Annotated in this window: 64 protein-coding genes and 1 pseudogene; 51 read left to right on the forward strand and 14 right to left on the reverse strand. The window is 71.4% G+C overall.

Annotated features, from left to right (window positions below; genetic code table 11):
- Nucleotides 1–133: 133 nt before the first annotated feature.
- Nucleotides 134–1,171: an AfsR/SARP family transcriptional regulator gene (locus AB0I68_RS28555; RefSeq protein ID WP_363180231.1), complete on the reverse strand. Its 1,038-nt coding sequence runs from the start codon at nucleotides 1,169–1,171 to the stop codon at nucleotides 134–136.
- A 247-nt stretch (nucleotides 1,172–1,418) separates the two neighbouring features.
- Here AB0I68_RS28555 and AB0I68_RS28560 point away from each other — a divergent pair, with 247 nt between their 5' ends.
- From AB0I68_RS28560 to AB0I68_RS28585, 6 genes are all read left to right on the forward strand, one after another.
- Nucleotides 1,419–2,240, forward strand: coding sequence for an AfsR/SARP family transcriptional regulator (locus AB0I68_RS28560; protein WP_363180232.1), 822 nt, complete (start codon nucleotides 1,419–1,421; stop codon nucleotides 2,238–2,240).
- A gap of 174 nt (nucleotides 2,241–2,414) precedes the next feature.
- Nucleotides 2,415–3,185 carry an alpha/beta fold hydrolase gene (locus AB0I68_RS28565; protein ID WP_363180233.1) on the forward strand — a complete coding sequence of 257 codons (771 nt, stop codon included), beginning with the start codon at nucleotides 2,415–2,417 and terminating at the stop codon, nucleotides 3,183–3,185.
- Entirely contained in the window at nucleotides 3,182–4,447 is a 1,266-nt protein-coding gene (locus AB0I68_RS28570; protein ID WP_363180234.1) for a beta-ketoacyl-[acyl-carrier-protein] synthase family protein, read from the forward strand. The genes AB0I68_RS28565 and AB0I68_RS28570 overlap by 4 nt, the downstream gene beginning before the upstream one ends.
- Nucleotides 4,444–5,715: a ketosynthase chain-length factor gene (locus tag AB0I68_RS28575; RefSeq protein WP_363180235.1), complete on the forward strand. Its 1,272-nt coding sequence runs from the start codon at nucleotides 4,444–4,446 to the stop codon at nucleotides 5,713–5,715. The genes AB0I68_RS28570 and AB0I68_RS28575 overlap by 4 nt, the downstream gene beginning before the upstream one ends.
- Before the next feature lie 68 nt (nucleotides 5,716–5,783).
- Complete coding sequence (locus AB0I68_RS28580) at nucleotides 5,784–6,047, forward strand: acyl carrier protein (protein ID WP_363180236.1); 264 nt, start codon at nucleotides 5,784–5,786, stop codon at nucleotides 6,045–6,047.
- Nucleotides 6,048–6,051: 4 nt separating this feature from the next.
- On the forward strand, nucleotides 6,052–7,206 hold the full coding sequence (locus tag AB0I68_RS28585) for an FAD-dependent monooxygenase (RefSeq protein WP_363180237.1): 1,155 nt from the start codon (nucleotides 6,052–6,054) through the stop codon (nucleotides 7,204–7,206).
- Nucleotides 7,207–7,269: 63 nt separating this feature from the next.
- On the opposite strand, the gene AB0I68_RS28590 is transcribed toward AB0I68_RS28585, so the two are convergent.
- Entirely contained in the window at nucleotides 7,270–7,734 is a 465-nt protein-coding gene (locus AB0I68_RS28590) for a nuclear transport factor 2 family protein (protein WP_363180238.1), read from the reverse strand.
- A gap of 142 nt (nucleotides 7,735–7,876) precedes the next feature.
- Between AB0I68_RS28590 and AB0I68_RS28595 the strand changes: the two genes are divergently transcribed.
- From AB0I68_RS28595 to AB0I68_RS28650, 12 genes are all read left to right on the forward strand, one after another.
- On the forward strand, nucleotides 7,877–9,472 hold the full coding sequence (locus AB0I68_RS28595; RefSeq protein ID WP_363180239.1) for a class I adenylate-forming enzyme family protein: 1,596 nt from the start codon (nucleotides 7,877–7,879) through the stop codon (nucleotides 9,470–9,472).
- Nucleotides 9,473–9,544: 72 nt separating this feature from the next.
- Entirely contained in the window at nucleotides 9,545–11,362 is a 1,818-nt protein-coding gene (locus AB0I68_RS28600; protein ID WP_363180240.1) for an FAD-dependent oxidoreductase, read from the forward strand.
- A complete protein-coding gene (fabG, locus tag AB0I68_RS28605; RefSeq protein WP_363180241.1) occupies nucleotides 11,359–12,177 on the forward strand; it encodes a 3-oxoacyl-ACP reductase FabG in 819 nt (272 codons plus the stop codon). The genes AB0I68_RS28600 and fabG overlap by 4 nt, the downstream gene beginning before the upstream one ends.
- The gene (locus tag AB0I68_RS28610) at nucleotides 12,177–13,136 is read left to right on the forward strand and encodes an aromatase/cyclase (protein ID WP_363180242.1); all 960 of its coding nucleotides are present in this window, start codon (nucleotides 12,177–12,179) and stop codon (nucleotides 13,134–13,136) included. Before fabG ends, AB0I68_RS28610 begins: the two co-directional genes overlap by 1 nt.
- A 76-nt stretch (nucleotides 13,137–13,212) precedes the next feature.
- A complete protein-coding gene (locus AB0I68_RS28615) occupies nucleotides 13,213–14,169 on the forward strand; it encodes an aromatase/cyclase (RefSeq protein ID WP_363180243.1) in 957 nt (318 codons plus the stop codon).
- 152 nt (nucleotides 14,170–14,321) lie between these two features.
- Nucleotides 14,322–16,463, forward strand: coding sequence for a condensation domain-containing protein (locus AB0I68_RS28620; protein WP_363180244.1), 2,142 nt, complete (start codon nucleotides 14,322–14,324; stop codon nucleotides 16,461–16,463).
- Between the two features lie 396 nt (nucleotides 16,464–16,859).
- Nucleotides 16,860–17,729, forward strand: a complete 870-nt coding sequence (locus tag AB0I68_RS28625; protein WP_363180245.1) for an acyltransferase domain-containing protein — start codon at nucleotides 16,860–16,862, stop codon at nucleotides 17,727–17,729.
- 79 nt (nucleotides 17,730–17,808) lie between these two features.
- Nucleotides 17,809–19,569 (forward strand): acyl-CoA dehydrogenase, encoded by a 1,761-nt coding sequence (locus AB0I68_RS28630; RefSeq protein WP_363180246.1) that lies wholly within the window; start codon nucleotides 17,809–17,811, stop codon nucleotides 19,567–19,569.
- 62 nt (nucleotides 19,570–19,631) lie between these two features.
- Nucleotides 19,632–20,465 carry a 4'-phosphopantetheinyl transferase superfamily protein gene (locus AB0I68_RS28635; protein ID WP_363180247.1) on the forward strand — a complete coding sequence of 278 codons (834 nt, stop codon included), beginning with the start codon at nucleotides 19,632–19,634 and terminating at the stop codon, nucleotides 20,463–20,465.
- A gap of 336 nt (nucleotides 20,466–20,801) precedes the next feature.
- Nucleotides 20,802–22,451 carry an acyl-CoA carboxylase subunit beta gene (locus AB0I68_RS28640; protein ID WP_363180248.1) on the forward strand — a complete coding sequence of 550 codons (1,650 nt, stop codon included), beginning with the start codon at nucleotides 20,802–20,804 and terminating at the stop codon, nucleotides 22,449–22,451.
- On the forward strand, nucleotides 22,448–22,663 hold the full coding sequence (locus AB0I68_RS28645) for an acyl-CoA carboxylase epsilon subunit (RefSeq protein ID WP_363180249.1): 216 nt from the start codon (nucleotides 22,448–22,450) through the stop codon (nucleotides 22,661–22,663). The genes AB0I68_RS28640 and AB0I68_RS28645 overlap by 4 nt, the downstream gene beginning before the upstream one ends.
- A 60-nt stretch (nucleotides 22,664–22,723) precedes the next feature.
- Complete coding sequence (locus AB0I68_RS28650) at nucleotides 22,724–22,873, forward strand: hypothetical protein (RefSeq protein WP_363180250.1); 150 nt, start codon at nucleotides 22,724–22,726, stop codon at nucleotides 22,871–22,873.
- An 83-nt stretch (nucleotides 22,874–22,956) separates the two neighbouring features.
- On the opposite strand, the gene AB0I68_RS28655 is transcribed toward AB0I68_RS28650, so the two are convergent.
- A complete protein-coding gene (locus tag AB0I68_RS28655) occupies nucleotides 22,957–23,187 on the reverse strand; it encodes a helix-turn-helix transcriptional regulator (RefSeq protein WP_363180251.1) in 231 nt (76 codons plus the stop codon).
- A gap of 475 nt (nucleotides 23,188–23,662) precedes the next feature.
- Here AB0I68_RS28655 and AB0I68_RS28660 point away from each other — a divergent pair, with 475 nt between their 5' ends.
- Nucleotides 23,663–24,124: a nuclear transport factor 2 family protein gene (locus AB0I68_RS28660; protein WP_363180252.1), complete on the forward strand. Its 462-nt coding sequence runs from the start codon at nucleotides 23,663–23,665 to the stop codon at nucleotides 24,122–24,124.
- Between the two features lie 37 nt (nucleotides 24,125–24,161).
- Here the strand turns inward: AB0I68_RS28660 and AB0I68_RS28665 are convergent, their stop codons facing one another.
- The 3 genes from AB0I68_RS28665 to argB form a co-directional block, all read right to left on the reverse strand.
- Nucleotides 24,162–25,454: an MFS transporter gene (locus AB0I68_RS28665; protein ID WP_363180253.1), complete on the reverse strand. Its 1,293-nt coding sequence runs from the start codon at nucleotides 25,452–25,454 to the stop codon at nucleotides 24,162–24,164.
- A gap of 73 nt (nucleotides 25,455–25,527) precedes the next feature.
- Nucleotides 25,528–26,214 (reverse strand): hypothetical protein, encoded by a 687-nt coding sequence (locus AB0I68_RS28670; RefSeq protein ID WP_363180254.1) that lies wholly within the window; start codon nucleotides 26,212–26,214, stop codon nucleotides 25,528–25,530.
- Between the two features lie 268 nt (nucleotides 26,215–26,482).
- Nucleotides 26,483–27,391, reverse strand: coding sequence for an acetylglutamate kinase (gene argB / locus AB0I68_RS28675; RefSeq protein WP_363180255.1), 909 nt, complete (start codon nucleotides 27,389–27,391; stop codon nucleotides 26,483–26,485).
- 486 nt (nucleotides 27,392–27,877) lie between these two features.
- Here argB and AB0I68_RS28680 point away from each other — a divergent pair, with 486 nt between their 5' ends.
- Nucleotides 27,878–28,099 (forward strand): MbtH family protein, encoded by a 222-nt coding sequence (locus AB0I68_RS28680; RefSeq protein WP_363180256.1) that lies wholly within the window; start codon nucleotides 27,878–27,880, stop codon nucleotides 28,097–28,099.
- 86 nt (nucleotides 28,100–28,185) lie between these two features.
- Here the strand turns inward: AB0I68_RS28680 and AB0I68_RS28685 are convergent, their stop codons facing one another.
- On the reverse strand, nucleotides 28,186–29,538 hold the full coding sequence (locus AB0I68_RS28685; protein ID WP_363180257.1) for a lysine N(6)-hydroxylase/L-ornithine N(5)-oxygenase family protein: 1,353 nt from the start codon (nucleotides 29,536–29,538) through the stop codon (nucleotides 28,186–28,188).
- A 300-nt stretch (nucleotides 29,539–29,838) separates the two neighbouring features.
- Here AB0I68_RS28685 and AB0I68_RS28690 point away from each other — a divergent pair, with 300 nt between their 5' ends.
- A complete protein-coding gene (locus tag AB0I68_RS28690) occupies nucleotides 29,839–30,483 on the forward strand; it encodes an FMN-binding negative transcriptional regulator (protein WP_363180258.1) in 645 nt (214 codons plus the stop codon).
- A gap of 27 nt (nucleotides 30,484–30,510) precedes the next feature.
- Here AB0I68_RS28690 and AB0I68_RS28695 read toward each other — a convergent pair whose 3' ends face one another.
- Nucleotides 30,511–31,146, reverse strand: coding sequence for an LmbU family transcriptional regulator (locus AB0I68_RS28695; RefSeq protein WP_363180259.1), 636 nt, complete (start codon nucleotides 31,144–31,146; stop codon nucleotides 30,511–30,513).
- Between the two features lie 710 nt (nucleotides 31,147–31,856).
- Between AB0I68_RS28695 and AB0I68_RS28700 the strand changes: the two genes are divergently transcribed.
- From AB0I68_RS28700 to AB0I68_RS28725, 6 genes are all read left to right on the forward strand, one after another.
- Complete coding sequence (locus AB0I68_RS28700) at nucleotides 31,857–32,462, forward strand: ParB/RepB/Spo0J family partition protein (RefSeq protein WP_363180260.1); 606 nt, start codon at nucleotides 31,857–31,859, stop codon at nucleotides 32,460–32,462.
- Nucleotides 32,434–32,589 (forward strand): hypothetical protein, encoded by a 156-nt coding sequence (locus tag AB0I68_RS28705; RefSeq protein ID WP_363180261.1) that lies wholly within the window; start codon nucleotides 32,434–32,436, stop codon nucleotides 32,587–32,589. Before AB0I68_RS28700 ends, AB0I68_RS28705 begins: the two co-directional genes overlap by 29 nt.
- Before the next feature lie 134 nt (nucleotides 32,590–32,723).
- The gene (locus tag AB0I68_RS28710; protein ID WP_363180262.1) at nucleotides 32,724–33,890 is read left to right on the forward strand and encodes a serine hydrolase domain-containing protein; all 1,167 of its coding nucleotides are present in this window, start codon (nucleotides 32,724–32,726) and stop codon (nucleotides 33,888–33,890) included.
- A 281-nt stretch (nucleotides 33,891–34,171) separates the two neighbouring features.
- The gene (gene argC / locus AB0I68_RS28715; RefSeq protein ID WP_363180263.1) at nucleotides 34,172–35,200 is read left to right on the forward strand and encodes an N-acetyl-gamma-glutamyl-phosphate reductase; all 1,029 of its coding nucleotides are present in this window, start codon (nucleotides 34,172–34,174) and stop codon (nucleotides 35,198–35,200) included.
- On the forward strand, nucleotides 35,197–36,348 hold the full coding sequence (gene argJ / locus AB0I68_RS28720; protein WP_363180264.1) for a bifunctional glutamate N-acetyltransferase/amino-acid acetyltransferase ArgJ: 1,152 nt from the start codon (nucleotides 35,197–35,199) through the stop codon (nucleotides 36,346–36,348). Before argC ends, argJ begins: the two co-directional genes overlap by 4 nt.
- Nucleotides 36,349–36,418: 70 nt before the next feature.
- Nucleotides 36,419–37,639, forward strand: a complete 1,221-nt coding sequence (locus AB0I68_RS28725; protein WP_363180265.1) for an acetylornithine transaminase — start codon at nucleotides 36,419–36,421, stop codon at nucleotides 37,637–37,639.
- A 29-nt stretch (nucleotides 37,640–37,668) separates the two neighbouring features.
- On the opposite strand, the gene AB0I68_RS28730 is transcribed toward AB0I68_RS28725, so the two are convergent.
- Both AB0I68_RS28730 and AB0I68_RS28735 read right to left on the reverse strand, forming a co-directional pair.
- Complete coding sequence (locus AB0I68_RS28730; protein WP_363180266.1) at nucleotides 37,669–38,688, reverse strand: AfsR/SARP family transcriptional regulator; 1,020 nt, start codon at nucleotides 38,686–38,688, stop codon at nucleotides 37,669–37,671.
- Nucleotides 38,689–38,765: 77 nt separating this feature from the next.
- The gene (locus AB0I68_RS28735; RefSeq protein ID WP_363180267.1) at nucleotides 38,766–39,509 is read right to left on the reverse strand and encodes an alpha/beta fold hydrolase; all 744 of its coding nucleotides are present in this window, start codon (nucleotides 39,507–39,509) and stop codon (nucleotides 38,766–38,768) included.
- A 663-nt stretch (nucleotides 39,510–40,172) separates the two neighbouring features.
- Between AB0I68_RS28735 and AB0I68_RS28740 the strand changes: the two genes are divergently transcribed.
- From AB0I68_RS28740 to AB0I68_RS28790, 11 genes are all read left to right on the forward strand, one after another.
- Nucleotides 40,173–40,388, forward strand: a complete 216-nt coding sequence (locus AB0I68_RS28740; RefSeq protein WP_363180268.1) for an MbtH family protein — start codon at nucleotides 40,173–40,175, stop codon at nucleotides 40,386–40,388.
- Nucleotides 40,389–40,604: 216 nt separating this feature from the next.
- Nucleotides 40,605–41,261, forward strand: a complete 657-nt coding sequence (locus tag AB0I68_RS28745) for an LmbU family transcriptional regulator (protein WP_363180269.1) — start codon at nucleotides 40,605–40,607, stop codon at nucleotides 41,259–41,261.
- Between the two features lie 95 nt (nucleotides 41,262–41,356).
- Nucleotides 41,357–42,940 (forward strand): amino acid adenylation domain-containing protein, encoded by a 1,584-nt coding sequence (locus AB0I68_RS28750; RefSeq protein ID WP_363180270.1) that lies wholly within the window; start codon nucleotides 41,357–41,359, stop codon nucleotides 42,938–42,940.
- A 34-nt stretch (nucleotides 42,941–42,974) separates the two neighbouring features.
- The gene (locus tag AB0I68_RS28755; RefSeq protein WP_363180294.1) at nucleotides 42,975–43,205 is read left to right on the forward strand and encodes a phosphopantetheine-binding protein; all 231 of its coding nucleotides are present in this window, start codon (nucleotides 42,975–42,977) and stop codon (nucleotides 43,203–43,205) included.
- 234 nt (nucleotides 43,206–43,439) lie between these two features.
- Complete coding sequence (locus AB0I68_RS28760; protein WP_363180271.1) at nucleotides 43,440–44,627, forward strand: NAD(P)/FAD-dependent oxidoreductase; 1,188 nt, start codon at nucleotides 43,440–43,442, stop codon at nucleotides 44,625–44,627.
- Nucleotides 44,628–44,668: 41 nt separating this feature from the next.
- Nucleotides 44,669–52,441, forward strand: coding sequence for an amino acid adenylation domain-containing protein (locus tag AB0I68_RS28765; protein ID WP_363180272.1), 7,773 nt, complete (start codon nucleotides 44,669–44,671; stop codon nucleotides 52,439–52,441).
- A 10-nt stretch (nucleotides 52,442–52,451) separates the two neighbouring features.
- On the forward strand, nucleotides 52,452–60,212 hold the full coding sequence (locus AB0I68_RS28770; protein WP_363180273.1) for an amino acid adenylation domain-containing protein: 7,761 nt from the start codon (nucleotides 52,452–52,454) through the stop codon (nucleotides 60,210–60,212).
- A gap of 4 nt (nucleotides 60,213–60,216) precedes the next feature.
- A complete protein-coding gene (locus AB0I68_RS28775; RefSeq protein ID WP_363180274.1) occupies nucleotides 60,217–64,113 on the forward strand; it encodes an amino acid adenylation domain-containing protein in 3,897 nt (1,298 codons plus the stop codon).
- Nucleotides 64,114–64,194: 81 nt separating this feature from the next.
- Nucleotides 64,195–64,911, forward strand: a complete 717-nt coding sequence (locus tag AB0I68_RS28780) for an alpha/beta fold hydrolase (protein ID WP_363180275.1) — start codon at nucleotides 64,195–64,197, stop codon at nucleotides 64,909–64,911.
- 67 nt (nucleotides 64,912–64,978) lie between these two features.
- Nucleotides 64,979–65,932 carry an ATP-binding cassette domain-containing protein gene (locus tag AB0I68_RS28785; protein WP_363180276.1) on the forward strand — a complete coding sequence of 318 codons (954 nt, stop codon included), beginning with the start codon at nucleotides 64,979–64,981 and terminating at the stop codon, nucleotides 65,930–65,932.
- On the forward strand, nucleotides 65,929–66,690 hold the full coding sequence (locus AB0I68_RS28790; RefSeq protein ID WP_363180277.1) for an ABC transporter permease: 762 nt from the start codon (nucleotides 65,929–65,931) through the stop codon (nucleotides 66,688–66,690). The genes AB0I68_RS28785 and AB0I68_RS28790 overlap by 4 nt, the downstream gene beginning before the upstream one ends.
- 246 nt (nucleotides 66,691–66,936) lie before the next feature.
- Here the strand turns inward: AB0I68_RS28790 and AB0I68_RS28795 are convergent, their stop codons facing one another.
- Nucleotides 66,937–68,454: an FAD-dependent monooxygenase gene (locus tag AB0I68_RS28795; protein ID WP_363180278.1), complete on the reverse strand. Its 1,518-nt coding sequence runs from the start codon at nucleotides 68,452–68,454 to the stop codon at nucleotides 66,937–66,939.
- Nucleotides 68,455–68,864: 410 nt separating this feature from the next.
- Between AB0I68_RS28795 and AB0I68_RS28800 the strand changes: the two genes are divergently transcribed.
- The 11 genes from AB0I68_RS28800 to AB0I68_RS28850 all read left to right on the forward strand — a co-directional run bounded on the left by AB0I68_RS28800 (nucleotide 68,865) and on the right by AB0I68_RS28850 (nucleotide 96,484).
- A complete protein-coding gene (locus AB0I68_RS28800) occupies nucleotides 68,865–69,179 on the forward strand; it encodes a phosphopantetheine-binding protein (protein WP_363180279.1) in 315 nt (104 codons plus the stop codon).
- Nucleotides 69,176–70,426, forward strand: coding sequence for a cytochrome P450 (locus AB0I68_RS28805; RefSeq protein WP_363180280.1), 1,251 nt, complete (start codon nucleotides 69,176–69,178; stop codon nucleotides 70,424–70,426). The genes AB0I68_RS28800 and AB0I68_RS28805 overlap by 4 nt, the downstream gene beginning before the upstream one ends.
- Nucleotides 70,423–71,160: an alpha/beta fold hydrolase gene (locus AB0I68_RS28810; protein ID WP_363180281.1), complete on the forward strand. Its 738-nt coding sequence runs from the start codon at nucleotides 70,423–70,425 to the stop codon at nucleotides 71,158–71,160. Before AB0I68_RS28805 ends, AB0I68_RS28810 begins: the two co-directional genes overlap by 4 nt.
- Nucleotides 71,161–71,212: 52 nt before the next feature.
- Nucleotides 71,213–74,317, forward strand: a complete 3,105-nt coding sequence (locus tag AB0I68_RS28815; protein WP_363180282.1) for a type I polyketide synthase — start codon at nucleotides 71,213–71,215, stop codon at nucleotides 74,315–74,317.
- A gap of 47 nt (nucleotides 74,318–74,364) precedes the next feature.
- Complete coding sequence (locus AB0I68_RS28820; RefSeq protein ID WP_363180283.1) at nucleotides 74,365–79,992, forward strand: SDR family NAD(P)-dependent oxidoreductase; 5,628 nt, start codon at nucleotides 74,365–74,367, stop codon at nucleotides 79,990–79,992.
- Between the two features lie 9 nt (nucleotides 79,993–80,001).
- On the forward strand, nucleotides 80,002–86,577 hold the full coding sequence (locus AB0I68_RS28825) for a type I polyketide synthase (protein ID WP_363180284.1): 6,576 nt from the start codon (nucleotides 80,002–80,004) through the stop codon (nucleotides 86,575–86,577).
- A gap of 5 nt (nucleotides 86,578–86,582) precedes the next feature.
- A complete protein-coding gene (locus AB0I68_RS28830) occupies nucleotides 86,583–89,702 on the forward strand; it encodes a type I polyketide synthase (protein WP_363180285.1) in 3,120 nt (1,039 codons plus the stop codon).
- Nucleotides 89,703–89,889: 187 nt separating this feature from the next.
- Nucleotides 89,890–93,114, forward strand: a complete 3,225-nt coding sequence (locus AB0I68_RS28835) for an amino acid adenylation domain-containing protein (RefSeq protein WP_363180286.1) — start codon at nucleotides 89,890–89,892, stop codon at nucleotides 93,112–93,114.
- Nucleotides 93,115–93,253: 139 nt separating this feature from the next.
- A complete protein-coding gene (gene ccrA / locus AB0I68_RS28840) occupies nucleotides 93,254–94,612 on the forward strand; it encodes a crotonyl-CoA carboxylase/reductase (protein WP_363180287.1) in 1,359 nt (452 codons plus the stop codon).
- A gap of 1 nt (nucleotide 94,613) precedes the next feature.
- Nucleotides 94,614–95,603, forward strand: a complete 990-nt coding sequence (locus tag AB0I68_RS28845) for a ketoacyl-ACP synthase III (protein ID WP_363180288.1) — start codon at nucleotides 94,614–94,616, stop codon at nucleotides 95,601–95,603.
- Complete coding sequence (locus tag AB0I68_RS28850; RefSeq protein ID WP_363180289.1) at nucleotides 95,600–96,484, forward strand: 3-hydroxybutyryl-CoA dehydrogenase; 885 nt, start codon at nucleotides 95,600–95,602, stop codon at nucleotides 96,482–96,484. Before AB0I68_RS28845 ends, AB0I68_RS28850 begins: the two co-directional genes overlap by 4 nt.
- A gap of 92 nt (nucleotides 96,485–96,576) precedes the next feature.
- Here AB0I68_RS28850 and AB0I68_RS28855 read toward each other — a convergent pair whose 3' ends face one another.
- The 3 genes from AB0I68_RS28855 to AB0I68_RS28865 form a co-directional block, all read right to left on the reverse strand.
- Complete coding sequence (locus AB0I68_RS28855) at nucleotides 96,577–97,353, reverse strand: MerR family transcriptional regulator (RefSeq protein WP_363180290.1); 777 nt, start codon at nucleotides 97,351–97,353, stop codon at nucleotides 96,577–96,579.
- Nucleotides 97,354–97,357: 4 nt separating this feature from the next.
- Nucleotides 97,358–98,158, reverse strand: a complete 801-nt coding sequence (locus AB0I68_RS28860; protein WP_363180291.1) for an alpha/beta hydrolase — start codon at nucleotides 98,156–98,158, stop codon at nucleotides 97,358–97,360.
- Between the two features lie 307 nt (nucleotides 98,159–98,465).
- Complete coding sequence (locus AB0I68_RS28865) at nucleotides 98,466–99,227, reverse strand: alpha/beta fold hydrolase (protein ID WP_363180292.1); 762 nt, start codon at nucleotides 99,225–99,227, stop codon at nucleotides 98,466–98,468.
- 431 nt (nucleotides 99,228–99,658) lie between these two features.
- Here AB0I68_RS28865 and AB0I68_RS28870 point away from each other — a divergent pair, with 431 nt between their 5' ends.
- The gene (locus tag AB0I68_RS28870; RefSeq protein ID WP_363180293.1) at nucleotides 99,659–101,560 is read left to right on the forward strand and encodes a 2-oxoacid:acceptor oxidoreductase subunit alpha; all 1,902 of its coding nucleotides are present in this window, start codon (nucleotides 99,659–99,661) and stop codon (nucleotides 101,558–101,560) included.
- Nucleotides 101,550–101,700 (forward strand): annotated as a pseudogene (locus AB0I68_RS28875) (2-oxoacid:ferredoxin oxidoreductase subunit beta); the annotation flags it as partial. The gene AB0I68_RS28870 and the pseudogene AB0I68_RS28875, both read left to right, overlap by 11 nt.

Consider the following 101,700-nt stretch of genomic DNA (forward strand, 5'->3'; position numbering starts at 1 on the left):
ACGCTCGACTGGAGAACCCCAGCCGAGCGCCTGCGTGATCTACTGACAGCCGCGTAAGCCATCAGGTGTTGCGAGGACCCCAAGAATCCGCCAGACAGCCGGCAGGGGGTCTTCTCGTACGGGCTCGCGGGGGTCAGACGAGTTGTCCGCCCGACACCGCAGCGGTGGCCGGGGCCAGCAGGTTGAAACGCCGGATCAGCTCTTCCTGCTCCCGGGTGAGCGACTCGATCCGGTCGCCGAGACGGGCGATCTCACGGCCGAGTTCGAGCAGGGCCGCATCCGGCGAGGCATCCGGCGAGGCGGCCGGGACACCCGGGACGGACGGCGCGGGCCAGGGGAGGGCGAGGGACGGGGCGTGGTGCAGGATCGCCTCCATCCGCTTGCGCAGGGCCGGGCCGGGCTCGACGCCGAGCTCGTCCACCAGCCGCCGGCGGGCCCGCTCGTACACGCCCAGCGCCTCCGTCTGCCGCCCGCATCGGTACAGGGCCAGCATCTGGAGGTCGTAGAGCCGCTCGCGCATGGGGTGGCTGGCCGTCAGCCGCTCCAGCTCCCGGGTGACCTCGGCGTGTCGCCCGCTGCGCAGGTTCGCGTCGTACAGCGTCTCCAGCGTGGTCAGCCGCAGCTCCTCCAGCCGGTCCGCCTCCACCGTGCAAATGGGCCCCTGAGTGCTGCCCTCGAGCGCCGGGCCGCGCCACAGCGCGAGGGCCCCGCGCAGCAGTTCGGCCGCGTGCACGGGGTCGGAGCCGAGCGCCGACCGGCCCTCGGCGGACAGCCGGTGGAAGCGCTGGGCGTCGGTGGTGGCCCGGCCCGGCCGCAGCAGGTAGCCCATCGAGCGGGTGGCGATCCACTCGTGGCCGCCCGCGTCCTGGGCTCCGCCCTGCAGCAGCCGGCGCAGCCGGGCCACATGGGCCTGCAGCGCGTTGGCCGCGCTCACGGGCGGCCGGTCGCCCCACAGCTCGTGGATGAGCCGCTCCGCGGACAGCACGAGGCCCGCCCGGACCACCAGGGCGCCGAGCAGCGCCCGCTGCTTGGCGCCGGAGGGCACGATGTGCGCCCCCGTACGCCGGTCGAACACCTCCACCGGGCCCAGGATGCGGAAGTCCACCCCGGTGTCGCCGTCCGTGCTTCGGGCGCGGTGCGCGCCGTGTGCGTCGTGCGCGCCGAAATCCATGGTGTCTCCTCCCGGCGATCCGGCGGGACCTGGGGAAAGGCACGAAAGACCGGCGGGCGAAAGAATAACGTGCCGGTTTTAATCCCCTGAGCGGAATCTACCATCTTGCTTTCAACCTGCAACCATGTGGGATGGAGGGCTGCTCGACCCCTGCTCAAGAATTCGGGGACACCGCACTGGACCCCGCTACCGTGCCGGAGTCGAAGGCTGAAAATCGATGGGAACTCGACGAAATGCGGAGGACGCCGTGAAGATTCAGGTTCTGGGTCCGTTGAGTGCCGAGGTCAACGGGGGCTCGATTGTTCCGACGGCCGGCAAGCCGCGCCAGATCCTGGCGCTGCTCGCGCTCTATCCGGGGTGGGTGATGCCCGTACAGACCCTCATGGAGGAGATCTGGGGCACCGAGCTCCCGCAGAGCGCGCTCACGACGCTGCAGACGTACATTCTGCAGCTGCGCAGGCGACTGGGGACTGCCATGGGCCCGGGGGTCCCGGGCAGCGCCAAGGACGTGCTCGCGACCCGGCACGGCGGCTACCTGCTGCAGATTCCGCCGGAGGCGGTCGACGTCCACGAGTACGAGACGCTCGTGGCGGGCGGACAGACTGCATATGAAGAGGGGGACGACGAGCGTGCGGCCGACCTGCTGCGCAAGGCGCTCGGCCTGTGGAACGGCCCGGCGCTGGTCGACGTACGGGTGGGACCGATCCTCGAGATCGAGGTCATGCGCCTCGAGGAGAGCCGGCTCGTGACCGTCGAGCGGCGCATAGACGCGGACCTGCGCCTGAGCCGCCACGTCGAGGTCATCCCCGAACTGACCGAACTGATCGCCCGGCACCCGCAGCACGAGAGCCTGCACTCGCAGGCCATGGTCGCGCTGTACCGCTCCGGCCGCCAGGCCACGGCCCTGGACGTCTACCGCAGGCTGCGCAACCGCCTGATAGACGAACTGGGCGTGGAGCCGTCTCCGCAGTTGCAGCGCCTGCACCAGGCGATGCTGACGGTGGATCCGGCGCTGGACGTGGTGGCGGGCCCGCGCCGCGGATCGACGTTCGACCTGTACGCGGCCTAGCCTGCTCGCCTGCCGGCGGAGCCGACGCGGGCGGCCGCCGCCGCCGGCTCCCCGCCCGGCCGCCGCCACACCGCGCCGCATCGCGTCCTGGACCCGTACACACCGATTCGAGTCGCTCTCGAGCGGGGTCGGTGAGGGTCGAGGTCTATGCGGTGTGGTTCCCGGGAGGTGGCAATGGGCGACAGACAGGCCGTGCGGCTGCACTGCTTCGCACACGCGGGGGCCGGAGTGTCCTCGTTCTACCGGTGGGACAAGGTCGCCGGGAGCGCGGTCAAGACCACGTCCTGGCTGCTGCCCGGACGTGACGAGCGGCGCCGTGAGATCCGGCTGACCGGCCGCGACGAGCTCCTGGCCGACCTCAAGCCCCTCTTCGAGCAGATTGCCGACGAGCCCGGCACCCCCTACATCCTCTACGGGCACAGCCTCGGCGCGACGGTCGCCCTCACGGTCACCCACGCCGCGCAGGAGTACGGGCTGCCGATGCCCGCACTGCTGGCCGTCGGGGCCAGCCCGCCGCCGGACGCCCCGGCCGTCTTCGCCGACTCCGCCGAGCTGCCGGAAGCCGAACTGCTGCGCGTGCTGGACCGGTTCGACGCGCTGCCGCCCGGCGTGCAGCCCGGAGACGTGTGGTTCCGGTCGGTCTTTCCCGTGCTCCGCGCCGACCTCCGGCTCGCCCGCAATCTGCGGGACGCCGCCGCCGCGCCCACCGCCCCCGGACCCGTGCCGGTACCGCTGCTCGCGGTCACCGGCCGCGAGGACCCCCTCGTCGGCGCCGAGGCCGGCGCAGGCTGGCACCGCTGGACCACCGGAGCGTTCGTCCGGCGGACCGTGTCCGGCGACCACTTCTTCGTCCGGGGCGGCGAACTGCCCCGGATGCTCGGCCGGGCCGCCCGCATCGTGCAGCGCGGCCACCGCGACCAGACAGAACAGGGGGAAGGGCGATGAGACGAGTCGTCATCACGGGCATCGGGGTCGTGGCCCCGGGCCGCCCGGGCACCAAGGAATTCTGGTCGCTGCTGACCGACGGCCGTACGGCCACCCGCGCCATCACGCTCTTCGACGCCTCCGGCTTCCGCTCCCGGATCGCCGCCGAGGCGGACTTCGACCCGCAGGAGTGCGGGCTCACCGCCGAGCAGTCCGGGCGGCTGGACCGCGCCGCCCAGTTCGCCGTCGTCAGCGCCCGCGAGGCCCTCGCGGACAGCGGCCTGGCCGGCTCGTACGACGCCGCGCGCACCGGGGTCACCCTCGGCAGCGCACTGGGCTGCACCACCGCCCTCGACGCCGAGTACGGGGTCGTCAGCGAGCAGGGCACCCGTACGCTCGTCGACCACACCAAGGCCGTGCCCCACCTGTACGACTACTTCGTCCCCAGCTCGATGGCGGCCGAGGTGGCCCGGACCGTCGGCGCCCAGGGGCCCGTGGCGCTCGTGTCCACCGGCTGCACCTCCGGTCTCGACGCCATCGGGCACGCCGTCGACCTGGTCCGCGAGGGCAGCGCCGACGTGATGGTCACCGGCGCGGCCGAGGCGCCCATCACGCCGATCACCGCCGCCTGCTTCGACGCCATCCGCGCCACCTCCACCCGCAACGACGAGCCGGAGACCGCCTCCCGGCCCTTCGACCGCACCCGCAACGGGTTCGTCCTGGGGGAGGGCTCGGCCGTCCTCGTCATCGAGGAGTACGAGCACGCCCGCAGCCGCGGCGCGCACGTCTACGCCGAGATCTCCGGCTTCGCCTCGCGCAGCAACGCATACCACATGACCGGACTGCGGCCCGACGGAGTCGAGATGGCCGCCGCCATCACGGCCGCGCTCGACGAGGCGCAGCTGCTGCCCGAGCACATCGACTACATCAACGCGCACGGCTCCGGCACGAAGCAGAACGACAAGCACGAGACCGAGGCGTTCAAGCGCAGTCTGGGACAGCGGGCGTACGAGGTCCCCGTCAGCTCCATCAAGTCGATGATCGGGCACTCGCTCGGCGCGATCGGGGCCCTCGAAGTGGCCGCCTGCGCCCTCGCCATCGAGCACGACACCGTCCCGCCGACGGCGAACCTGCACGAGCCCGACCCGGCCTGCGACCTCGACTACACCCCGCTGACCGCCCGTCGGCAGCGCACCGATGCGGTCCTGACCGTCGGCAGCGGCTTCGGCGGGTTCCAGAGCGCGATGATCCTGACCAGCCCGAACCTGAAGGCGGACCGATGAACACCGCTGTCGCCGCCCCTGCGCCCGCCCCGACCGCCCCCGCCGCCTCGCGCACCGCGGCCCCCGTCGTCACCGGCATCGGTGTCGCCGCCCCCAACGGGCTGGGCACCGAGGCCTGGTGGTCCGCCGTCCTGCGCGGCGAATCGGGCATCCGGCCGGTCAGCCGCTTCGACGCGAGCGGCTACCCGGCGAAACTGGCCGGGGAGGTGCCCGGATTCGTCGACGCCGACCACGTCTCCAGCCGGCTGCTGCCGCAGACCGACCGCGTCACCCGGCTCTCGCTCGCCGCGGCGAAGGAGGCGCTCGACGACGCCGGGGCCGATCCCGCGCAGCTGCCCGACCACGCCGCGGGCGTGGTCACCGCCAACTCCTTCGGCGGCTTCGACTTCGGCCAGCAGGAGCTCCAGGCGCTGTGGAGCAAGGGCGGCCAGTACGTCTCCGCGTACCAGTCCTTCGCCTGGTTCTACGCCGTCAACAGCGGCCAGATCTCCATCCGGCACGGCCTGCGCGGAGCCTCCGGAGTGATCGTCTCCGAGCAGGCCGGCGGCCTCGACGCGATGGCCCATGCCCGCCGCCAGATCCGCAAGGGCGCCCAGCTCGTCGTCACCGGCGGCATCGACTCCGCGCTGTGCTCCTGGGGCTGGGCCGCGTACATGGCCGGCGGGGGGCTCACCGACCGGGAGGACCCGGCCCGCGCCTATCTGCCGTTCGCCGAGGACGCCTGCGGCCACGTCGCGGGCGAGGGCGGCGCGCTCCTCGTCCTGGAAGGCGCCGAGGAGGCGCGCCGGCGCGGCGCCCGCGTCTACGGCAGCATCGCCGGGCACGCCGCGACCTTCGACGCCGACGGGACCTCCCGGCTCGGCGCGGCCGCGGAGCTCGCGCTCGCCGACGCGGGCGTGCACCCCGACGAGGTCGACGTCGTCTTCGCCGACGCGGCGGGCGAGCGTACGGCCGACCGCGCCGAAGCGGAGGCGATCACCGCACTGTTCGGCCCGCGCGGGGTGCCCGTCACCGCGCCCAAGTCGATGACCGGGCGGCTCGCCGCCGGAGGCGCGGCCCTCGACGTCGCCGCCGCCCTGCTCGCCCTGCGCGACCAGCTGATCCCGCCGACCACCGGGACCGAGCTCCCGGCCGACGACTGCCCGCTGGACCTGGTCACCGGGGCCGCCAGCCCCGCGCTGGGGCTGCCGCTGCGGACCGCGCTCGTGCTGGCCCGCGGCCACGGCGGCTTCAACTCCGCCGTCGTCGTCCGCGCCCCCGGCGCCTGACCCGCCCGGTGCCCACCGGCACTTCCACTTCACCCACCCCACCAACCGAAGCAGAACAGAGGGAGACCATGGACCGGCTGGAACTCGAGGACCTGAAGCGCATCCTGCGCGAGTGCGCGGGAGAGGACGAAGGAGTCGACCTCGACGGCGACGTCATGGACCTGAACTGGTTCGAGCTGGGCTACGACTCGCTCGCCGTCCTGCAGACCACCGGGTACATCGAGCGTGAGTACGACGTCCTCCTCGACGAGGAGGCCATCGACGACGCCGACACCCCCCGCCGCTACCTCGCCATGGTCAACGACGTGCTGGCAGCCCGGGCCGCGGTCTGATCCGGTGGGCCAGGAGCTCGACACCGACGTCTGCGTCATCGGCGCCGGCCCCGCCGGGCTCGCGCTGACGCTCATGCTGCTGCGTTCCGGCATCCGCGTGGCACTCGTCGAGCGTTCCACCGGATTCCGCCGTGACTTCCACGGCGAGCTCCTGCAGCCCGCAGGCCAGCGCATCCTGGACGAGCTCGGCGTCCTCGCCGGAGCCGCGGCGCGCGGGGCCGCGAGCCTGAGCGGCTTCCAGGTCCTGGAGGGCGAGCAGGTGCTGCTCGACATCGACTACGGGAGCCTGCCCGCCCCGTACGACCACCTCCTCGCGCTCCCGCAGCCGCACGTGCTGCGGGAACTCCTGGCCGCCTGCCGGAGGCTGCCCGGCTTCACCCTTCTCGAAGGGCACCGGATCGCCGCGCTCCTGGAGGAGCGTCCCGGCGGCCCCTGCGAGGGAGCAGTGGTGCACGGCCCCGACCGGGCGCCGGTCACCGTGCGGGCAGCGGTGGTCGTCGGGGCCGACGGCCGGTTCTCCAGGACCCGCGCTCTCGCGGGCATCGACGTGGGGCGCTGCACGTCCATCGCCCACGACGTGGTGGGGTTCTCGCTGCGCGCACCACGCTGCCGGGCCACCGGGCAGGTACGGGTGCACCGCGGGCCGGGCAGTGCCGTGCTGGTCCACGACGCCCACCCCGACCGGTTCAGGGTGGTCTGGGCCCTGCCGCCGGGCAGGGCCCGCGCCGCGGGGCGCGAGATCGTGGACTTCCGGCGGGAACTGGCCGGGATCCTGCCGCAGTTCGCCGATCTGCTGCACGCCCAGCTCACCTCCATGGCCGACCTGACCGTGCTCGACGTGTCCGCCTCGCACGCCCGGGAGTGGGTACGCGACGGACTCGTGCTCCTCGGCGACAGCGCGCACACGCACGGGCCGATCGGCGCCCAGGGCATCGACCTGGTCTTGCAGGACGCCGTCGCGCTGCACCCCGTACTCGTCGCCGCGCTGCACGCGGGGGAGCCCACCGCCCGGCGGCTCGCGGCCTATCAGGAGCGGCGGGCCCCGGCGGCGTCGGTGTTGCACCGGACGCAGGTGGTGCGGACCCGGGCGATGTTCGGACTCCGCACGGATCTGTCCACCGTCCTGCCCGCCCACCGGGGATTGCCGGACAGCCCTTAGGCCGTCTGGGTTTCCACCCCGACGCGAGCGGCCGTCGAGCGGGGCTGTGGCCCGGCCGGCCCGTCAGCCGAGGTCGTCGCGCGTCACCAGGCGGTGGGCGACCTGCCAGCCGCCGGACGAGTGGACCAGTACGTCCTCCATCACGCACACCCGGTGCACCTTCGACTCGCCACCGCGCGCGGTCAGGTACACCAGGGCGTAGCTGCGGGTGTGCAGCGAACCGTCCGGCTGCGGCTGCACGTCGAGCATGCCGAGCCAGTGCCGCAGCTGCTCACCGCCGGTGGCCTGCAGTTCCGCGTTGCGCCGGACGTTCGAGGCGAGCGCCGCGCGGCCGACCACCGGCGCCGGCAGCGTCGGCACGTCGAACACGGCGTCCTCGGTGAACGTCCGTGCCCACGGCTCGGCCTCGAAGGAGTCGAAGAGCTGCATCTGGCGGGAGTAGAACTGCTGGACCTCCGCGTACAGCAGGCCGGACTCCCGCCCCTGGAGCGGGCGGGGGGACGCCTCGGTGGCGATCGTCGCGGTCATCGCGGGACTCCGTTCCTTCGGTTCCCCACAGCATCTGTGGCGCAGATCGAGCGCTCTTCGAAGACTCCTCAAGCGGCGCTGTCCAGGCTGGGGGTTCCGCCGCAGCCGCGGCCGCCCCTTCGGGAGCCAGGAGGACAGCACCATGCCGAGATTCGTGTACCCGGAACTCCCGTTGGACGGCCTGCTGCGCCGGGCGGCGGTCCGCGACCCCGCGGGCCGGGCGATCCGGACCGCGACCAGGACCGGCATGGCGACCACGGTGACGTTCGCGGAACTGGACAGCCAGGCCGACCGCTTCGCCTCCTACCTGGAGCACACGTGCGGCCGTCGCGGCGCGCGGATCGGCGTCGCCAACGTTCTCGACCCCGTTTTCGCCGCCGCCTACTACGGGACCGTGCGCAGCGGGAACACGGTCGTGCTGGTCAACCCGCTGATCAAGGAGACGGGCCTGGTCCACGTCCTTCGGACGGCCGCCGTGGAAGTGGCGTTCGTACCGGCCGCCACGGCGGAGCTGCTCGTCAAACTGGGCGACCGGCTGCCGGACCTGCGGAGCGTCGTCGTGACGGACGCGCCCGACGGGGTCGTCCCCGGCGACGCCCTGCCGCTGGCCGCGGCCCTGGATTCGGCACCGGAGCGGACCGACCTGCCCGGGGCCGTCGACCTCGACGGCGACGCGTGCATCCAGTTCACCACCGGCACCACGGGCCTCCCCAAGGGCGTCCGGCTCACCCACCGCAACCTGGTGGCGAACGCCGCCCAGACCGCCGCCGCGCACGACCTCGGCAGCGACTCGGTCACCCTCAACCACCTGCCGCTCTACCACGTCATGCACCTCAATTCGGGGGTGTACGCGGGTGCCTGCCAGGTGCTGTGCACCGACCCCGACCCGGTCGCCTCCCTCGCCGTCGCGGCGCAGGCGCAGGCCACCCACTACTACGGGCTCCCCGCCCGCCTGCACCTGCTGGCCCGGGACGAGCGGCTCACCGACGACTTCCCGGCAGGGCGCCGCCTCACCGCCGTGCTCTCCGGAGGCACCGCCCTGTCCCCGACCGCCGCCCGGACCCTGAGCGCGCGCCTGGGCGTGCCCGTCATCCAGGGCTACGGGCTGGCCGAACTCTCCCCGCTCTCCCACTGCCAGGACCCGCACCACCCCAAGAGCGGCTCCGTGGGCCCCGCGGTACCGGGCACCGAATGCCGCATCGTCCGCATCGGCACGCGCACACCGCTCGACGTCTACGCGACCGGCGAGGTCCAGGTCCGCGGGCCGCAGGTGATGGCCGGCTACCTCGACGACAGCTCGCCCTCTCCCCTCGACGAGGACGGCTGGTTCTCCACCGGAGACGTCGGCTACCGCAACGAGGACGGCGAACTGTTCCTGGTGGACCGCCTCGGCGACGTCTTCAAGTACGACAACGAACTCGTCTCGCCCAGCGCCGTCGAACGGGTCGTCGGAGCCGACCCGCACGTCGCCGAGTGCATCGTGGCGGGCTGGCCCGACCCGGTGCACGGCGAGGTCGTGTGGACGGGCATCGTGCTGCGCGACCCGACCGCTCCCGGCCTCCTCGACGTCATCGACTCCGTCGTGGAGCGTGCCAACGGGAGCCTGAACTGGTTCGAGCAGATCCGCCGCGTCGAGGTGATCGACGCCGTGCCGCGCAACCACGTCGGCAAGCCCGAGCGGCGCACGCTGCGCCACAGCCTGCGCAGCCGGGCCGAGGCGGAGGCGGCGGCGGTGTGACCCCGCCCGGCCCGCCCGCCCGGCCCGCACGGCCCGCGCACTTCATCCCGTACGACCAGAGGAGCGACCACTGTGGCGACCAATGCCGGCACATCCCCCATGGCCGGGTCCCCCCGGGTACTCGTGGTGGGGGCGGGCCCCGTGGGCCTGACCGCCGCCCATGAACTGGCCCGCCGGGGACTGCGCGTGCGCGTCGTCGACGGCGCCCCCGGCCCGGCCCCCACCAGCCGCGCGGTGGCCGTCCACCCGCGCACGCTGGAGACCTTCGACCAGATGGGGGTCGTGGACGGGGTGCTCGCCCGGGGCCGCAAGAACAGGGCCTTCACGATGTTCGCGCGCGGCCGCCGTCTGGTCCGGCTCGAGGCGGACTACCGCTCGATGCCCACCCGGTTCCCGTACACCGTCATCATCGGGCAGACCGAGACGGAGGAAGTGCTCCGCGAGGCCGTGGCCCGGCTCGGCGTCACCATCGAATGGGGCGTGCGGCTGACCTCCCTCGAGCAGGACCGGCACACCGTACGCGCCCGCCTCGAGCACGCCGACGGCTCCACGGAGGAGTACGAGGTGCCCTGGCTGGTCGGCTGCGACGGCGGCCACAGCACGGTGCGCAAGGAGCTCGGGCTCCCGCTGCTCGGCGAGTCCAGCGAGACCTGGGCCCTCGCCGACGCGGCCGTGTCCACCGATCTGCCGCCCGACACCATCTACTGGGCCCACACCGGAAGCCAGGCCATGATGATGGTCCCGTACCAGCGCGACGGGTACTGGCGGCTGCTCGACACCGCCCCCGCGGGCCGGCCGGAGACCCCGCGCGAGGCCGCGGACCGCTTCTCGCAGAAGCTCAGCGCCGGGCTCGGGCGCCCGGTGCACGTCGGCGAACCCGACTGGACCTCCGTCTTCACCTTCCAGCAGCGCATGGTGCCGCGCATGCACGACGGCCGCTGCTTCGTGGCGGGCGACGCCGCCCATGTGCACAGCCCCGCCTCCGGACAGGGCATGAACACCGGCATCCAGGAGGCCTACAACCTCGCCTGGAAGCTCGCCATGGCCGCCCTGAGGCAGGCGGGCCCGGAACTGCTCGCCACGTACGGGCAGGAGCGCGTCCCGGTCGGCAGGAAACTGCTGGGCTCGACCCGCAAGGCCACCTTCCTGGTCCAGTTCAAGAACGCCCTGGCCGGCGTGGGGCTGCCCGTCGCCTTCACCTTCGTACGCACCATCGGGCCGCTGCGCCGGGCCATCCAGCGCAAGGTGCTCGGCGGCATGTCCGGGCTGCTGCTGTCGTACCCCGAGAGCCCGCTGACCACGGCCGACCCGGCGATGGCGGTGCCTGCGGGCTCGCGCGCCGCCGCCGCGGCCGGCCGGCACCCGGACGACCCCGGCTCCGAGGCGCTGCGCGGCGAACTGCGCGACACCCGCTGGTCCCTGGTGTGGGCGGTGGAGGCGGGGCCCGGCGAGGCGGGACGGGTCGCGGCGGCCGCCGCGGCCGTGCACGGCACGTGGCTGTCGGTACGGACTGCGGGCGACGGCCTCGGTGGCGGGCCCGGGCCGCTGGCCGACCCCAACGGGCTGCTGCGGCGCTCGCTGGGTCTCGGGCCCGGCGGCTGGGTGCTGATCCGGCCCGACGGCTACATCGCCGCGGGCGGCCCGGAACTGACCCGGCGCGGGCTCGCGCGGGCCCTGGCACCGCTGGGCGCGGCCGCCGCGCTGCCCGACGTGATCCGGGACGCGGTCCGCGCATCCCGGGTGTCCTCGCCGCCGGTGCCGGCCGGGGCCGCGGCCGCATCCTGCGGAACCCCCGCCTTCGTACCGGTTCTCGACCCTGCTTCCACCGCGTCTCCAGAGCTCCGCGACACGGTCGAGACCTCACCACGGGTTCTGGAGGGGACACGATGACCACACCGTCAACACCGTCAGCGCAGCCGTCGACGGCGCCGGAGAAGCCGGTCGCCCTCGTCACCGGCGGCACCAGCGGCATCGGCCTGGCGGTCGTACGGGATCTGGCCCGGCGCGGGCACCGGGTGTTCCTGTGCGCGCGGACGCCGGAAACCGTCGAGCAGACCGTCGAGGAGCTGCGCGCCGAGGGCCTGGAGGTCGCGGGCATCGCCGCCGACGTCCGCTCCCGCGAAGCGGTCGCGGAGCTGGTGGCCGCCGCCGTCGCCGAGTTCGGCCCGATCTCCGTCCTGGTCAACAACGCCGGCCGCAGCGGCGGCGGTCCGACCGCCGACATCAGCGACGAGCTCTGGTACGACGTCATCGACACCAACCTGAACAGCGTCTTCCTGCTGACCCGGGAGGTGCTGGGGCACGGCGGCCTGGCCGGGGCCTCCTACGGCCGGATCATCAACATCGCCTCCACGGCGGGCAAGCAGGGCGTCCTGCTGGGCGCCCCGTACTCGGCGTCCAAGCACGCCGTCGTCGGCTTCACCAAGGCCCTCGGCAAGGAGCTGGCCCCGGCCGGGATCACGGTCAACGCGGTGTGCCCGGGCTACGTGGAGACGCCGATGGCGCAGCGCGTGCGGGCCGGCTACGCGGCGGCCTGGGACACCACCACGCAGGACGTGCAGGAGCAGTTCGAGGCGAAGATCCCACTGGGGCGCTACGCGACGCCGGAGGAGGTGGCGGCCATGGTCGGTTACCTCACCACGGACCTCGCCGCGTCCGTGACCGCCCAGGCGCTGAACGTCTGCGGCGGACTGGGCAACTTCTGATGGCGGCCGAGCGGGTGCACCGCACGGTGCACGAGACCGAGGTGGCCGCCCCCGCGGGCGTGGTCTACGGACTGATCGCGGACGCCGTGCAGTGGCCGCTGTACTTCCCGCCCAACGTGCACGTGGAGCGCCTGGCGTTCGACGGCGTCCAGGAGCGGCTGCGGATGTGGGCGACGGCGAACGGCCAGGTCAAGTCCTGGACCTCGCGCCGGGTGCTCGACGCGTCCGCGCGGCGCATCGAGTTCCGGCAGGAGATCCCCGCGGCCCCGCTGTCGGCGATGGCCGGCACCTGGATCGTCGAGCCGCTGGGCGCCGAACGCTCCCGGCTGACGCTGCTGCACGACTTCTCGGTCGAGGGCGACCGGGCCGAGGACGTCGAGTGGGTCGAGCGCGCCACCGACACCAACAGCCGTGCGGAGCTGGCGAACCTGGCCCGGCTCGGCGAGCGCTGGGGCAAGCTCGACGAACTCGTGATGTCCTTCGAGGACACCGTCCGCGTGGACGCCCCGCCGGAGCTGGTCTACGCGTTCCTGGAGCGGGCCGATCAGTGGCCGGAGCTGCTGCCGCACGTCTCGAGGCTGGAGCTCACCGAGACCGAGGAGCTGCCCGGCGTCCAGGTCATGGCCATGGACACGCTCACCGCCGACGGGTCCGAGCACACCACCGAGTCGGTGCGGGTGTGCTTCCCGGCGGCCGGCCGCATCGTCTACAAGCAGACCCGCACCCCGGCGCTGATGTCCGCCCACACCGGCGTGTGGACGGTCACCGGCGGCGCGTACGGCTCGACGGTCACCTCGCAGCACAGCGTCGTGCTCCGCGAGGAGGCGGTCACCCGGGTCCTGGGTCCCTCCGCCGAACTCGCCGAGGCCCGCAGGTACGTCCGTGAAGCGCTGGGCCGCAACAGCACCGCGACCATGACGTACGCCAAGCAGCACGCGGAATCGGCGCTCGCGCGCTGAGACTCCAGACCGTCTCGAGCAGGACTCGGGTGGTTGCGGACAGACTCTGGACCAAGTGTGAGGGAGGGGTGTGGCGATGTCTGTCCAGCAAGTGCACCGGACGTCCTATGCCGTGGATGTGAACGCGCCCGCAGGCGTGGTCTACGGTCTGATCGCGGACACGACCCAGTGGCCGCTCTTCATCCCGCCGAGCGTCCACGTCGAGCGGCTCGACTTCGACGGCTCCCAGGACCGGTTCCACATGTGGGTCACCGCGAACGGAAGCGTCAAGTCCTGGCTGTCGCGCCGCACCCTGGACGCGCCCCGGCTGCGGATCGACTTCCGCCAGGAGGTCCCCGCCGCCCCCGTCGTCGCGATGGGCGGCAGCTGGATCGTGGAGCCGCGGGGCGCCGACCGCTCACGGCTGACCCTGCTCCACGACTTCGCGGTCGCCGCCGACCGGCCCGCGGACGTCGACTGGATCAAGGAGGCCACCGACACCAACAGCCGCGCCGAGCTGGCGCAGCTGAAGGAGGCCGCGGAGCACTGGACCCGGCTCGACGGCCTGCTGCTGTCCTTCGAGGACTCCGTCCGCATCGACGGACCGGCCGACCTGGTCTACCAGTTCCTCTACGGGGTCGCCGACTGGCCGGAGCGGGTCCCCCACGTCCGCCGCGTCGCCGTCACCGAGGACGAGCCCGGCGTCCAGCTGCTGAGCATGGACACCGTGACCTCCGACGGAGCGGTGCACACCACGGAATCCGTGCGGGTGTGCTTCCCGCACGCGGGCCGCATCGTCTACAAGCAGACCGCGACCCCGGCCCTGATGAGCGCACACACCGGCGAGTGGTCGCTCATCCCCGACGAAACCGGGGTCACCGCCGTCTCCCAGCACAACGTGCTGCTGCGGGAGGAGGCCATCGAGCAGGTCCTGGGCCCCGGCGCCGACCTCGTCCGGGCCAGGGCGTACGTACGCGAGGCGCTCGGCCGCAACAGCACCGCCACCCTCAACCTGGCCAAGCGGTACGCGGAGACCGCCATCCGCACCCTGTAGCCGCGGGGCCCCTCCACGGCCTGCGGCGGGCGCTCCGGCGGGACTCCGGCGGTTTGTCAGCGGCGCGTCAGCGAAACGTGGGCGGCCCGCGCATACTCGACCCCTTTGAAGTGTGACGCCGCCCGGTGTGACGCCGAGACGAGGGGGAGCCGATGAGCGCAGCCATGACCGTGGTCATCGCGCCCGGCTCCGCCCCGGCGCTGGACCTGCGCGGTCCCCTTGACCAGGACGCCCTCGCGGCGGCCCTCGCCGCGCTGCCCTCGGGCACACCCGTCCTGCGCCGCCACACGGCGACGCACCACACCCTGCACCTGCCCCGGCAGCACTCCCCGGCCGGCACGGTGGCGGATCTGCTGACCACCCCCGGAGCCCGGCCGCGACAGACACCCGCGCAGGCACAGGCGTTGCGGACCGCGTGGGAGAGCGCAGCCGCGGAGGAAGCCGACGGGCAGGACGTACCCGGCCCCCTCGCCAGCCCGGCCGGGTCTCCCGCGGCCGGACTCCCCGCGAGTGCGCGCCAGCGCGACGTGCTCCTCGACGTCCTGACCGGCAGGCCCGGCGCCGGCCTGCACGTCGAGCAGCTGCACTGGCGCTGGTACGGGCCGCTGGACACCTCCCGGTTCCACGCCGCCTGGCAGGCCGTCTTCGCGCAGGAGCCCGTGCTGCGGGCCGCGTTCACCGACCACACCCGGACGGACGGCTCCGGCAGCGCCCCACGGGTCGTCGTGCACCAGCAGGCCTCACCGCAGCTCGTCCGGCACCACCACGGATCCGCCGACTGGCACTCCCTGCTGGTGAGCGAGCGGCTGCGCGCCTTCGACCTGCACCGGCCCGGGCTGCTGCGCATCGCGCTCCTGGACGAACAGGCCAGGCCCGCCGCATCGACCCGCATCGCCCTGACCTACCACCACGCCATGCTCGACGGCTGGAGCGTGCGCCTGCTGCTGCGCGCCTTCTACCGCGCCTACCTGGCCGAGGGGCGGACGATCGGCGGCGAGCGCCGCCCCGATCTGCGCGACCATCTGCGCTGGCTGGCCGGCCAGGACCTCAACCCGCCCCGCGCGTTCTGGTCCGTCGCCGCGCCGCCGGCCGGCTCCCGCACCCTGCCCGGCCCGGCCGCGGCCGGGCTGCCCGCCGACGACAGGGCCCGCTGGGGCCACGGGCTCGCGCGCCAGCGGCTGACCCCGCACGAGGCCGCCCGGCTGCGTGACTGGGCCGCCGGGCTCGGAGCCACCGAGAGCACGGCGCTGCACGCGGCCTGGGCGCTGCTGCTGTACCGGGCCGGCGGTTCGGGCCCGGCGCCCGCGCCCGTCGCATTCGGCATGGCCGTCTCCGGCCGCGGCATCGCCCTGGAGGGCGCCGCCGGCATCCCGGCCCCCCTGCGCAACGCGCTGCCCGTGCACGTCGAGGTGGACCCCGGGGCCCCGGTGGAACGCCTGCTGGCCGAGCTGCGCGACCAGGCCCTGGGCGCGGCCGCGTACGAATGGGTCTCGGCGAGCCAGGTCCACCAGTGGAGCGGGCGGACCGTCCCCGGCGACCTCACGGACTCGCTCATCGCCTTCGAGGCGCCGCAGGGCCCGCCGCCCGACCCGGACGGCCGGGACCCGCTGTGGAGCGAACTCGACGCCGAGGGCGTCCGGGTGGACCTCCCGCAGGCCGTGGGCCTGCACACGCCGCAGCCCATCGCCATCAGCGCGTACCACGACGCCGACGGCGCCCTGCTGCTGACGGCCGTCAACGACCGGACCCGGATCGCGGACCCCGAAGCGGCCGAGACGCTCGCCCGGACCGCGGGGCTGCTGCGCGAGTTCCCCGTGCTCGTCGATGGCTCGACCAGCGTCGGGCAGGTCCTGCAGACCCTGGCCGGCCTGCCGGTGCCCGGGCCGGTGGCGCCCGCCCCGGTCCCGCCCGGCGGCGGTCTGCGCACGCTGCGCGCGGCCGCGCGGCCCGACGCCGGCACGATCCTGCTCGTACCGCCGCCGGCCGCACCCGACGCCTGCTACGACGCCCTCGTACAGGCCTATCCGGGCCCGGAGGCGCTCACCACGGTCACCGCCCCGGCCGATACGGCGGCCTGCCTGGCCGCGGTACGCCCTGCGCTCGCGACCGGCGAACCGCTGCTCCTCGGCTGCTTCTCCGGAGGCGGGAGTGTCGCGTACGAGGTGGCGCAGCGCATCGCCGCCCACGGCTGGCTGGCGCCGCTCGTGGCCATCGCGGGCACGGCGGACGGGAGTTCCGCCTCGGCGCGCGACCTCGCGCGCACCCTGGCGGCCGCGGCGGGGCAGCCCGGCTGATCGCGAGGGCATCGACACCGTCGGGGGGCGGTGTCGGTGCCCTCGCATGAAGCGGGCCCCCGGCGGTCGCGGCAGGCCGCGACGGTCGCCGCAGCGGCGTCGGCGGCGCACGGACACGGCGCCGTGCCGTGCCGCGCCGTCCCGACCGTGTCGCAGCGGCCGTCCGTGTGGCGCGAGCGCCATGAGCGGACCACTGCCGGGGCCGTCGAGAGGCCGTTGAGCGGCCTTCCAGGAACATTCGAGCACCGCAGTAGAGCGTGTGTATCGCCACAACCGTTCCCCCGAAGCCCTGAGCGGCGGGCCCCGACCCGAGGAGGCCGACCATGGTGACCTTCGTCCACGAACCGATCGGCAACGGCAACGGCGTCGTCGAGGAGCCCGTGAAAGCGGCCCCCCGTGCCTGATGAAGCAGCCGCCCTCCTCGCCCGTTCCCACCTGCTCCGGCCTGCTTTCGCGCCACCGGTGACCGTGCTGTTCACCGGTGACGCCGGCCTGCGTCAGGGGCTCGGCCGCGAGCTCTACTGCACCTTCCCCGTCTTCCGCGCCGCGTACGACGCCGTACGCAGCGCGCTGGATCCCTGGCTGTGGCTTCCCCTGGCCGCGGTGGTGTTCGCACCCGAAGGCGGGGCCGACGCGGGTCTGATCCGGCGGTCCGAATTCGGGCATCCGGCCCTTTTCGCCTTTCATGTGGCCGTTTTCAGGCTCTGGCAGGACTGGGGGCTGCACGCCGGAGCCGTGGCCGGTCACGGCCCCGGCGTACTCGCCGCCGCCCATGTGGCCGGTGTCCTGACCCTGCCGGACGCGGCGCGGCTCGTGGCGGCACGCGGTCGGCTCTTCCCGTTGCGGCCTGCCGCGGGTGCGAAGGACCGGGCCGCCGCGCTGGCTGCCGAGACCGGGTTCCTGCAGGCGGTCCGCGACACCGTCACCGCACCGGCGACCGTCCCCCTCGTGTGCGCGGCGACCGGCCGGCATGCCGGACCCGGACCCGGCGAGTGGCCGCTGTCCCGGGAGCACCTGCTCCAGGCCCGCCACGTCCACCAGGCCGTCCGGCCCGCGGACGCGGTACGGACCGTCGACGCGGCCGGGTTCCCCCGCTCCCTGCTGTGCGGCCCCGACCCCGAGGACACCGGTCCCGGCTGCGAGATCCGCGCCGTGCTCACCGCCCTCAGCCGTATCCCCGTGCTCGATCCCGACGTCGAAGGAGCGACCGATGACCCAGACTCCACCACGTCTCGACCGGGTGTCGAGCGATCGTCACGAGGCTGAATACCCGCGCACCAAGACGGACCGGCCCGCGGCCCCTGCACCAGGCCGAGCGTCCCGTGAGGAAGGAGGTGTCTCCACCATGGCCACCACCGAGCTCCGTTCGGACCGGGCCACTGCCGGCCGCGCCGCCGAGGAAACCGATGCCCTGCGCAGGGCAGCCCGTCTCGAAGCAGTCCTCGGCGACCCCTACGACCCGGCCAACCCGCATGGGCTGAAGGAGCTGTTCGCCGCCGACAGCCGCCGCGAACCCCTCGCCGCGACCGAGCAGCTGCTCGTCGATTCCGGGCTCGCAGCCGAATTCGTGCCCGCCGAGTACGGCGGCCGGTTCACCCGAGCCGACCTCCTGGCCAAGGTGCTGCGACCCGTCTTCCGACGCGATGTCGCCCTCGGCTTCGGCTTCGGCATCACCTCGCTGTTCGCCGCCTCGGCCGTGTGGGCCGCCGGCACCCCGGCGCAGCGCAGGTCCACCGCGGACCTGATGCTCGGCGGCGGCCGCGCCTCGATCGTCCACCACGAGGTGGCACACGCGAACGCGATCCTGCGCGACGAGTTCACCGCCCGGCCCGGCCCGGGGGGCGGCTTCGCCCTCAGCGGCCGCAAGGACGTCATCATCAACGCCGCCCGCTCCCAGGCGTACGTCGTCTACGCGCGCACCGACTCGGCGCGCTCCCCCTACAGCCACTCCGTGCTGCTCGTGGACCCGGCGGAACTCACCGACGGCGTCACCCACCTGCCCCGGGTGCCGACGAACGGCATGCGCGGCGGCCTGTTCTCCGGACTCGAGTTCACCGATTGCGCCATCCCCGGCGATGCGCTGGTCGGCCGCCCCGGCGAAGGCGTCGCCCTCGCCCTGCGGACGTTCCAGGTCAACCGCTGCCTCATCGCCTCGACGGCCGTCTCCGCCGTCGACACGGTCCTGCACTCGGCCGTTCGGGTCGCCACCGCCGACCGGAGCCGCCCCATGGCCCGCCGCTGGCACAAGCCGCTCGCCGGTGTCTTCGCGGACCTGCTCGCCTGCGACGCCATGGCCACCGTCTCGCTGCGCGCCCTGAGCCTGCTGCCCGACCGCACCCATGTGCTGGCCGCCGCCGTCAAGTACATGGTCCCCGACCTGCTCCGGGAGAACCTCGAGGAGCTCGCCACCATCCTCGGCTCCCGCAGCTACCAGTACGAGGCCCCCGAATACGGCGCCCTCGACAAGCTCGTCCGCGACCTGCCGGTCGCCGGCCTCGGGCATGCGGGCACCGCCGCCTGCCAGGCCGTGATCGTCCCTCAGCTGCGCACCCTCGCCGAACGCGCGTGGTTCCGCGAGGAGGAGCCCCCACCCGAGCTGTTCCGTACCGGGGCGGCCCTGCCCGCCCTCGACTACCGGCTGCTCGGCATCGCCGACGGCGGCGACTTCCTCGCGGCGTCGCTCGTCGAATCCGCGGCGCGGCTGGCCGCGGTCCGCGGAGTCGGAGGCCAGCTGGCGGCACTCGCCGACCTCGCCGAGGCCTTCGTCACCGAACTGCGCGCCCTGCGCGAACGCTGCCGGGCCATCCCGGCGTTCGGCAGTGCCGCCTCCCTGTCCGACCCCGCCCTGTGCGTGCTCAGCGACCGCTACGCCCTGATCCTCGCGGCCGCCGCGGTCCTCGGCACCTGGGAGGGCCAGGACGGCGGGGATCCCTTCCTCGCCGCTCCCGCCTGGGCCGTGCTCGCCCTCTCCCGGATCGGCGGCCGGCTCGGCGTCCCCGTCCCCGACCTGCCCAACGGCTGCCTCGAGCAGGTGCTCGAAGAGGTGGTGCGCCGCTACCGCACGAGCCGCAGCTTCGACCTCGACGCGACGGAACTCGCGCAGTGACCCGGCCGCCCCGCACCGCAACGGCAGCAGCGGAACACAGACAGCAAGGGAAGGACAGCCCGATGACGGACGTCGCGCAGCGCATCACCACGCCGGTCCACGTCACCGGGCCGGACGGTCCCTGGGAGGACGTACGGCAGGGCATGGCCCTGCGCGGCAACGCTTCGGTCTTCACGACCTGGGGCGAATGGCTCACGGCGGCACTCGCCGAACCCGCACTGCGCCCGCTGCTCGGCCGGGACTGGCTGCGTTACCGGCAGACCGCCAACCCGACGATCCGCTACCGCTTCGTCGCCTCCCGGCTGGCCGTCAAGTACACGGCGGCGGCCGCCCTCGGCATCGCCCCCGCCGACCTCGACCTCGCGTACAAGATCGGCGGCCGACCGTACCTGCGCGGTTTCGACCAGATCGACGTCAGCCTGACCCACACGGACGACCTGATCGCCGTCGGCATCAGCCGCAACGGCAGGATCGGCATCGACACCGAACCCGCGGACCGCAAGCTCTCCTTCCACCTGCTCCAGGACCAGATGTGCACGGTGGCGGAGAAGGCGGAGCTCGCAGCGCTGCCCGAGGCGGAGCAGCCTGCCGCGATGCTGCGGCTGTGGACTTTGAAGGAGGCCTACACCAAGGCGCTCGGCCAGGGACTGCGGCTGGCGTTCGACGAGTTCGGCTTCGCCACCGGCCGTGCGGGTGCCGCTGGCCTGCTCACTCCCGACGGCACCCCGGCGGCCCACGGGGAATGGGCCTTCGGCACCTACCCGGTACTGGGCCGCTATCTTCTCAGCGTCGCCTGCCACGACGCCGGACTCGACACGTCACGGGACACCGCCGTCGCCACCATGCTCGACGAAGGCTTCCTGGCGATGGTCTCGGACCTGCTCGACCCCGTCTGATGCGGGCCCCGCACGACGAGGTGCGGTAGCGGCGCACGGCCCGTACCTCCGTCGCTTCGCCGACGCTCCAGGCGGTTCCAAGTACGTGCGGGCAGACTCGGTGTCGCGGCCGGCCACTGGTATCCCCCGCTGGGAGCAAGCCGCTTCCCTCGCCCCGCCGCCCGACGTCCACCGTCGGGCCGCGGGGTGCAGGCGTGTTCGGGTGCGGCCGACGCGCGACGGCGCGAGCGGCTCCGTACGCATCTCCGTGCCGGATCGAGCCAGGCTGTAGCGCGTCGGCCAATACTGGACGACGCGACACCGGCCGGACCCGGTGCCTGTGTCGAAAGGGCGCGTATGAGCATCGTCGAGGAAATACCACTGGAGAGCGGGCACGCACCGGAAGCCGGGCTCGCTCCTGCGCCTTCAGTCCGTCACGCCAACGAGGTTCGCTTCGCATCCCTGCGCGAGCGCACCGCCGAACTCGGCGCAGTCCGGGCGCTGGCCGAGGCCGGCCCCGGTGAACGCGCCACCGCAGCCCAGCACGCCAAGGGCAAGCTGACCGCCCGCGAGCGCATCGAGCTCCTGTTCGACGAAGGCGTGTTCAACGAAGTCGAGCAGCTCCGCCGGCACCGCGCCACCGGCTTCGGCCTGGAGGACAGGAAGCCGCACACGGACGGCGTCGTCACGGGCTGGGGCAAGGTCCACGGCCGCACCGTCTTCGCGTACGCCCACGATTTCCGCATCTTCGGCGGCGCGCTGGGCGAGGCCCACGCCGAGAAGATCCACAAGCTGATGGACCTGGCCGAGGCGGCCGGGGCCCCCATCGTGGGCCTGTGCGACGGCGCCGGCGCCCGCATCCAGGAAGGCGTCACCGCGCTCGCCGGCTACGGCGGCATCTTCCAGCGCAACGTCCGCAACTCCGGGGTCATCCCGCAGATCTCGGTCATCCTCGGTCCCTGCGCAGGCGGCGCCGCGTACTCGCCCGCCCTCACGGACTTCGTCTTCATGGTCCGCGGCACCTCGCAGATGTTCATCACCGGCCCCGACGTCGTCCAGGCCGTCACCGGTGAGGCCGTCACGATGGAGCACCTCGGCGGCGCCGACAGCCATGCCGGGGCCTCGGGCGTGGCCGCGTTCGCGTACGACGACGAGCAGAGCTGCCTCGAGGACGTACGCCACCTGCTGTCCCTGCTCCCCTCCAACAACCGCGAACTCGCCCCCGCCGGCGACCTCGACGACCCGGCGGACCGCCGCTGCGAGAGCCTGCTCGATCTGGTCCCGGCCAAGCCCACCCAGGGCTACGACATCCGCGACGTCATCGAGGAGATCGCCGACCACGGGGACTACTTCGAGGTCCATGCCCAGTGGGCCCGGAACGTCGTCTGCGCCCTGACTCGCCTCGGCGGCCACGTCGTCGGCATCGTCGCCAACCAGCCGGCCCACCTCGCGGGCGTCCTCGACATCCGGGCGTCCGAGAAGGCGGCCCGCTTCGTCCAGTTCTGCGACTCGTTCAGCATTCCGCTGGTCACCCTGATCGACGTACCCGGCTTCCTGCCCGGCGTCGACCAGGAGCACAGCGGCATCATCCGGCACGGCGCGAAGCTCCTGTACGCGTACTGCAACGCCACCGTGCCGCGCATCAGCCTCGTCCTGCGCAAGGCCTACGGAGGTGCCTACATCGTCATGGACTCCCGCTCCATCGGCGCGGACGTGGCCCTGGCCTGGCCTTCGAACGAGATCGCCGTCATGGGCGCGGAGGCCGCGGCCAACGTCATCTTCCGCCGCGAGATCAACGCCTCCGACGACCCCGAGGCCACCCGCGCGCAGAAGATCAAGGAGTACCAGACCGAGCTGATGCACCCGTACTACGCGGCCGAACGCGGCCTCGTCGACGACGTCATCGACCCGGCAGAGACCCGCACGCGCCTCATCCGCACCCTCGACATGCTGCGCACCAAGCACACGCAGCTGCCGAGCCGCAAGCACGGGAACGGGCCGCTGTGACCGCCGACGACCGGACCGCCCTGGCACTGGCGGCGATCCGCATCACCAGGGGCAACCCGTCCGCCGAGGAGGTCGCGGCCCTGGCCTTCCTGCTCACGACCCGGAGCCGGCTGCTCCACGAGGCGCGGGACGCGCAGGGCGAGGCCCCGGTGCACAAGCTGCCCCCGCGCCGCCGCCCGTCCTTCATCGCACCGGGAGCCTGGGCCTCGTAGTCCACCGCCCCGTGCTGCACTCCGTACGCCGCCCGCAGCAGCGGGAGGAACGCCTGCGCGGTGCGCCAGGACCGCCCGGAGCTGCTGCGCGCACCGGCCCGCGAGGTCGCGCAGGCCCTCCCGCGAGCCGAGGACCAGACGCTGCCGGGCCGGGCGCACGAGGTCGCCGCCGAAGCCCTGGCACCGGTGCTCGCCGCTTTCTTCGCGTAGCCGACCGGCTTCGCGCGGTCACCGACCCCGTTGGACGGAGATCCTCGCCCGGGGCGCCCTCACCATGGCGGAACCGGGTGTCTTCACAGTCCGAGGGAGATGGCCAGGCGGGTCAGTTCCGCCGTGCTGTTGATGCCCAGCTTGGCGCGGATGCGGCGGAGGTAGGCGTCGACGGTGTGCTTGGAGAGTCCCATGTGGCGGGCCGTCTGCAGGTAGGTGCGTCCTGCGGCGATGTGTCCCAGTGCCTCCTGCTCACGCGGGGCCAGGGTGAGTGCGGGGGTTTCGGCGTGCGGGGTGGTGAGGGTGAGGCTCATGGGATTTCCTCCGCCGGATCGGCTCGGTCATCACTGCTCACGCCCTCGGAAGCAGGGGACATATAGCGAAATGTCCCGTTTGTTCTGTTTAAAATCGTGCTCGCGCAAGTTCATGACGGTGTCCGCCGACTGTCACAGGCGTGTGACAGGGCCCGTCCGCACCGCGGGGCCCTGTCTGCGGCGAAGCCCGGACGGCGGCGCGCCCGGCCTGGCCGCCGGGGCGGATGTGGCCGTGGAGCCCCCCGGGGAAGGGGGAGGGGGCTCCTATTGCGTCATTTGTTCGATTCTCTGGCCGGCCGTCCACCGGGCCCCGTGGCATCCACCGGCGGCGGGAGCGCTTGAGGAGTATTTGAAGGATGTTCGATCCGAGCCTCAAAGACTGTCCATACCGAGTTGGGATTCCTTGGAGTGACCCGGGATCCCCTCGGCGTCCCCCACCACCCCAAGGACACGGACGGAAGCGGAGGCTGAGATCATGACCGTCGAGCTGGTGGGCACCGCCGAACGCACGCTCCAGAGCCAGAAGTTCGCCACCCTGTACGCAGAGGTCCAGCAGTTCTACGCGCACCAGATGCAGATCCTGGACGCGCACGACACCGAGCGCTGGGCGGGCACCTTCACCGAGGACGCCGTTTTCGAACTGCCTTTCCTGCCCGAGCCGGTGCGTGCCCGCGCCGGGCTCGCCGGCTACGTGCGCGCCGGCGCGGCACGGCAGCGGCGGGCCGGCAGCCGCCTCAACCACTGGGTCGGCATGCTCGACGTGCAGCCCCAGGAGGACGGGTCGCTGCACACCCGCTGCTCGGCCCTCGTCCACGTCACGCCGAGCGGAGGCAGTGCCAAGGTCCTGTACGTGTGCGTCATGGAGGACGTCCTGGTCCGCACCCGCGGCAAGTGGCGCACCGCGCACCGCCGGGTGACCCGCGACGACCTGGCCTGAGCGACCGTGCGTACCGGAGGGACGGTGGTGGCACGGCCTACCGGTCGGCGTCGAGCAGCGGGGCTTCGCCGGACCGGCCCTGTGCAGCGCAGGCCGTGTCCCGGCTCGTGAGACGGGTCCGCTCCGCCCACGCGGCCACCAGCGGGCCTGCCGCCCCCAGAGCCGCGAAGAACGCGCCGAGCAGCAGCCAGCCCGCGTGTCCGAGTCCGAGGACCGCTGCTGTGAGGACCACCGGGGCCAAGGCCTGTCCGGCGTCGAAGCCGATGCCGAAGAGGCCCTGGTACTGCCCTTGGGCGTGATCGGGGGCGAGACCGAAGCCAAGCGCGAAGCCGGCCGAGGACTCCCATACCTCCCCGAGACTGTGCACGCAGACGGCGAGGACGGCGAGCCCTGGCGCGATCCAGGCCGGAACGTCCGCGGTCAGGGCCATCAAGGGGCAACTGACCAAGAAGAACAGCCCGGCGAGGCGGAACGCCCGGCCGCCCTGGCGCGGTGTTTCCACCCGGGAGCCGATTCTGCTTTGGAACAGCACGCATACCCCGCTGTTGACCGCGTAGACCGCCGCCACGGTCCAGCGGGGCGCGTCGGTGTGAGCGGACAGCCAGATCGGCAGCAGCAGGGAGACGGTCTGGTATTGCAGGCCCATGGCGCCGTAGAGCGCGACGAAGGACACGAACGGCCGGTCGGCCAGGACGGCCCAGCCGTGGTGCTCCCGGGGCCGGGGCAGGGGCTGGTAGTTCGGGACGCCGATCAGGGCGATCAGGCCGGCGCAGGCGAAGCTGGCGGCGTTGGCGAGGATGAGCACGGTGTAGGCCGGGCGGGTGTTGACCGAGACGGCGAAGGCGGCGCCGAGGGTGCCCAGGACTACGCCGAGGTTGACGAACGTGCGGAGTTTCGCCCTGAAGGCGGCCGGGCGTTCGCCGCCGGCGCGGGCGATGAGCGCACCGCCTGCGGCGCCGCCCGCCGTGGCTGCCAGCCGGTCCAGGGTGGCGATGAGCGTGAACGTGGCCCAGCTGTGGATGAAGACGAAGGCGGCCATCGTCGCGGCTTGCATCGCGAGGGACGTCAGACAGACCGTGCGCGGCCCGTACCGGTCGGCCAGATTCCCTGCCGGTATCCCGGCCAGCAGCCCGGTCAGCCCGGCGATCGTGAGGCCGACACCGACCTGTGCGGCGGGCAGGTGCACGACCAGTGTGAAGTAGAGCGCCGCAGCGGCGTTGAACAGCCCGTTGCCCACCCGGCTGACGAAGCTCGAGATGATGAGAGCGCGCTGCGGACCGTCCGGCGCTGACAAGCCGGATATCCGCTGCTTGGGGCCCTTCCCGATCATGCGGAGCAGGCTAGCAGGGCCCCTTCCAGGACCCTCCGAGTGATGCGCGGCCGGCGATGGCCCCCCGCGGAGCTCAGGGCGGGCTGGTGAACGCGGCGAAGACGTCGTCGAGTTCGCGCGTGTGCACGGTGAGCGACTCGGAGGTGATCGCTGCCGCGTCGAGGACCGCGAGCACGGCCCGCAGGGTCTCGATGCCGGCGTCGCCGGGGATCTGGAGGGTGAGCGTCGCGGGGTCGCTCCACGCATCGCCGAGGCCCGGGTCCGATCCGGCGCCGAAGGCGGCGTCGGCACGTTCGAGCGCGATCGCATCGGCGAACCGCAGGCGGATGAGACCGTCGGGCGGATCGTTCCGGGGCGCCGGCCAGTACTCGGGATCGCCGGACTCGGGATCACCGGACTCGGGATCACCGGACTCGGGATCGCCGGCCGGGCGGCCCGGCCCGGGCTCCTGGTACGTCGCCAGGATGCCCAGGCCGGAGGGAGACGGGACCAGCGTGAGCTCGGGCACGCCGCTGGACGCGCTGGAGGGCAGCTCACTGCCGCTCCCGTACGCGAAGGCGTGGCCGGACCTGTGCACGGCGGGGCGGTCGTTCTCGTGCAACGCGTCGGCTTCGGCCAGGGCGCTCAGCAGGACGAGCCGGGCCTCGGGCGAGAGGGAGACGGCGAGACGGCGTGCGAGTGCGCGGGCCTCGTCCCCGTCCGTTTCGGCTGCGACGGCCAGCTCGTGGCCGAGGGCCGCCAGCTGCGGCGTGAGATCCACCGCGTGCATCAGGCGGCCGGAGTCCGGCGGTTGCCCGATGAAGCCGGCCGATCCTCGGGCATGCCGACCCGCCGCACCGGATGACGGGATGGCGTAGACGCGGCCACGGGCCGAGGGAGGAGCCCAAGGTGTGCGTGTCACGGGCACTGCCCTCGCCTTCGCTCGAGTGTCGTCGTTCGGGTGCCGGTGAGCCGGGACCGGCCGCTGCGGGGCCGTGCCGAGCCCGAGCCGATGGCTCGCCGTTGCCGCCGCTGTTGCAGCTGCTCGCTCACCGCAGGATCTCCGCCTCGTCCGGGTCCGGCACGATCACCGTGCCGACCCCGTCGTCGGTGAACATCTCGAGGAGGACCGAGTGCGGGATCCGTCCGTCGATCACCCGGGCCGCGCCGACGCCGTTGCGCACGGCGTGCAGGCAGCCGGTCATCTTGGGCACCATGCCGTCGCTCAGCTCCGGCAGTAGCTTCTCCAGCTCGCCGGCCGTGAGCCGCTGGATGACCTCGTCACTGTGCGGCCAGCCCGCGTACAGACCCGCGACGTCCGTCAGCATGACGAGCGCCTCGGCGCGCAGCGCGGTCGCGAGCGCTGCCGCCGCGGTGTCGGCGTTGACGTTGTAGACCAGGCCGTCCTCGGCACTGCGGGCGAGCGGCGAGACCACCGGGATCCGGCCGTCCGCCAGCAGGCTGTCCAGGGCGCCGGTGTCCACGCGGGTGATGTCGCCGACCCTGCCGACGTCCACCGGCTCCCCGTCGATCCACGGCACGTGCCGCACTGCGGTGAGGGTGTCCGCGTCCTCGCCGGTCATACCGACGGCGAGAGGGCCGAAGCGGTTGATCAGCCCGACCAGCTCGCGCTGCACCTGGCCGGCGAGGACCATCCGTACCACGTCCATCGCGGCCGGCGAGGTGACTCGGAGCCCGGCTTTGAACTCGCGCTCCAGGCCGCGCCGCGCGAGCTCGGCATCGATCTGGGGGCCTCCTCCGTGCACCACCACGGGCCGCAGCCCGGCGTAGCGCAGGAAGACGATGTCGCGGGCGAAGGCCGCCGTGAGGTCCTCGTTGACCATGGCGTGTCCGCCCAGCTTGATGACGACCGTCCGGCCCTGGTGGCGGGCCAGCCACGGAAGGGCGTCGCCGATGGACTGGGCCTTGGTCATGGCCGGTTGCGTGCTGACGGTCATGAGAACCTCGCACGCCAGGGGACGAGGCCGCCGACCGGGCGATTGGCGCTCATAGGCATGACTCCTTCTGTGGAGGACCCCGGCCGCGGGCCGGGCCCGATGACCGGTGGACATGCGCTTGAGAACGGCACGGAAACACTTGGCTGTGCTGCGGGCTTTTGGGAAGGTGAATACCTTTCGGCCCGAGCTGTGCTTGTGCCGCAATCATCGCGCGGGGACGCGGGTCAACGGAACTCGATTCCCGTCGACTCACTTGAAATGGCGAATGATTCTGCTACATGAGTGTGTCCCGCCGTCGGGACACGTCCTGTCAACAGGACAGTGGGTGACGGATATCAAGGGTAATGGGTCCCGCAGGACTCCACGGGGTTCCCGAAAGGTGCCATGATCGGGCTTGGCGGTCTCGCCAACTCCATCCCACCGATGGATGATGATTCATTTTCTGCTCGAAAGTGAATCGTGGACGGCTTGAATTGGAGTGGATTGATGAGCAGCAACCCGTTCGACGACGTCAACGGCCGGTTCTACGTTCTGGTGAACGACGAGCAGCAGCACTCGCTGTGGCCTTCGTTCACCGAGGTTCCCGCCGGCTGGCGCATCGTGTTCGGCGAGGAGAGCCGCGACAACTGCCTCACGTACGTGGAGGACAAGTGGACCGACCTGCGGCCGCAGAGCCTGCGGGACGCGATGGTCGCCGACGCTGCGTGAGGTGACCGGGGCCCACCCCGGAACCGCCGTGGGGTGGGCCCCGGTGCTGCAGCCACAGCACCGGGCCCACCCCACGGTGTGCCGCCTCAGGCGGCCGAGGACGCTTCCGCCACGGGGCTGGTGAGGTCCAGCTCCCGCTCGGTCCGCCGCAGCACGATCGAATCGGCGATCTCGCCGCTGCGTACCGCGATGTTCGACAGCAGGGACGACGACATGCCATGGCTGTGCTCGGTGCCGCCCTGGAGATAGACGCCGCAGGTCAGTCCCGATGCGGTAACGAGGCGGTAGTCGCGTTCCACCCGGTGTCTGCCCGCCGCGTCGCGCTGGAAGTGCTGGTCGAAGTCGCCGAGCAGGCGGGCCGGGTCCAGGCCGTCGTAACCGGTGGCGAACACCAGTGCGTCGACAGCCAGTTCCTCCGTCCGGTCGTCGAGCAGCGAGTGCAGGACCACCCGCGCGCCGCTCCCGACGCGTTCGACCTCGGCGACCCGGGTGAGGTTGCGGAAGTGCAGCCGCTGGCTGCCGCGCACCTGCTCTTCGTACGAACGCTGGTACAGCGCCCGGATGACGTCGGCGTCGACCACCGAGTAGTTGGTGTTGCGGTGATAGCGCCAGAAGGCGTCCCGTGCCCGCTCGGTGCCGAAGTAGTACTCGTCCACCGCGTCGGGGTCGAACACCTGGTTGGCGAAGGGGGTGTCGTCGGCGACGGAGTAGCCGTAGGACGGGATGACCGCAGAAACCTGGGCGTGCGGCAGCGAGTCGTAGAGGAACCGGGTGATCTCGGCCGCGCTCTGGCCGGCGCCGACCACCGCCACGCTCTTGAGGCCGGCCGGGTCCTGAGTGTTGAACTTGCCCAGGAACTCCGAGCTGTGCCAGACGCGCTCGTCGGACGTCACGCCCTCCGGCAGGCGCGGCACGAGGCCCGTCGAGATGGTCACGTTGCGTGCGGTGACCACGCTGGTGGTGCCGTCGCTGCTGCGTACCTCGATCTCAAGGAGGTTGGGCGTCCGTGACCCGGCCTCGGTAACGGGCCGGATCGAGGTGACCTCGGCGCCGTAGGTGACCTGGTCGCGGAGGCCGGCGGCCGCCCACTCCAGGTACTGGTGGAATTCGTGCCGGGTCGGGAAGAAGTCCTGGTTGTTCACGAACTGCACCAGCCGGTTCGAGGCGTGCAGATACGAGATGAAGCTGAACCGGGACATCGGATTCCTGAAGGTCGCCAGATCCTTGAGGAATGAAATCTGCATGGTCGTCGACGGCAGCAGCATGTTCCGGTGCCAGCCGAACGAGGGCTGTCGCTCGAAGAAATGGGACTTGACCGGATGCTGCGGAGCGCTCGCCCCGTGCTCCGCCAAGGCGATCGCGAGCGACATGTTGGACGGGCCGAACCCGATACCGACCACGTCGTAGATCTCTTGGTTGCGCCTGCCAGTTATGCCCATAGAAAATTTCTCCCGCTTGCGTCTGGAAAACTCGGCCGGTGGCCCGAGAGACCGTTATGTAGTGTTGCTCCGGAGGGTGTCTCAAGGCAACCTGTAGACGGCGCGAAGGCCGTTTGAGGGCTTCTCGCGGTGCTCGATATTCGAAAGCGTTGTCCTGTCGACGGGACGGCGGTATGGTCGGCGCGGATTTTCAAAATCTCCGCGCGGCGCGGCCGATGGCGTCTGTGCCCGGAGTAATGCACAGCCATGCCCTGAGCCAGAGCCATGCCCTGAGCCAATTACCCGAAATGGTGAATCCGAATGTTCGTGCCCAGCTTTTACCGCGAACCGGACAGTTCGTGGATGGTGGACCTGATCCGTGGCAATCCATTGGCGCTTGCGGTGGCCAATGGCAGTCCCGAGGACGGTCCGTTCGCCACGCATCTGCCGGTCATCTTCGACCCCGAGACGTCCGGCGACTGGTCCGGCGAGCTGCCGGGGGTCACGCTGCTCGGACACATGAACCGGGCGAATCCGCACTGGGCGGCGCTGGAGACGGGCAGCGTCCTGCTGCTGACGTTCACCGGCCCGCATTCCTATGTGTCGCCCACGGTGTACGAGAAGACCCCGGCCGCCCCGACCTGGAACTTCACCTCGGTGCACGTCCGGGGCGTGGTGGAGAAGATCGACTCGATGGAGGAGACGCTGGGCGTGGTGCAGTCCACCGTGCGCGCCTTCGAAGGGGCGTTCGGCAACGGCTGGGACATGACCGAGTCGCTCGACTACTTCCGCAAGATCGCGCCCGGCGTGGGGGCCTTCCGGTTCACGGTGACCGGGGCCGAGGGCATGTTCAAGCTCAGCCAGGAGCAGCCGGGCGAGGTGCGCGACCGGGTGCAGGAGTCGTTCGGGCAGAGCGCGTGCACGTACAAGCGCGAGACCGCCGGGCTGATGAGCCGGCTGCCGTGACGTGCCGGAGGCCTCGGCGCGGGGGACTCAGGCGCTGATGGCCACCGGCCGGGTCCGCTCGGCGAGGCCCTTGATGCCCTTGAGCTCTGAGATCTCCTTGCGCTCCTCCAGCTTGCCGAGGTCCTCCAGAGCGCTCGCGGCCGCGCTGTCCAGCGTGGTCATCACCCACTGCTCGAAGTCGATGCCCAGCTGCTCCGCGGCCTTGTGCCACCACTGAACACGGTTGCCGGGGACTTCCAGGCGGCGGATCGGCTCGGTGGGGGTGCGTGGCTGCTGCTCGATCTGGCGCGCGGCGCGGATGGCGCCGCGCAGCTGCTTGGTGGTCCACTGCCGCTGCTCGGCGCGGTCGAGCCAGAGGTCCTGTTCCTCGACCGGCATGGAGGCCAGCTCGGCGTGGTGCTGGAAGCTGAGGGCGGGCCGGCGCCGAGTGAGGGCGAAGCGTCGTGAGACCCACGCGTAGTTGCGCAGGGTCTGGTACGAGAGGCCGGCGGCCTGTATCCCGCGCTGGTACCGGTCGGTGTAGTGGTCCTTGCCGTGTACGAGCCAGTCGCCCAGCCACCAGGAGGACGAGTCGAGGACGTCGGCGAGCTGGCGCCCGGCTCGCTCCCACTCGTCGTAGGCCATCGCGGCCGGCATCTGCAGGCCCACCTTGGTCGTCAGCACCTGGCCCCGGCGCGGGGCGGCCCCCGCGGCGCGCGGCTGCCGTGGCGGGGGCTGCGGGAGAACGGTTGCCGGGCCGCCACGCGACCCCGCGGATTGACCGGCCTGACGCGCCATCATGCCTCCATGAAAAGGGTGTACATAACCGGCGAGAAGTCTCACGGGGTAGGCTGGAGCGGCGCCGGGGCGGCGCTCGAACCACCGCACGGCTAACGTCTTTTGTGGCATGGCGCCGATCGTCCGGTGGCATCATCGGTGAGCGCCCGGCGGCCGGGTACGTGATGATTCAGCCGACCGCCCGGGGGAGTTGTCCCGTCGACGGGACGAGACACGACCGCCACGGCCGGCCGCCGTGCGTTGAGCGCCCTTTTCCTTCACTGCCTCCTGGCCGGAGTGAATGTTCAATACCGGCCGGAATCCATTTCTGTGGAACGGCTCCATTTCAGGAGCCGTCGGCCTGGCATTCTCGTGAGGGTATCGTCAACTTGGGTCTGCGAATGCGGGCCATTACTGGACTTGCTTGTGCGCGTAAATCGGCCGCCTGAACGTCGAAAAAGAACCAGCAGACAGGTATTTTCATGCCTTGGTTCGATACGGCCATAGAGGGGGGAGCCGTACGTGTACGGGCACGTCATGATCATCTTTGCAGACATGCGCGGCCGTGGACCGGCGGCCGGCCGGGCCGGTGCGACAGCGCGGAAGAAGGTCCTCTGATGGGTCTTCGACTGGTCACGGCTGACGGCACCCCGGCTCCGGTCGACGTGGTCGCCGCGGGGGAACCGGCCGGAAGACGGCGGGCCACGGTGCCCGTGGACTCGCTGCTGGACTCCGACTCGCCGAGGATCGACGGTGAGGACGGCGCGCGCATCCAGATGCTCGCCCGCCTCGAGTCGCCGCTGCCGCCGATCCTGGTGCACCGCGAGACGATGCGGGTCATCGACGGGATGCACCGGCTCAGGGCGGTGCGGCTGCGCGGCGACGACACCATCGACGTGGAGTTCTTCGAAGGCGGGGAAGTGGAGGCCTTCACCCTCGCGGTGTGGCTCAACATCACCCACGGGCTGCCGCTGTCGAAGGCCGACCGGACGGCCGCGGCGAAGCGGATCCTGCGGGCCCGCCCGTACTGGTCGGACCGGCGGATCGCCGCCAACGCCGGGCTCGCGGCCGGCACCGTCGCTTCCATCCGGCGTCGTTCGACCGGTCAGAATGAACAGTTGAACGCGCGCGTGGGCCGGGACGGCCGGGTCCGGCCGCTGCTGGCGACCGAAGGCCGGCCGGATGCTGCTGCAGATGCTGAGCTTCCACTCGATCGGCGATGAGGCGAAGTGGCTCAGGCTCGCGCGGAGCGTGCCCGGACACCGCGCGGAAACTCTCGCTCAGGCCGCGCGCCGCTGCGCCGACCACTGGCTGCGCTTCGCCGACGAACTCGAGACCCGCCGGATGTGACCCCCCGCGGTTCAGTTGAACGAGCTACCCGCACCCAGCACGGGTGACTTACTCTGCCGCCGACGGACCGCACAAGTACGGCATCAGCCATATTCATACGACCTTCAGGACGGGGAACGACGATGACGATACGGATGAGACCAAGGGCCGGCGTGGTCGGTCTGGCGGCAGTCGCGCTCATGGCCACCGCCTTCACGAGTCCCGCCCAGGCGTCGCAGGGCACGGCTCCCGAGGCGGCCGACCACCAGGCGACGCAGCGCGCGATCGACGCGGCCATCGCGGCCGGCATCCCCGGCATCACCGTCGAGGCGCGCGACGCCAACGGGGTGTGGAAGTCGGCATCGGGCGTGGGCAACCGGCAGACGGGTGCGCCGCGCGGCAAGAACGACCGGTTCCGCGTCGGGCACCTCACAGCCACGTTCGTGGCGACGGTCCTCCTCCAGATGGAGGCGGAGCACAAGCTCAGTCTCGACGACACCGTGGAGAGCCATCTGCCGGGCCTGGTGACGGGCAACGGCAACGACGGCCGCACGATCACCGTACGACAGCTGCTCAACCACACCAGCGGCCTGTCCGACTACTTCGCCGACACCGACTACGTCACGACGTACGTCCTGGGCGACGGCTACCTCCAGCACCGGTACGACGTCATGCCGCACAACAAGCGCGTGGAGGTGGCCCTCGCCCACCCGCCGATGTTCCAGCCCGGTGCCCGGCACGGGTTCTCCAACACCAACGACCTCCTGGCCGCGATGGTCATCGAGAAGGTCGGCGGCAAGCGGTACGAGGACGAGGTGCGCAGGCGCATCATCGAGCCCCTGGGTCTCACGGCGACGTCCACCCCCGGCAACAGCACCAACCTGCCCCAGCCGAGCGGCCGTGGCTACTCCAAGCTCTTCTTCCAGACGCAGCCGGACCGGATCGACGACGTCACCGAGGTGAACGGGTCGCAGGGCTGGGGCAACCTCGACGTCATCTCCAGCGCCGCCGATCTGAACCGGTTCTACGGGGCCCTGCTGCGCGGGAGGCTGATGCCCCCGAAGCAGCTGGAGGAGATGAAGACGACCGTCGTCAACCCCGACTTCCCGATCTCGTCCTACGGACTCGGCCTCGAACGGCTGACGCTGGGCTGCGGCACCACCATCTGGTACCGCGACGGAGGCACGGTGGGGTGGCTCTCCCTGGTCAGCCTCACGGACGACGGCCGCCACCAGCTCACGTTCAACTACAACAGCGACTGGCGAGCGGACGACATCCTCTCCATCCTGAGCGCCGAGTACTGCCGGACGCCTGCCGGCTGACGCCGGGGCAGGTCACGAGAACGCACCCTCCCCGACCGCGACACCCGGCGATACCAGGACGCCGGCCCGCACCCCCGCCGGACATGCCGAGGCCCACTGCGGCGGGTTGCCCGATCAGACCCGGGGCGGCAGCGAGCCGTTGGCGTGGTGCGGGCACGGCACCTGTGAGCTGTGACTTCGAGCCGCAGTCATTTTTGAGGTGGTCGTATGTACGGCGAATGCGACGGGCCACAGGGCCCGGATCGCGTGAGAAGGATATGTGTGTCACACCGGGAGGGTTCATGACAGTGCGAGCAGCCGTGGCGGGAGCGAGTGGATATGCGGGGGGCGAGCTCCTACGCCTGCTCCTGGCCCACCCTGAAGTGGAGATCGGTGCCCTGACCGGGCACTCCAGCGCGGGACAGCGTCTGGGCACGCTGCAGCCGCACCTGACTCCGCTGGCCGAGCGGGAGGTACAGCCCACCACCGCCGACGTCCTCAAAGGGCACGACGTCGTCTTCCTCGCCCTGCCGCACGGCCAGTCCGCCGCCGTCGCCGAGCAGTTGGGCGACGAAACGCTCGTCGTCGACTGCGGCGCGGACTTCCGCCTCGCGGACGCGACCGACTGGGAGACGTTCTACGGTACGCCGCACGCGGGCACCTGGCCCTACGGCCTGCCCGAACTGCCCGGCGCCCGCGCCGCGCTGGCGGGCACCAGGCGCATCGCGGTGCCGGGCTGCTACCCGACCGCAGTCCTGCTGGCCCTCTTCCCCGCGTACGCGGCGGGACTGGCCGAACCCGAGGCGGTGGTCGTCGCGGCGTCCGGCACGTCCGGCGCCGGCAAGGCGCCCAAGGCGAACCTGCTCGGCAGCGAGGTCATGGGCTCCATGCGGCCGTACGGCGTGGGCGGCGGCCACCGGCACACGCCCGAGATGATGCAGTACCTCAGCGCCGCGGCGGGTCGCCGGGTCGCCGTCTCCTTCACCCCGACCCTGGCCCCCATGCCGCGCGGCATCCTCGCCACCTGCTCCGCCGCGGCGCGCCCCGGGGTCGGCGCGGACGACGTACGGGCCGCGTACGAGAAGGCGCTGGCCGACGAGCCGTTCGTACGGCTGCTGCCCGAGGGACAGTGGCCCAGCACCGCGGCCGTGTACGGATCGAACGCCGCGCAGATCCAGGTGGCCCTCGACCCGGCGGTGGGCCGGATCATCGCGATCAGCGCCATCGACAACCTCACCAAGGGCACCGCGGGCGGGGCCGTCCAGAGCATGAACGCCGCCTTCGGCCTCCCCGAGGGACTGGGGCTTTCCACGATCGGAGTCGCACCGTGAGCGTCACCGCAGCACGAGGCTTCACGGCGGCGGGCATCGCCGCAGGAATCAAGCAGAACGGCAACCGGGACCTGGCTCTCGTCGTCAACAACGGGCCGCGCTCCGCGGCGGCGGGCGTCTTCACCTCCAACCGCGTGCAGGCCGCCCCCGTCCAGTGGTCCCGGCAGGTACTCGCGGACGGTGAGATCCGCGCGGTCGTGCTGAACTCCGGTGGCGCCAACGCCTGCACCGGGCCGCAGGGCTTCCAGGACACGTACGCCACCGCCGCCAAGGCGGCCGAGCGGCTCGGCCTGAGCCCGGCGGACGTGGCGGTCTGTTCCACCGGGCTCATCGGCGTGCCGCTGCCCATGGACCGGATCCTGGCCGGTGTCGAGAGCGCCGTCACCCAGCTGTCCGAGTCCGGCGGCGAGGACGCGGCAGTCGCCGTCATGACCACCGACACGGTGCACAAGACGGCCGCCGTCCACCGGGGCGAGTGGACCGTCGGCGGCATGGCCAAGGGCGCCGGGATGCTCGCCCCCGGGCTCGCCACCATGCTCGTCGTGCTCACCACGGACGCCGCCCTGGACAGCGCGGTCCTGGACCGGGCGCTGAGGGACGCCACCCGTTCCACCTTCGACCGGGTCGACTCCGACGGCTGCATGTCCACCAACGACACCGTGCTGCTGCTCTCCTCCGGGGCTTCCCGCGTCATTCCGGAATACGCCGAGTTCGCCGAGGCCGTCCACGCGGTCTGCGCCGACCTGGCCCGGCAGCTCATCGGGGACGCCGAGGGCGCCAGCAAGGAGATCCGCATCGAGGTCGTGGGCGCCGCGAGCGAGGACGACGCCGTCGAGGTGGGCCGCTCCGTCGCCCGCAACAACCTCCTCAAGTGCGCCATCCACGGCGAGGACCCCAACTGGGGCCGCGTCCTGTCCGCCATCGGCACCACCTGCGCCGTCTTCGATCCCGACCAGCTCAACGTCGCCATCAACGGCGTGTGGGTCTGCAAGAACGGATCGGTGGGCGAGGACCGCGCGCTGGTGGACATGACCGGCCGCGAAGTCGGGATCACCGTGGACCTGGCCGCGGGCGCGGACTCCGCCGTCATCTGGGCCAACGACCTCACCGCCGAGTACGTCCACGAGAACAGCGAGTACGCCTCATGAGCGCTTCTCCGTCTCGGGAGGGCTGCTCGTACACAGTGAACAACGACGTGAGCTTCGAGGGAGCGACGGCATGAGCAACGGCGCGGACATCACCGGGGCGGGCAACGCGGCGCTGACCCGCCGCTGGCAGGGCGTCATGATGGACAACTTCGGCACCCCCGTGCTGCCTCTGGTCCGAGGCCAGGGCGCCCGGGTCTGGGACGCGGAGGGCAACGAGTACCTCGACTTCGTCGGCGGCATCGCGGTCAACTCGCTCGGCCACGCGCATCCCGCGGTCGTACGGGCCGTCTCCGAGCAGGTCGCCTCACTCGGACACGTCTCGAACCTGTACATGGCCGAACCGACCGTGCGCCTCGCCGAGCGCCTGCTGCAGCTCGCCGGGCGCCAAGGCCGGGTCTACTTCTCCAACTCCGGCGCCGAGGCCAACGAGGCGGCCTTCAAGATCGGCAGGCTCACCGGCCGCACGCACATGGTGTCGGCCACCGGCGGCTTCCACGGCCGCACCATGGGGGCCCTGGCCCTCACCGGCCAGCCCGCCAAGCAACGCCCCTTCCATCCGCTGCCGGGCGACGTCAGCCACGTGCCGTACGGGGACGTGGAGGCCTTGCGCACCGCCGTCACCCAGGACACCGCGCTGCTGATGCTGGAGCCCCTGCAGGGGGAGAACGGCGTGGTCGTGCCTCCGCCCGGCTACCTGCGGGCCGCCCGCGAGATCACCGCGGCGACCGGCACCCTCCTCGTCCTGGACGAGATCCAGACCGGCATCGGGCGCACGGGCCGCTGGTTCGCGGCCCAGGCCGAAGGCGTCGAGGCGGACGTCGTCACCCTCGCCAAGGGCCTGGGCGGCGGACTGCCCATCGGCGCGACGCTCGCCTTCGGCGCGGCCGCGGAGCTGCTCACGCCCGGCGCGCACGGCTCCACGTTCAGCGGGAACCCCGTGGTGTGCGCGGGCGCCCTCGCCGTATTGGACACCATCGAGCGGACGGGCCTCCTCGACCACGTGACCTGGACGGGGGAACGGCTGCGGCGCGGCCTGGAGACCCTGGGCCACCCGCTGGTGCGCGAGGTCCGCGGCGCCGGCCTGCTGTTGGGCGTCGCGCTCAACGGAAAGCTCGCGGCGCAGGTGCAGCAGGCGGCCCAGGACAAGGGTCTCCTCGTGAACGCGGTGATGCCGGACGTCATCCGGCTCGCCCCGCCGCTGATCGTGTCGGACCTTGAGGTGGACATGTTTCTCGACTGCTTCCGGGCGGCCCTGTCCGAGGCCTTCGGTGAGGTGCTGACGGCGGCCTGACCCCGCCGCGGGTCCCCGGCGGACAGCCGCTAGGCGAGCCCCGCGCCGGCGGTCACCCGCTGCGCGGTGCTCGCCTTCAGTTCGTTGAAGCGGCACAACAGCTGGTTCTGCTCCTGTTGCAGTCGCTCGATGCGGCGGTGCAGGCGGGCGATCTCCTCGCAGAGGGGGAGCACCGCGTCGTCGGCCATCGCGTACGCCTCAGCGGGCGCCGCCTCGGCCCGAGACGGGTCGGCCGGGCGGGGGCCCGCCCCCGTGGCGAGGGTCGGGTCGTGGTGGAGGATCGCCTCCATCAGGCCGCGCAGAGCGGGGCCCGGCTCGACACCGAGTTCGTGCACCATGCGGTTGCGCGCCCGTGTGTACACGCCGAGCGCCTCCGCCTGCCGGCCGCAGCGGTAGAAGGCGACCATCAGCAGGTCGTAGAACCTCTCCCGCATGGGGTGGTCGGTGGTGAGCTCCACCAGCTCGCCGGTGATCTCGCCGTGGCGCCCGGTGCGCAGGTACGCGTCGTACATCATCTCCAGAGCGGTCAGGCGGTGCTCCTCGAGCTGGGCCGCCTTGCCCGCGCAGATGTCGCCGAGCACGCTGCCCTCCAGAGCCGGGCCGCGCCACAACGACAGCGCGCGGCGCAGCAGCTCAGCGGCCTGCCCCGGGTCGTTGGGCAGGATCCGCCGGGCCTTGTCGGTCAGGTCCTGGAAGTGCGCGGCGTCCGTTTCGACGGGAGCGAGCTGCAGGGTGTAGCCGCGCGAGGTGGTCACGATCCACGGGTGCTGTGCGTGCTGTGCCTGCTGTGCCTGCTGTTCGGCGTTGTGGCTCTCCAGGCCGGACAGCAGCCGGCGCAGCCGGGCCACATGGAGCTGCAGTGCGTTGGCCGCGTTGGCGGGCGGGTGTTCACCCCACAGCTCGTCGATGAGCCGCTGCACGGAGACGTTGTGCCCGGCCTTCACCACAAGTGCCCCCAGCAGTGCACGCTGCTTGGCACCGGTGGGAAGGATCCGCAGACCGGTGTGTTCGTCCTGGACTTCCACGAGACCGAGAATGCGGAACTGCATCTCTTCCCCTCACACAGGCTGGCATCTCAATCAGTTGCAGGCGTAGGGCGGCCACGCTTCGGCGGTTCACCAAGGGTTCAGGAGGAGTGCGTCGCGCCCGCCGCGGCGAGCGCCGTGGTCGCGTCCCGTTCGATCTGCCGCAGCAGCGGCCCGGGGTCGTCCTGGAAGTAGAAGTGATCGCCGTCGAAGACCCGCAGGCCCAGAAAGTGCTCGGTGTGCTCTTCCCAACCGGTCATCCGCAGCGGTGAAGCGGAGTGGTCCTCGCCGCCCGCGTAGGCGGACAGCGCCACGGGCAGGGGACCGGTGTCGCGAGCGGGGTGCCAGTTCTCCACCAGGCGCAGGTCGGCCCGGATGATCGGTTCGAACAGTTCCCACAGGTCGGGGTCGTCGAAGACCCCGTCGGGCGTGCCCCCGAGCAGCCTCAGACGATTGCGCAGCTCGGCGTCGGGCAGCTCGTGGTACCGCACCCTCGGCCCGGCCAGCTGCGGGGCGGATCGTGCGGAGACACCGACCCACACCGGCAGCGGCAAGCCCCGGTCGACGACCCGCCGGGTGATCTCGTACGCCAGGAGGGCGCCCATGCTGTGCCCGAAAAGGGCGTACGGACTCGTCAGCTCGGGCTCAATGCTGCGCAGCAGGAAGTCGGCGAGGCGGCCGGCGTCCGTGATCTGCGGCTCGTCGAGGAGGAGGCCGTGGCCCGGGGCGTCGAGCAGCCGCACGTCCCACGTGTCCGGCAGAGCGGCCGGCCAGTGGCGGTACAGCAGGTGTGAGCCCCCCGCGTGGTGCAGGACGAACAGGCGCATGGCAGGTGTGCTGTCCATTTCTCTCCCTCGGATCGGGGCCGCGCATCTTCGGACCATAGAGCGGTGTTCGGCCGACAGGGCTCCGGCACCAGAGGGGCTCTGCCGCCGCTGTGGCAGCTCTTGAGCGATCCTCAGGAGGCGTGGCGCGGACAGGGGCGGCAGACATCGCGAGGAGAGCGGCGCACGTCGGGGATGTGCCCTGAAATCCCGTGCGGGACTGTGGTGAGGCCGGTGCGGCTCTCGAGCGGTTCGCCACCGCAGGCGGCGAAGCCCGGCGTCCCGCACCCGGAGGCCGGGCAGCTGCTCGACGCGTTCCGGCTGAACGCCGAGTCCGTGCCCGCCGGCGTCCGACTCCCGACCGCCGCCGGCCTCCTCGAGCAGAACGCGACCGTGTCTCAAAAGGGCCGCGCATACAGTGTCCCAGGAACCCAGTGGGGTACCGAGGAACCCGGTGGGGGTGCAGGTCCGGGGGGACAACCGGGAGGCAGGCGAGCCTGCCGCCCTTGTAGCGTCGACGGCCGAGTCCTCACGGTGACGTGGCAACGCCTGGGTCGCTGGCGAGGCCGGGTGTCCTGTCGACCGGACAACGCCGACCGGCGAACCCGAGCGCGGCGCTGTCTCGCACCCGGCCTGGCGAATTCCTATCCCGAGTCACCCCATGACAGTTAAGGACGGTGCCAGTTGAGCACGAACCCCTTCGACGACCAGGACGGCCGCTTCTACGTTGTGGTCAACGACGAGGACCACCACTCCCTGTGGCCGGTGTTCGCCGAGGTGCCCGCAGGCTGGCGGGTGGTCTTCGGTGAGGCGGCCAGGGCCGAGTGCCTGGAGTACGTCGAGCAGAACTGGACCGACCTGCGCCCCAAGAGCCTGCGAGAGGCCATGGCGGCGTCCTGAACGCCGCCCGGATGCTCCCCGGGTTGATGCGGCGGGAACCCGTCGGCACTGCTCGTGGCCGGCGATGTCGACGCGGAAGAGCCGTACGGCACGGACCTGCGGTCATCCCGGATGAGCAGGCCGGCCGAAGTGGAACGACAGTGACCGCCGTCCGGGTGCTCGGTCGAGTGACCGGTTTGCGCCCAGGCAAACACTCTGAGTGGGGAGATGAAGGTTGTGAGCGGCGCTGATGTGGTCCTGTCCTTCGTGGGGTCACAAGCCAAGGTGCAGAAGTCGGGGATGGTCTTCCCGCAGAACCTGCCGGAGCGGTCCTGGGAGCGGATCGGGACCGACCTGCGCGAGCTCGTGAACTCCTCGGCGTGGTGGCTCGCCGACTGGCTGCTCTTCGGGGAGGCCACCTACGGGTGGCGGCGGTACAAGGAGGCGATCGAGCGCACGGGGCTCGACTACCAGACCTTGCGCAACTACGCGTGGGTGGCCCGGCGGTTCGAGCTCCACCGCAGGCGGGACAGCCTCAGCTTCGCCCACCACGCAGAGGTGGCCCGCTTGGCGCCGCCGGAGCAGGACTACTGGCTGCGCAAAGCCGAACAGCAGAAGTGGTCGCGCAACGAACTCCGCAGGTCGGTTCGCGCCAGCCTGGCCGTGCAGAGCGACACGGCCGAGGCGCCGGGCAGCGGCGACGAGAAGCAAGAGGTACCGCGGCTGGCCGAGTCGGCGGCCGCAGAAAAGCGCCAGCAGAAGGTCACCAAGCTCACCATAGAGCTGTCCGCCGGCCAACTGGAGTACTTCTCGAAAGCGGCTGCCGCGCACGGCCTGCCCGTCGACAAGTGGGTGACCCAGGTGCTCGAAACCGCCGATCGAAGGACCGCCTAGAGGCGCATCGCCCGAACGCGCCGGCCAACTCCCTTTCTTCCCGTGTTGCGCCGGCGGCTCGTCCGACCGGACACCTCTCACATCGGAGTCAGTTGATGATCCTTCAGGGAAAGCGGGTTGCCCTGCCCCCGGCGCCCGTCGTCCACAAGCAGTTCGAGGCGCACGTGGCAGCCACTCCCGACGCCGTTGCCGTCTTCTGGGCCGGCCGCCAGGTGACGTACGCAGAGCTGGACGTGAAGGCGAACCGGTTCGCGCACTTCCTCGCCGCGCGCGGACACGGCCGCGGTGCGAAGGTCGGCGTCTGTCTCGACTACTCGATCGACATGATCGTTGCCATCCTCGGCACCCTGAAGGCGGGCGCGGCCTACGTACCGTTCGACCCGGCCTACCCGGCGGCGCGACTCCAGCTGCTGCTGGGCCAGGTGCCCGACCTCGCCCTGATCGCGGCCTCCCCGGCAACGGCCGCAATGGTCGAGTCGGCGGACGCCGAGCTCATCGACCTCGAGCAGCTGTCCGATGACCTGGCAGGTCTCCCGGCGACGGCTCCCGACGTCACCGTCACCGGCGACGACGTGTGCTACGCGGTCTTCACGTCCGGGTCGACCGGTACGCCGAAGCTGACCGCGGTGCGGCACGAGGGCTGGTTCAACCTGATGAACTGGCTGAAGCTCGAGTACGGCCTGCACAGCGGTTCGAACCACCTGGTCGTCAGCGCGTTCGGGTTCGACCTCTCCCAGCGCAGCCTGATGACACCGCTGTTCTGCGGCGCCACCCAGAACCTGATGGCGAGCCGGAACTTCGACGCCATGATGGCCTACCGCATGCTGAGCGAGCGCGACGTCCGCGTGGTGCACTGCGCCTCCAGCACGCTGTACCTGCTCGTGGACTGGGAGACCGCACGCGGCGGTGACGCCCTCACCCGGCTCGACTACGTGCTCTTCGGCGGAGAGGCGCTCAAGGCCGAGCGGCTCACGGACTGGGCGCGGCGCGAGGGCAACACCTGCACCCTCCTGCACCAGTACGGCGTCGCCGAGTGCACGGACGTCGCGACGTCCTACGACCTCGCCGCGTACCGGCCCGGCGAGCAGGCCATCCCGCCGGTCGGCAGGCCGGCCTACAACACCGACATCCACCTCCTCGACGAGGACCTGCGCGGTGTCGCGGCCGGGGAGCAGGGCGAGATCTGCATCTCCGGGGCCAGCGTCGGCGCGGGCTACCTCAACAACGGCCCCGAGAACGCGAAGTTCACGACGATCGAGGTCGACGGAGAGCCGCGCCGGGTGTACCGCACGGGCGACCGCGGCTACGTGACCGAGGCCGGCGAACTCATCGTCCTCGGCCGGATCGACGCGCAGGTGAAGGTGCGGGGGATGCGCATCGACCCCACCGACATCGAGCGCGCGCTCGCCAGGCTGGCCGGGGTACGGGAGGCCGCCGTGGCGATCACGTACACCGACTCCGGCGAGGCCGAGCTGATCGCGTTCATCGTCCCGGCGGGAGACGACCTCGCCGAGGACGATCTGCGCACCCGCCTCATGGAGACGCTGCCGCGGAACATGGTTCCGGCCAGGTTCATGAATATCCCGCGTATTCCGCTGAGCCCCCACGGGAAAGTGGACCGCGCGGCACTGGTCGATGCATGCCGGAACCAGTACGCCAATAGCGGCACGGCGGCATAGTCGACGGGCCTTGATGACAAACGAGAGGACTGTGATGATTGTCGATAGCGTGCGCGCCATTTGGTGCCGGGAACTCCAGTGTGATGACATATCGGTCGATGACGATTTCTTCGCCCTGGGCGGCCAGTCGTTGATTATGGTCAGGATTCAGGGTGCCTTTCTCGAGGAGCTGGGCGTCGAGGTCCCGATGGACCAGATGTTCCTCAACTCGACGGTGGCGTCGATCTCTGCGTACATCGAATCCCTGAGTGCGGTGGCCCCGTAGCGTCAGGCGCGGTTGATGCCCTGTCGTGTCTCGCCGGCGAGACACGACACGGCATCGGCGTGCATTTCTCCTGCTGGCTCTATTTATTCCGCCAGTTCGGATCGGTTAGCATCACATTCATGCTCCGCAGCGGTTGTTCGTCCGCTGCGTCGATAGCGCGCTCAATCACAATGGCTTTTCCGGTTGCGGCTGTGTTGGGTCAAAAAACTACCTGGTAAGAGAGGCGGACGCGCCATGTACGACGTGATTGTCATCGGTGCCCGTTGTGCGGGTTCGCCGACGGCCATGCTATTCGCGCAGCAGGGTTATCGAGTGCTGCTCCTGGAGAAAGCGCGATTCCCGCAGGACACGCTGTCCTCGCACTACATCCACATGCAGGGCGTGGCGCTGCTCAACCGGTGGGGACTGCTGGACAAGCTCCGCGACGCGGGCTGCCAGCCGATCACCCGCCAGAGCTACGAGGGGCCCGGTGTCCGCATCGACGGCTTCTCCCTGCCGATCGACGGCCTGCAGACCACGTACGCGCCGCGGCGGTTCGTGCTCGACCCGATCCTCGCGGACGGCGCCGTGGCGGCCGGCGTGGAGTTCCGGGAGGGCTGCGCGGTCAACGATCTCGTGTTCGAGGGCGACCGGGTCGTCGGCGTGCGGTACACCACGCCCGGCGGCGCCGAGGCGACGGACCGGGCGCGCCTGGTCGTCGGCGCGGACGGCATGCGATCGATGGTGGCCCGCAAGGTCGGCGCGGAGAACGTCATCGAGCACCCGCGGATGACCTGCACCTACTACAGCTACTGGGCCGGGGTCCCCTCGCACTTCGAGCTGTACGAGCGGCCGGGGCGCTGGATCGGCGTCCTGCCCACCAACAACGACCTCACGCTGCTCATGGCCTATTTCCCGCAGGCGGACTTCGGCGAGGTCCGCAAGGCGGTGGAACCCGCCTACCTCGATGCCTTCCGCACGACGGCGCCCGAGCTGTGGGAGCGGATGCAGTCGGGCGAGCGCGTGGAGCAGCTGTACGGGACGGGCCACCAGGACAACTACTTCCGCAAGGCTTATGGGCCCGGGTGGGCGCTGGTCGGTGACGCGGTGAACCACAAGGACTCCATCACCGCCCGCGGCATCACCGAGGCCTTCGTCCAGGCCCAGAACCTCACCGATTACATCGGTGACGGCCTGCACGACGACGACAGGCTCAAGTTGGCGCTGAGGCGCTACGAGAACGAACTGAGCAACGAAGCGCTCAACCACTACCAGGGTGCGCTCAACGTGGCCGAGCTCAAGCCCGAGGGCCGGGTCGACATGCTGCAGAAGCTGGTCGGACACCAGGAGCACATCGACCGGTACTTCTCGACGCTGTCGGGTGCCTGCTCCATCGACGACTTCTACAACGACGAACTTCTGACCTTGCTCGACCAGAGCTGAGTGACGACTCCGCTCACTGGTTCCGCCGATTTGGAGACACAATGATCCCGTTGTCGTTCGCGCAGCGCCGCCTGTGGTTTGTGGACCGGTTCGAGGGCTCTTCGCCGACCTACAACGGCGCATTCGCCCTGCGGCTGACCGGTGAGCTGAACGTGGGTGCGCTGGAGTCGGCGCTCCACGACGTCATCGACAGGCACGAGGTCCTCCGCACGGTGATCGTGGAGGACAACGACGGCATCCCGCACCAGGAGGTGCTGCCGTCCGGCCAGGACAAGTTCGACCTGCCGGTCGTCGACGTCACGCAGGACGAGCGGGCGGCGACGATCGACGACGTCGCCACCCAGACCTTCGACCTGGCCGTCGACGTGCCGATCCGCGCCACGCTGGTGCGGACCGGCGCGCAGGACCACACCCTGGTCCTCGTGGTGCACCACATCGCCCTGGACGGGGAATCCCTCGGGCCGCTGCTCCGCGATCTCACCACGGCGTACTCGGCCCGCAAGGAGGGCACGCCCCCGGTGTGGGAGCCGCTCCCGGTGCAGTACGCGGACTACACGCTGTGGCAGCAGGACGTGCTCGGTGACGAGTCCGACCCGGAGAGCCTTGCAGCCAGGCAACTGGAGTACTGGCGCGAGGCCCTGGCCGACATGGCGCAGCCGCTGGCCCTGCCGACGGACCGCCCGCGCCCGAAGAAGACGAGCTCCGACGGCGATCTGGTCCAGTTCCCGATCGAGCCCGAGCTGCTCGCTGCCGTGGAGAAGCTGGCCACGGAGCAGGACATCACCGTCTCCATGGTCATGCATTCGGCGCTGGCGGTGCTCCTGCACCACCTCGGGTGCGGCGACGACGTGCCCATCGGCGCGCCGATCGCCGGCCGCACCGACGAGGAGCTGCGGGACCTCGTCGGCTTCTTCGTCAACACCTGGGTGCTGCGCGTCGACCTGTCCGGGAACCCGACCTTCCTCGAGCTGCTCGAGCGGGTGCGGGACCGGGCGCTGGCCGCGTACGACAACCAGGACATGCCGTTCGAGCGGCTCGTGGAGCTGCTCAACCCGGACCGGTCCACCGCCTACCACCCGTTCTTCCAGGTGATGCTCGCCTGGCAGGAGCCGCTGGGGCACCTGGAGTTCGCCGGCCTCGAAGTCGAGTCCGAGACGCTCGAGACCGGAACGGCCAAGTTCGACCTGTTCTTCAACATGATCCCGAACGCCTCGGGCGGGGCGGGCGTCCGTCTGGAGTACGCCACCGACCTGTTCGACAAGGGCACGGCCGAGGGCCTCGCGAGCCGGTTCGTGCGCGTGCTGAGCCGGCTCGTGGCCGACTCGTCGCGCAGCGTCGGCGGCATCGACGTGCTCGACGCGGCCGAGCGGGACCTGCTGCTCACCCGGTTCAACGACACCGCCACCGCCGCGGCGGGGTCCGAGCTGACGGTCCCGGAGCTGTTCGAAGCCCAGGTGGCCAGGACGCCGGACGCCCCGGCGATCGAGTGCGACGGCCGGACGCTGACCTACCGGGAGCTCGACGACCGGGCCAACGGCGTCGCGGGGGAGCTGGTCCGGCGCGGTGCCGGGCCGGAGGACCTGGTGGTGCTGGCGCTGCCGCGCACCGAGGACCTGGTGGTCGGCCTGCTCGGCATCCTCAAGTCCGGTGCCGGGTACCTGCCGATGGACCCGCAGTACCTCGCCGGCCGGGCGGAGACCGTGCTGGCCGAGGCACGCCCGCGTTTCGCGGTCACCGACACCGCGACGGCGCAGGAGCTGCCGCAGAACGACATGTCGAGCATCAACCTCGACCACTGCGCCGAGTGGGACGCGCCCGCGGGGGCGCTGGACAACGCCGGCCGCATCTCGCCGCTGGGCCCGGACAACCTGGCGTACGTGATGTACACGTCCGGCTCCACGGGCAAGCCGAAGGGCGCGGCGATCACCCACCGCAACGTCGTCAACGGCGTGCAGGAACTGGTGCGCGTCCTCGACGCGCCGCCCGGCTGGAAGATGCTGGCCGGCACCTCGGTGAACTTCGACGTCTCGGTCTTCGAGCTGCTGACCACCCTGTCCACCGGCGGCACGGCCGAGGTGGTGCCGAACGCGCTGGCGCTCGGCGAGCGGGACGGCTGGGACGGCCACGTGATCAGCGCGGTCCCCTCGGTGATCGGCGAACTGGTGGGTCACCTGGAGAAGGCGACCGACGTGCGCACGGTCGTGTTCGCGGGCGACGTGCTCCCGGCCCGGCTGGTGCGCCAGGTCCGCGAGGCCCTGCCCGACGTACAGATCGTGAACTCCTACGGGCAGAGCGAGAGCTTCTACGCCACCACGTTCTCCCTCGCGGCGTCCGAGGAGTGGGCGGAGAGCGACGTCGCGCCCATCGGCACCCCGCTGGGCAACATGCGCGCCTACGTGCTGGGCCCGGGGCTCGCCCCGGTGCCGCAGGGCGTGATCGGTGAGCTGTACGTGGTCGGCACCTGCCTCGGCCGCGGCTACCACGGCCGCCCGGGCCTGACCGCCGAGCGCTACGTGGCGAACCCGTTCGGCACCGCCGGCGAGCGCATGTACCGTACGGGCGACCTCGCCCGCTGGAACGCGCAGGGCCGGCTGGAGTGCGTCGGCCGCGGCGACGGCCAGGTGAAGGTGCGCGGCTTCCGCATCGAGACGGCCGAGGTCGAAGCGGCGCTCACCGCGCACCCCGGCATCAGCGAGGCCGTGGTGATCAGCCGCGAGGTGCCCCAGGGCGGCAAGCGGCTCGTCGCCTACGTGGTGCACACCGGCGAGGGCGCGGTCGGTGACGACGGCGCCGGCGGTATCGGCGACGTGGACGTGCAGTCCGGCGCTTCGGCCGCCGAGCTGCGCAAGTTCGTCGCGGCCCGGCTGCCCGACTACATGGTCCCGTCGGCCTTCGTGGCCGTCGGCCGGCTGCCGCTCGGACCGACCGGCAAGCTGGACCGCTCGGCGCTGCCCGAGCCGGAGTTCCTGGGCGAGGCCTACCGTGAGCCGCGCACCGAGGCCGAGAAGATCATCACCGCGGCGTACGCGGACGTGCTCGGCGTGGACCGCGTCGGCATCGACGACGACTTCTTCGCCGTGGGCGGCGACAGCCTGCGCTCGATCCAGGTCGTGGCGCGGACCCGGACCCGGGGCCTGAACCTCACCACGCGGGAGATCTTCGAGTGCCGCACGGCGGCCCGGCTGGCCGAGGTGGCCGCCGACCGCCGGGACGAGGTGCCCGCGCTCGTGGAGCTGGAGGGCGGCGGCGTCGGCCCGATGGCGCTGCAGCCGGTGGCGCAGCACGTGTTCGAGCACGGCGGTGGGATGAATCGTTTCGCCATGTCGATGGTGCTGGAGCTGCCCGCGGGCATCGACGAGACCGGACTGGCCGCGACCCTCGACGCGGTCATCGACCGGCACGACCTCCTGCGCGCACAGCTGGTGCGCGGCGGCGAAACCTCCCTCGTCGTGCGTCCGCAGGGCGCCGTACGGGCGGCGGACCTGATCCACCGCGTCTCCTGCGACGGCCGCTGGGACGAGCCGTCCACGCTGGAGGCGGCGAAGGCGGAGCTGGAAGCCTCGGCCGGCCGCCTCGACCCGGAGGCCGGGACCGTCGCGGACTTCGTGTGGTTCGCCGCGGACTCGGGCGGCGGCCGGCTGCTCGTGGTCCTGCACCACCTGGTCGTGGACGGCGTCTCCTGGCGCATCCTGATGTCGGACTTCGCCGAGGCGTGGCAGCAGGTCCGGGACGGCCGGACGCCCGAGCTGCCCGAGGTCGGCACGTCGGCCCGCCGCTGGGCGGCGGCGCTGGAGTCCGAGGCCTTCTCCCCGGAGCGGGAAGACGAGCTGGACTACTGGCGCGACGTCCTCGAATCGCCCAACCTCCCGCTGGGCGAGCGGGCGTTCAACCCGGCCCTGGACGTGATGTCCACCCTCGACACCGTGCGCGTGCAGCTGCCCGCCGCGGTCACCGAGGCCGTGCTGACCAAGCTTCCCGCCGCGTTCAAGGGCACCGGCACCGACGTCCTGCTCGCCGCGCTCGCCCTTGCGGTGAACCGCTGGCGCGGTGACGACCGCTCGACCCTGGTCCGGCTCGAGGGACACGGCCGCGAGGAGGACGCCGTCCCCGGCGCCGACCTCTCCCGGACCGTCGGATGGTTCACCAGCATGTACCCGGCCCGGGTCGACGTGCAGGGCGTGGACCTCGCCGACGTGCTCGCCGGCGGCCCCGCGGCCGCGAAGGCCGTCAAGCTGGTCAAGGAGCAGCTGCGCGGGGTCCCGGACAAGGGCCTCGGGTACGGCCTCCTGCGCTGGCTGAACCCGGAGACCGCACCGCAGCTCGAGGAGTACGCGGCGCCGCAGATCGGCTTCAACTACCTCGGCCGGATCTCCGCCGCCGACGTGCCCGAGCACCTGCGCGCCGAGGGATGGGTGCCCGCGGACTGGTCCTCCGAGCTGATCCCGATGCCCGACCCGGACCTGCCCGCGCTGTCCGCGCTGGAGGTCAACTCGGTCGTCACGGACACCGCCGACGGCACCCGGCTGCAGGCCGTGTTCATGTTCCCCACCGGGGTGCTGTCCCGCGAGCGGACCGCCGAACTGGCCGAGCTGTGGGTCGAGGTGCTGCACGGCATGGCCGCGCACGCCGCACGCCCGGAGATCGGCGGGCTCACGCCTTCGGACGCCCCGCTGGTCACGGTGCGGCAGGACGAGATCGACGACTGGGAGGAGCGCTACGGCCGCCTGGTCCAGGTGTGGCCGCAGGCCCCGGGACAGTCCGGTATCCAGTTCCAGGCCGCGCTCGCCGACGGCACCTTCGACGTCTACCACATGCAGTTCCTGCTGCACCTGACCGGGCACGTGGACCCGGAGCGCATGCGGGCCGCCGGGCAGGCGCTCCTGGAGCGGTACCCGAACCTGCGCTCGGCGTTCGTCGCCGGCGCCGACGGCGACCCGGTCCAGATCGTGGCGGAGAACGTCGCGATCCCCTGGAAGCACACCGACCTGACCGGTCTCGGCGAGGCCGAGCAGGACGCCGCCGTCGACAAGGCCCTCGCCGCCGACCGCGCCGACCAGCTCGACCCGACCCGGCCGCCGCTGTTCCGCCTGGCCCTGCTCACCTGCGGGCCGCAGAAGGCGAAGCTCATCATCACGGCGCACCACACCCTGTTCGACGGCTGGTCGTCGCCGCTCGTGATCAAGGACCTGATCCGGCTGTACGCCGGGACCGAGGAGCTCGCTCCGGTCCGCAGCTACGGCGACTACCTGGGCTGGCTGTCCAAGCAGGACCGGGACGCGTCGGCCGCGCGGTGGAAGGAAGAGCTCGACGGTTTCGACCAGCCGACCCTCCTGGCCGCGGACCTCCCCGAGAAGGGGGAGGCCTCCCGCCTCGGGCGCGTCGAGGTTCCGCTGTCCATCGACACGGGACGTGAACTCGCCCGGCGCGCCGCGGAACTCGGCGTCACGCTCAACACGCTCCTCCAGGGCGCGTGGGCGGTCCTGCTCTCGAAGCTGACCGGACAGCGGGACGTGGTGTTCGGCGCCGCCGTCAACGGCCGTCCGGCCGACCTGGTCGGTTCGGACGAGATGGTCGGCCTGTTCATCAACACCCTGCCGACCCGGGTGCGGACCGCACCGGACCAGAGCGTGGGCGAGGTCATCACCGACCTCCAGGACCGGCAGATCTCCCTGCTCGACCACCACTACTACGGCCTGGCCGACATCCAGCGCGGCGTCGGACTGCCCTCCCTCTTCGACACGATCGTCGTGTTCGAGAACTACCCGATCGACCGCGAGGGCATGGTCGAGGCCAACGACTCGGCGGGCGTCACGATCGACGCCATCCGCCCGTTCGCGGGCTCGCACTACCCGCTCACCCTCAACTCGTCCGACCCGTACCTGCGGCTCTCCCTCGACTACCAGACCAACCTCTACGACCACGACGCGGCCGAAGAGATCGCCGCCCGGCTCGTCCGGGTGCTGGAACAGGTGCTCGAGGACCCGAAGACGCCCGTCGGCGCCCTGGAAGTGCTGTCGGAGCAGGAGCGGGACTGGCTGGTCAGGGGAATCAATGACACGGCGCATCCCGTGGCGGCGGACACTCTGCCGGGCGCGTTCGAGGCTCAGGTGGAGCGCACCCCTGACGGTGTGGCGCTGATCGGCGACCAGGAGACCCTCACCTACGCCGAGTTCAACCGGCGCGCGAACCGGCTGGCCCACTGGCTGGTCGAGCAGGGCGCCGGCCCCGAGCGGATGATCGCCGTGAAGATCCCCCGCTCCGTGGACCTGATGGTGGCGATCTACGCGGTGGTGAAGGCCGGCGCGGCCTACGTGCCGATCGACACCGAGCTGCCCGAGGACCGGGTGCGGCTCGTGCTGGACGGCGCGAACCCGCTGCTGGTGCTCGACGCGGACCTGCCGGACGTCTGCGGCTACCCGGAGACGAACCCGGAGCGCGCCCTGTCCCCGGACCACGCCGCGTACGTCATCTTCACCTCCGGCTCCACCGGCCGTCCCAAGGGCGTGCAGGTGGCACACCGGGCGATCCTGAACCGCCTGAAGTGGGGCCTGTCGCACTTCGACGTCGGCGTCGAGGACCGCGTGCTGCTCAGCACCACGGCGAGCTTCGACGTGTCGGTGCCGGAGATCTTCGCGCCGCTCCAGGCCGGTGCCGCGGTCGTCATCGCCCGTCCCGACGGGCGCCGCGACCCGGCCTACCTCGCCGACCTGATCCAGCGGGAGCGGGTCACCGGAGCGGACTTCGTGCCCTCCCTGCTGGAGGCGTTCGTCAACGAGCCCCTGGCCAAGGAGTGCACCAGCCTGCGCTGGATCGAGGTCGCCGGTGAGGCGTTCCCGCCCGCGCTGGCCAACAAGGTCGCCGACCTCCTGCCGGACCTCGGCGTGCACAACCTCTACGGGCCCACCGAGGCCGCCGTCGAGGTCACGGCGTACCAGCACGTGCCGGGCGCGGACCGGGTGCCGATCGGCGCACCGGTGTGGAACACCCAGGTGTACGTACTGGACGAGGCGCTGCGCCCGGTCGCACCCGGAGTCTGCGGCGAGCTGTACCTGGCCGGTACCGGGCTCGCCCGGGGCTACCTGGGACAGACGGGGCTGACCTCGAACCGGTTCGTCGCCTGCCCCTTCGGTGAGCCGGGAACCCGGATGTACCGCACCGGCGATGTCGTGCGGTGGAACCAGGACGGCCAGGTCGAATACATCGGGCGGTCCGACTTCCAGGTCAAGGTCCGAGGGTTCCGCATCGAGCTGGGCGAGATCGAGCAGGCGCTGACCGCGCACCCGGACGTCGACAGCGCGGTGGTCGTGGTGCGGGAGGACCGCGCCGACGACCAGCGGCTGGTGGCGTACGTGGTGCCGGCCAACGGCAAGACGGCGGCGGCCGGGCTGGATCTCACGGCACTGACGGACCAGGTCCGGGAGCACCTGCCGGAGTACATGGTCCCCTCGGCGATCGTGCCGCTCGCCCAGTTCCCCACGACACCGAGCGGGAAGCTCGACCGCAAGGCGCTCCCCGCACCGGACTACACCGAAGCCGCGGCCGGACGGGCACCGCGCAACCACCACGAGGAAGTCCTCTGCCGGCTGTTCGCCGAGCTGCTCGGGCTGGAGGAGGTCGGCATCGACGCCGACTTCTTCGACCACGGTGGGCATTCGCTGCTGGCCACCCGGTTGGTCGGCCGCATCCGCAACGAGCTCAAAGTCGACGTGAAGGTCACCAACGTGTTCCGCAGTCCGACCGTCGCCCAGCTGGCGGCTCGGATCGAGAAGCTGGCCACGTCGAACCGCCCCCAGCTGCGCCCGATGAGCGTGTAGGAGTAACTCGATGATCCCGTTGTCCTTCGCTCAGCGTCGGCTGTGGTTCCTCCACCGGTTGGAAGGCCCGTCCGCGACCTACAACATCCCGTTCGTGCTGCGCCTGGAAGGGCCGCTGGACACGGCGGCCCTGGCCGCGGCGGTGACGGACGTCGTCACCCGGCACGAGAGCCTGCGCACCCTGGTCGTCGAGAACGCGGACGGCACGCCGGAGCAGCAGGTCCTTCCCCCGGAGGAGGCGGCCGTCCACTTCCGGGTGGCCGACGTTGCCGCGGACGCGGTGGACGCCGCCGTGCACGACGCCGCGTGCCAGGGCTTCGACCTGGACACGGAACTCCCTCTGCGGACCACCGTTCTGCGCGTCTCCCCGCAGGAGCACGTGCTGGTGTTCGTGTTCCACCACATCGCCGCGGACGGGGCCTCGATGGCGCCGTTCATGCGGGATCTGCTGTCGGCGTACTCGGCTCGCCACCAGGGCAGTGCGCCGCAGTGGACTCCGCTCGGGGTGCAGTACAAGGACTACACGCTGTGGCAGCGCGAGGTGCTGGGCGACGAAGAGGATCCGGAGAGCGTCGCCGCGGCGCAGCTGGACTACTGGCGCAAGGAACTGGCCGAGGTGCCGCAGCCGGTCCAGTTGCCGCTGGACCGGCCGCGGCCGACGGCGGCCGGCCACCACGGCGGCCATGTCGACTTCGAGCTGGACGCGGAACTGCTCGCCGGGGTCGGGAAGCTGGCCGCGGAGCGCGGTGCCACGGCGCCGATGGTCGCCCAGGCCGTGCTCGCGGTTCTCCTGCACCACCTCGGCGCCGGCAACGACCTGACGATCGGCAGCCCGATCGAGGGGCGCGCCGACGAGCAGCTCGACGATCTGATCGGGTTCTTCGCCAACACCTGGGTGCTGCGCGTCGACCTGTCGAAGAACCCCTCGTTCGGCGATCTGCTCGAGCAGGTGCGGGACCGGGCCCTTGCCGCGTACGACAACCAGGACGTTCCGTTCGAGCGCCTGGTGGAGTTGCTGAGCCCGGACCGGACCACCGCGTACCAGCCGCTGTTCCAGGTGATGCTGGCCTGGCAGTTCGAGTGGGGACAGATCGAGATACCGGGCCTGCGGGTCACCCCCGTCCCGGCGGGCACCGGTACCGCGAAGTTCGACCTGTTCTTCAACATCGTCCCGGCCCCGTCCGGCGGTGCGTACGGGCGGCTGGAGTACGCGACGGAACTGTTCGACCACTCCACGGCCGAGAGCCTCGTCGACCGCTACCTGTGCGTGCTGCGCCAGGTGGTCGCCGATTCCGGGACGCGGCTCGGCGGGGTGGACGTGCTCACCGGTGCCGAACGGGACTGGCTGACGAAGCTGAACGAGACGACGGTACCGGTGCGGGCATCGACGGTACCGGAGCTGGTCGCCGCTCAGGCGGCGCAGACACCGGACGCGAGCGCGGTGGTGTCCGGACGGACGGAGCTGTCGTACCGGGAACTGGACGCCCGCGCCAACCGGCTGGCTGCGGTACTGCGCGACCACGGAGTCGGGCCGGACGTCCTGGTCGCCGTGGCACTGCCGCGATCCGCGGACCTGGTGGTCGCGCTGCTGGCCGTGCTCAAGGCCGGCGGCGCCTACCTGCCGATCGACCCCAACTACCCGGCCGCACGGGTCGACCTCCTGCTCGACACGGCCGGCCCGGCACTGGCACTGACCTGTCGTGAAACGGCGGCGACGGTGGCCAACTGCCAGTCGCCGGTGCTTCACCTCGACGACCTGAGCCTCGACGGCCCCGCCGTCGAAGCCCCGGATGTCCGTATCGGGCCGGACAATCTGGCCTATGTGATGTTCACTTCGGGGTCGACCGGGACTCCCAAGGGTGTCGCCGTCACCCATGCCTGCGTGGTCAACGGTGTGCGGGACCTGCGCCGGACCGTGCACGTCGAGGCGGGGTCCCGGATGCTCGCCGCGACCTCGGTGAACTTCGATGTCTCCGTGTTCGAGATATTCACCGCGCTGACCAGCGGAGCGAGCGTCGAAATCGTCCGTGACGTACTCGAACTCGCCGAACGCGGCAGTTGGTCGGGTGCCACCGTCAGTGCCGTGCCCGCCGTGTTCTCCGCGCTGCTCGACCAGATCGGCACCGAAGCCCCGGGCAGCCTCGAGCTCGACGTGGAAACCGTCGTCTTCGCCGGTGAGGCGCTCTCGGCCGACCTGGTCCGCAAGGTTCACCACGCCTTGCCCGGTGTCCGTGTCGTCAACGCCTACGGACAGACCGAAAGCTTCTACGCCGCCACGTTCACCGTCCCGCAGCAGTCGGCCGAAACCGGCGCGGTACCGGTCGGAGCGCCACTGGCCAACATGCACGCCCACATTCTGGGTCCCGAGCTCACTCCGGTCCCGCCGGGTGTGATCGGCGAACTGTACGTCGGCGGCCTGCTCGCCCGCGGCTACTACCGCAGCGGCGGAGCCACCGCGGAGCGGTTCGTCGCCTGCCCCTTCGGTCCCGCCGGCGCGCGCATGTACCGCACCGGTGACCTGGCCCAGTGGGACGAGAACGGACAGCTGAAGTACGCGGGGCGAGCCGACACCCAGGTCAAGGTGAACGGCATCCGTGTCGAGCCGACCGAGATCGAGACGGCCCTCGTCCAGCATCCCGCGATCGGCCAGGCCGTGGTCACGGTGTGCGAGGACCACGCCGGCAAGACCCGGCTCGTCGGCTATGTGGCGCCGGTGGGCACCGGAGACGGTGACGCCGGGCTGGACGCCGGCGTCTCGGTGGCGGATCTGCGGCGGTTCGTGGCCAAGCGGCTGCCGGACTACATGGTGCCCTCCCTGCTCGTGGTGCTGGACCGGCTGCCGCTGACCGCGAACGGAAAGGTGGACCGGGCCGCGCTGCCCGAGCCGGAATTCCCCAGTACCGCCTACCGGGCGCCGCGCAGCGAGGCGGAGCGCGTCCTGGCCGAGGTGTACGCGGACGTGCTCGACGCCCAGCAGGTGGGCATCGACGACGACTTCTTCACCAGCGGCGGGGACAGCATTCGTTCGATCCAGGTCGTCGCGCGGGCCAAGGCGCGCGGCGTGGTGGTCAGCACGCGCGAGATCTTCGAGAACCGTACGGTCGCTCGGCTCGCGGAACTGGTCGAAGGCCGGGAGGAAGAGGAGCGCGTCAGCCTGGCCGAGCTGCCGGGCGGCGGCGTGGGCTGGGCTCCGCTGCCTCCGACGGCGGCGCACGTCCTCGCCCTGGGCGGTGGCATCGGCCGGTTCTGCATGTCCGCGCTGCTGACCCTGCCCGAGGACATCGACCGCGCGGGGCTGCTCGCGACGCTGCAGGCCGTGCTGGACCGGCACGACGTGCTGCGCTCCCGGCTCGACCGGGCGAAGCCGGGCCTGTGCATGGAGCCGGTCGGCAGTGTGGACGCCGGCGCTCTCGTACGGGAAATCCCCTACGGCGACGCCGATGTGAAGGCCGAGCTGGATGCGGCCGCGGACCGGCTGGACCCGGACGCGGGCGTCATGGCGCAGTTCGTGTGGTTCACCTCCGACACGGAAGCGGACCGGCTGCTCATCGTCCTGAACCACCTCGTCGTCGACGGGGTGTCGTGGCGGATCCTGGTGCCGGACCTGGTGTCCGCCTGGCAGCAGGTCCGCGACGGCCACACCTCGGCACAGACCGGGGTGGGTACCTCGCTGCGCCGGTGGACGCACGCCCTGGCGGACGAGGCGGCCACCCCGGAGCGGGTGGCGGAACTGCCCGTGTGGCAGGAGATCCTGCGCGAGGAAGAGCCCGTGCTGGGAGCACGGGAGCTGGACCCCGCACGGGATGTCACGGCCACCGTGGACACGGTGCGCATCCAGGTGCCGACCGACGTCACGGGAACCCTGCTGAACACGGTGCCCACGGTGTTCCGCGGCGGTGTCGACGACGGACTGCTCGCCGGGCTGGCGCTGGCGCTGGCGCGCTGGCGCCAGACGCGCGGCGAGTCCGGGGCCTCGACGCTCGTGCGGCTGGAAGGGCACGGCCGGGAAGAGCACCTGGTGCCCGGCGCGGACCTGTCGGGCACGATCGGGTGGTTCACCGCGATGTTCCCGGTCAGGCTGGACCTGACGGGCATCGACGTGGCGGACGCGTTCGCCGGCGGTCCGGCCGCCGGGCGGGCGGTCAAGGCCGTCAAGGAGCAGCTGCGGGCGGTGCCGGACAACGGCATGGGCTACGGCCTGCTGCGCCACCTCAACACGGAGACCGCCGCCGAGCTCGCCGGACAGCGGGAACCGCGGATCGGGTTCAACTACCTGGGCCGGTCCTCCAGTGCGGACATCCCCGAGGAACTGCGCGGCCTGGGCTGGACGCCGGACACCACGCACCGGGACCTGATCGCCGCGCCCGACGCGGACATGCCGGTGCTGTCGGCGCTGGAGATCAACGCCGTGGCCACCAACACCCTCGGCGGTGACGAGCTGACCGCCTACTTCGGCTTCCCGACCGGTGTGCTCTCCCGCGACGAGGTGACCGAGCTGGCCGGGCTGTGGGTCGAGGCGCTGACGGCCCTGGCCCGGCACGCCACGACACCCGACGCCGGCGGGCTCACCCCGAGCGACGCGCCGCTGGTCAAGGTCGGCCAGAGCGAGATCGACACCTGGGAGTCCCGGTTCGGCAAGCTGGCCAAGGTGTGGCCGACGACGCCCGTGCAGTCCGGGATGCTGTTCCACACGCTGCTGGCCGACTCCTCCTTCGACGCCTACCACATGCAGCTGGTGTTCCACCTGTCCGGCACGGTCGACCCGCAGCGGATGCAGCGGGCCGCGGAGGCTTTGCTGAGGCGTCACCCCAGCCTCCGCGCGGCGTTCGTCGACCGGGCGGACGGCGACGTCGTGCAGGTGATCCCGGAGACGGTGACCCTGCCCTGGCAGTACCTCGACCTGACCGCGGCCGGAGTGGACGAGCGGACCGAGACGTTCGAGCAGTTCCTCGCCCAGGACCGGGCCGCCCACTTCGACGTGGACAGCCCGCCGCTGATCCGGCTGGCCCTCGCCGTCCTCGAGCCCGGCCGCGCCGAACTCGTGATGACCGCCCACCACGTGCTGATCGACGGCTGGTCCATGCCCTTGCTGATGCGGGACCTGCTCCTGCTCTACGCGTCCCGCGGCGACCCGGCCGCTCTGCCCGGGACCCGCGACTTCGGCGAGTTCCTGTCCTGGCGTGCCCGGCAGGACGAGGCGGAGTCCGCACGGGTGTGGGCGGCCGAACTCGACGGGGTAGAGGAGGCGACCCTGCTCGCTCCCGGCTCCGAGGACGCGGGCGCGGAGGGCGTCGACCAGGTCGAGATCACGCTCCCGCTCGACGAGGCGCGCGCACTCACCCGGCGTGCCTCCGAGTGGGGCGTCACCATCAACACCCTGGTCCAGGGCGCCTGGGCGCTGCTGCTCGGCCAGCTCACCGGCCGCCAGGACGTGCTGTTCGGCGCCACCGTCTCCGGGCGTCCGCCCGAGGTGACGGACGTCGACTCGATGGTCGGGATGTTCATCAACACCCTTCCCGTACGTGTCGAGTACGCGCCCGGCGACACCCTCGCCGAGGTCCTGACCCGGCTCCAGAGCCGGCAGGCCGGTCTTCTGGATCACCACTACTACGGGCTCTCGGAGATCCAGCAGTCCGTCGGCCTGCCGTCCCTCTTCGACACGCTGGTCGTCTTCGAGTCGTACCCGGTCGACCGGGAGGGCCTCAGCGCCGCCACCGACGCCGCGGACGGGATCGCCTTCACCGGCCTGCGCGCGTCCACGGCCACCAACTATCCGCTGACCCTGATGGCGGCGGTCGACCCGCACCTCCAGCTCATCCTCCAGTACGCGCAGGGTGTCTTCGACCGGGACACGGTGGAGGTGTTCGCGGCCCGCCTCGTGCGCGTCCTGCGGCAGCTGGCCCTCACCCCCGAGGTGAAGGCCGCGGACATCGACATCCTGGATCCGGCCGAACGCGACCGGCTGCTCGGCGAGTTCAACGACACGGCCGTCCCGACTCCGGACGTCACGATCAACGGGCTCGTCGAGGCGCAGGCGGCGCGGACCCCGGACGAGGTCGCCGTGGTCGCCGAGGGCGCGTCGCTCACGTACCGCGAGGTGAACGCCCGGGCCGACCGCCTGGCGCGCGAACTGGCCGGACGCGGGGTGGGCCCGGAGTCGGTGGTCGCGGTTTCACTGCCGCGGTCGGCGGACCTGGTGGTCGCACTGCTCGCGGTCCTGAAGGCGGGCGGCGCGTATCTGCCGGTCGACCCCAAGTACCCCAGCCATCGTCTTGCGGCCATCCTCGAGGAGGCGCGCCCGCGCCTCGTCCTGACGGACTCCGCGACCGTCGAGGTGCTGCCGGCGCACGACGCCCCGGACGTCTTCCTCGACGAGCTCGACCTGTCCGGAGACGGCACTTCCCTCGAACTGCCGCTCCACGCGGACCAGTTGGCCTACGTGATGTACACCTCCGGCTCCACGGGCAAGCCCAAGGGCGTCGCCATCACCCACGCAAACGTGGTCAACGGCGTGCTGCGGCTCGCCTCCCGCGTGGGCATGGAACAGGGCAAGCGGCTCCTTGCGGGCACGTCGGTCAACTTCGACGTCTCGGCGTTCGAGATCTTCACGACACTCGCCTGCGGCGGCATCGTCGAAGTGGTCCGGGACGTCCTGGTCCTGGGCGAGCGGCAGAGCTGGAGCGGCAGCGTCATCTCCACCGTGCCGTCCGCCTTCGCCGAACTCGTCGACGAGATCTCCGGCCGCACCAGCGTGGAAACGGTCGTCTTCGCCGGCGAGGCCCTGCCCTCGTCGCTCGTCGAGAAGACGCGGAACGCCTTCCCGGGCGTACGGATCGTCAACGCCTACGGGCAGAGCGAGTCGTTCTACGCCACCACCTTCACCGTCTCCGGCGACACGCAGGACTGGGCGGGCAGCGCGCCCGTCGGCACCCCGCTCGGCAACATGCGGGCCTACGTCCTGGGCCCCGGCCTCGCGCCGGTGCCGCCGGGCGCGGTCGGCGAGCTGTACGTCGGCGGGAACGTGGGCCGCGGTTACCACGGCCGCGCCGAACTGACCGCCGAGCGCTTCGTCGCCGACCCGTTCGGCCCGACCGGCTCGCGCATGTACCGCACCGGCGACCTGGCCCGCTGGAACGACAACGGCCGACTGGAATACGTGGGCCGCGGAGACGCGCAGGTCAAGGTACGCGGCTTCCGCGTCGAGCCCGGCGAGGTCGAGGCCGCGCTCACCGCGCACCCCGGGGTCGCGCAGGCCGCCGTCATCGCCCGCGACGGGCGCGGCAGCAGCACGGGCAAGCAGCTGGTCGCGTATGTCGTGCCCGCCGTCACCCGTGACGACATGACGACCAAGGAGCTGCACGGCTTCGTCTCGCAGCGGCTGCCGGACTTCATGGTGCCGTCCGCCTTCGTCTTCCTCGACCGGCTGCCGCTCACCCCGAACGGCAAGCTGGACCGGGCCGTGCTGCCCGAGCCGGAGTACACCGGCGCCGCCTACCGGGCGCCCCGCACCACCCGCGAGGAGACCCTGGCCAAGCTGTTCGCCGAGGTGCTCGGCGTGGACCGGGTCGGCATCGACGACGGCTTCTTCGAGCTCGGCGGGCACTCCCTGCTCGCCACCCGGCTGATCAGCCGCGCCCGTGCCGAGATGGGGATAGAGATACCCATCCGCAAGATCTTCGACCTGCCGACGGTGGCCGCGCTCGCCGCGTGGTCGGAGGAATCGGCTGCTCCCCGTCGCCCCAGCCTGCGCCAGATGTTCGTTAAGGAGTGAACCAATGATTCCGCTGTCATTCGCACAACGCCGTATGTGGCTTCTGCACCAACTGGAGGGCGGGGCGGCGACCTACAACATATCGGCGGCCTTCCGGCTGACCGGAGCCCTGGACCAGGCCGCCCTGGTCGCGGCGATCGGCGACGTGGCCGAACGGCACGAGATCCTGCGCACCACGTACGCGACGGACAGCGAGGGTGAGCCCTACTCGCGGATCCTGCCGGTGGCCGAGGCGTCGCCGCAGGTGCAGGTGGTCGAGGTGGCGCCCGAGGACGTGGCCGGCGCGATCGGCGAGGCCGTCGCGCACGGGTTCGACCTGGAAGGCGAACTCCCCCTGCGGGCACACCTGCTGCGCTGCTCCCCCGAGGAGCACGTGCTGGTCATGGTCGTCCACCACATCGCCTCGGACGGCAGCTCGAGCGCGCCGATGATGCGGGACCTGATCGCCGCCTACGCCGCCCGGCAGAACGGCCGGGCGCCGCAGTGGGAGCCGCTGCCCGTGCAGTACAACCAGTACGCGCAGTGGCAGCGCGAGGTGCTCGGCGACGTGGCCGACCCGGAAAGCCTCGCCGCGCAGCAGGTCGAGTACTGGCGCAAGGAGCTCGACGGGGTCCCGCAGCCGCTGAGCCTGCCGACGGACCGCCCGCGGCCCGCGGAAGCGAATTCGCACGGCGAGACGATCGGCCTCTGCGCGGACCCGGAGGTGGCGGCCGGGCTGCAGAAGCTGGCCGACGAGCGCGGGGCGTCCATGTCGATGGTCCTGCAGGCCGCGCTTGCGGTGCTGCTGCGCAAGCTCGGCGGCGGGGACGACCTGACGATCGGCTCTCCGATCGCGGGGCGGACCGACGAAGCGCTGGCCGATCTGATCGGGTTCTTCGTCAACACCCAGGTGCTGCGCGCGGACCTCTCCGGCAACCCGACGTTCACCGAGCTGCTCGCGCAGGTGCGGGACAAGGCGCTGACGGCCTACGAGTACCAGGACGTGCCGTTCGACCTGCTGGTCGAGGCCATCAACCCCGAGCGCTCCGCGTCCTACCAGCCGCTGTTCCAGGTCATGTTCGCCTGGCAGAGCTACCAGAAGCCGGACCTCGGCATCCCCGGGCTCGACGTCAAGTTCGAGCAGGCCATCCCGTCGACCGCCATGGTCGACCTGTTCTTCAGCCTGACCGTGGACGAGTCGGGCGCGCTGCAGGGCGACCTCCAGTACGCGACCCAGCTGTTCGACCGCGACTCGGCCGAGGTGATCGCCGGCCGGCTCGTCCGGGTGCTGGAGCAGCTGGCCGCCGATCCGACGATGCGCGTCGGGGACGTCGACGTGCTCGGTGCGGCGGAGCGGGAGCGCCTGCTGACCGAGGTGAACGACGCCGGCGGCGAGATCCCCGACGCCACCCTCGTCGAGCTGTTCGAGCGCCAGGCGGCGCAGCACGCGGACGCCGTCGCGGTGACCTACGAGGACACCGCGCTCACGTACGGAGAGGTCAACGCCCGCGCCAACCGGCTCGCGCGGCACCTCGTCGCCCAGGGAGTGGGCCCCGAGTCCCTCGTCGGAGTCTGCCTGGAGCGCTCGGCCGAGCTGGTCGTCGCGCTGCTGGCGGTGCTCAAGGCGGGCGGCGCCTATCTGCCGATCGACCCCGACTCCCCGGCCGACCGCATCGCCTACATCGTCCAGGACGCCCAGCCGGTCCTGCTGGTCACCGCCAGCGACAACGCCGCCGCACAGGAACTGGCCCAGGACCTCCCCCTCGTGCACCTCGACCTCGTCGGGGACCTCGCCGGGGAGAGCGCCGCCGACCTCACCGACGCCGAGCGCCGCACGGCCCTGAGCTCCGCGCACCCGGCGTACGTGATCTACACCTCCGGGTCGACCGGCCGCCCCAAGGGCGTGCTGATCCCGCACAGCAACGTGGTCGGGCTCTTCGCCGCCACCGAGGACTTCGCCTTCGGCGCGGACGACGTGTGGACCCTCTTCCACTCCTACGCCTTCGACTTCTCGGTGTGGGAGCTGTGGGGCCCGCTGCTCCACGGCGGCCGCCTGGTCGTGGTCCCCTACGACGTCTCCCGCTCCCCGGCCGAGTTCCTCCAGCTCCTCGCCCGCGAGCAGGTCACCGTCCTCAACCAGACGCCGTCGGCCTTCTACCAGCTCGTCCAGGCCGACGCCGAGGCTCCCGGCCAGGACCTGGCGCTGCGGTACGTGGTGTTCGGCGGCGAGGCCCTCGACCTCAACCGCCTCGCGGACTGGTACGCGCGCCACGCCTCCGACGCGCCGGTGCTGGTGAACATGTACGGCATCACCGAGACCACCGTCCACGTCACCCGCATCGACCTGGACGAGCACTCCGCCGCCCGCTTCCGGGCCAGCGTGATCGGCCCGGCCGTCCCGGGCCTGCGCGCCTACGTCCTGGACGCCAACCTCATGCCGGCGCCCACCGGCGTGACCGGTGAGCTGTACGTGGCGGGCTACGGCCTGGCCCGCGGCTACCACGGCCGGCCGGAGCTGACCGCGGGACGCTTCGTCGCCTGCCCCTTCGGCGAGCCGGGCGAGCGGATGTACCGCAGTGGCGACCTGGTCCGCTGGTCCAAGAACGGTCAGCTGGAGTACATGGGCCGCGCCGACTCCCAGGTGAAGATCCGCGGCTTCCGCATCGAGCTGGGCGAGATCGAGCAGTCGCTCGCCGGGCACCCGGACGTGGCGCAGGCCGTGGTCCTGGTGCGCGAGAACCAGGCGGACGACAAGCGCATCGTGGCCTACGTGGTGCCCGGGCCGGACGCCGCGGCCGGCGCCGGGTTCGCCGAGCAGCTGTCCGAGTACCTGCGCGGGCGCCTCCCGGACTACATGGTGCCCTCCGCGGTGATCCCGCTGTCGGACATTCCGCTGACCTCGAACGGCAAGCTCGACAAGCGGGCCCTGCCCTCGGAGGACACGAACACCGTGGTCAGCCGGGAGCCGCGCAACGCCTACGAGCGGAAGCTGTGCGCCCTGTACGGCGAGCTGCTCGGCCGGGAGAAGGTCGGCATCGACGACGGCTTCTTCGCGCTCGGCGGGCACTCGCTCCTGGCCACCCGGCTCAGCGTCCGCATCCGCAACGAGTTCGACATCGACATTCCGATCAGGACGATCATCAAGTACCCCACGGTGGCCGAGCTGGCCGCGCTGATGCTCGCCGGCGGTGTTCCCGACGACGACGCCGACACGTTCGCGGTCGTGCTGCCGCTGAACAGCGACCCGGGTACGGGCAAGCCGCCGGTGTGGTTCTTCCACGGAGGCGGCGGGCTGGGCTGGGCGTACTACAGCTTCGTGCTGCACCTTCAGGACCGGCCGGCCTACGCCCTGCAGTCCCGCGGCTCCGACGGCGTGGACACGCTGGCGGGCTCCGTGCAGGAGATGATCGACGACTACGTCACCCAGATGCTGGAGATCCAGCCGGAGGGGCCCTTCTACCTGATCGGCTGGTCCTACGGCGGCACCATCGTGCACGCCGTCGCGGATGCGCTCGACCGCCTCGGGCACGAGGTCTCCCTCGTGGCCATCCTGGACGGCCAGCCCGGCGGGCACGGGTTCACCGAGGTGCACGCCGGCAAGGAGTCGTCGGACTACCGGGCGGAGCTCGAGGACGACTTCAGCCAGTACATCCGCATGGGCAACCGGCAGGGCTTCCTGGACACCATGGCGAAGGTCATGGCGAACAACACGGCCCGCATGATGGATTACGAATCCCCGGCCTACCGCGGCGACGTGCTGTATTTCAACGCGACGCTCGAGGACAAATCGTACGCGCACCTGTGGCGCCCGTACGTCCTCGGTTCCCTCGAGGTGCACGACATGCACGCCACGCACCACGAAATGCACATGCCGGCACCGGTGGCCCAATTCTTCGAGGTCGTCAACCGCAAGCTGCCGTAGCGACCGGACGTCCATGTCCCGGAGCTTTTCAACAAACGATCCAATGGATGATTGGGGTTGGTCGGGGTGACAGAACCCGGCGTGTCCGCGGAACACGGGGACCAGACCACGCTGCTGTGCGTGCCGTTCGCCGGAGCAGGTCCGTCGTTCTTCCACCCGTGGCGGGACCTGTCCGCCGGCCGGTGGCGAGTGACGTCGGTCGAGCTGCCCGGCAGGGAGCGGCGGATCCTGGACGAGCCGTACCGCAATGTCGTCGAAGCGGCCAAGGGCTCGATCGACGACATTGTCGCTGACCTCGGCGAAGGGGCCCGGGTCGTGCTGTTCGGGCACAGCCTCGGCGCGGTGCTCGCGTACGAGCTGGTGCACCTGCTGAGCGCGCGCGGTGTGCACGTCGAGCGGCTGGTCGTCAGCGGCTCGCCGGGGCCGTGGACGCAGCGCGAGAGGCGGGCGACGGGGCTCCAGGACGAGGAGTTCCTCGCCCGGGTCGAGGAGTTCGCGGGGTTCAGGCACGAGGCCCTCGACCACCCGGAGATGCGCGAACTGATCCTCCCCGTGCTGCAGGCCGACTGCGAAATGCACGAGAACTACGTCCCGAGCACCGACGAACTGGTGTCGGTGCCGATCTGCTCGCTGCGGGGCAGCTCCGACGGACTGGTCACCGCGGAAGAGGCTCAGCAGTGGCAGGCGGCGACCACGGATGAATTCAGCTATGCGGAGTTCCCGGGCGATCACATGTATCTGGTCGATCTCGGCCGGGAGGTGCTGGACGTGATCGAGGCGCAGTCCGCCCGCGGCTAGTACAGGGCGGCGGTCCGCGTCAGGGGTGTGACAGGTGGGTGACAGGCCCGGAGAGGAAAGTGGAGGCATGAGAAGTTCAGCGATTGCAGTTTCAGGGCTGCGCAAGGCATATGGCGACAAGGTCGTGCTCGACGGCATCGACTTCGATGTCGCCGAGGGATCGATCTTCTCCCTGCTCGGCCCGAACGGAGCGGGCAAGACGACGACGGTGAACGTCCTGACGACGTTGATGAAGGCCGACGCCGGGACGGTGCGGGTCGCCGGGCACGATGTGGCGACCGCGACCAAGCAGGCACGCGCAGCCATCGGTGTGACGGGTCAGTTCGCCGCGGTGGACGAGCTGCTGTCGGGCCGGGAGAACCTGCAGCTGATGGCTGACCTGAAGCGCGTGCGCTCCGGTGACCAGGTGGTGGCGCGGCTGCTGGAGCGCTTCGACCTGGTGGAGTCGGCGGACAAGCTGTCGGCGACCTACTCCGGCGGTATGCGCCGGAAGCTGGACCTGGCGATGACGCTGGTCGGCAACCCGGAGATCATCTTCCTGGACGAGCCGACGACGGGTCTCGACCCGCGCAGCAGGCGCACGATGTGGGGGATCGTCCGCGAGCTCGTGGCCGAGGGCACCACCATCTTCCTCACCACCCAGTACCTCGAGGAAGCCGACCAGCTCGCCGACCAGATCGCGGTGCTCAACCAGGGCCGCCTGGTCGCCCAGGGCACCCCCGATGAGCTCAAGCGCCAGATCCCGGGCACCCACGTCCGGCTCCGGTTCGCCGACCTCTACGAACTCGACGCGGCGGCGCGGGTCCTGGCCGAGTCCACGCGGGACGACGACGAACTGACCCTGCGGGTGCCGAGCGACGGCGAGACGAGGTCGCTCCGGGCCCTGCTGGAGCGGCTCGACGCGCACTCGATCGACGCCCAGGAGTTCTCGGTGCACCGACCGGACCTCGACGACGTCTTCCTCGCCCTGACCGACCACACGAGCACCGAGCACACGAGCAAGGAGGCGATGGCCCTGTGAGCACTGTCTCGACGCCGTTGGCCGATTCGTCGATCATGTTGCGCCGCAACCTGAAGCACAACGTGCGGAACCCGGTCACGATGTTCAACGCGGTCCTGTTCCCCATTGTGATCATGCTGATGTTCGTCAAGGTGTTCGGTGGCGCGTTCAGCGTCGGCCACAAATACATCGACTACGTGACGCCGGGTCTGCTCGTGATGGCCATCAGCTACGGGCTCGGGGCCACCGCGACGGCCGTGAACTCGGACATGACGAAGGGCATCATCAACCGGTTCAAGGTCATGGACGTCTCCCGCGGCGCCATGCTGACCGGGCACGTCGTCATCACCACGGTGCGCTCCCTGGTGGGCTGCGCCGCCATCATCGGGGTGGCCTTCGCGATGGGGTTCGACCCGGCCGCGAGCGCCGTCGACTGGCTCGGTGTGATCGGTGTCGTCGTGCTGCTCAGCTTCGCGGCCGGCTGGCTCACCGTCGCCATGGGACTGGCCGCGAAGACCGCGGAGTCGGCGGGCATGTCCGCCGTACCGCTGATCATGCTGCCGTTCCTGAGCAGCGCGTTCGTGCCCGCGGACTCGATGGGCGCCGGCGTGCGGCAGTTCGCCGAGTACCAGCCCTTCACCCCGATCATCGAGACGCTGCGCGGGCTGCTCGCGGGCAACCCGCAGAGCGGCGACGCGATCGCGGCCGTCGCCTGGTGCCTCGGGATCGCCCTCCTCGGGTACGTGTGGGCGGTCTCCACGTTCAAGAAGCGAGCGTGACCCCGACCAGCCCCGACCAGCTGGTCAGTGTCCCCCCAGAGCCGCCTCGGCGATCCGCGCACCGCGCGTCGCCGAGGCGGCTTCGCGCGCGCTCACGGCGCCCCCGGCCAGGGACACCGCACACGGCATCCACCCCACACGACAGCGGCGGCCGTCAAGACCACAACCAGGTCTTGACGGCCGCCGCCGCGCGAGCCCCCGAACGAACCGGCAACGTCCCGCAATGCGGTCAGTTCGGGCGGTGTCTCACCCCTGAAGGGCCGGACCGAACCAGGTGGCGAGGGCGGTCCGGAGCCCGGAGGTGTCGGGCGCGTCGCCAGGGTCGGCCGCCCAGGCGACATGGCCGTCGGGGCGGATGAGGAGCGCGGCGGGGGCGGGGATCTCGCCGACGGCCGGGACGGGCCAGTGGTCGTCCTCGCTCCGCGCCTCGACGAGGTCGACGCGATCGGCCCAGCCCTCGACGGCCGCCGCCACCTCGGTGCTGCCGCACAGGTCGAGCAGTACGGGGCGGCCGGCGTGCAGCAGCTCGCAGACGCGGGTGGCGCCGTCGGACATCTTGAGGTCGGCGTCGGGGACCCGGCGGCCCGCCAGCTGGTGGTCGCCGTCGACCGGGTACCGGATGTCCAGTGCGGTCAGCATGCCGCGCAGGTACCCGTTGACGTTGTCGAACACCATGAGCGAGCCGAACACCTCGCGCAGTGCGTCCGTCTGTGCGCCGGGGCGGGCCAGGGCCGACTGCGCCCGGGTGTTGTGCAGAACGCGCTCCCCGACGGGGTGGCGCTCGGCGTGGTAGGTGTCCAGCAGGCTCTCCGGCGCCTTGCCGCGCACCACCGAGGCGAGCTTCCAGCCGAGGTTGACCGCGTCCTGCACGCCCATGTTCAGCCCCTGCCCGCCGGCCGGGAAGTGGATGTGCGCCGCGTCGCCCGCGAGCAGCACCCGGCCCTGCCGGTACTGGGCGGCCTGCCGCGCGGCGTCGTTGAACCGGGAGATCCACCGCGGGCTGTGCATGCCGAAGTCGGTGCCCGCGACCCTGATCAGGGACTCCCGGAGCTGCTCGAACGTCACGGGTTCGTCGCGGTCCGCGACGTGGTCGTACTCGGATGTGATCACCCGGAACCAGCCCGGCTCGAAGGCGATCGCCGACCAGTCGCCGCCGGCACAGCGGCGCACCCAGACGTAGTCCTCGGGCAGATCGGGGAGTTCGACGTCGCCGATCAGCGCGGTCATCGTCGCCGCAGTGCCGGGGAAGTCGATGCCCGACAGCTTGCGCACCGTGCTGCGCCCGCCGTCGCAGCCCACGAGGTAGCGGGCGCGCAGCGTCGCGGGGGCCGCCTCCGCCGTCGTCAGTTCGACCGTCACGCCGGCCTCGTCCTGCTGGATTCCGCTTACCTCGGACGCCCTGCGCACCCGCACGCCGAGCTCGGCGGCCCGCTCCTCCAGCAGCTGCTCGATGGCGGACTGCAGGATCATCAGCGGATAGGGGTGCCTGGATTCGAACTCGTCGAAGTCCAGATAAAGGCCGGAGAAGTGGCCCACCGGCTGCAGTGAGCCGGCCGCGAGGAAGCGATCCAGGATTCCGCGCTGGTCCAGCACTTCCAGGGTGCGGGAGTGCATCCCGCCGGCTCGCGATTCGCCCGTCCGCTCCGGGAGCCGCTCGACCACCTCCACGTCGACGCCCGCCAGCCGCAGCTCGCAGGCAAGCATCAGACCTGTCGGCCCGGCGCCCGCAATCACCACGTCTGTGTCGATGCCGCTGTGTCCCACGTCGTTCCCCCTCATTCCACTGCGCCTCTAACTTCGTTAAATACCTTCAGGTTCACGGAACGTGGATCAGCCGGTCAAGGAACGCCGGTGCCGGGACGGGGCAGGCCGCTGTCGAAGTTGCCCTGTCCCGCCGGCGGGACGGTCCGACGGGGAGCGGACGTTCCGGGGGCGTCAGCATGCAGGCTTGCCGGTCCACTCTCAACCCCATCGGCCGGCGGGCAGCGGACACCACCAACACGGTGTGAGTGGACGCGAATTCACGCGACACTCGATTCGGCCATTCGAGGATTTGTCTCGGGCGCGGGACGGCGTAAAGGGCCCCGGCGGTCGTGATGGCGGTGACGGTCCGAAGACAGGGCCGAAAAGGACGAGCGGGCACTCCCGGTCGTCGGAGGAAGGAAGGACTGGCAATGGAATCGTCGCCGCAGGTGGTCCACCAGCGAGGTGGACAGGATGAGACGTCAGAACGACAGGCCGCGCCTTCGAGCGCGCCGGTGTCGCTGGCGCAGGAAATTGCTGAGCTGTGGAGGGAAATCCTCGGCTGCCCCGGGGTCGGGGTGGAAGACGACTTCTTCGCGCTCGGCGGCAATTCGCTGTCCGGAATCAAGATTATCGACCAGGTGTCGCAGGACTACGGCGTCCGGCTGTCCGTGCGCGACTTCTACCTGGCGCAGACCCCGACCCGGGTCGCCGAGCTGATTGAGCAGGGGAGGGCGGCGGCGTGAGGTTGACGCCTGGCCCCGGGCGCGACATCGACCTCGACAGCGTCGACCTGTTCGACCTGGACCTCTACACGTCGGGCGATCCCCACCCGATCTGGGACGTGATGCGGGCGAAGGCCCCCCTGCACCACCAGGTCCTGCCGGACGGCCGCGAGTTCTGGTCGGTGACGCGCTACGAGGACGTCCACCGCGTGCTCGCAGACCACCGCGAGTTCACCTCGGAACGCGGCACGGTCCCCACCCACCTCGGGACGGACGACGTCGCGGCCGGCGTGCTGATGACGTCCACCGACCCGCCGCGGCACACCGAGGTCCGCCGGCCGCTCGGCTCCAAGCTCACCGCGCGGGCGGTGAAGTCCTGGGAAGACAGCATCCGCGGGACGGTCGTGCGCTTCCTCCAGCCGGCGCTCGACGGCGAGGTCTTCGACCTGGCCGAGAAGGCGCTGCTCCTCCCGGCGATGGTCACGGGCCCCCTGCTGGGGATCCCGGAGAAGGACTGGGCAGAACTCGTCCAGCTGACCGCGATGGTGACGGCCCCTTCGGACCCGCACTTCCAGCTGGGCAGCGAGGCCGCGACCCTGGCCATCTCCCACCACGAGCTCGTCACCTACGTCAAGGAATGGGTCAAGACCCGGCGGGAGACCGGTGAAGAGGGCGAGAGCCTGCTCCACCACCTCATGAGCGTCAGCCCGGGCGGCGTGCCGCTGAGCGACGAGGAGATCGCCCTCGACGGCTACAGCATCCTCCTGGGCGCCAACGTGACGACGCCGCACACCGTCTCGGGCACGGTGGAGGCGCTCATCGAGCGCCCCGAGCAGTTCGAGAAGGCGGCTGCCGACCTGTCGCTGATCCCGAACCTGGTCGAGGAAGGGCTGCGCTGGACGTCGGCCGCGTGCAACTTCATGCGGTACGCGGTGGACGACGTCGAGATCGGCGGGGGCACCATCCCGGCCGGCGGCGCGGTCGTGGCGTGGATCGGATCGGCCAACCGGGACGAGTCCCTGTTCCCCGACCCGCACACCTTCGACATCACGCGGGCCGGGGCCAAGCGCCAGGCCGCGTTCGGGTTCGGTACGCACTTCTGCATCGGGGCGCCGCTGGCCCGGATGACGCTGCGCATCTTCTTCGAGGAACTGCTCCAGCGCTTCGAGTCGATCGAGCTCGCCGGCGAACCGCAGCACCTGCGGTCGTACTTCATCGCCGGAATGACCCACCTCCCCATCGTCGGCAAGAAACGACAGACGCCATGACAACCGGCACCACCACCGCCACCTCGCCGTGGTTCGTCCGGCCGCAGTCCACCGAGCACCCCGCCCGGATCTTCTGCTTCCCCTTCTCCGGGTCCGGGGCGTCGGCGTTCAGCGCCTGGCCGGCCGCGATCGACGACGTCGAGGTCTGCCCCGTGCAGTTCCCCGGCCGCGAGAACCGGCTGGGCCACCCCCACTACGGCACCTACGAGAACCTCGCCGCGAGCCTGGTCGAACCGCTGGAGCCGCTGCTCGACCGGCCGTACGCGCTCTTCGGGCACTGCGCGGGCGCGCTGCCCGCGTACGAGACCGTGGTCCGGCTCGCCGAACTCGGCCTGCCCGGTCCGGCCTGCCTCTTCGTGTCGGGCCAGCCGGCCCCGCACGACGCCTCGCGCGACCGGATGCTCACCATGACCGAGCCCGAGCTGCGCGCCGAGCTGGAGGCGTTCCTCCGCAGCCGCGGGATCGAGCCGCGGCCGGACATGATCGACATGGGCATGTTCGTGCTGCTCCGTGACCACGCCGCCGCGGGCGCGTACCGGCGGCCGGAGCCCGTCAAGGTGGACTGCCCCATCGTCGTCCTGCACTGGCGGGACGACCCCGACGTGAGCCTCGACGAGCTCGAAGGGTGGCGTCAGTACTCGGATTCGGTCGACATCCGGGTGGTCGACGGCGGCCACTACGACTTCATGGACGCGCCGGACGAGCTGCAGAAGTTGCTGACCTGCTGGCGGTGAAAGCAGTGCAGCCCGTAAGAGCCGTATGCCGAGGAAACCGGAAGGAATTCGTATGAGTGGCGCAGCCGCCGACATTGCCGTCATCGGGATGTCGTGCCGTTTCCCCGGTGTGAACAACCCGGGTGAGTTCTGGCGCTTGCTGCTCGACGGGGAGTCGACCGTCGGGACGTTCCCCGAGCCCCGGGCGGCCGGATCGGACTACCGGTCCCACCCGGATGCGGACACCCTGCACTCGGGTTCGTTCCTCGACTCCGTCGATGGGTTCGACGCGGAGTTCTTCGGCACGGGTCCGGCGGAGGCCGCCGCCATGGACCCCGTGCAGCGGCTCGGGCTGGAGCTCGCCTGGGAGGCCGTCGAAGACGCCCGGGTCCCGGCGAGCGCGCTCGCGGGCCGCGAGATCGACGTCGTGGTCGCCGCCGCGCCGTCCGGGTACGACCTGCTGCGCAAGCTGTCCGGAAGCGACCGGGACGACCACTACGCCGCGCTCGGTTCGAGCGGTGCGCTGATCGCGAACCGGATCTCCAGCCTGTTCGACGTCCGCGGCATGAGCTTCTGCGCGGACTCCGGCCAGTCCTCCTCGCTCGTGTCACTGGCGCTGACGTGCGACCGGATCCGCAGCGGCGCGGTCGACATGGCGATCGCGGGCGGCGTGCACCTGATCGTCGACCCGGAAGCGGGACTGGGCCTCGCGAACCTGGGCGCCCTGTCGCCCGACGGCCGCTGCTTCACCTTCGACGAGCGGGCCAGCGGTTTCGCCCGCGGCGAGGGCGGGGCGTTCGTCGTCCTGAAGCGGCTCGACCTCGCCGTCGCCGACGGCGACCACGTCTACGCCGTGGTGCGCGGCTGGGGCGTCGGCAGCGGCGGCGCGTCCACCCGGATGCCCGACCCCAGCCCCACCGGGCAGGCGGCGGCCGTGCGGGCCGCGCTCGCCGGCGCGGACGTCCCCTTCGACAGCATCGACTACGTCGAGGCCCACGGCACCGGCACCCGCATGGGCGACCCGGCCGAGATCTCCGGTCTGCGCGAGGTGTTCCGGGACACCGGCCGCAGCCGCCCCCTGACGATCGGCTCGGCCAAGACCAACGTCGGACACCTGGAGCCGGCCGCGGGCATGGTCGGCTTCGTGAAGGCGGCGCTCTGCGTGGACCGCGCCCACCTGGTCCCGAGTCTGAACTTCCGCGCTGCGAACCCCAACATCGAGGACTTCCACGAGGACTTCGAGGTCCTGACGGCGGCGCGGCCCTGGAAGGGCGAGCCCGGCCGGCCGCGCCGCGCCGGGGTGTCGGCCTTCGGCATGGGCGGCACCAACGCGCACGTGATCCTCGAACAGGCCCCCGAGGCGCAGACGGAACCCCGTGCCGCAGGTGAGGACGTGACCTCCGCGGGCGTTCCCGGCGTGCTGCCGTGGGTGCTCTCGGCGCGGTCGGCGCAGGCCCTGCGTGAGCAGGCGGCGCGGTTGCGGGACCTCGTGGCCGCGGACGCCTCGCTGCCGGCGGCCGACGTCGGCCACTCGCTGGTTACGGCGCGCTCGCTGTTCGAGCACCGGGCCGTGGTCCTGAGCGGCAGCCGTGAGGAGGCGCTGGCCGGCCTCGACCTGGTCGCGGCGGGCGGCGACTCGGCGCGGGCGGTTCGCGGCGTGGCCACGGGGCCGGCGGGTCCCGTCGTCTTCGTGTTCCCCGGTCAGGGGTCGCAGTGGCTGGGCATGGGGAAGCAGCTGTACGCGGAGTCGGAGGTCTTCGCGCGCGCGATCGACGCGTGCGCGCGGGCTCTGGAGCCGTGGGTGGACTGGTCGCTGGTGGACGTGGTGACCGGTGCGGAGTCGGCTGCGTCGCTGGACCGGGTGGACGTGGTTCAGCCGGCCCTGTTCGCGATGATGGTGTCGTTGGCGCAGGTGTGGCGGTCGCTGGGAGTGGTCCCCGACGCTGTGGTGGGGCACTCGCAGGGCGAGATCGCCGCGGCGTGCGTGTCGGGCGCACTCTCGCTCGAGGACGCGGCGCGGATCGTTGCCCTGCGCAGCCGGGCACTGACCGACCTGGCCGGCCTGGGCGGCGGGATGAGCGCGGTCGCCGCGCCCTCCGCATGGGTTCAGGACCGGTTGGAGCAGTGGTCCGGCAGGCTTTCCGTGGCCGCCGTCAACGGGCCGGCGTCCGTGGTGATCGCCGGGGACGGCGAGGCGCTGGACGAGTTCGCCGCGATGGCGGACGGTGAAGGTGTCCGGGTGCGACGGGTCAAGGTGGACTACGCGTCGCACTCCCACCACGTCGAAAGCATCCGTGCTCGTCTGCTCGAGGACACCGCGGCCGTCTCGCCGAGGGAATCCGCGGTGAAGTTCCACTCCACGGTCACCGGCGGGCTGCTCGACACCCGCGTGCTCGACGGCGCGTACTGGTACGACAACCTGCGCTCGATGGTGCGTTTCGGCGAGGTCGTCGAAGAGCTGATGCGTGACCGCGGCGGTGTGTTCGTGGAGGTCAGCCCGCATCCCGTGCTCCAGGTGGCGATGGAGGAGGCCGCCGACGCGCTGGCGACCCCGCCGGTGCTGGCGAGCACCCTGCACAAGCGCGACGGGAGTGCGGGCAAGGTCCTGGCGTCGCTGGCCGAGCTGCACGTGCGCGGTGTGCCGGTGAACTGGAAGGCGGTGTTCGCCGCGGGCCGGCCGCGCCGGATCGGCCTGCCGACCTACGCGTTCCAGCGGCAGCGGTACTGGCTGACGGCGCCCGCCGACACCGACACCGACACCACGAACAGCCCCGCCGCGCAGACGAGCGGACCGGGCACGAGCACCGCGACAGCGGACCTGGGCTCGGAATCAGCGGTCCTCGCCCTCGTGTGCGCCGAAACGGCAGCGCTGCTGAGTGCGAAGAACGCGGCTCTGACGGGCGCCGATCTCGTGGCGAGGTCGGCCGACACCTTCAAGGTTCTGGGATTCGACTCTTCGCTCGCCGTGGGGCTCCGCAACCGGCTCGCCGCGGCGGCCGGCGTACGGCTCCCGGCCACCGTCGCGTTCACCTACCCCACTCCGCAGGGGCTGGCACGCCACATCTTCTCCCTCCTCGAGCCGCAGGCGCCCGACGCCCCGGAAGCGGTGGAGGAAGAGAGGCCGGAGAGTCGCAGTGATGATGATTTGTACGCATTGATAGAACGCGGATACGTGTAGCAGCACCGCAACACCGTTCTTCGAAGCAACTGTTGGGGGAGGCCCTGGTGGAGGATGTCGACAAGCTCCGGTCCTACTTGCGACGCGCCGTTGGCGACGCGCAGGACCTGCGCGATCGGGTGCGCGAGCTGGAGGAGTCCGCTCGCGAGCCCATCGCCGTCGTGGGGGTGGGATGTCGCTTCCCGGGTGGGGTGACGTCCCCCGAAGGGCTGTGGGGAGTCGTGTCCGACGGCGTGGACGCGATGAGCGACTTCCCGGACGACCGCGGATGGGACCTGGAGGCGCTGTACGACCCGGACCCCGAGGCAACCGGGAAGACGTACACGCGCACCGGTGGATTCCTGCACGACCTCCCGGAGTTCGACGCGCCGTTCTTCGGCATCAGCCCGCGTGAGGCGCTGTCGATGGATCCCCAGCAGCGGGTGATGCTGGAGACGTCGTGGGAGGCGCTGGAGCGGGCGGGCATGGACCCGGCCGCCCTGCGCGGTTCGGCGACCGGCGTGTTCACCGGGATCTACGGCGTCGACTACGGCCCGCGGATGGGCGGCGGCGCGGCCGGCGAGGTGGAGGGCTTCTCGCTCACGGGCACGCACACCAGCGTGGCCTCGGGCCGGGTGGCGTACACGCTGGGCCTCGACGGCCCGGCGGTGTCGACCGACACCGCGTGCTCGTCGTCGCTCGTCGCCGTCCACCTGGCCGTGCGGTCCCTGCGTTCCGGTGAGTGCACGCTGGCGCTGGCCGGCGGAGTGTCGACGATGCCGACTCCCGGGATGTTCGTGGAGCTCGCCCGTCAGCGCGGCCTGTCGGCCGACGGCCGCTGCAAGGCGTTCGCCGACGCGGCGGACGGCACCGGCTTCTCCGAGGGCGCGGGCGTCCTGGTCCTCGAACGGCTCTCCGACGCGCGCCGCAACGGCCGCCGCATCTGGGCCGTGATCCGCGGCTCGGCGATGAACCAGGACGGCGCGTCCAACGGCCTGACCGCGCCGAACCCCCTGGCGCAGCAGCGGGTCATCCGGGCCGCCCTGGCCGACGCCGGGCTGCACACGGGCGACGTGGACGTGGTGGAGGCGCACGGCACCGGCACGATGCTGGGCGACCCCATGGAGGCCGAAGCCCTGCTGGCCACCTACGGGCAGGACCGGGACTCCGACAGCCCGCTGTGGCTGGGCTCGCTGAAGTCGAACATCGGCCACACGCAGGCGGCCGCGGGCGCAGGCGGAATGATCAAGATGATCATGGCGATGCGCCACGGCGTGCTGCCCAAGACACTGCACGTGGACCGCCCGTCGACGCACGTCGACTGGTCGGCCGGTGCGGTCGAGCTGCTCACCGAGGCCCGGGAATGGGCCGACGCACCGGGCCGGCCCCGGCGCGCGGGCATCTCGTCCTTCGGCATCAGCGGCACCAACGCGCACCTGATCCTCGAGCAGGTACCCGAGACCGCCGAGCAGGTACCCGAGGCCGCGCAGGCCCCGGCCCGTCCTGCCGCGGTCTCCACCACCGGCCAGGCGTCCGACGGCGCCGCCGGGGCGGTGCCGTGGGTCCTGTCGGCGCGGTCGGCCGAGGCCCTGCGGGAGCAGGCGCTGCGGCTGCGCGACACCGTGGCCGCGGACGCGGCCCTGCCGCTCGCGGGCGTCGGGCACGCGCTGGTGACGACGCGATCGCTGTTCGAACACCGCCAGGTGGTGATCGGCTCCGACCGCGACGGACTCCTCGCCGCCCTGGCCGCCGTTGCCGCAGGTGACGAGGGCGGTCTTGCCGGTGTGGTGTCCGGAGTCGCGAAGCCGGTGGGCAAGACGGTGTTCGTGTTCCCGGGCCAGGGGGCCCAGTGGGCCGAGATGGGGCGGGAGCTGTGGGAGTCCTCCCCGGCGTTCGCCGAGCAGCTGCGCGCGTGCGCGGGGGCGCTGGAGCCGTGGGTGTCCTGGTCGTTGATCGACACCGTGTGCGGAGGGCCGGAGGCGGCGGACCTGGATGACGTGGCCGTCGTCCAGCCGGTGCTGTTCGCGGTGATGGTGTCGCTGGCCCAGGTGTGGCGTTCGCTGGGGGTGACCCCGGATGCGGTCATCGGCCACTCCCAGGGTGAGATCGCCGCGGCCTTCATCGCGGGCGTCCTGACGCTGGAGGACGCGGCGAAGATCGTGGCCGTACGGTCCCGGCTGCTGGCCACGGCCGCCGGGCAGGGCGGCATGGCCGCGATCCTGTTGCCCGAACAACGGGTGCGGGAGCTGCTGGGGCGGTGGGGCGGCCGGGTCGGGATCGCCGCGGTCAACGGACCGAACTCGACGACGGTCTCGGGTGAGACCTCGGCGGTCGAGGAACTGGTCGCGACCTGCGAATCCGAGGGTGCTCGCGCGCGGATGGTCAAGTCGAGCGTTCCCGGGCACTCGTCGCTGATGGACCAGTTCGAGGACCGGCTTCAGGACGAGCTGGGCCGGATCACCCCCGCGCCCTCGCCGGTGGCGATCTACTCGACGGTGACCGGTGGGCTGATCGACCCCGCGGATCTGGACACGGCCTACTGGTTCCGCAACCTGCGGGAACCGGTCCAGTTCGAAGCCGCCATGAGGCGCCTCGTCGAGCAGGAGCCCAACAGCGCGGTCATCGAGGTCAGCCCGCACCCGCTGCTCACGATGAACATCCAGGAGATATTCGACACCACCCCCGGTGCCACCGGGTTCGCGGTGGGCTCGCTGCGCCGCGACGAGGGCGGGTTCGCACGGTTGTACCAGTCGGCGGCCGAGGCCTTCGTGGCGGGCGTCGCGGTGTCGTGGGAGGCGGCGTTCCCGGGCTGGGACGGCCGGTGGGCCGACTTGCCCACGTACGCCTTCCAGCGGCAGCGCTACTGGCTGAACACGCCCAACGAGACCACCACCCAGAGCACGTCGGACCATCCGCTGCTCGACGCCGTCATCGATCTGCCCGATGACGCAGAGCACGGTGGAGTGGTGGGAGGCGGCCGCCTGTCGCTGGAACGCCACCCGTGGCTCGCCGACCACGTGGTCCACGGCGCCGTCCTGGTGCCGGCGACGGTGCTGGCGGAGCTGGCGGTGTGGGCGGCGAACAAGGCCGGATGCGACGTCGTCCACGAACTCACCCTGGAAACACCGCTGGTGCTGTCCCGGACGGCCGATCGCGAGATCCGCGTGGTGGTCGATGGCAAGCGTGTGGTCAGCGTGCACTCACGGGGCGAGGGCGAACCGCAGTGGACGCGGAACGCCGTCGGGGTCGTCGGTTCCGACACCGGCGCAACCCCCGGGGAGGAAGACCTCCTCTCGTGGCCGCCCGCGGGCGCGGTCAGCGTGCCCTTCGAGGACGAGTACACGCGGCTCGCCGCCCTCGGGTACGGCCACGGGCCCCTGTTCCGCGGTCTGAAGGCGGTGTGGCGGCAGGGCGACGCCCTGTTCGCGGAGGTGGAGCTGCCCGCGCCCGACGGAGCGGACCGGGGCCGGTTCCGGATCCACCCGGCCCTGCTCCACGCCGCGCTGCTCCCGATCGGCCTGGGCCGGATCGTCGACAACTCCCGGCCCGAAGGCTGGCTGCCGTTCCACTGCACGGGCATCCGCGTGAACGCCGCCGAGCCGGCCGCGCTGCGGGTCCGTCTCTCGCCCGCGGGGGAGAACGCGCTGTCCGTGACCCTCGCGGATCAGAACGGAGCACCTGTCGGCGGCATCGAATCGCTGAGCCTGCGGCCCGCGGACGTCGGGAAGCTGACCGAGCTGAGCTTCGACCACCAGGACTCGCTGTTCCAGGTGGACTGGGCCCCCCTCTCGGTCCCGTCCGCTGCACCCACAGGCCGGTACGCGGTGCTGGGAGCACCCGACGCGGTCACCGCATCCCTGGGACAGGGCGGCGCGGTCTTCGCCGACCTCGGGGAACTCGCCGCTTCCGGCGGGGAGACGCCCCCGGTCGTCATCGCCCGGATCGATCGGGCGGGCGCGGACGGCGGTGACACACCCGCGGCCGTCGAGCGCAACGTCCACCGTGTGCTGCGGTGGACGCAGGACTGGCTCTGCGACGACCGGTTCTCCACGTCACGCCTGGTCATCGTGACGCGGGATGCGTTCCACGACGAGCAGGTTCCCCACGTCGACCCCGCGGCAGCCGCGATCTGGGGATTCGTGCGCACCGCGCAGACCGAGAACCCGGGCCGGTTCACGCTCGTGGACACGGACGACCAGCCCGGTTCGTGGGCCTGCGTCCCGGCGGCGGCCGCATCCGGAGAACTCCAGCTCAAGATCCGAGCCGGCATCGTGACCACTCCGCAACTGGCACACGCCCACGGCGCGTCCGCCGGTCACGGATCCCCCGGCGCGGCGGACGACGTTCCCGCGCTCGGGTCCGGGACGGTGCTGATCACGGGTGGCACCAGCGGCCTGGGCGCGATGCTGGCCCGGCACCTCGTGGAGCACCATGGCGTGGGCCGGCTGGTGCTGACCAGCAGGCGGGGCCTGGAGGCTCCGGCGGCGGCAGGGCTGCGGGAGGAGCTGACCGGGGCGGGAGCGCAGGTCGAGGTCGTGGCCTGCGACGTCACGAGCCGTGACTCCGTCGCCGGGCTGATCGCGGCGGTGCCGTCCGAGCACCCGCTGACGGCGGTGATCCACTGCGCGGGTGTGCTGGACGACGGCGTCATCGAGGCGCTGACCGAGGACCGCGTGGACACGGTCCTCGCGCCGAAGGTGCGCGGCGCCTGGCACCTGCACGAGCTGACCAGGCACCTGGACCTCTCCGCGTTCGTGCTGTTCTCCTCGATCGCGAGTGTGCTCGGGACGGCGGGACAGGCCAACTACGCGGCGGCCAACGCGTTCCTCAACGGTCTGGCGGAAGCCCGCCGGGCCGAGGGACTGCCGGCCACCTCGCTGTGCTGGGGCTTCTGGGCGCAGCGCAGTGAGATGAGCGCCGACATCGGCGACGTGGACGTCGTACGCCTGCAACGGCAGGGCGTGCTGCCGATGTCGTCGCAGGAGGGGCTCGCGCTCTTCGACGCGGCGATCTCGGTGGACGAGCCGGTGCTGGTGCCCACGCGACTGAACCTCTCGGCACTGGGCGCGCCGCATGCCGGCCACATGGGTTCGCCCCTCCTGCGCAGTCTGACCGGGACGTTCGCCGGACCTGGCGGCTCGGGGAGCCGGAATTCCGCCGACATCGGACTCGCGCAGCAGCTGAGGTCGCTGCCGTCGGCCGACGCGGAGGCGCTGTTGCTCGATGCCATTCGGACCCAGACCGCGATCGTCCTCGGCCACCCGGACACCAGGAAGATCGGTCCCGCTGCGACGTTCAAGAAACTGGGGATCGATTCGCTCACGGCGCTGGAACTGCGGAACAAGCTGTCGGCGGTGACCGGCTTGAAGCTGCCCTCCACGCTCGTCTTCGACCACCCGAATCCGAGCGCCCTCGCCCAGTTCCTGAACGCGAGGATCACCCCCGGCTCCGGTCCCGGCCCGCAATCCCCGGCTGATCACCTCGCCAAGGAGATCGAAGGACTGGGCGCGCGGCTCGAGGACGCGTTCCTCGGGCTCGCGCAGGAGGAGCAGGCCACCATTTCCACTCTGCTCGGCGAGCTGCAGGGCCGGGTCCGTTCGCTGGCGAGCGTCGGAGCACCGGTCGGCATCGCCGACCAGATCAGTTCGGCCTCGGTGGGAGACCTTCTCTCGCTGCTCGACAAAGAGCTCGGCTAGGGGAAAGCGATGACTAACGACAACAACGCCGATGTTCTTGACTACCTCAAGCGGACATCGATCGAGCTGCTCGAAACGCGCAAGCGCCTGAAGGAGCTGACGGACGCCGCCGGCGAGCCCGTCGCGGTGGTGGGAGTCGCCTGCCGCTTCCCTGGCGGGGCGACCTCCCCGGAGGCCCTGTGGGACCTGGTCCAGGCGGGCGCGGACGTCGTGTCGGAGTTCCCGGAGGACCGCTACTGGGACCTGGAGGGCCTGTCCGACCCGGATCCGGACCGGCCGGGCACCTGCTCCACGCGCTCGGGCGGCTTCCTGTACGACGCCGGTGACTTCGACGCCGAGTTCTTCGAGATCAACCCGCGCGAGGCGCTCGCCGCCGACCCGCAGCACCGGTTGCTCCTCGAGACCTCGTGGGAGTCCCTGGAGCGGGCCGGTATCGACCCGCAGACCCTGCGCGGCAGCAGCACCGGCGTTTTCGCCGGTCTCGCGTACTTCGGGTACGGCAACCACTTCCACACCCCCGAGGCCATCTCGGGCTACGGGCAGACCGGTTCCCTGCTGAGCGTGGCGTCCGGCCGTGTGTCGTACGCGCTGGGCCTGGAGGGCCCGGCGGTGTCGACCGACACCGCGTGCTCGTCGTCGCTCGTCGCGGTGCACCAGGCGGCGCAGTCGCTGCGGCAGGGCGAATGCAGCCTCGCCCTGGCCGGCGGCGTCACCGTCATGGCGACGACGCAGGTGCTCCGGGAGATGTCGAAGCTGCGGGGCCTGTCGGCCGACGGCCGGTGCAAGGCGTTCGCCGACGCGGCGGACGGCACCGGCTTCGCCGAGGGCGTCGGCATGCTGGTCCTCGAACGGCTCTCCGACGCGCAGCGCAACGGCCGTCGCATCTGGGGCGTGATCCGCGGCTCGGCCATCAACCAGGACGGGGCCTCCAACGGCCTGACCGCACCGAGCGGGCCGGCGCAGCAGCGCGTGATCCGGGCGGCGCTGGCGAACGCCCGCGTGCAGGCGAGCGACGTGGACGTGGTGGAGGCGCACGGCACCGGCACGACGCTCGGCGACCCCATCGAGGCGCAGGCCCTGCTGGCCACCTACGGCCAGGACCGGGACTCCGACAGCCCGCTGTGGCTGGGGTCGCTGAAGTCGAACATCGGCCACACGCAGGCGGCCGCGGGCGTCGGCGGCATCATCAAGATGCTCATGGCGATGCAGCACGGGGTGCTGCCCAAGACCCTGCACGTGGACCGCCCGTCGACGCACGTCGACTGGTCGGCCGGTGCGGTGGAGCTGCTCACCGAGGCCCGGGACTGGACCAGCGCACCGGGCCGTCCCCGGCGGGCCGGCATCTCCGGCTTCGGGGCCAGCGGCACCAACGCGCACCTGATCCTCGAGCAGGCACCCGAGCAGGAGGCGGCGCCCGACGCCGCCGATCAGGCGCCGGGAGTCGCCGGCGGCCTCGTGCCGTGGGCGCTGTCGGCCCGCTCGGAGCAGGCGCTGCGGGCGCAGGCGGAGAAGCTGCGCGCATTCGTCGCCGCCGATCCGGACGCCGATGTCGCCGCCATCGGCGCGTCGCTGGTGTCGAGCCGGTCGCGGTTCGAGCACCGCGCGGTGGTGCTGGGTCGCGGCCGCGACGAGCTGCTGAGCGCGCTGGCGTCGCTGGGCGACGGCGCGGAGTCCCCCGCGGTGGTGCGCGGCGCCGCCGCGGAGCTCGGCCGTTCCGTCTTCATGTTCCCCGGCCAGGGGGCGAGGTGGACCGGTGTGGCACGGGAGCTGTACGACAGCTTCCCCGTCTTCGCGCAGAGCCTCGACGAGGTCTGCGCACGCTTCGACGCGCATCTCCCCTTCGCTCTGAAGCCGCTGCTCCTCGCCGACGAGCCCGAGGGACGCGAGCGCACGGACGTCATGCAGCCGGCGCTGTTCGCCCTGCAGGTCAGCCTGTACCGGCTGATGGCGCAGTACTGCCCGCGGCCGGACTTCCTGATCGGCCACTCGGTCGGCGAGATCGCGGCCGCCCACGTGTCCGGAGTCTTTGACCTGGACACGGCGACCCGGATCGTGGCCGCCCGCGGACGGGTCATGCAGAAGGTCACCGAGCCCGGTGCCATGCTGGCGGTCCGCGCCTCGGAAGCCGACGTGAACGAGCTGCTCGGCGAGTACACCCGGGTCGGCATCGCCGCCGTCAACGGCCCGGAGTCGGTGGTGGTCTCGGGCCTGCGCGACGAGGTCCACGCCCTTAGGGACCGGCTCGTCGCCGACGGCAGGTCGGCGAAGCTGCTCCCGGTCGACCACGCGTTCCACTCCCCGCTCATGGACCCGATCCTGGACGAGTTCGCGGAATCGATTCAGCAGCTGCCCGCGGGCGAGCTGTCGATCCCGATCGTCTCGACCCGGCTGGGCCGCGAGGCCACGCTCGGGGAACTGACGTCCGCCGGGCACTGGGTGGACCACGTCCGCGAGCCCGTGCGCTTCTACGACGCGGTGGAGCGCGCCCGCGAGGCCGGAGCGGACGTCTTCCTCGAAGTCGGTCCGGGGGCGACGCTCACGGGCATCACCAAGGACGCCTTCGCCGGCGAGGGCGTGAACGACGCGGTCGTCCTGTCCTCCTCGCGGCGGGACCGCGGGGCAACGCAGGCGCTGGCCGCCGCACTGGCCGAACTGCACGTCCGGGGCGGCTGCGTCGACTGGGACGCCCTGTTCGGGACGCGTGAGCGGGTGGACCTGCCGACGTACGCGTTCCAGCGCCAGCACTACTGGCTGGACCTCCTGGCCGGGATGGCGTCGGCGGACGTGGCCTCCGCCGGTCTTTCGGCCCCGGAGCACCCGCTGCTGGGCGCCGTGGTGGACCACCCCGGCACCGGCGAGGTGGTGTTCACCGACCTGTGGTCCCTGCGGACCCACGACTGGCTCGCCGATCACGCCGTGTTCGGTGCGGTCGTCGTACCGGCGACGGCCTACATGGACCTGGCGCTGTCGGTGGGCGACTACGTCGGGTGCGCCGCGGTCGAGGAACTCTCCCTGGAAGTTCCCCTGATTCTTCCCGACTCGGGCGACGTACAGGTGCGGGTCGTCGTCGGTGCGGCCGACGAGACGGGACGCCGCTCCCTGGACGTGTACTCGCGTCCCGCCGAGGACGGCGCGACGGCGGGCGGCTGGACCCGTCACGCGATGGGCAACCTCGCACCGGGCACCCCGCAGACGGCCGGGTGGGCCGACGACACGCGCGCGCTCGCCGTGTGGCCGCCGGCCGGGGCGAAGCAGCTCGACTTCGACGGTCTCTACGACTCCCTCGCGGACGGCGGCTTCGACTACGGTCCGACCTTCCGCGGGCTGCGCGAGGTCTGGCAGCACGGCGACGACCTCTTCGCCCTCGCCACCCTGCCGGAAACCGCCGAAGGCGCGGCCGGGGGCGGGTTCGCCCTCCACCCGGCGCTGATCGACACCGTGCTGCACGCGGTGGTGGTCGGGGGTGTCATCAAGGTGACGGGCGACCAGGGCTGGATGCCCTTCTCGTGGTCCGGCGTGCACCTGGCCGGGGAGTGCGGCCCGACCGTGAAGGTCCGGCTCACCCCGGCCGGCGAAGGCGTCGTGTCCGTGGCGATCGCCGACGAGCACGGCCGCAAGATCGCCCACGTCGACGCGCTGACGTTCCGGCCGGCCAGTGCCGAGCAGGTGCGCTCGGCGCGCGGCGGCCAGGAGCAGCCGCTGTACGAACTGGAATGGCGAGCGGCCCGGCAGAGCAAGCAGGAAACCCCCCGCGGGCAGTGGGGCGTCCTCGGTGCGAAGAACGGCCTGGCCTCCCGGATCGCCGAGGCGGGCGACGAAAGCGTCGCGTTCTACGCGTCCATGGACGATGTCCTCTCGGGGACCGCACCCCGGCACGTCGTCCTCTGCCTCGACGACTTCGTCGCCGCCGGCCCCGACCTGCTCACCACGGTCGCAGGCGCGGACAAGCACGTCCTCGACTCGGTCCAGCGGTTCCTCGCCGAGGAGCAGCTCGCCGCATCCACACTGGTGGTGCTCACCCGCCTGGCCCTGGGCACCGGAGCGGGGGAGAGCGTCGAAAGCCTCCCCGGCGCCTCCGTGTGGGGCCTGATCCGGTCCGCCCAGACAGAGCACCCCGGCAGGTTCCGGCTCGTCGACATCGACGACGACGAGACCTCCCGGGCGGGCTTCCCGGACGCGCTCGCCATCGATGAAGACCAACTGGCGCTGCGCGGCGGCGCGTACCTCGTGCCCCGCATGACGCCGGCCTCACCCGCGGACCACCAGATCGAGCCGCCGGCGGCCGGCGCTCACCGGCTGGGCATCCCGACCAAGGGCACGCTGGAGAACCTGACCTGGGTGCCGTGCCCCGAGGTGGAAGCGCCCCTGACGAGCGGGCAGGTCCGCATCGCCGTCCAGGCCGCCGGCCTCAACTTCCGCGACGTCACGATCGCCCTGGGGCTGATCGACAGGACGGCCATCGATGCCGGCCTCGGCAGTGAGGGCGCCGGAGTCGTGCTGGAGGTGGCGGACGACGTGACCAGTCTTTCGCCCGGTGACCGGGTGACGGGCATCTTCTCCGGTGCCTTCGGCCGCGTGGCCGTGGCGGATCACCGCATGGTCACGCCCATCCCCGACGGGTGGAGCTACGCCGAGGCGGCGTCCATGCCGAGCACCTTCCTCACCGCCTACTACGCGCTCTTCCACGTGACGAAGCTGGAGAAGGGGCAGCGGATCCTCATCCACGCCGCGGCCGGCGGCGTCGGAATGGCCGCCGTCCAGCTGGCGAAGCACGTCGGCGCCGAGATCTACGCAACCGCGAGCCCCGCCAAGTGGCCCACCCTGCGCGGCCTGGGCCTGGACGACGACCACCTGGCGTCGTCGCGCGACCTGGAGTTCGCGCAGAAGTTCCTGGACTCCTCGGGCGGTCGCGGTGTGGACGTCGTCCTGAACTCCCTCGCGCACACGTTCGTCGACGCCTCGCTGAAGCTCCTCCCCCAGGGCGGAAACTTCGTCGAGATGGGGAAGACGGACATCCGCGATCCCCAGCGGGTGGCAGCCGATCACCCCGGAGTCGACTACGAGGCCTTCGACCTCTACGCGGCCGGCCCGGACGCGATCCAGGAGATGTTCCGGGCCGTCATGGAGCTGTTCGCCGACGGACGGGTGGGGCTGAGCCCGATCTCCGTCCGGAACATCCGCGACGCGCGCAGGACGTTCCGCGAGATGAGCCAGGGCCGCCACGTCGGCAAGCTGGTATTCGAAGTGGGCGACGGCCTCGGCGGCGGCACCGTGCTCGTCACCGGCGGGACCGGGGGAGTGGGTTCGCTCGTGGCGCGGCACCTCGTGACCGAACACGGCGTGCGGAGCCTGATGCTGGCGAGCCGCCGGGGAATGGCGGCCGAAGGGGTTCCCGAGCTGGTTGCGGACCTGGAGAGCGCGGGCGCCGCGGTCAGAGTCGTGGAATGCGATGTCGCGGACCGGGCCGCCGTGGCGGACATGCTCGCGGACATGCCCCGCCAGTACCCGCTGACGGCGGTCGTGCACGCGGCAGGTGTGCTGGCGGACGGCACCGTCGAGTCGCTGACCGCGCAGAGCGTCGACCGCGTGCTGCGCGCCAAGGTCGGCGGTGCGGTCAACCTGCACGAGCTGACCAGGGAACACAACCTGTCGGCGTTCATCAACTTCTCCGCCCTCGCGGGCACGCTCGGCACCGCAGGACAGGCGAACTACGCCGCGGCGAACGGGTTCCTGGACGGTCTGGCGGCGCAGCGCAAGGCATCCGGCCTGGCCGGCACCTCGCTGTGCTGGGGCTGGTGGGAGCAGAGCAGCGGCATGACAGGGGACCTGGACCAGGCCGACCTCTCCCGGCTCCGGCGGATGGGCATCGCCGCGATGCCGACGGCCGAGGCACTGGCCCTGTTCGACTCGGCGTGCGCGTTCGACAAGCCCGTCCTCATCCCGGCTCGGGTGGACGTCGCCGCGCTGCGCAGCAAGGGCGGTGACGAGCTGCCGCTGCTCCTGCGCGGCCTCGCCGACGGCGGTCGTCCCCGCCGCAACAAGGCGGGCACGGCCAAGGACGGCGGCTCTCCCGTCCTGTCCGCCAGGCTGGTCACCCTGCCGGCGGCCGAGGCGGAGGCAGCCGTCCTGGACTGGGTCCGCGACCAGGTCGCCATCGTGCTCGGACACCCGTCCGGCGCGGCCGTCGACGCCGACCAGGCGTTCACCCAGCTCGGATTCGACTCGCTGACCGCGGTCGAACTGTGCAACCGCCTGGCTTCCTCGACCGGACTGCGCCTGCCGTCCACCCTCATCTTCAGCTACCCGACGCCACGCGAGCTGGGCCTGCACCTCGTCGGCCTGCTGCGCCCGGCGCCGGACACGGGTTCGGCCGAGGGCACGGACGCGGAGATCCGGGAACTGCTGCGGACCGTCTCGATCGACAGCCTGCGCAGCGCGGGCGTCCTGGAGCTGGTCCTGGCCTGTGCCGACCCGGCCCGGCCGAGCGGCGACGGGGACGTGGCGGACGCGGACACCGCCGCGGACGAACTGTCGGACATGGACCTGGACGCCCTGCTCGACCTGGCTCTGGATGAGAAGAGGTAAGTGACATGACCAACTCCGCGGATCAGACGGCGGAGGGCGCGGACCGGGTCCAGCGGGCGCTTCGCGCCCTGCTGGAAGAGCGGGACCGCCTCCGCCAGGAGAACGACGCCCTGAAGGCCGGCCGTGGCGAGCCGATCGCCGTGGTGTCCATGGCGTGCCGCTACCCGGGAGGCGTGTCGTCGCCCGAGGAGCTGTGGGATGTGATCCGCAGCGGCCGGGACGTCGTGGGCGAGTTCCCGGCGGACCGCGGGTGGCGGGACGTGTACGACCCGGACCCCGACACCGTCGGCAGCGCATACGTGCGTCAGGGAGGGTTCCTGACGGACGTCGCCGGCTTCGACGCGGACTTCTTCGGCATCAGCCCGCGCGAGGCGCTGGCGACCGATCCGCAGCAGCGCCTGCTGCTGGAGACGTCGTGGGAGGCCTTCGAGCGGGCGGGCATCGTCCCCGCCGACGTACGCGGCAGCGAGGTCGGCGTCTTCTCCGGGGTCAGCTCGACCGAGTACGGGTGGCGTTTCCTGGAGGCGGGCCAGAGCGAGCTGGAGGGCTACCTGCTGTACGGCAGCTCGCTGAGCGTCGCGTCCGGCCGGGTGGCGTACGAGCTGGGGCTGACCGGGCCGGCGGTGTCCGTGGACACGGCGTGCTCGTCGTCCCTGGTCACCCTGCACATGGCGGTGCAGTCACTGCGTGCGGGGGAGTGCTCGCTCGCGCTGGCAGGCGGGGCGCTGGTGATGTCGACGCCCGCGGCCTTCGTGGAGTTCGCCCGGCAGCGCGCTCTGTCGGCCGATGGCCGGTGCAAGGCCTTCGCGGACGGAGCCGACGGAACCGGCTGGGCCGAGGGAGTGGGCGTGCTGCTGCTGGAGCGGCTGTCCGACGCCCGCCGCAACGGCCACCCGGTGCTCGCCGTCGTCCGCGGTTCCGCGGTGAATCAGGACGGGGCCAGCAACGGTCTGACCGCTCCCAACGGCCGCGCCCAGGAGAAGGTGATCCGGCGGGCCCTGGCGAACGCGGGGGTCGCGGCCTCCGAGGTGGACCTGGTCGAAGCCCACGGCACCGGAACCACCCTGGGCGATCCCATCGAGGCAGACGCTCTGCTGGCGACCTACGGGAAGGACCGGGCCGAGGGCAGGCCGCTCTGGCTGGGATCCCTGAAGTCGAACATGGGCCACGCCCAGGCCGCCGCCGGGGTCGGCGGGATCATCAAGGCCGTGATGGCCATGCGCCACGGTTATCTGCCGAAGACCTTGCACGTGGATGCGCCCACGCAGCACGTGGACTGGTCCTCCGGCGGGGTCGAACTGCTGGTGGAGGGCCGTGAGTGGACCCGGGCGGACGGTCCGCGGCGGGCCGGCGTGTCGTCGTTCGGAGTCAGCGGCACCAACGCGCACATCATCCTGGAGGAGGCTCCGCCGCAGGAGCGGGCGGACGAGCGCGGTCCGGACTCGGGCGTCGTCGGCGGGCTCGTGCCGTGGGTGCTGTCGGCCAAGAGCGCGGCGGCCCTTCAGCTGCAGGCGGGCAAGCTGCGCGACTTCGTCGCCGCCGATCCGGACGCCGATGTCGCCGCCATCGGCGCGTCGCTGGTGTCGAGCCGGTCGCGGTTCCAGCACCGTGCGGTGGTACTGGGACGCGGCCGCGACGAGCTGCTGAGCGCGCTGGCGTCGCTGGGCGACGGCGCGGAGTCCCCCGCGGTGGTGCGCGGCGCCGCCGGGAAGCCCGGCGGTGTCGCCTTCATGTTCCCCGGACAGGGGTCGCAGTGGGTCGGCATGGGCCGGCAGCTGTACGACACCTTCCCGGTCTTCGCGCAGAGCCTCGACGCGTGCGCGGCCGCACTGTCCGAGTGGGCCGACTGGTCGCTGCTCGATGTGGTGCGCGGATTGGCGGGGGCGCCGTCACTGGACCGGGTGGACGTGGTCCAGCCGGCGCTGTTCTCGGTGATGGTGTCCATGGCCGCCCTGTGGCGTTCCTGGGGCGTGGAGCCGGCCGCGGTGATCGGGCACAGCCAGGGCGAGATCGCCGCCGCCTACGTGTGCGGTGCGCTGTCGCTGCGGGACGCCACCAAGATCGTGGCGCTCCGCAGCCAGGCTCTGGTGGATCTGATCGGTCACGGCGGGATGGCATCGGTCGCGGAGTCCGCTGACGTCGTAGCGGAACGTCTCGCTCCGTGGGGCGACCAGCTGAGCATCGCGGTGGTCAACGGCCCCCGCTCGGTGGTGGTGTCCGGGGAGCCGGACGCACTCGACGAATTCGTCGAGAAGATGAAGGCCGACGGTGCTCAGGCCCGTCGAATTTCGGTGGACTATGCCTCGCATTCCCACCACGTGACCCGGGTTCGTGACAAGGTGATCGGCGCACTGTCCGACGTGAGCCCGAAATCGTCGACGCTGCCCCTCTACTCGACGCTGTACGGCGAGGTCATCGACACCGCCGAGCTGAACGGCGACTACTGGTACAGCAACCTGCGCGAAAAGGTCCTCTTCGAAACTTCCGTCCGGCGACTGGCCGAGGACGGTTTCCGGGTCTTCATCGAGATGAGCCCGCACCCCGTTCTGACCGTCCCGGTGCAGGAGATCGTCGAGGACGTGGACGACGCGGTGGTCCTGGCGTCGTCGCGCCGCGACCGGGGCGAGGTGGAGGCCGTGGTCGGCTCGCTGGCCCAGCTGCACGTCCGGGGCGGCTCCGTGGACTGGCACGCCCTGCTCGGGACGCGTGAGCGGGTGGATCTGCCGACGTACGCGTTCCAGCGGCAGCGGTACTGGTTGAACTCCTCGCACACGGCGGTGGCGGCGGAGGTGCCCTCGACGGAGCCGCCCGCAGGCGATGACCACCTCGTCCCCCTGTCGGACAGGGTCTGCGCCCTCCCCGACGACGACGCGAAGGCACTCGTGCTCGAGCACGTCCTCGAGAAGGTCGCCGTCGTACTCGGACGCCCCTCCAGCGAGTCCCTCGACCCCGACCAGGAGTTCAGGGAGATCGGATTCGACTCGCTGCTGTCGGTCGAGCTGAGCAAGCGCCTGACCGCGTCGACCGGACTCAAGCTGAGGGCGAACCTGGTGCTGAAGCACCCGTCACCGCGGCTGATCGCCGAGCACGTCACGTCCTCGATGGCCAAGCGCGGTCCGCAGTGATCCCCTCGTGTTCCGGGCGCATTCCCGCCCCGTAGGAATGTCCCGCCGGCGGGACACCGCAAGCTCGACAGCGGCTTGTCCCGCCCGGCACCGACTTGTCTTGAACGGCTGACTCACTTCCCTGAAGGTGGGGGTGATCTGTGAAGTTCTCCGGTTCCCGGGCCTGTTTGCTGAGGGGTTGATCAGTGTGCGTTCGTTCGGTGCGTCGTCTGCGCATAAAGGCATGTGGCGGGCGCAGGAAATGGCTCCCGACACGCCGAACCATGCGCTGACCATGTGGGATGTGGACGGTGAGCTGGACGCGGCAGTCATGGAATCCGCGTTCCTGCACGTGATGGGCGAGGCGGAGGTGCTGCGCGTCAACTTCGTCGACGACGGCAGCGGGCTGCGCCTCGTACCCCGGGAGCTGGGGGACTGGCGGCCGTTCTTCCTGGACCTCAGTGGCGAGGCCGATCCCGAGCAGGCGGCGCGCGAAGCGCTGTCCGACATGGTGCGGCAGCCGTTCGACCTGTCGCGGGATCTGCTGTTCCGGCTGGGTGTGGTCAAACTCGCGGCGGCCCGCTCCCTCCTGGTGATCGCCTACCACCACCTCATATCGGACGGGTTCGGCGCGGGTGGCCTGCTGTCGCGGCGCCTCGCCGAGGTGTACACGGCGCTGGTGCGGGGTGAGAAGGTACCGGAGCTGCCGCACCCGTGGGACACCGAGTCGTTCGCTGCCGAGGCAACGGAGTACCTCGCCTCCCCGAAGTTCACCGAGGACACGGAGTTCTGGCGCGACTACCTGAAGGATGCTCCGGCACCCGCGCAGGTTCCGCGTGTCGCCCTGTCCGACGCGATGCGGTCCGCGCTCTCCGAACCGGTGAGCAGCGCCGACCGCTGGTCGGAGGTGGCCGAAACCATCGGCATGGTGAGCCGGACGCTGACCGTTCCGCGCGCCGAGGCGGACGTGTGGACCGAGACCGCGACGTCCATGGGCGTGTGGATGTCGCAGATGCTGACCGCCGCCGCGGCGGTGTTCTTCCGGCACCGTTGCGACCGTCCGGAGTTCCTCCTCTCGCTGGCCGTGGGCAACCGCGTCGGAGTGGCGAGCAGGACGCCCGGCCTGGCGGTGAACGTGGTGCCGGTGCGGGTGGCCGTTCCGCTCGGTGCGACCTTCGCCGAGATCGCCGACGCGATGGTCGACGAGACGTACGACCTCTTCGATCACACCGCCTGCCACTACTCGGACATCCAGCGCGCGAGCGGAACCGTCCTGAGCGGCCGCGGCAGTTTCGGTGCCGTCATGAACGTCGTCGAGTTCGTGGAGCAACTCCACTTCGCCGACAGCCCGGCGCGCTACTCCGGCGCGACGACCGGAACCTTCGAGGAACTGTCGATCGGCGTCTACACCGACGGGAGCGCCGACAGCGACCTCTACATCCGGCTCGACGCCCCTGCGAGCCTGTACCACCGCGCGGAGCTGCGCTTCCTCGGCGAGGAGCTGATCGCGCACATCCGTGCCGTGGTGGCCGCCGGTGAGCAGCCGGTCGGCGCGCTGGACGTGGTGAGTGGTGTCGAGCGCGACGGTGTGCTGACGGCACCGAACGACACGGATGCGCCGCTGCCGGGGCTGACGGTTGCGGAGCTGTTCGCCCGACAGGTGGAGCGGGACCCCTATGCCGTCGCGATGGTGTCCGGCGACTCGGAGGTCTCGTACCGGGATCTGGACGAGCGCTCGAGCCGTCTGGCCGAGGCGCTGCGACGGCGGCACGTCGGACCCGAGACGGTCGTGGCCGTGGCGATGCCCCGATCGGTGGACCTCGCCGTCGCCCTGCTGGGCGTGGTGAAGGCGGGCGGAGCCTACCTGCCGATCGACCCGACGCTCCCGCCGGAGCGGATCGGGTCGCAGGCCGGCGACTCTTCGGCGCGCGCACTGCTCACCGATGCGGCCACAGCCGGAGCGATCTCCTCCGGCCCGGACGTTCCGGTGATCGTGTTCGACGACATCCTGTCGGACACCGCCGGCGATGACGGCAACGGTGTGCCGGAGGCTGCGGTCCCCTCGCACCAGGACAACCTGCTGGCCGTGATGCACAGCTCCGGACCGACCGGTGCGGCCGCCGCAGTCGCCGTGACGCACCGGAACATGGAGCGGTTCGTCAAGGACCGCCACTGGAAGGAGGCCGGCCACAGCGCCGTGCTGTGGCATGCGCCGCACACCTCCGATGCGCTCGCCCTCGAACTGTGGGTGCCGTTGCTGAACGGCGGCCGGGTGGTCGTGGCTCCTGCGGGGGAGCTCGGCATCGATGCGCTGACCGAAGTGCGAGCGGCGAACGAGATCTCCACGGTGTGGCTGCCCGCCGGCCTGTTCTCGGCGATCGCGGCAGAACGCCCCGAGTGCCTTGCCGGGTTGCGCGAGGTGTGGACCGGTGGTGACCGCGTGTCCACGGCCGCGCTGCGCCGGGTCCGCGAGGCCTGCCCCGAGCTGACGATCGTCACCGGCCACGGCCTGACGGAAACGACCGTGTTCGCCGCATGCCATCGTCTGGCCGCGGACGAACCGGTTCGCCTCGCGTCCGCGGTCGGCCGCCCGATGGACAACACCGCCCTCTACGTGCTGGGGCCGGGACTGGCCCCGGTCCCCGTCGGCGTGACCGGAGAGCTGTACGTGGCCGGGCCCGGCGTGGCGCGTGGATACGCCGGTCGGCCCGGGCCGACCGCGGAGCGTTTCGTGCCCTGTCCGTTCGGTCCGGACGGCGCTCTCATGTACCGGACCGGAGACCGGGTGCGGTGGGGTACCGGCGGCCGGCTCGAGTACGTGGCCCGGGCCGACGCCCAGGTGGATGTGCGTGGCGTCCGGGTCGAGTTGGCCGAGGTCGAAGAGGTGCTGTCCGAGTACAGCGGCCTTGCACAGTCGGTAGTGGTCGTCAGGGAGGACGGTTCCGGGCAGCAGCGGCTGGTGGCCTATGTGGTCCCGGTGCGCGGCCAGGCCGTTTCGGGTGAAGAGCTGCGCCGGTTCGCCGCAGGGTGGCTGCCGGAGTCCATGGTGCCGTCGGTGTTCACGGTGCTGGAACGCCTGCCGTTGACGGCCAACGGGACGGTGGACCGGGCGTCGCTGCCGGAGCCCGAGTTCGACGGCGGGAAGTACCGGGCACCGCGCAACGAAACCGAGCGGGTTCTGGCCGCTGCGTTCGCCGACGTGCTCGAGCTGGACCGGGTGGGCATCGACCAGGACTTCTTCGACCTCGGTGGCAACTCGCTGCGGGCGATCAGACTGGTCGGCCTGATCCGGGCGGAGCTGAAGCAAGAGGTGTCGATCCGCAGACTGTTCGCGGCGCGCACCGTCATCGGCCTGTCGGACATGTGGAAGGACCTTTCCCAGTCCAGCAGGCCGACTCTGAGCAGGAGGACGAAGGCGGGCGCAGTCCTCTGATCACCGGCCCCCGCTCAACCAAGTGTTGAGCGGGGGTCTCGCGTTTTTCCAGTCAGCAGTGGTTTCGTTTGAGCTCTCCATTGACATACCGTGCGGCACATTTCTTTTCCCGTCGCTGCTACAAAGGAGAAAGAGAATCATGGATTCTTTGGCCGAAGCCCTGCTGGCTGGTGCCGGCCCGGGTGAGATCGGCAGACACGAACTCCCGACGGAATTCGAGGCCGCGCACATCCTGGCCTCGGATGTCGGCATGTTCGACGGCGTGGCGGACAAGGACGTCCGCAAGTCGCTGCATGTCGGGCAGGTCCCGATGCCGGACATCGCTCCGGACGAGGTGGTCGTCGCCGTCATGGCGAGTTCCATCAACTACAACACGGTGTGGTCGGCGACGTTCGAGCCGGTACCCACCTTCGAGTTCCTCAAGCGCTACGCCCGGGAGGGCGGGTACGCCGCCCGGCACGATCTGCCGCACCAGGTGGTGGGGTCGGACGCGGCAGGCGTCGTCGTGCGGGTCGGGGCCGGGGTGCGGCGCTGGAAGGTGGGCGACCACGTGGTCGCCAGCTGTGTCCAGGTCGACGAGCAGGAGCCGGCGACGCACGCCGACGCGATGCTCGGGACGGGGCAGCGGATCTGGGGTTACGAGACGAACTTCGGCGGGCTCGCCCACTACTCGGTGGTCCGCGCGAGCCAGCTGCTGCCCAAGCCGGCGCATCTGACCTGGGAGGAGTCGGCCGGTGTCCTGCTGACCGCGGCGACTTCCTACCGGATGCTGGTCGGTGACAACGGCGCGCGGATCAAGCAGGGCGATGTCGTGCTCATCTGGGGTGCGACGGGCGGGCTGGGCGCGTTCGCGGTGCAGATGGTGAAGAACGCGGGCGGTATCGCCGTCGGCGTGGTCAGCTCCGAGCGCAAGGCCGAGGTGCTGCGCCGGCTCGGGTGCGACGTGGTGATCAACCGCAACGAGATCGGCTTGGACGGGGACGACGCGCTCACCCCGGAGCGGACGATCGAGCTGGGCAAGCGGCTCGGCCGGGAGATCCGGCGGCAGGTCGGCGAGGACCCGCACGTCGTGCTCGACTACATCGGGCGGGCGACGTTCGGGATTTCGGTGTTCGTCGTGCGCAAGGGCGGAGTGGTCGTCACCTGCGGATCGAGCACGGGTTATGACCACCACTTCGACAACCGCTACCTCTGGATGAATCTCAAACGCATCGTGGGCAGCCACGCGGCGAATCTCCAGGAACAGGCGGAGTGCAACAGGCTCTTCCGGCTGGGGCACCTTTCCCCCATTCTTTCCGAGGTGTTTCCGCTGAAGGAAGTGGGCGAGGCCGCACGGCTGGTCCAATTGAACAGGCACACCGGAAAGGTCGGCGTGCTCTGCCTCGCACCCGAGGAGGGGCTCGGGGTCACCGATCCCGTACTGCGGGAGAAGATCGGGGTGGCGCGGATCAATCCGCTGCGCGGTTCCGGTGCGCCCTCTTCCGCCGAGGTGTGCTGACGTGGGAATCGGAATACTTTCCACCGGCTCCTACCTGCCCAAGAACGAGGTGGGCAACGAGGAGGTCGCCGAGCGCGTCGGCGTCACCGCGGAGTGGATCGAGCGCAAGACGCAGATCCGGTCCCGGCGGTACGCGGCCCCGCACGAGGCGACGTCCGATCTGGCGGTGAAGGCTGCCGAACGGGCGCTGGAGCAGGCGGAGCTGACCGCGGAGCAGATCGACTACGTCATCGTCTCGACCTCCACCGGGGACTTCCCGCAGCCGCCCACGTCGTACCTGGTGCAGCACGGGCTGGGCGCCTACGGCGCGGCCTGCTTCGACGTCAATGTCGTGTGCAGCGGCTTCGTCTACGCGCTGTCCCTGGCCCACAGCCTGGTGGCCGTGCGGCCGGACGCCCGGGTGCTGGTGATCGGGGCGGACGTGTACTCGCGGATCCTGGACTTCACGGACCGCAGGACGGCGATCCTGTTCGCCGACGGCGCCGGGGCCGCGGTCGTCGGGGCGGTTCCGGAGCCGTACGGGATCATCGCGAGCGACCTGTCCAGCCGCGGCGACGCGCATCACCTGATCCGTGTCGAGGCCGGCGGCAGCCGCAATCCGGCGTCGGCGGCGACCGTCGCGGAGGGCGGCCACTTCTTCAAGATGGACGGCCGAGGCGTGAGGGACTTCGTCGCCGAGCACGTCCCGCCGGCGCTGGTCGCGCTGGCACGCAAGGCCGGGGTGGACATCGGCGCCGTCGACCACTTCGTACCGCACCAGGCCAACGGCGTGATGCTCGGCGAGGTCGTCGAGCGCGCGGGGCTGGGCGCCGCGCAGACGCATCGCACGCTGATCCGGTACGGGAACGTCGGCAGTGCCTCGGTGCCCGTCGCACTCGACGAGGCCAACCGCACGGGAGCGCTGTCGCCGGGGGACCTGGTGCTGCTCGCCGGGTTCGGCGGCGGCATGTCGATCGGAGCATCACTTCTGACCTGGGGGGCCCACGCATGACCACGTCCACGCAGAGCGCCGGTACGGGCATCCACCGGGTGGGTGTCGTCGGCAGCGGCATCATGGGCACCGGCATCGCCGAACTGTGCGCGAAGGCCGGGCTGAACGTGACGGTCGCGGTGTTCTCCGAGTCGTCGCTGGTGACGGCGCCGCAGCGGCTGGCCGCGTCCCTCGACCGGGGGGTGGCCAAGGGCAAACTGACCGCGCAGGAACGCGACGCGGCGCTGGGCCGGGTGTCGTTCACCCGCGACCTCGGCGAGCTGGCGGACCGCCAGCTGGTGGTCGAGGCGGTCAAGGAGGACCAGCAGCTCAAGCTGGAGGTGTTCGCCACCCTCGACAAGATCGTCGAAGACCCGGACGCGATCCTGGCGACCAACACGTCCTCGATCCCGGTCGCACGGCTCGCCGCCGCGACCCGGCGTCCGGGCCAGGTGCTCGGCATGCACTTCTTCAACCCGGTGCCGGCGCTGCCGCTCGTCGAGCTCGTCGGCTCGGTGCTGACGGACGAGGCCGTGAGCGCGCGGGCGCTGGTCTTCGTCCGCGATGTCCTCGGCAAGAAGCCGATCGCCGCGCCGGACCGGGCGGGCTTCCTCGTCAACGCGCTGCTGTTCCCCTATCTGCTGTCCGCGGTCCGGATGGTCGAGGCGGGCCTGGCGACCGCCGAGGTCGTCGACCAGGGCATGGTGCAGGGCTGTTCGCATCCGATGGGGCCGCTGCGGCTCGCCGACCTGATCGGCCTGGACACCACCGTGTCCATCGCGCAGGCCATGTACGAGGAGTTCAAGGAGCCGCTGTACACGCCTCCGCCGCTGCTGCTGCGCATGGTCGAGGGGGGTCTGCTGGGCAAGAAGTCCGGCCGCGGTTTCTACACGTACGCGTGACATCCCCCCCGGCGGCGCGGAGCGGGTCCCGCCGCCGCGGCCCGGGTCCTCCGGGATCACGCCGGGTGCGCTGCGCGGTGTCCGGGCGGCCGTCACTGATGCGGGATGTCGACGCCGGCCGCGCGGAGGTTCGCCTCGAGCAGTTCGTTCAGCCGGGCGGCCGCCGGCGCCTGGTCTTCCCGGTGGTGGTTGATCAGCCCGTAGCGGGTGGCGGCGTCGGGTCTGGCCCGGAACTCGTCCGGCATCGACAGCAGTTCGCGGCTGGCCAGCACCATGGCGCACAGGGCGGACGCGAGATCGTCGAGCCGTGGGTCGTGCGGATCCCACGACTCGGCCTCCTGGCAGCGCTTCACCAGTTCGACGTACTGAGGGTCGCCGAGCTGGTGCTCGAGCTGGATCAGGAAGCTTTCGAAGACCTCCGGTACCAGGGCACGGGCCAGTATCAGGGCTTCCTGCTGGATGGCCACGTAGTCGGCGCTGAAGCCGAGCTCGGCGAGCCGGTCCAAGGCCGCGCAGGCGCGCTCGGGCAGCAGGAGCCGGTCGCCGGCGGCGAGCCGGTGCAGCACCGCGCGCCGCGCGATCAGCTCCTCGATCCGATCGGTGAGCCGCCGCTCGACGTCGTCCAGGGCGGAGGCGAACCGCTCGGGATCGGCGTCGAGCAGATCTCCGATCTCGGCCAGCGGCACGCCCGCGCCGGCGAGCGTGCGGACCTGGACCAGCCGCAAGATCTCGGACGATCCGTACCGGCGATATCCGGAGCCATCGCGTTCCGGTTCGTCGACCAGGCCGAGCCGGTGGTAGTGGCGCACGGTTTTCACCGTGACGTCGGCGAATGCGGCCGCCTGACCGATCGTGAGCCCGTACACCATCTGCTCAGCGAGCCCTCTGATCGTGAGCGGCCGCGGTCTCGCGTACGGCGTCGGCAATGGCCCGGAAGTCCTTGCGCAGAACGTGGGAGTGGTTGCTCGCGACCTTCGCGCTCACCCTGACGTTCGGGTTCCGGGCGAGCACCGGATCGAGTGAGGCCCGCATCTTTTCCATCTCCTCCTGGCCCCCGCCGAGGCTGCCACCCGTGGCGAGGACATACCGCACCGGGTAGGTCACGCGGTCGAGGACCGGTCCGATGGAGGCGTTGATCTCGTTGGCCTCGATGTTGATATCGGCGTGCTGGTCGGCGGTCATCCGCGCGGCCAGGCCCAGCGGGCGCACCAGCGGCAGCAGGAACCGCATCCGGCGGAACAGGCGCCGGATCCGCTCGCGGCCGTCCTCGCCGGTCAGACCGTACGGAATGGCGCCGTCCACGGTCACCGCCCCCAAGACGCGGTGCGGATTCCGGTCGGCCCAGTGCACCGCGAGCGCCGCACCGTAGGACCAGCCGACGAGCAGCGGCCGGTCCACCCCGGTCGCCTCGAGGACGGCATCGATGTCCCGGACACACGCCTCGAAGGAGTAGTCCGCCGACCGCTTCGACCGGCCGCGGGCCCGCTCGTCGAACGTGATGTGCCGCCAGCCGGTGCCGAGTTCGGCGATCACGGGCCGCCAGGTCCGGTGGTCGGCGTAGGAGCCGTTGAGGTAGACGACGGGACGGCCGGGGCCGCGCGTGTCGGTGACGGCCAGGGCCGTGTCGTCGACGGGGACCATGCCGGTCCAGGCCGAGGTAGTGGAATGTGTCATGCAATCAGCGTCCACCCTGACCCTGGGTCAAGGTCAACCGCGAGATCGATCCGGACCCCGAGTTTGGCTGACCGCCGGTGTGGACCCGGCGGCAACTGATCGACGGCATACGGTGGCGCAGACGCACGGGTGCACCGCGGCGGGACGCGCCGGAACGGTCACGCGGACCCGCTGGGGGCCGTCGCCCGCGAGAGACCCGTCTTGTCCGGTATTCGCCTGCCGTGAGCGGTCAGCCGGGCCATGCGGTGGGACACGAAGACCTCCGTGCGGTGAAGAGTCGGCCTCTCCACCACACCGGAGGTCCCGGTCAGGAAGCGGCGGTGCCGACGAGCAGCCCCTCGGTCACGGTCGCAGCGACCTGGCCGACGTGGTCGGCGAGGTAGAAGTGGCCGCCGGGGAAGACCTTCAGAGCGAAGTCGCCGCTGGTGTGCTCCCGCCATGTCCGAGCCTCGTCGACCGTCACCATCGGGTCGCTGTCCCCGATCAGGGCGGTTATCGCAGTGGCGAGCGGCTCTCCCCCGCGCCAGGTGTACCCGCCGAGGGCCCGGTAGTCGGCGCGCAGCGCCGGCAGCACCATCTCCAGGACCTCGGGGTTGTCGAGCATGGCCTGATCGGTGCCGCCCAGCCTGCGCATCTCGGCCAGCACGTCGGCGTCGTCGTGGAGGTCGGGGATGGTGTCCCGGGGGTCCGGCGCGCCCCGGCCGGAGAGGAACAGCCGCTGGGGGCCGGGCAGGTTGCCTTCGCGGGCGAGCAGCCGGGCCGTCTCGAACGCGACGAGCGCGCCCATGCTGTGCCCGAACAGGGCGTACGGCCGTCCGGAGTCCGCGGCGAGTTCGCGGGCCAGCTCCTCGGCCACCGCCGCGATGAGCGGGGCCAGGGCCGTGAACGGGGCCTCACGGTACCGGTCCTGGCGCCCTGGGTACTGTACGGACACCACGTCGAAGTCGGCAGGCAGCGTACGCGCCAGATGCGTGTACGCCGTCGCGGAGCCCCCCGCATGCGGGAAGCACACGAGCCGTGGCCCATCCCCCGCGGCCGTGGTGAAGCGCCGGAACCACGTGCTGTTCACTGTTGGTGTGTCCCTTCGTCTGTGCCGGCCCACCGGTGCCCGGCTGTGGTCGGCCCGGCCGGTCGAAGGCCCGCCGGTGCCCTCGGGGGGATAGGGGGCGCCGACGGGCGGTTCGGTGCCCCGCGAGGGCTCGCGCCCGTCCGTACCGGAGCTCACGACCCGAGCATTGCGCCCCGCCCTCGACGGGTGCTCGCAGGACGGTGGAGAGCGGGCGCGACGGGCCCGACGCGACGGGCCCGACCGGCTGCCGCCGTCGAAGCCCCGCCTCGTTCAGGTGCCTGCTCAAGCCGACGCTGGGCGACCGCACAAGCGCCTCTCTATCAGTGGTGCATAGCCTCCGGGGAGGTATACGACCCTGCACCGCAACGCGTGTCCGCCGAGGTGTGTCTGCCTGCACTCGCGGACCAGCACCGACAGGAGCCGACACACGTATGTCCGTGGAAACCACTGCCCCCGGCGTGTCAGGGGCGTGTGACAAAGAAGTCCGGCGTCTGGATCGGGTGATCATCCGGTTCGCGGGCGACTCCGGTGACGGTATGCAGCTCACGGGTGACCGGTTCACCTCGGAGACGGCCTCCTTCGGGAACGACCTCTCCACGCTGCCGAACTTCCCGGCCGAGATCCGGGCGCCTGCCGGGACCCTGCCGGGGGTGTCGTCGTTCCAACTGCACTTCGCCGACCACGACATCCTCACCCCCGGCGACGCGCCGGACGTGCTGGTGGCGATGAATCCGGCGGCGCTGAAGGCGAACATCGCGGATGTGCCGCGCGGCGCCGAGATCATCATCAATACCGATGAATTCACCAAGCGCCCGATGGCCAAGGTGGGCTACGAGACCTCACCGCTGGAAGACGGCTCGCTGGACGGCTACCGCGTGCACCCGGTCCCGCTGACCACGCTGACCGTGGAGGCCCTCAAGGAGTTCGACCTGTCCCGCAAGGAGGCCGAGCGGAGCAAGAACATGTTCGCGCTCGGGCTGCTGTCGTGGATGTACCACCGGCCGACCGAGGGCACGGAGCGGTTCCTGAAGGCCAAGTTCGCCAAGAAGCCCGAGATCATGAAGGCGAACCTGGCGGCGTTCCACGCGGGCTGGAACTTCGGCGAGACGACGGAGGACTTCGCGGTCTCCTACGAGGTGGCCCCGGCGACCCGCGCCTTCCCGACCGGCACGTACCGCAACATCTCCGGGAACCTGGCCCTGTCCTACGGGCTGATCGCGGCGGGCCGGCAGGCCGACCTGCCGCTCTACCTGGGCTCGTACCCGATCACCCCGGCCTCGGACATCCTGCACGAGCTGAGCAAGCACAAGAACTTCGGCGTGCGCACGTTCCAGGCGGAGGACGAGATCGCCGGCATCGGCGCGGCGCTCGGCGCGGCCTTCGGCGGCTCGCTCGCGGTGACCACGACTTCCGGCCCGGGCGTGGCGCTGAAGTCCGAGACGATCGGCCTCGCGGTCTCCCTCGAGCTGCCGCTGCTGATCGTGGACATCCAGCGCGGCGGCCCCTCCACCGGCCTGCCGACCAAGACCGAGCAGGCGGACCTGCTCCAGGCGATGTACGGGCGCAACGGCGAGGCACCGGTCCCGATCGTCGCCCCGCGCACCCCGGCCGACTGCTTCGACGCGGCCCTGGACGCGGCCCGGATCGCGCTGACGTACCGCACCCCGGTGTTCCTGCTCTCCGACGGCTACCTGGCCAATGGCTCCGAGCCCTGGCGGATCCCCGAGGCGGACGGACTGCCGGATCTGCGCACCCAGTTCGCCGAGCGCCCCAACCACACGCTCGCGGACGGCACCGAGGTGTTCTGGCCGTACAAGCGCGATCCGCAGACGCTGGCCCGCCCGTGGGCGGTCCCCGGGACGCCCGGTCTGGAGCACCGGATCGGCGGCATCGAGAAGCAGGACGGCACGGGCAACATCTCGTACGACCCGGCCAACCACGACTTCATGGTCCGCACCCGCCAGGCCAAGATCGACGGCATCGAGGTCCCCGACCTCGACGTCGACGACCCCACCGGCAGCGCGGGCACCCTCGTGCTCGGCTGGGGTTCGACGTACGGGCCGATCACGGCGGCGGTGCGCAGGCTGCGAGGCGCGGGCACGCCGATCGCCCAGGCCCACCTGCGCCACCTCAACCCGTTCCCGCGGAATCTCGGTGAGGTGCTGAAGCACTACGACAAGGTGGTGATCCCCGAGATGAACCTCGGGCAGCTCGCCACCCTGATCCGGGCCAAGTACCTGGTCGACGCCCAGTCGTACACCCAGGTCAACGGAATGCCGTTCAAGGCGGAGCAGCTCGCGACCGCCCTCAAGGAGGCCATCGATGCCCACTGAGGCCCTGACCCTCGTGCCCAAGTCCGAAGTGCCTCTGGCTGCCCGGGACTTCAAGTCGGACCAGGAGGTCCGCTGGTGCCCCGGCTGCGGCGACTACGCGGTGCTCGCGGCCGTCCAGGGCTTCATGCCCGAGCTCGGAC

The organism is Streptomyces sp. NPDC050448, from assembly GCF_040655295.1.
Lineage (GTDB): Bacteria > Actinomycetota > Actinomycetes > Streptomycetales > Streptomycetaceae > Streptomyces.

Excerpts from the sequence above, each read along its gene's own strand:
- AB0I68_RS28775 (WP_363180274.1), top strand. The coding sequence starts at position 60,217 with ATGATTCCGCTGTCATTCGCACAACGCCGTATGTGGCTTCTGCACCAA.
- AB0I68_RS28665 (WP_363180253.1), bottom strand. The coding sequence starts at position 25,454 with ATGATCGGGAAGGGCCCCAAGCAGCGGATATCCGGCTTGTCAGCGCCG.
- AB0I68_RS28830 (WP_363180285.1), top strand. The coding sequence starts at position 86,583 with ATGACCAACTCCGCGGATCAGACGGCGGAGGGCGCGGACCGGGTCCAG.
- AB0I68_RS28860 (WP_363180291.1), bottom strand. The coding sequence starts at position 98,158 with ATGACACATTCCACTACCTCGGCCTGGACCGGCATGGTCCCCGTCGAC.
- AB0I68_RS28760 (WP_363180271.1), top strand. The coding sequence starts at position 43,440 with ATGTACGACGTGATTGTCATCGGTGCCCGTTGTGCGGGTTCGCCGACG.
- AB0I68_RS28785 (WP_363180276.1), top strand. The coding sequence starts at position 64,979 with ATGAGAAGTTCAGCGATTGCAGTTTCAGGGCTGCGCAAGGCATATGGC.
- AB0I68_RS28755 (WP_363180294.1), top strand. The coding sequence starts at position 42,975 with ATGATTGTCGATAGCGTGCGCGCCATTTGGTGCCGGGAACTCCAGTGT.
- AB0I68_RS28700 (WP_363180260.1), top strand. The coding sequence starts at position 31,857 with ATGGGTCTTCGACTGGTCACGGCTGACGGCACCCCGGCTCCGGTCGAC.
- AB0I68_RS28730 (WP_363180266.1), bottom strand. The coding sequence starts at position 38,688 with ATGCAGTTCCGCATTCTCGGTCTCGTGGAAGTCCAGGACGAACACACC.
- AB0I68_RS28815 (WP_363180282.1), top strand. The coding sequence starts at position 71,213 with ATGAGTGGCGCAGCCGCCGACATTGCCGTCATCGGGATGTCGTGCCGT.
- AB0I68_RS28620 (WP_363180244.1), top strand. The coding sequence starts at position 14,322 with ATGAGCGCAGCCATGACCGTGGTCATCGCGCCCGGCTCCGCCCCGGCG.
- AB0I68_RS28685 (WP_363180257.1), bottom strand. The coding sequence starts at position 29,538 with ATGGGCATAACTGGCAGGCGCAACCAAGAGATCTACGACGTGGTCGGT.
- AB0I68_RS28765 (WP_363180272.1), top strand. The coding sequence starts at position 44,669 with ATGATCCCGTTGTCGTTCGCGCAGCGCCGCCTGTGGTTTGTGGACCGG.
- argB (WP_363180255.1), bottom strand. The coding sequence starts at position 27,391 with ATGACCGTCAGCACGCAACCGGCCATGACCAAGGCCCAGTCCATCGGC.
- AB0I68_RS28640 (WP_363180248.1), top strand. The coding sequence starts at position 20,802 with ATGAGCATCGTCGAGGAAATACCACTGGAGAGCGGGCACGCACCGGAA.
- AB0I68_RS28630 (WP_363180246.1), top strand. The coding sequence starts at position 17,809 with ATGGCCACCACCGAGCTCCGTTCGGACCGGGCCACTGCCGGCCGCGCC.
- AB0I68_RS28710 (WP_363180262.1), top strand. The coding sequence starts at position 32,724 with ATGAGACCAAGGGCCGGCGTGGTCGGTCTGGCGGCAGTCGCGCTCATG.
- argC (WP_363180263.1), top strand. The coding sequence starts at position 34,172 with ATGACAGTGCGAGCAGCCGTGGCGGGAGCGAGTGGATATGCGGGGGGC.
- AB0I68_RS28615 (WP_363180243.1), top strand. The coding sequence starts at position 13,213 with ATGTCTGTCCAGCAAGTGCACCGGACGTCCTATGCCGTGGATGTGAAC.
- AB0I68_RS28570 (WP_363180234.1), top strand. The coding sequence starts at position 3,182 with ATGAGACGAGTCGTCATCACGGGCATCGGGGTCGTGGCCCCGGGCCGC.
- AB0I68_RS28825 (WP_363180284.1), top strand. The coding sequence starts at position 80,002 with ATGACTAACGACAACAACGCCGATGTTCTTGACTACCTCAAGCGGACA.
- AB0I68_RS28705 (WP_363180261.1), top strand. The coding sequence starts at position 32,434 with ATGCTGAGCTTCCACTCGATCGGCGATGAGGCGAAGTGGCTCAGGCTC.
- AB0I68_RS28810 (WP_363180281.1), top strand. The coding sequence starts at position 70,423 with ATGACAACCGGCACCACCACCGCCACCTCGCCGTGGTTCGTCCGGCCG.
- AB0I68_RS28725 (WP_363180265.1), top strand. The coding sequence starts at position 36,419 with ATGAGCAACGGCGCGGACATCACCGGGGCGGGCAACGCGGCGCTGACC.
- AB0I68_RS28735 (WP_363180267.1), bottom strand. The coding sequence starts at position 39,509 with ATGGACAGCACACCTGCCATGCGCCTGTTCGTCCTGCACCACGCGGGG.
- AB0I68_RS28580 (WP_363180236.1), top strand. The coding sequence starts at position 5,784 with ATGGACCGGCTGGAACTCGAGGACCTGAAGCGCATCCTGCGCGAGTGC.
- fabG (WP_363180241.1), top strand. The coding sequence starts at position 11,359 with ATGACCACACCGTCAACACCGTCAGCGCAGCCGTCGACGGCGCCGGAG.
- AB0I68_RS28565 (WP_363180233.1), top strand. The coding sequence starts at position 2,415 with ATGGGCGACAGACAGGCCGTGCGGCTGCACTGCTTCGCACACGCGGGG.
- AB0I68_RS28595 (WP_363180239.1), top strand. The coding sequence starts at position 7,877 with ATGCCGAGATTCGTGTACCCGGAACTCCCGTTGGACGGCCTGCTGCGC.
- AB0I68_RS28870 (WP_363180293.1), top strand. The coding sequence starts at position 99,659 with ATGTCCGTGGAAACCACTGCCCCCGGCGTGTCAGGGGCGTGTGACAAA.
- AB0I68_RS28680 (WP_363180256.1), top strand. The coding sequence starts at position 27,878 with ATGAGCAGCAACCCGTTCGACGACGTCAACGGCCGGTTCTACGTTCTG.
- AB0I68_RS28850 (WP_363180289.1), top strand. The coding sequence starts at position 95,600 with ATGACCACGTCCACGCAGAGCGCCGGTACGGGCATCCACCGGGTGGGT.
- AB0I68_RS28655 (WP_363180251.1), bottom strand. The coding sequence starts at position 23,187 with ATGAGCCTCACCCTCACCACCCCGCACGCCGAAACCCCCGCACTCACC.
- AB0I68_RS28800 (WP_363180279.1), top strand. The coding sequence starts at position 68,865 with ATGGAATCGTCGCCGCAGGTGGTCCACCAGCGAGGTGGACAGGATGAG.
- AB0I68_RS28690 (WP_363180258.1), top strand. The coding sequence starts at position 29,839 with ATGTTCGTGCCCAGCTTTTACCGCGAACCGGACAGTTCGTGGATGGTG.
- AB0I68_RS28635 (WP_363180247.1), top strand. The coding sequence starts at position 19,632 with ATGACGGACGTCGCGCAGCGCATCACCACGCCGGTCCACGTCACCGGG.
- AB0I68_RS28590 (WP_363180238.1), bottom strand. The coding sequence starts at position 7,734 with ATGACCGCGACGATCGCCACCGAGGCGTCCCCCCGCCCGCTCCAGGGG.
- AB0I68_RS28770 (WP_363180273.1), top strand. The coding sequence starts at position 52,452 with ATGATCCCGTTGTCCTTCGCTCAGCGTCGGCTGTGGTTCCTCCACCGG.
- ccrA (WP_363180287.1), top strand. The coding sequence starts at position 93,254 with ATGGATTCTTTGGCCGAAGCCCTGCTGGCTGGTGCCGGCCCGGGTGAG.
- AB0I68_RS28610 (WP_363180242.1), top strand. The coding sequence starts at position 12,177 with ATGGCGGCCGAGCGGGTGCACCGCACGGTGCACGAGACCGAGGTGGCC.
- AB0I68_RS28750 (WP_363180270.1), top strand. The coding sequence starts at position 41,357 with ATGATCCTTCAGGGAAAGCGGGTTGCCCTGCCCCCGGCGCCCGTCGTC.
- AB0I68_RS28575 (WP_363180235.1), top strand. The coding sequence starts at position 4,444 with ATGAACACCGCTGTCGCCGCCCCTGCGCCCGCCCCGACCGCCCCCGCC.
- AB0I68_RS28555 (WP_363180231.1), bottom strand. The coding sequence starts at position 1,171 with ATGGATTTCGGCGCGCACGACGCACACGGCGCGCACCGCGCCCGAAGC.
- AB0I68_RS28660 (WP_363180252.1), top strand. The coding sequence starts at position 23,663 with ATGACCGTCGAGCTGGTGGGCACCGCCGAACGCACGCTCCAGAGCCAG.
- AB0I68_RS28855 (WP_363180290.1), bottom strand. The coding sequence starts at position 97,353 with ATGGTGTACGGGCTCACGATCGGTCAGGCGGCCGCATTCGCCGACGTC.